This window comes from Hymenobacter sp. UYP22, from assembly GCF_040547285.1.
In the GTDB taxonomy this organism is placed as follows: domain Bacteria; phylum Bacteroidota; class Bacteroidia; order Cytophagales; family Hymenobacteraceae; genus Hymenobacter.
Map to the genome: position 1 here is coordinate 461,374 of NZ_JBEPPK010000003.1, position 83,885 is coordinate 545,258.

The following is an 83,885-nucleotide window of genomic DNA, read 5'->3' on the forward strand; positions in this document are numbered from 1 at the left end:
CGGACCAGTAGGCGACTTACTGGTTGCCACCCCAATACGGAACACGTCCTGCTTATCCTTGAGCGGGAAATACAGGTAGTACGTACCGTTTTTATAGGCCGCGTCCGGAGCCCACAGCTGGCGGCCGGCCCAGGGAATATCCTTGGTATCGAGGGCTACGCCGTGGTCGGTAACCTTCCCTCCAATGCTGTCCATCGACAGAATGTGGTAGTCGCGCATGGCGAAATGGTCACCGTTGTCATTTTCCGGCATCTCCGTCTCAATATCATGGGAGGGGTAGATGTAGATTTTGCCGTTGAAGACGTGAGCCGAGGGGTCGGCGGTGTAAATATCCTTGATGAGCGGCTGGGCCAAGTACTTGCGGCCGGTAGAGTCGGCGGCCGGCGCGGCGGTAGCGGCAGTTTCTGTTTCAGCAGTTTTGTTCTGACAGGCGCTAAACAGGGCCACGGGTAGTAAGGCCACAGCCAGGGAGGCAGAAACGATGGATTTGTGGAGTAACAAGGGGCGGGAAATTAAAGGGTTAGCAGGCAGCAAGCCGCCCGAAACAGCGGTGGAACTCAGAAGCAGTGCGGGTGTGTGGCGGGCCGCGCAACCTGTAGCCGCCGGCGGCTTGATGTGCGTGCTAAAGTGGCCCTGATGGCACCAAATATAGGCTCTCCCGTACCGGCCTGCTAGCATCTGCCTAGCCTTCCTCCGAAAATAATCTCTGTAAACGATTGTGGTAGGAAGCTATTCTAACAGCCCCGGTGCTATTCCTACCTACTCTGCGCCAGGGCCAGGAAACCGCCACTAGCAAAGCGACCGTGACAGCTCAAGAGGTGGGCGCTAGGCACAAAAAAACCACTCAGCGCGGGTGCCAAGTGGTTAGTCCTGAAAGTGGCCCCGATTGGATTCGAACCAATGACCGGCTGCTTAGAAGGCAGCTGCTCTATCCAGCTGAGCTACGGGGTCAAAAACACAAAAGCCGTCCACCCAAGAGGTGGGCAAACGGCTTCTTGTGCAACGTCGGGGTGGCAGGATTCGAACCTGCGGCCTCCTGCTCCCAAAGCAGGCGCGATACCGGGCTACGCTACACCCCGAAAAAATTTCTGAAGTACAAATGTGGAGGCATGAATAGCTGATTCACAACTCGTCATTTATACTTCAGAATAATAAATGCGGAGAGGGGGGGATTCGAACCCCCGGAAAACTTTAGATCTTCGGCAGTTTAGCAAACTACTGGTTTAAGCCACTCACCCACCTCTCCAGGTGGCATACTTTCCGGCTGAAAGGTGTGCAAATATACAAGGAGAATGGAGAAACAAACCTTTTCAGTAAAAAAATATCTCTCATCTTGCCAGCCCAAACCACGCTTGGCGGGTGGTAGTGTGCTTGGGTGCACACCACTTGCTGCCCACGAAAAGCGGGTTGTATTTTGATCATGAAGAAGTTACCCTCGTGTTGAGTTGGGCTTACCAGCCTACCTGGTTTGAGGCCCTGGCAGCGCTACTTTTTTTTCTTTTGTACCTCGGCTTCGGTTTGCGCACCCGCCGTTTGGCGGCTCCGCTGGGCCAGACTGGGTGGCCACTGACCTGGAAGCTGCTGTTGCGGGTGCTGTACGTGGGGCTGCTTGGCATGGCTCTCTGGGGCCCGGCTTATGGCCTCACGCAAACTCCCGTGCGCACAGCTGGTAAGGATGTGTGGCTGCTGGTTGATTTGTCGCGCTCCATGGATGCCCCGGACGTAGCGCCTTCCCGCCTGCAAAAGGTGAAGGCAGAACTAGCTACCCTCATTAGCCGGTTTCCGGCCGATCGGCTGGGCCTCATTGTGTTTGCCGGGGAGGCTTACGTGCAATGCCCCCTTACCTACGACCAAGCCGCGCTGCAACTCTTTACCAGCACCCTGCAGACCTCCCTGGTCCCGCCCGGCAGCACCGACCTTGTGCCGCCCCTGGAACTGGCCTTGGCCCGACTGGGCCACGCTACCGATACCAGCACCACTACCCCACCCCGGGCCACAGCCCTAGTGCTGGTAACGGACGGGGAAGATTTTGGCGAGAACCTGGAGCCGACCGTGCGGGTGCTGGCCCGCTCTGGGGCCCGGGTGTTTACGGTGGGCGTGGGCACCACTGAGGGCAGCCGGATTCCGCAGACGGGGGGACGCGGGTACGTGCGCGACGCCCGGGGCCGGGAAGCCGTGACCAAGCTGGTAGCGGCTCCTTTGCGTCAGCTGGCCGAACAAACCGGCGGGCAGTATTTTGAGTTATCGGATCAGCGCAACGAGTTTGCCTTGTTGCTGAATGCGCTGAACCGCGTGGAAGGCCTGATGCAACAAGTGCGGACGGTGTCGGTGGCTGATAACCGCTACCGTTACCCTTTGCTGCTGGCCCTCATCTTGATTGCCCTGGATATTGTGCTGACCGTAAAAGTTATTCGACCATGAAAAGTGTGGTACTGGCAGGCGTTGTGCTGCTGAGCGCTTTTGGTGGCCTTACGCGCATTCACAACCACAACGCGGCACTGCAGCGGGGAGCCACTGCCTACGCCCGGCAAGAGTGGAGCGTTGCGGCGGCGGCCTACAAGCAAGCCGCCGCCACCCTGAAAAACCCGGACGAAGCCGTGTGGCTGAACCTTGCGCACGCAACGCTGCGGGCTGGTCGGCCGGCCGAGGCGCGTGGCTACTACAGCCGCCTGAGCACTAGCCCATCAGGTTCCATGCGGAGCGTAGCGTTTCAGCAACTGGCCATTATTGCGGCCCGCAAAGCCGACTATGCCCAAGCTATTGGCCTTTGCCGACAGGCCCTGCTGGCAGACCCGGCCAACGCGGCGGCCCGCTATAACTATGAGTTGCTCCGCACGATGCTGGCCCAACCCGCTACCCCACCGCCGCCGGGCACCGATGGCGGGCCCGGCAATCAGCCACAGAACTCACCCGGCCCCGGCACCAAGGCTGGCACCGATAAACCCGGGCAGGTAAGTCAAGAGCGCCCGGCCTCCAACGCCGCGGCCGAAGCCCGGCCCAGCGCCAGCGGGCAATCCGACCCGAATCAGCCTACCAACCAGCCGGGCACTGCCGCGAGTGGGGGGGTCCGGCCGGGTGCCGGAGCGGAGCGCAACGTGGCTTTAGGCAGCTCTCCGGGCAATGTGCGGGGCCTGAGCAGCCAGGAAACCAGCTCTGGGACCGTAGGTGGAAGCCAGCGGGGCGGCACGGAAGCCGCCACCAACGCCGAGGCCAACCTACAAACCCAACAGGCCCGCCTGCAGCAGATGAACCTCAGCCCCGGCCAGGCGCGGCAGCTGCTGGAAGCTCTGCACGCCTCGGAGCAGCAGTACATTCAGCAGTTGCCCCGTAAAGCCACCAAACCCGCTACCAAAGGCCGGCCGGGCTGGTAAGCGGCGCCATCAGCCCAAACCTTGTTACCTTTAACCCTGATTTCACTCATTCCCACCCAACCCCATCATGCAAATCAAAGAAGTTGTTATTGTAGCCGCCGTACGCACGCCCATCGGGTCGTTCGGGGGCAGCCTGTCGTCGTTGACGGCCATTGAGTTGGGCGCCGTTGCCTTGAAGGGGGCACTGGACAAGGCCGGCGTTGAGGCCAAGGAAGTAGAGCAGGTGATTATGGGCAACGTTATTTCGGCCAACCTGGGCCAGGCCCCGGCCCGGCAGGCCGCCAAGAAAGCCGGTTTGCCCGACACCGTGGAGTGCACCACCGTTAATAAAGTGTGCGCTTCGGGCACCAAGGCCATCATGTTTGGAGCCCAGGCTATTATGCTGGGCCAAGCCGACGTGGTGCTGGCCGGGGGCATGGAAAGCATGTCGAACGTGCCGTACTACCTGGATAAGGCACGTTTTGGTGCTAAGTATGGCCACGGCCAGATGATTGACGGCCTGATGAAGGACGGCCTCTGGGACCCGTACCACGATTTTGCTATGGGCGTAGCCGCCGACCGCACAGCCACGCATTACGGCATCACCCGCGAGGAGCAGGACCAGTTTGCCCAGCAGAGCTACGAGCGGAGCGCCGCCGCTGCCCAGGCCGGCAAGAAGAAGGATGAGATTGTACCCGTAACCATTTCGGTACGGGGCAAGGAAACCGTTATTAGCGACGACGAAGAGTACACCAAAGCTGATTTTGCCAAATTTGGCGGTCTTAAGCCCGCTTTTGGTAAGGAAGGCACCGTAACGGCTGCCAACGCCTCTACCCTCAATGATGGCGCTGCCGCCGTGCTGCTCATGAGCCGCGAGAAAGCCGAAGAGCTGGGCGTGAAGCCCCTGGCTCGCATCCGGGGCTTTGCCGATGCCGAGCAGGCCCCCGAATGGTTCACAACGACCCCTTCCCTGGCTATTCCGAAGGCCCTGAAAAATGCCGGCGTAGATGCTTCGGAAGTTGATTTCTACGAAATCAATGAGGCTTTTTCGGTGGTATCCCTGGCCAACAATAAGCTGCTGAACCTAGAAGGCACCAAGGTAAACGTGTACGGCGGGGCCGTAAGCCTGGGCCACCCGCTGGGCGCCTCCGGGGCCCGCATTGTCACCACGCTGTTGAACGTGCTGCAAAATGAAGGCGGCAAAATTGGCGTAACCGGCATCTGCAATGGCGGCGGCGGGGCTAGCTCCCTAGTAGTAGAGAAGCTGTAGGCTAGCTGGCTGGCTGGAACAGAAACCAGCAGCAACCAGCAAGTAACAATCAAATAACAGCCCTGCTGCACCATTTTGCGGCAGGGCTTTTGTGTGGCGGAATTTTTGCGCGCTCCAGTGGGCTCCAAACGGCCCTCGTGAGCCACTGCGCTGTACCCCTTGCGAACCAGTGCGGGAAAATACTTCCTGAATTCCCCCGTTCTTGCACCTATGAAACGATTGACTTTTGCCCTGCTCCTGCTGTCGGCCGCCTCGGCCCAGGCCCAGAAGCTGCGGCGTTTTACCACCTACTACGATTCTACCAACGCCCAGCGGCGCGAAATCTACTCCGCTCTGGTGGGAGCCGATACGGTTATGCAGGGCACGTACAAGCGGTTCTACCGCTCGGGAAAATTGGAGTCGCAAACCAGTTTTCGGGAAGGGAAGCGTGATTCGGCGTACGTGGAGTTTCATCCGAACGGGGGGCACCGACTGGAAGTAACCTACCAGGATGGGGTGCGGCAAGGCCCCTTCAAAACCTATTATGACAACGGCAAGCTGGCTCAGGAAGGCTCCTACGCCGACGACCAGCCCACTGGCCTGCTGCGCTACTTCCACCCCAATGGTGAAATTAAGCTGGAAACTACGCTCAACAACGGGCAGCCAGCTGGCACCATCCGGGAGCTGTACCCCTCGGGCAAGCCCCGCGCCGAAATTACCTACCAGAACGGGCAGGCCACTGGGCCGGTGAAAACTTACTACGAGAACGGCCAGCTGCAAAGTGAGGCCACCTTCAACAAAGGCCTACTGGCCGGCCCGTACAAAACTTACTACGACAACGGCCAGCTGGAAACTGATGTGCAGGCCGACAAGAGCGGCAAGGGCAGCTACCGCAGCTACTACCGCTCGGGTAAGCTACGCACCGAGGGCACCTACGCCCCCGCCACGCTGGTAGGCCGGGCCGTGCGCAACCCCCTGGCCGACGACCTCACCAAGCAGGCCCGCAACCTGGCCGGCGGCACCAGCAACCTCGACGGTCCGGCCAAATCCTACTACGAAAGCGGAGCCCTGAAAAGCACCCAAACCTACCGCCAGGGCGTGCTGACGGGCACCCAGCAGGATTTCTACGAGAGCGGCAAGCAGGAGCAGAAAATCGAGTACAGCAACCAGGGCCGCGACCGGCGCATCACGCTGTACTACGAGGACGGCATGGCCAAGGGCGAGCAGCAGTACAAGAACGGGCAACCGGCCGGGGTATGGCGCACTTTCCACGTGGGCGGCAAGCAGGTTGCCACTCAGGAAACCTACGTGAACGGCAAGCTGGCCGGTGAGCAGCTGACCTATTACCCCACCGGCACGCTGCAACGCAAGCTGCTGCACGAGGCCGGCAAACCCGCTGGGTTGGGCCAGGAGTTTTACCCCTCGGGCAAGCTAAAAGCGGAAACCACCTACGTGAAGGGCCTCAAAACCGGTGCTTACCGCCAGCTCCGCGAAGATGGCACCGCCGAAGTAACCGGCACCTTCCGCAACGGTAAGGAGAGTGGGGTGTGGAGCTATTTCGAGCCGGATGGCAAAACCGTACAGGAAAAGAAAACCTTCCGCAACGGACAGGTTGTACCCGCCGGGGCGCCCGCACCGGCGGTTCGGCCCATGCCCAACCGCAAACCCGCGGCCCCGGTTAAGCGCAAGTAGCCGCCTGTGCTAGAGTGTGTGGAGAGTTGATAAACTGTCCTGCCTAGAACGTCATGCAGAGCCGGAGGCGAAGCATGACGTTCCGCTTGGTAGTAAGAAGCGTTACTGTACACTCAGCCTAATTAGGGCTGACGGGGCAGGTAGTTGGGCCGGCTTCCTAGTTCGTTGTGGGGCTGAGAAATCCTACCTCAACTGGACTGGCACAGGTGGCGCTACAACCAGATGGTGAAGGCCGTGCGGCCGTTTTCCTGGGTTGCTAGTTGAAACCGAAAGTTGTGCTGCAGCAGAATGTCGCGGATGAGGGTGAGGCCAATGCCCTGCCCGTCGCGTTTGGTACTGAAGAAGGGCGTAAACAGACGACGCTGCACCTCCGGGTCGATACCGGGGCCGTCGTTTTCAATGCGGATGCTGGGTGGGCTCAGGCTAGTACGCACCCACAGGTTGCCATCTTGGCCAATGGCTTCCAGGGCGTTTTTGCAGATGTTGAGCACGGCCTGCTCCAGCTGCAGGAGGTCCAGGGTGGCTATAAAGGGAGCAGGAGCTAGCTCCTGGTGCCACTGAATGCGCCGGTGAGTTGCCTGCACCTGCAATAGCCGCTCAATGGACCGTAGCAGCTCGTGCACATCGGTGGGTTGGAGTTGGGGCGGCGGCAGGCGTACCAGGTTGGCAAAGCTAGCCGTGAAGTTGGCCAGGTGGGTGTTGCGGGTGATGGCCACATCCAGGGCCTCCCGAAAATCGGGTTGGTCGTCGGGTGTGAGCTGGGGGGCGTAGTGGTGGAAGCTCTGCAGCAGGGAGTTGATGGCCCCAATGGAGTTGTTCACCTCGTGCGACATCATCCGGATCAGCTTCTCGTAGGCCTTTTTCTCCTGCTGAATCAGCTCCTGCGTCAGCTCTTCCAGCACAATAAACTGGCGCTGAAACCCCCGGTCAATGAAGTGGGAGCAGCTGGCGCGGTAGGTTTGCAGCCCGGATAGCTGCACCACGCGCGGCTCCTGGCCGACGAGGGTGGCCAGCGCCGGCCCCCAATCACCGGGCAGGTGGGCCGGTAGCTGCCCCAGCAATTTTTCCGCGGGTTGCGCCAAGATTCGCTCGGCAGCCGGATTCACACCTTCAATCCGCCCCTCAAACGAGAGCAGCAGCACCCCGGCCGGGGAGGCTTGGATAAGACTTTCGAGCAGGTAGCTTTTCTCGTGCTGGGTTACGCGCTCCTTGCGCAGCTCCTCAATCATGTGGTTGTACACGCCAATCAGCTGGTCCATTTCCTGCTGGCCCACGGGCACAAACTTCATGGAAAAGTCGCGGGCCCGGATGGCTTCCGTGCCGGCCGCAATCAGCTGAAACGGCCGCACGAAGCCACGGTACAGCTGCACCGTCAGCCCGATACTAATCAACAGCAGCACTTCCAGCCCCACGAACAGCGGCGCATTCGTGCGCATCACCTGGGCCGCCAGCACAATCAGCACGGCATGAATAATGACGACGAACAGCAGAAACTTGACGCGCAGGGTCATGCACTCTGAGGAGTTAGGAGCTGGAAGTTAGGAGTAAAAAAATGTCATGCAGAGCCGGAGGCGAAGCATCTCGCGCGCTGATGTTGCAGGACTAATCTGACACTCGCACGCGAGATGCTTCGCCTCCGGCTCTGCATGACGTTCATTTACATCATTCTGCATCAAACGGAATGGCGTATTTTTCCAGCCGGCGGTACAGAGCGCCCCGGCTCAGGCCCAGGGCTTTGGCTACGCGGCTGATGTTGCCGTGGTAATGGTCCAGGGTCCGCCGAATCATGTGGGCCTCCAGCTCATCCAGGGTGATGGTGCCGGGCTCGGGCAGTTCGCCGGCTTCGGCGGGGCGCGGAGGCAGGCGCTGGAACTGGGCCTGGAAATCATCGGGCCCCAACTCATCCTTGCCGGATACCAGCACGGCCCGCTCCACCAGGTTTTTCAGCTCCCGGATGTTGCCGGGCAAGGGCTGCTCCTGCAGCCAGTGCATGGCCCGGGTATTCACTTTCAGGGCGGGGCGGTTGTAGGTGGCGCGCAGCCCATCCACGAAGTGCTGCACCAGCAGCGGAATATCCTGGGGCCGCTCCCGCAGGGCGGGCAGGCGCACGGTAATCAGGTTAATGCGGTAAAACAAATCCTCCCGGAAACGGCCCTGCTGCACCATTTCAGCCAGGTTGCGGTTGGTGGCGCAAATCACCCGGATATCCAAGCGGCGCGGCTTACTGTCGCCCAGCACCTCGTAGGTGCGGTCCTGCAACACCCGTAGCAGCTTCACTTGGCTGCTCAAATCCAGCTCCCCGATTTCATCCAGGAAGATGGTGCCGCCGTTGGCCAATTCGAAGCGGCCCACCCGGTCGGTTTTGGCATCGGTGAAGGCTCCGCGCCGGTGCCCAAACATTTCACTCTCGAACAAGGAGGCCGAAATACCGCCCAGATTCACCTTTATAAAGGGCTGGCGGCGGCGCTGACTGTTCTGGTGCACGGCCTCGGCAATCAGCTCCTTGCCCGTCCCCGATTCGCCCTCAATCAGCACTGAAGCATCGGTGGCCGCTACCTGGCCCACGTTGCGCAGCACCTGTAGCAGGCGGGCATCCTGGCCCACAATACCGCGCAGCTCGTACTGCTTATCCAGCTGCCGGCGCGAGAGGGCGGCGGGGTCGGTTTCGGCATCGGGCTCGTGCAGGGCCAGAATGGTGCGGATGGTTTGCAGCAGCGAATCGTTCTGCCAGGGCTTGGTCACAAACTCGGCGGCCCCGGCCTTCATGCCTTCCACGGCCAGGGTAATACTGCCCCAACCCGTAATCAGAATAACCGGCACGGCCGGCGCCAGGCGTTTCACCTGGGCCAGTAGCTGCAGGCCGTCGTGGCCGCTGGTATCCAGGGAGAAGTTCATATCCATGAGCACCAGGCGCGGCGGGGCATCCTGCACCAGGCGTAGCGCCTCGGCGGGCGTGGCTACGCTTTTGGCCGCGTAGCCGGCCTGCTTCAGCAGCAGCCCCAGCGAAGTACGGACTGCTATATCGTCGTCAATAATAAGAATCATAAGCAAAGGCGAAGGACGGAAAGCGCCGGCAGAAAACGGCTACAAAGCCCGGCGACACCGGTATGTTTTTTTACGGCAGGCCGGCCAGCAACTCACAAACCTGCTGCGCCAGGCAAGTTCATTTAGGGGTCCGGCGAAATCAGGAGCGGCAGCAAGGGCTACTAGTCTACCGAAAAAGCTGCCTGGTTTGGTGCCGTGGCCACTTAGTTTAGCTGACGGTCAAACCAGTTCGTTGTCGAATTCAACACGTTCCTTTTGTCAACCAACCAGTTTGGGTCGGCCTCAAACTGGTTGGTTGTTTCAGGTAACAGATTCGATACGTCAAAGAACTTACTCTTCGCGCAGAGCCACGGCCGGCCGGATGCCGGCGGCTATTTGGCTGGGATACAAGGCACAGAGGGCCGTAAGCGCATACATCAGCAGGGTAGCCAGCAGCATAGCAGCCAGATACACGCTGGTTTGCACATTCAGCAGGCCCAGCAGCGGAAACTGCACCGCTACCACCAGCCCCAGCCCCAGCCCAAAGGTGGTGATAACCAGGGTTTCGCCCAGAAGCTGCCGGCCAATATCACCCGCCGTGGCACCCAGGGCCCGCCGTAACCCTACCTCGCCCCGGCGCTGACTGATGTTGTACCACAGCACACCAAACAGCCCAAGGGCCACATTCAGCAGCATAAACAGGCTCATACTGCCCAAGAGCAGGGGGCGCGTAAGCAGCTGTTTGAACTGGCTGTCGTGCATTTCCTGCAAGGTTCGGATGGATACCGACCAGTTGGGGCTAATGCGACGGACGTTTTCGGCAATCTGCTTTTCGAGGGCCGCCCCCTGTCCGGCCTGCACCCGCAGCAGCACCGATTGAGCCAGAAAAGAGGTATCGGTGGGGAAAATAGGGCTGAAGATGGCGGCCAGCGGCTCCTGCAGCTCCCCATCGGAGCGGAAGGCACGTACCACGCCCACCACGCGCTCCTGCTCGTCGCCGCCGCGCACAATACTGCCCACGGCCGACCGCCCATCGGGGTACATAGTCCGTTGCAGGCGTTCATCAATTACTACCGGGGGCCGTGCACCGCGCACGGCATCGGCGGGCTCAAACCAGCGGCCGGCCACCAATTCCAGCCCCATCACCGCGCGCAGCTCCGGGCCTACCGTGTACACGTTCACGTTGTTGAGGCTGTGTTTCGTTGAGTCGCGGGGGTCGGTAAAATCCAGGGACCGACGGCTGTCATTAAAGGAAAAGGGCGTGTTGGAGGCCGTAAGCGCCGCGCCTTTGATTTGCGGGGCCGCGCGCAACCAAGCCATAATGCGCTCCAGCACAGCCAGCTGCTCGGCTTTGGGCTGGGGGCCGGCGGTGAAGTTTAGTTGCCACGCCTCGGTGTAGGTAAACCCCAGCGGCTGCCGGTAGTACGACCACAGCACGCCCCCCATGCTGCTCACGGCAAACAGCACCACAAAGGCCAGGGCAATGCCCACCATCAGCAGCGCATTGGCCCGGCGGCGGTTCCAAATCAGGGTAAACAGGTGACGGATCATAGGTTGGCTTCTCCTTTTAAGGCTTGGTTCACAGGTAGTTTCGACATTTTGCAGGCTGGGTAAATGCCCGAAAGCAGCCCGAACAGCACCGCCAGCAGCAGGCCCACTGCAAACACACGCCCGTTGATGCCCAAGTGAGCATAGGCAATGAAGTGGCTGCTATTGAGCAAGTAGAGCACGGTGGAAGCCAGGCCCAGGCCCAACGCCCCGCCCAACAGCGTCAGCATCACATTTTCTACCAGAAACTGGCGCACCAACGTACCAGCCGTGGCCCCAAAGGCCTTGCGCACTCCTATTTCGGCGGCTCGCTCCAGGGTCCGGCTCACGTTGATGTTGACCAGGTTGAGGGTGGGCAGCAGCATGAACAGCAGCCCCAACCCTACCCACTGCAGCCAGAACCGGGAAGCGTCGCCGCTGGCGTCGGCGTCGTTGTCGTGGCGGGCCATGTAGTGCGCCATCAGGGTGCGGGCATACGAGCGGATTTCCTTGTACTGGGTGGGTTCGGGCACCGGCAGGCGGCGGACCATCTGCTGATATTCTGCCTGCATGGCCGGCACATCGGCGGGCCGGCGGGCCAGCAGGATAGCCTGAAACTCGCCCAGGTAGTTTGGGTCACGCAGGTCGGCGGTGGTGGTGGTCACGGGCAGCCAGCACTCGGCATAGGTAAGCTCCCGGGCGGTAGGCACGTCGCGTACCACCCCCAATACCCGGTAGGCCAAACCATCCAGCTGCATGGTTTGGCCCACGGCTGCCGCCACCGAACCGAAGCTGCGGCGGGCCATCGTTTCGTTGAGTACCAGCACCCGGGCCGCGTCGCGCACTTCCGCCGTATTGTAGGGTCGGCCCGCCACAAAGTCGAAATCCAGCACCGCCCAGTAGTTGCCATCGGTGTAGCGGCGGTCTGCCTTTACCACCTGCGGCCCCGCGTACAGCGCCACGTTGGTAGGATAAGCTTCGCTGATGGCCACGGCCTGAGGCGTGCGCAGGCTGCGCACGTGGCGCTCCAGAAAAGCGTAGCCCAAGCTGGACGCCCCCTGCGACTCTGGCCCTTTGAGCACCATGCGGTTGACAAACAGCAGCTGGTCGGCGCGCAGCTCCGGCCGGGTAGTACCCACGGCGTGGTCAAACAGCGCATACATCACCACCAGCACCATAAGGGTAAAGCTGATACCGAACAGGCTGATAAAGGTGAAGAACTTGCGGCGCAGCAGCACCTTCCAGGCAATTTTGAGGTAGCTAAGCAACATGAGCGTAGGAATAGGAAGTGGAGAGAGAAGAATGCAGCGCCGTTACCTGCCGCTGCAGCAGGGCCCGGGCCTTGCTTAGCTGCGACTTGCTGGTGCCCTCCGAAATGCCCAGCAGCGCGGCCACTTCGGGGTGGGTGTAGCCCTCCAGGGCGCAGAGGTTGAACACGGTGCGGTAGCCGGCGGGCAGCTGCTGCACCAGCCAGAGCAGGTCGGCGGCCTGCAGCTCCACCTCGGCGGAAGGCTGCGGGGCCGACAGGTGGCGCACGGCAGCGGCTTCCAGACTGAGGGTGAGGTTTTCGCGGCGGCGCAGGAAGCTCAGGCACTCGTGCACCAGTATGCGGCGCACCCACCCACCCAGGCTGCCGGTGCCCGCAAACTGGTGCAGCCCCCGAAACACTTTCACAAAGCCCCGGGCCAGTACATCCTCGGCATCAAACTCGTGGCACACGTAGCGCAGGCATAGGGCCAGCATGCGGGGCGCAAACCGCTGGTACAGCTGCTCCTGGGCAGCAGCATTACCCTGGCGGCAGGCGGCTACCAAAGCAGCATCAGATAAAGGAAAGGCAAGCGTTTTCATAGCGGAAGAATCCTGAACAGACTGGCAACTCAAAACTGGCAACTGGTAACTCACGCCTAGCTCACTTGGCTGCCGTCGAAGAAGCGGATGAGGCGCTGGGTTTTGTGGGCCTGCTGCTCGTCGTGGGTCACCATCACAATGGTGGTGCCTTCCTGGCGGTTGAGGCTCAGCAGCAGCTCCATAATCTCCTCCCCCATCACCGAATCGAGGTTGCCGGTGGGCTCATCGGCCAGAATGATTTCGGGCCGGCCGGCCAGGGCCCGGGCAATGGCCACGCGCTGGCGCTGCCCGCCCGAAAGCTGGCTGGGGAAGTGGTTGGTGCGGGCCCCCAGGCCCACTTTTTCAAGGGCGGCGTAGGCCCGCTGCCGCCGCTCCTTGCCGCCCACGCCGGGCCGGTACAGCAAGGGCAGCTCCACGTTATCCAGCACCGAGAGGTCGTTGATGAGGTGGTAGCTCTGGAATACAAACCCGATTTTGTGGTTGCGCAGCCCCGCCAGCTCTTTATCGGAGTACGACTGCACCGGCCGGCCATCCAGCTCAATCACGCCAGCCGTAGGCTCATCCAGCAGCCCCATAATACTGAGCAAGGTTGATTTTCCGCAGCCCGAAGGCCCCATAATCGACACAAACTCGCCTTTGTTGATGGTCAGGTTTACGCGGTTCAGGGCTACCGTTTCAATGGTTTGGGTCTGGTAGATTTTCTCAATGTTGCGCAGCTGAATCACGGGCTGGAGGGCGGCAGAGCTTCTCGCTTCGGCCGTTATCTGGGGCCGGGCGGTGGTTTGAGCGAGGATGTTTTCCATGAGAGCTAGAGAATAAGGGTAAGCAGGATGAGGCAGGAGTGTCCGGTTTTAAGCAGGCCGGTGCCAGATTCCTGGTAGCATAGCCAAGTGCCGTGCCACACGCATAACTTATTCATTTACATATAAATACAACCAAAACAGACGCTATAACCACCGCTAATTCTGTCCAAAAACGGACAGTGTGTTCGAAAATAAAAGGCCGACTGTCCGGTTTGGCAGGCAGGTGGCCGCACAGGCAGTGGTGGTGTAGTTCCGGGTGCCCCAGCCAAACTTTCCGGGGGCTGTTGGGTTGCTCAGGCTTTGAATTCTACAAGCAACCTACTGCCATGACGACTACCGCGCTGAACGAGCTCTATCAGGAATTAGCCCCTTGTACTGACCTCAACCTAAGCACTTTACTACCCGGCGGTATTCAGCGCGAGGTGGGCCACTTTAACACATTTGACATAGCTGACCTCTGGGAGCCCACTCAGCCGCAGTCCGCCACGCCCCACACCTGCCGGTCCTTCTACAAAATCAGCCTCTTGCGTAGCCACAGCCGCGCTTATTTCGCTGACCAGGCCCTTGACATTGCCCCCGATGCCCTGGTGTTTTCGACGCCGAAAGCGCCGTTTCAGTGGCAGCCCACCGAACCACAACAAGGCCAGTTCTGCCTCTTCACGGCTGAGTTCGTGCTACCGGTTCTCGGCGGCGCCACTCCCGACGAGTTGCCCTTATTCCGCGCCGACGGCCACCCCGTGTTTCAGCTGACTCCAGCCGAGGCGGCCCGCGCAACAGCTATTTTTGCGCACATGCGCACCGAGCTGGCCTCCGACTACGCCTATAAGTACGACCTGCTGCGGGCCTACGTGCTGGAGCTGCTGCACCTGGGCCAGAAGCGGCAGCCCGCTGCCACGCTCCACCCCACCTATTCAGCAGCGGCCCGGCTCTCGTCGCGGTTTGTGGAGCTGCTGGAACGGCAGTTCCCACTCACCAACTCCCAGCAGCGGGTGCCACTGCGCACGGCCAAGGATTTTGCCGCCCATTTAGCCGTGCACGTTAATCACCTCAATAAAGTGCTCAAAGACAGTACCGGCCGCACCACCACCGACCTTATTGGGGGGCGGCTGGCGCAGGAAGCCAAAGTACTGCTACGCCAGACCGACTGGACGCTTTGGGAAATTGCCGATAGCCTGGGCTTTGTGGATGTGGCGCACTTTTCCCACTTCTTCCGGCGCTACGCCCCCATCAGCCCCGGCGCATTCCGGATGCTAGAAGCTACTCCGGTTTGATTTCTACAACAAGCTGATTGGCGCGTACAACACGCCTGCAAGTGGGGCCCGTGACCTTTGTCGTGTTCATTTAACACCACAAACGCACTTCCCATGAGCACTTCCAAAATAGCCCTACTCACCGGCGGCAGCCGGGGCCTGGGCAAAGACATGGCGCTGAAACTGGCTCAGCAGGGCATTGATGTTATCCTTACGTACCGCAGCCAGCAAGCCGAAGCGGCAGCCGTAATAGCCGAAATTACCGCCCTGGGACGCCGCGCCGTAGCCCTGCCCCTCAACACCGCCGACGTGCGCACCTTCGGAGAGTTCTTCGGGCAGGTTAGCACGGTGCTGGCCGCTACCTTCGGCACCGACCAGTTCGACTTCCTGATCAACAACGCCGGCACCAGCCTCACTGCCCCTATTGCCGAGAACACCGAGGCGCAGTTCGACGAGATGCTGAATATTCATTTCAAAGGCGTGTACTTCCTCACGCAGAAGGCGTTGCCCCTGCTGCGCAACGGAGGCCGGATTATCAATATTTCCTCCGGCACCACGCGGGTTGCTTTTGCCGGCAGCTCAGCCTACGCCAGTATGAAGGGAGCCGTGGAAGTATTTACGCGCTATTTGGCCTTGGAGCTGGGCAGCCGAGGCATTGCAGCCAATGTGGTAGCGCCGGGGGCAGTATTTGGTGGCGGTGCCATGCCGGATACGCCCGAAATCCGCGCCTACGTAGCCCAGATTACGGCCCTGGGCCGCGTGGCCGAGCCCGATGATATTGGGGGCCTTGTTGCCTTCCTCTGCACGGATGCCGCCCGCTGGCTCAATGGCCAGCGCCTCGAAGCCACGGGCGGAATGATGCTGTAACATGATGCGCCGGCAACGGCTTGCGCAGTAACCACGGCGCCAAAAAGGCCGCCATTACCGGATATGGCGGTAATGGCGGCCTTTTCGGTGCCGGGTCGGAAGTCAACCAGGCGACTCGGCGGGCCTACTGTGTGGCCAGGGGCATTTGCCGCTCAAAATCATAAAGCGTGAGGGCCCGCAGGCGGTAATGGGCCACCCAGGCGGCACGCAGGGCCTGAATGTAGGCGCGGCGGGCCTGGTCTTTTTCGGCCAGGGCAATGGTGAGGTCGGTGAGGCTGATGCGGCCCACTTTGTAAGTGGCCTGGGCAATGGCGTAGCGCTGCTGGGCCAGGGAATCGGCGCGGGCGGATAGGTCCAGCTGCTCGCTGAGCGTAGCCAGCTGGGTGGCCTGCACCTGCACGTTCAACTCGAAGCTGGTTTCCTCCTGGGCCACGTCCGTCTGCACCTGGCGGCGGGTCAGCTCGGCGGTTTTCATAATGGATTTCTGCCGGCCCCAATCGAGCAGCGGCATGGCAAACGTGAGCTGCACCTGCTGCTGGTTTTGCAGGGCCAGGTAGGTAGCCCAAAGGTTACCAGCCTGGTTCACGTAGCCCAAGTTGGCCGAAAGCACCGCCTGCAGTCCGGTGGTACCGCGGGCCAGGGCCACTTCCCGCTCGGCCTGCAACAGCCGCCGCCGGAAGGCCAGCACCACACTCCGGTTCTGGCGGGCCTGCACCAGGGCCTGCTCGGCGGGCACCACCAGCCGGGGCGTGGGGGCCGGCACCGCGAGGCGCAGGGCTTCGGCGCGCAGCCCGGTGTAGCTCTGTAGGCTCACGGCGGCGTTTTGGGCATCCAACTGGCCCTGGGCCCGGGCCTGGCGGGCGTTCAGCAGGTTGAGCTCCAGCCGCAGCAGGTCGCTCTGGGAGAGGCGGCCGAGCTGGTACCGCTCCTTGCCAATGCGCAGCAGCTCCTCGTTGGCCTGCACGTTCTGGCCGGCTACTTCGGCGTTTACCTGCTGCTGCAGCACGTCAAAATACAGCTCCGTGATGCGCTGGGCAATGGTTTCGCGTTCCTCCGTGTATTGGCGCTGGCTTTCCTCGTAGCGCAACGGCTCAATCTGCCGGTCCCATTTCAGGCTGTTGAACTTGCCGATGGGCTGGGTGAGGCCGATGGATACGGGCTGGTTGTTGTAGCGCTTCAGGCGGCCGTTGAAATCATCAAAGCGCTGCACCTCCGAGGCCACGAACACCTGCCCGCCCGTGAGGCCGATGTTCTGGCTGACCGTGAGGGCCAGGTTGGAGTTGTTGATGCGCACGGCCCGGAAGTCGGTGGTACCATCGGGCTGCACCACAGGCGTAATCACGCGGCTGAACCCCGGCACCGTACCTTGCACCCCCAGTTGGGGCCGGTAGTTGGCCTGGTAGGTACGCCACTGCCAGTAGCTTTTGTCGCGGGTGGTTTGGGTTTGCTTGGCCGCCGCCGACTGTGTGAGGGCCAGTTCAATTACCTGGTGTAAGGATAGCGGCGCCGGCTGGGTTTGCCCGAAGGCAGGCTGGCAGAGCAGCCCCAGCAGGGGCGCAACCAGCCACATGAGAGGTTTCATGGCGTTGAGGTAAGCATACAACATGGCAACTACAGGGTAATGCGCGGGCTACTGCCCTGGCGTGGGGCGGGTGGTGCGGGCCACGGCAGGCAGCTCCCGTTTCAGGTACTGCTCCAGCTGAGTCAGGCGGCTCTGGCTGATATTTTCGTTTACCAGTAGCACCACGGCCACGTCCTGGGCCGGGTAGAGCACAAAGCGGGTGTTGAAGCCGATGGACTGCCCATCGTGGTAAATCCGGCGCTGGCCTTCCGCATCGGTATCCAGCATCCAGCCCAGCCCCATCCCGAAACCGGTATCCGCCCCGTAAGTGCGTTGGTGGGCCAAGCGAACAGCCGGCTCACGCTCCTTGAGGTTGGCCGCGGCGTACTTCAGCAGGTCGGCGGCGGTGGAGCTCATATTCGGCCCACCCCAGTAGCCCGTGTAGTTGGGGTGCTGCTGGGGCTGCTGGCGCTTGTCGTAGCCGGTGGCAAAGCGCTGGTGCTCAGTGGCGGAAAGTACCCGCTTGGTGTCGTGCATACCAAAGCGGGTGCGCACGTACTTCGTCACCAACTGCTCGTAGGGCTGCTGGTACACGCGCTCCAGCACCAGCTGCAGCACCAGCATCGCCACGCCGTTGTAGCGGTAGGTAGTGCCGGGCTTGGTTTCCAGCCGAAACTGGTGCATGTCCCGCAGCAGGCTGTCGGCCGTGTACTGGTTGTAGTAGGCCGTTCTTTCTACCAGGCTCATCTTGCCCTGCCACTCCTTGCGGGCGGGGCTGTACACCTGGGCCACACCGGGCATACCGGACGTATGGTTAGCCAGATGCATCACCTGAATCGGCTGCCCTTCAAACGCCAGGTTCGCGTACTGGCCCGGCAGAAACTGGCGGATATCATCAGTCAGCTTCAGCTTTTTGTCGAGCACCGCCTGCGCCAGCAGGGTCCCCACGAAAGTTTTCGCCACTGAGCCTAAGTCGTAATACGTGGAGGAAGTAGGCAGCCGCCCCGAGCCTTTCACCACCTCGCCGTAGTTATAAAACGACATCTTGCCGCCCTGATAAATGCCAATGGAAAGGCCGGCCGCATCCGGGTGTTGCATATACAGGGTGGCGGCGCGGTGCACAGCCTGGTCCAGCACGCTTTTCTGCGGGTTGTCCGTTAGCGCCGGGGTGGCACAAGGCGTGGGCTGGGCAATGAAGTCGGAAATAATATAGTCGTCCAGCACGCCCGGGGTGGCGGCTACCAGCGTCACGCGCAGGTTCTGCTTTTCGCCTCGCCACTCAAACTCGTGCTGCTTGCCCTGGTCGCGCAGCGGCACGGTGGCCGTAATCCGGCCGGTTTGGGTTTTCAGCTTGGTCAGGAAGTTGCGCATGCTGCCGGCCGGCTCCAGTTGCCGCAGGGCCGCGCTGCCGTACGCCTCGCTGGCAATAAAGTCGCCCCGGTTGAATTGCGCCACCAGCGTGTCGTTGAATTGCCGGTGAGAGGTAAAGCCGGGAGCCTGGGCCTGGGCCGATACGCCAGCCAAAGTAGCAGCCGAGAAAACGAGAGCAGCGGAAAAGGAGCGAAGCAGTAGCATGGGATAAACGGGAATAGAAGTAGTCATGAAATAGGTGAGTGCAGGACTTAGTCCTGAATGGTGAGCTCCGGAGTATCGAGGTGGTCTTTCATATCCGACACTACAATTTCCTCCCCCGCTCCCAGGCCGCCGGTTATCTGCACAAAATCGAAGTTGCTGGCCCCGAACTGCGCGGTGCGGCGCACGGCTTTGCCATCCTTCACCACAAACACCGGCTGCTCCTTGCCACCCTGGTAGAAGGGCCCATTTTTCACCCGCACCACGTTGTGGTGGGCGTTGGTTACCACAAACACGTCGGCCCGCAGGTTGGCGCGCAGGGCCGGGTGGTGGTCCTGCTGCAACGCGGCGTAGAAGGTTACCACGCCCTTTTCCACGGCCGGACTAATGGTACTGATGGTACCGCGCAAATCGGTGCCGTTGATGCGGATAACTACCGGGTCCTGCAGGTGCAGGGCGTCGGCGTAGGTATCGGAAATAGTGGCCCGCACCCGGAAGCGGCTCAGGTCTGCCACCCGGGCCAGCGGGTCGCCGGCCTGCACGGTGGTGCCCAGATCTTCGTTCACCCAGGTGAGCACGCCGGCTTGCTGGCTGCTGATGTTGGCCTGCTGCAGCTTCCCGGCCAATTCGGCAATGCTGCGGTCCTGAATCTGCATAGTAAAGCCCAGCTCCCGCACGTCGGCGGCGTTGGCGGCCCGCTGGTTCCGGATTTGCTCACTTAGCCGCCGTAGTTCCAGCTGCGCTACCCGCAGGTTCAGCTCGGCCTGGCGCACACTCTCGGCGGTACCGCCGCCAATCTTGAGCAGGTACTGCTCATCCCGTAGCGCCGACTGCAGGCTGCGCACTTTTACCTGCTGCACCTGCTCCTGGGAGCGAAGGTCGTTGAGAGCTTTTTCGAGGCTGAGCTGCAGCTGGCCATTCTTGTTACGGTTTTGCTGCTGCTCGTCCTGCAGTTTGGCCAGGGCCGTGTTGGTCAGTTCCCGGTCCAGCTCCAGAATCGTCTGGCCCGGCTGTACTTGGCTGCCTACGGGCACGGCCACCCGCCGGATGGTGCTCGGGATGGGGCTGGTAATGACGGCCTCGTGGGCCGGAATAATTACGCCGGCCGCCGTGAGGGCCGCTTCTACGTCGCCGGTTTCGGTGCGGGCCGTGAGGATGGCGCTTCGGTTGAGGCTGGGCTTAAGCACGCTTCGGAAAGCCAGCAGGCCAGCTACCAGCGCCAGCAGAATACCCGTTCCGAGCAACCAGCGGCGACGCTGGCGGCGGTTTTGGGTAGAAGTAGGTATAGCTCTGTCCATTTTCGCACAGGTAGAAAGGAGGTTCTACCCAACGTAGCCAATGGCCGTGCCAATTATATAAACATCTATTTTTCAGCACTATACACGCATACACACCTTTGCAGAGAGTTGAAAATCTGTCCATTTCCGAACAGGCTGTTCGGTACTGTCCGGGAGTGACGACCTGCTCCGCAAACATGCACGGGTAAAGCCCAGCGTTGGCGTAGGGGCTCCGAAAGCAGTCTGAACTGGTTGCCGACTGCCTGGGTAGCTAGAAGATACTTGGCATTTCGGCCCTGGCATGGTCCTGTGGTGGACAAGCGTGCGGTGTTCCGAAAGCCGCATTATCAGCCCTTAGCGCTCAGAAAAAGGGGTTTCGATGACGGCCAACTGCCGCCAAAAAGAATATGGCAAAAAATGTATACCACCGGGCAACCCCTTAGAGTTGGCCTCCATCTACCCTACTGTCGGCCAGCAACCCTTGGTGGGCAGCCTTCGGTTACTGAGCGTTGTCTTCGAGCAACTCCGAAGCTCTAAAACACAAGGTTTTCGAGGAAACATAAAATTAATTTTTCTAGTACCTTGCGTTACATAGTACCTTTGCTTACCTTTGAAATGTTGATTAGATAAAGTACCGGCCGCGCCGCTGCTCCCTCACCAGGGCCAGACGCGGCCCTCCCCGAAAACCACCTCGCGCCAACCGGGCCGGGTGTTGGGCCCCGGCCGGAAGCGTCTGCTTCCCTGCTGCCGCTCAGCGTTTTTGGTTATCTGGCACCCGCTTTTACGGCGGTTTGTGCCCCTGCTCATCACGTTTGAATTTCTGGCAACCATGCTACCTCCGGCGGAACCGCGGCCACCGGACCCAGCCTCTCCTTGCCCGATTTTTCCTCAACCACTCCCTTCCTATGACTTCCTTCCTGTCTTCCGGCCGGGCCCTGCGGGGCCTGGGGTTCCTCGCTATGCTCTTTCCCCTGGCTGCCGCGGCCCAGCAGCAACCCACTGGCACCGTAAGCGGTATTCTGCTCGACCAAGCTAACAACCAGCCGCTGCCGTTCACCAACGTTATCCTGCTTCGGGCCCAGGATTCCAGCTTTGTGGCCGGGGCCGAAACCCTTGAAAACGGCTCGTTTGCGCTGGAGAAGCTGGGATTGGGATCCTATCTGCTCAAGGCTTCGGCGGTGGGCTACCAGAATTACCGCCGCTCGGTGCAGCTCACGGCGGCCTCACCCGCCCTGCGTCTGGGCACCGTAAAGCTGGCTCCTACCGCCACTCAATTGAAGGGCGTGACGGTAACAGGGGAGCGGGCTACCGTGGAAAATGAGCCCGGCAAGCGCGTTATCAACGTGGAGAAAGACCTGGCCAGCGTGGGCGGCATGGCCACCGACGTGCTGCGCAACGTGCCCTCGGTGGCGGTAGATGCCAACGGCTCGGTAAGTCTGCGCGGCTCGGCCAACCTCACCATCCTCATCGATGGCAAGCCCTCGGGGGGCAGCAACGGCGGCACCGGCCTGCGCCTCGACCAGATTCCGGCTTCCCGGATTTCGCGCATCGAGGTAATTACCAACCCCTCGGCCAAGTATGATGCCCAGGGCACGGCCGTGCTGAACGTGATTCTGAAAAAGCAGACCAAAAACGGCGTAAACGGCCAGGCCAGCCTGCTGGGCGGCACCGGCGACAAGTACAACGCCAGCCTGAGCCTGAACAAGCACCAGGGCAAAAGCAACCTGAGTCTGAGCTACGACCGGCAGGATGAGTACTACCGCAACCGCAGCAACAACCGCCAGGCCTCCGGCGACGTGACCACCCGCCAGGTCGGCACCGGCCGGGAACGGAACGATTCCCACTCCCTGCGTCTGGGCCTGGATTATGAGCTGACGCCCGAGCAGAGCCTGAACCTAAGCGTATCGCCGACCTGGCAGCACGAGCGGGACCTGAGCCTGCAGCAGCTAAGCACCGAGCGGACCGGCCAGCCCACCACCACCCAGCTAGGCCGCCAGGACCTGAACGTGGATGTGCGGGTGTTGGAAAACGTGGGCAGCTACCGCCGCACCTGGGAAGCCCACAAGGGCCGCGAGCTAACGGCCGTGGGCGGGGCGGTACTCATTGATGCCGAAGTGCCCGTAACTCAAACGCTGGAAGCTGGTGCCCTCAGCGGCTGGCGGCAGCAGATGGATGTGCAGGCCCGGGTGTACTTTGCCCAACTCGACTACACCCACCCACTTGCCGGCAACAAAGGCAAGCTGGAAACCGGCCTGAAAGTGCAGCAGCAGCGCAGCAACGGCACCGCCGACCTGTTCGCCTTCCAGCCCGACGCCCCCGGCCAGTACGTGCGGGACCCGGCCCGGTCCTTGGCCTACAACTTCCGCGAAACTGTGCCGGCCGCCTACGCTAACTTCCAGCGTGGCTGGAACGGCTGGAACACCCAAGCCGGCCTGCGCACCGAGTACACCAACACCAGCGGGGCCGTAAATGGCGGCCAGGGCAAGTTTCAGCTTGATTACCTGGGCCTGTTTCCTACTGCCAGCATCAGCCGGGGCCTGGGCCGCGCCGACTCCACCAAGGGCGGGGCGCAACCCCAGCAGATATCCTTAAGCTACGCCCGCCGCCTCAACCGCCCCAACTTCATGCAGCAGCTGGCCGTGCCCCTGTACCAGGACCCGCGCTTCTACCGCCTTGGTAACCCGGCGTTGCGCGCCGAGTTTAGCCACAACCTGGAAGTGGGCCACCAGCTGAGCCTGCCCGGCGGGGCCGAAATTACCACCACTTTGTTCGGCCGCTTCACCAACAATGCCATTCAGCGCCTGCGCAACGTGGATACGGTGGCTACCAACCGCAACCCCGCCGCCGGGCTGGTACTAGTGGAAACCTACCGCAACGCCGGCACCACCGCCAACGTGGGCCTGGAGCTAACCTGGGCCCAACCCCTCACGGCCTGGTGGCGGGTGCAGGCCAGCGGCTCCCTCTACCGCACTCAATTCCAGACCAACGCCGAAAACACCGTGGACCGCCGCGCGTTGGCTGGCAACGTGCGCCTCAACCAGAACTTCACGCCCACGCCTTCCCTGGATGTGCAGCTCACTGGCCAGTACAACTCGGCCGTTCTCACGGCCCAGGGCCGCCGCCTGGCCTACGGGGGCATTGATGTAGCCCTGCGCCAGCGCCTGTGGCAGAACCGCGCCGCCCTCACCCTGCGCGTATCCGATGTGCTCAATACCCAGGTGCGCCGCTCCATCGTCGATTCGCCCGACCTAACCGCCAACCTCTACACCAAGCCCGAAACGCGGGTAGGCTGGCTGGGCTTCACCTGGTACGTGGGTGCCTCCAAGGCCAAGGCCGGCCGCATCGACGGTGCCCCGAAAGGCGGCGGCGGCGGGTTTGGCGGCTAGTTTTTGAGCTAATGGCTATTAGCTGGTAGCTCCCACCCGCTTTGTGGTGGAACTATGCCCCGATAAGCCGCCGATAGGCACCAGATTCGGGCTCGACTATCGTTGATTTTTCAGACCGCCCTCGGGGCTTTCAGGCGTGCGTTGCGCCGGTTTCCCAGGCTTCGGCAGCGGCCATTTTTCAGCCATCTTTTTTCCGTACTGCCATGAAAACGTCCTTTGCTTCCCGCGCCCTGCTGGGCTCCTCCCTCCTGCTGGCTACGGCCGCCCACTTTCCCGCCCAGGCCACTGATGCCGCCCCACGCCGGGGTACCGTATCGGGCCGCTTATTCGATGGGCAAACCCAGGAGCCCATTCCCCACTCCTACGTGGTGGTGTTGCGCGCCGCCGATGGCCGCTTTGTGAAGTCGGTGGAAACTGATGCCAACGGGCATTTCCGGGCCACCGGGCTACCACTGGGTACCTACACGGTGCGTACCACGGTGCTTGGCTACCACAAGGTTGCGCCGGTGCTGGCCTTGCGCGTTAGCCAGCCCGCTCACACCCTAGGCACCGTGGTAATGGTGCCGCTGAACATGCCCTTGGTTGCCCGCGCCGACAAAAAAGCCTGGGCCAAACGCAGTGCTCCGGTAGCCGAGCTGGAACCCCGCCGCCCCGCGGTGCGCGTGCGTTCCTAGCCATTTGCCGCTTCCGGTAGTCCCGGCCCGGTTATCTGCTTGCTCCCGGAGTAAGTAGGTAGCCGGGCCGGTTGTTGTTGCCCGGAGTAGCGCGAACTTTGTAGTTCGCGTCCCTGCGCTGTTAGAGCATTAGCTTATAGGGTAATAGCATTGTTCCGGGACGCGAACTACAAAGTTCGCGCTACTGCTCCGGCGTGGGCGCTTACCTTCGCAGCATTCTGCTTCCCGAATTTCTATGTCGGCTTTTGTTGCTTTTATTCTGCTGCTGATGAGCGGGACGCTGGTACCCCTTAACCGGCAGTTCCGGCAAACGCCGGACGGGGTACGCATTTTTGTGGTGTCCAACGGCTTCCATACCGATGTGGTACTGCCGCTGCAGGAACCCCGCACCGGCCACAACTGGCTAGGTGTACTCAGCCAGCCCACGCTTACAGCGCGGTTCGCGCGTTATCCTTACGTGGCCTTTGGCTGGGGTAATGAGCGGTTTTACCTGGGCTCCATGGGTGGCAAGATTCCCGGGCCCGGGGCCATTGCCGGAGCACTTTTCCCCTCGAAGACGCTCATGCACGTCAATTTTTATCGGGTTGCCCCAGATTCTGGCTCCCACGTAGTGCCCCTGCGAATTTCGGTGGAGCAGTACCGGCAGCTCACCGCCTACGTGCAGCAGGGCTTCCGGCCCGATAGCCTGGGCCGAATGCAGTTGCGCCAACCCGCTGGCTACACCCCCAAAGACTTCTTCTTTCTGGGTACCGGCCGCTACCATGCCCTGCGCACCTGCAACGACTGGACCAACCGGGGCCTGCGGCGGTCTGAGTTGCGGGCTGCCCTCAAAGCGCCGCTGGCGGGTTCCGTGTTGTTTCAGGTGCGGCGGGCGGCCCGGCGTTAATAGTTGAAACGGTTCTAAGTAGCCTATTGCTATACTATCCGGAGACGGGCTTGTAATACTCTAATAAAAATAGAAGCAACCTCCTTTTACTACAATTCAGGCGAAACCCTCAGCTAGGTAAGCAGTGTATGCATCACACTCGCTCCGCTCTGCCTAATCTGTGAAAACATGCTTGATGTCCACCGTGAAGTTCTACCAAACGGCTTCCTGTTAATTCTCTCCCCCGACGCTGCTTCCTCGGATGAGGTAAAGCTCACCCGGGCCCTGCACCGGGCCAGCCGCAGCGAAAAATCAGCTATTCTGGTTGATCTGAGTCTGGTTGATTCCTTGACAAGTGAAGCCATTGACCTGCTGCTGGCTTACGCCTTTATCTTGCACGCCCAACAACGCCGCCTGATTTTGTGCCACGTACCGGAGCCGGCTCAGCACCATTTTCTGTACCTGGATGCTGCTTCCCAGCCCCTGCTGGTGCCTTCCTTGCTGGATGCCATCCAGGAAATCGACTTTGAATCGGGCCAGAACCGGGCGGGTACGCCCAGCCTGTGGCCGAGTTAGGCGGCCGAGAGCCGAAAACTCGGCAGAATCTGCGAATTTTGCGGCCGTATTTCCGCATTCCGTTACCCTCCCGATGAGCGCCCAGAAACCCAGCATTCCGCAAGGCACCCGCGACTTTGGCCCGGCCGTAGTGGCCCGCCGCAACTATATTTTCGGTGTAATCCGCCGTGTGTTTGAGAAGTTTGGCTACGCTCCGCTCGAAACGCCCACGCTCGAAAACCTCTCGGTGCTGACCGGCAAGTACGGGGAAGAAGGCGACCAGCTGCTGTTTAAAGTATTGAACTCGGGCAACTTCCTGAAAAAGCAGAAAGGCGAGGTTATCAAGGAAGAAGTTACCCCCGACGACCTGCTGGCCGGCCCCAAAAAGGTGCTACCCAAAATTGCCGAAAAGGGCCTGCGCTACGACCTCACCGTGCCCTTCGCCCGCTACGTGGTAATGAACCGGGGCACGCTCACCTTCCCCTTCAAGCGCTACCAGATTCAGCCGGTGTGGCGCGCCGACCGGCCACAGCGCGGCCGCTACCGGGAGTTTTATCAGTGCGACGCTGACGTAGTGGGCACCGACTCCCTGCTCTGCGAAGCCGAAATTGTGCTGATGATGTCGGAAGTGCTCAACACGCTGGGCCTCACTGACCACACCATCAAAATCAACCACCGGGGCGTGCTGGGGGCTTTCTACAAAGCTTTGGGCGGCGAAGGTACCGAAACCGACCTGTTTACGGCCATCGACAAGCTCGACAAAATTGGGCGCGAGGGCGTGGAAAAGGAACTGCTGGAACGCGGCTTCTCGGCCGCCGCCACCGAGCGTTTATTTGATTTGCTGAGCGTGGGCGGCGACTTTGAAGAGAAGCTGGAACGGCTGCTGGCCGCCTTCGCCACGGCCGGCGTGGAGCCCGACAATGCCGACGGCTACAAGGGCCTGCAGGATTTGCAGCGGGTGCTGGCTTACCTGCGCGGCTTTGGCTTTGAGAAGTGGCAGAACCTGGAATTCGACGTGACGCTGGCCCGGGGGCTGAGCTACTACACGGGCTGCATCTTCGAAATCAAAATCAACAACGTGAACATGGGCAGCGTGAGCGGTGGGGGCCGCTACGACAACCTCACCGGGGCCTTCGGGCTGCCGGGCGTGTCGGGGGTGGGCTTCTCCTTCGGGGTTGACCGCCTCTACGACTGCCTGGAAGAGCTGCAGCTGTTCCCCGAAGCCGTGGCCACCACCACCCGCTGCCTGCTGGCCAACTTCGATGCGGAGAGTGAGTTGGCCGTGCTGCCTGTGCTCCGCCACCTGCGAGAGGCTAGTATTGCCAGTGAGCTGTACCCCGAGCCGGGCAAGCTGGGTCGGCAGTTCAAGTACGCCGATGGCAAAGGTATTCCCTACGTGCTCATTCAGGGCCCCGAGGAGCGCGCCGCCGGCCAGTTTAAGCTCAAAACGCTGGCTACCGGGCAGGAACAGGTGGTAACGCTGGCCGAGGCCACCCGCCTGCTGGCCTAGCTGCCCGGGGGCCTGACGACGCGTTAATTGGTGCGTGAATTACGGATTTTCCCCTCCGTGATTCACGCACTTTTTGTTGAGCTACAGGACAGGTATTGCACGCCCGTGACGCTGCAGGAGGCAAATAGCGGTTGTGGGGGCCTTGGCTGGAACCGAGAAATAAGTACGCAGCGGCCCAAACTCGTCCTTAACTCCCAGCTAAACAGACGCGTACGGAAACCGGGGCTATTTAGCCTGGTTTCCCGTACCACTCACCCAACTACTACCGCTATGTTTAACAAACTCGAAACCCTGGACGACCTGCTGGAAATGCAGCTCAAAGACCTGTACAGCGCCGAAAAACAACTGGTAAAGGCCCTGCCCAAAATGGCTGCCAAAGCCAACGACCCGCAGTTGCGCCAAGGCTTTGAAACCCACTTGCAGGAAACCGAAAACCACGTAGCCCGCCTGGAGCAGATTGGCGAGGCGCTGGATATTAGCCTGGGTGGCCACACCTGCAAAGCCATGGAAGGCCTGATAGCCGAAGGCCAGGAAACAATGTCGGAGAGGGCCACCGATGAGGTGATGGATGCAGCCCTGATTGCCGCTGCGCAACGCGTGGAGCACTACGAAATTTCGGGCTACGGCACGGCGGCTCATTATGCTGAGCGCCTGGGCCATAGTAAGGCCGCCGCCATCCTGCGCCAGACGCTAGCCGAGGAGCAGAACACCGACACCAAGCTGAATACGCTGGCCAAGAGCTACATCAACGCAAAAGCGCTGTAAAACCGCCACATTTGGGGCCTTGTAACTCGGTAAAGCACCTATTTCTGACAACAAATGCGTGGCCGGGGTGGATATTCCGCCTCCGGCCACGCAGCTTGCGGATTATTACAGGGTATAGTACAATAGTACTAGAACAGATCTACGTAGTAATACGAAGGATTTATTCCTGTAAAACCAGTATTTGTTTCTGCCCGAACAGCTTATCAAACACTTGCTGCACGCGTAAAATGATATCGTCACGCCTCTGCGCATGACTACTGGCTGGGGGCATATCCTCCTGGCGCATTCATCATTTCACCTCCACTCACTTTCTTTCTTATGTACAATTACCGCATTCTTTTGCCCATTCTGGGTGCTGTGGCACTTAGCGCCTGTAATCCGCAAAGCAACGACTCAGGTAGTGGCAATGGCTCCAGCTCTACCAATGGCTACGAATCTGGGGAAAACGGAGGCAACGAGGCTGGCAACAACTCCGGCACGGGCGCCCCTTCCACCGGAGGCTCTGAAGATATGACGAGCGACTCCGACTCAATGGGTGGCACGGGCACAGATGCCGGCGGAACCGGCACGGGTACTGGCAGCGGGACTGGCACAGGTACCGGCTCTAACGGTGGTACCAGTGGCGGTACCGGCGGAACTGGTACTGGCACCGGCTCGGGCACTAGTGGCACGGGCGGAACTGGTTCGGGGACTACCGGCTCAGGCACTGGCTCGGGTACCGGTGGAAACGGCTCGGGTACCAATGGCTCAAACCGCTAGCTTTTACGCTGGTACTGAGCCCCTCTTGCTGAGCTATCCGCAAACTTGAAACGGCGGCTACCTGGGTACACCTTGCTGGTGCCGGGGAGCCGCCGTTTTGCCCTGTCACTGGCCTAAACCCGCGCGGCCTTTTTCCGGCCGCTGACGACTACCACATCATACGCCCATGGCTGTTTCCCCATTACCTTCTACCCCCAAGGCTACCCGTGCTAACACCTCTGCCCTGTTTGAGGTGCGGCCCGATATCTGGGGGTTCCGCAACGTGTTTGCCAATCTGTATTTCCTGCGCACCTCGGCTTCTTCGCGGCAGTGGGTACTGCTGGACGCTGGCCTGCCAGGTTCAGGCAAGGAGGTGCAGAAAGCGGCAGAACTGCTGTTCGGCGCCGATAACCCGCCCCAAGCCATTATTCTTACCCACGGCCACTTCGACCACGTTGGCGCGTTGGCGCATCTGCTGGCCCTCTGGCCCCAGGTACTGGTGTATGCGCATGTGCTGGAGTTGCCCTACCTGACGGGAGTTTCCGCCTACCCCCCACCCGACCCCACGGTGGGCGGCGGGGCCATGGCTGCCCTATCCTTCCTCTATCCCAAACAACCCATCAATCTGGGAGCCCGAGTGCAGGCCCTGCCCGCCGATGGCTCGGTGCCCGCCTTGCCTGCCTGGCGCTGGGTAGCCACTCCGGGCCATACCCCCGGCCACGTATCCTTATTTCGGGAGCAGGATAGAACCTTGCTGGCCGGCGACGCCTTCGTGACGGTGCTGGCCGAATCGGGGCTGGCAACTTTAACCCAACGCCAGGAGGTGCACGGCCCTCCCGCCTATTTCACGCCCGATTGGCAGGCCGCACGACGGTCGGTGGTCCGGCTGGCTGCTTTGCAGCCGGAGCTAGCCGCCACCGGGCACGGCATTCCGATGCAGGGCCCCGTGTTGCAGCAGCAGCTAAACCGCCTGGTGCTGGATTTTACCGCGCTGGCCGTGCCCGCGCAGGGGCGCTACGTGCCCGAGCCCGCCGTGGCCGACGCCACCGGCGTAGTGTACGTGCCGCCCGCCCGGCGCCTAGTCCCAGGCTGGGCCATTGGGGCCGGGTTGGTGCTGGTTGCGGCTCTGCTTTGGCAGCGCGCTACCCGCACTACTGGCCCGCTCACAACTTAGCCAAGGTAACAGCTACTTGCTCAGCCTAGTTGCTTCCTGAGCTATCAGGCAGGGCGCTACTTAATTCTGACTGCACGCCGGGCAACTTTCTGCTGGAATTCAGCCCAGTATTCACCGTATACCCCTGCTTATGAAAACTTCCCGCTTCTCCGCCTGGGCGGTAGCTGCTGTCCTGCTACCGGCTCTTACCCTCAGCTCCTGCGGACAAGACCGTGGTACGGACTCCGGCAACGGCTCTGGTTCCGGTAGCACCACTGAGATGTCAACCGACGATATGTCGGCTAGTGGTGATACTACGGATAGGATGATGGCCGCTGACACCACCAGTAGCCTGGATTAGTAACCGTGGCGGCACTGATTGCCAGGCAAAAGGGCCGGAAGCTGTGGTTTCCGACCCTTTTGCCTGGCAATCAGTGCCGCCACGCGGGCGGGTTTGCAGGCAAACCCTTAGCTTGGCACCCGTAAACGGCCGCAACTACCCTGGCCCGCTTCTCCCTCCATGACTCAGGATTTTTCGCTCACGCCTTCCACCCGGCTTACCCTCGATACTCTGCGCCAGCTGGTGCGCTCTAAAGCCCACGTTATACTTAGTGAGGAGGCCCGCCAGCGGGTAGCCGCGTGCTATCAGTACTTGCAGCAGCGGCTGGAGCGCACCCCGGAAGCGGCCATCTACGGCATTAACACCGGGTTTGGGGCACTCTGCGACAAGGCCATTCCGGCGGGTCAGCGCCAGCAGCTCCAGCAAAACCTGATGATGTCGCACGCCTGTGGTACGGGGGAGGAAGTGCCCGCCGAGCTGGTGCGCTTGATGCTGCTCCTCAAAGCTCAAAGCCTGAGCTACGGCCACAGCGGCGTGCAGGTGAGTACCGTGCAGCGCCTCCTCGATTTCTATAACCGCGGAATGTTGCCGGTGGTGTACCAACAGGGCTCCTTGGGTGCCAGTGGCGACCTGGCCCCGCTGGCGCACCTGTGCTTGCCGCTATTGGGTCTGGGCGAGGTACACTACGAGGGCTACCGCTTGGCCGCCGCCGATGCTATGAGCCTGTTCAGCTGGCAGCCGCTCACTCTGGAAGCCAAAGAAGGCCTGGCCCTGCTGAACGGTACGCAGTTTATGCTGGCCTACGCCGTGCACGGTTTGTTGCGAGCCCAGCGGCTGCTACGCGCCGCTGACTGCATCGGGGCGTTGTCGTTGGAGGCATTTGATGGGCGCAGTGAGCCATTTGATGAGCGCCTGCACCGCATCAGGCCCCACGCCGGGCAGGTAGCAGTAGCGCGCCGCATTCGGGAGCTGCTGGCCGGCAGTGAGCTGCAAAGCCAGCCCAAAACCGCCGTGCAGGACCCCTATTCCTTCCGCTGCATGCCCCAGGTGCACGGTGCCTCACACGATGCCCTGGCTTACGTGCAGCAGGTGGTAGAAACCGAGTGCAACGCCGTTACCGACAACCCCAATATCTTCCCCGATGATGATGCCATTCTGAGCGGGGGCAACTTTCATGGGCAGCCCCTGGCCCTGGCCCTGGACATGCTGGCCATAGCCACGGCCGAGCTGGGCAGCATTTCCCAGCAGCGCACCACCCAACTAATTAGCGGACAGCGGAGCCTACCGCCCTTCTTGGTAGCCGAGCCGGGTCTGAACTCGGGCCTGATGATTCCGCAGTACACGGCCGCGGGCATTGTCAGCCAGAATAAGCAGCTGTGCACCCCCGCCTCCGTGGATAGCATAGTCAGCAGCAACGGGCAGGAAGACCACGTGAGCATGGGTGCCAATGCCGCTACCAAGGCCCTGCGGGTAGTGCAGAACGTGGAGCAACTACTGGGTATTGAGTTACTGAATGCGGCCCAGGCTATGGCTTTCCGCCGCCCGGCCCGCACCTCCGAGCCCCTGGAAAACCTACTGGCTGCCTTCCGCGAGAAAGTGGCCTTTGTAAGCCAGGACCGGGTGCTCTACCCTGACTTGCACGCCGCCGCCGCCTTTGTGCGCGAGTACGAGTGGGAGCAATAAGCCGCTAGCCTCTACCGGCCTTTCGTTACTTTAGCTCCGCCCGGGTACGCAACCGGGCAGGTGCTGCGTTATGGGGAAAGTGAACCGACTACTACTGCTTGTATTGTTGCTGCTGGGCCTGCATCCGGAAACCTGGGCGCAGTGTACTCCTACTCCCAACTCAGGGGCCGATTTTAGGGCCTACGACGCTGCCACCGGCTTAGAATTGCCATTTTACCTGTGCGTGGGGCGACCAGTACGGCTGCGCGACGTCAGCGGCAAAGGCCTTAATCCGGCGCAGATTTACTACCGCCAGGCTAGCACCATCGTTTGCACCGGCTTTGTTGATACCGTTACCACCTTCACGCCTACGGCTCCCGGCGTGCTGGTTGTTACCCAAAACACCCAAGGGGCCCAGGGTGGTACGCAAGGCATTATAGCATCCAAAACCTACGAAGTTAAAAGCACCCCGCAGCCAACCTTCACAGTAACCACCTGCACGCCCGGCCTGGTGCAGGTAACCGTTACCGATAGCAACTACGACCAGTATTTCGTGCAGGTGGGCAACGGCCCTCTGGTTCCGGCCACGCGCAACACGCCTGCTACTTACCCGGCTACCAATGGGCTGGCTTCGGTAACAGTCATCGGCCGCTATACTCAGACTGGCATTTGCACAGGCACTGCTACCCAATCCTTCACGCCTGTTCCGGCTCCGCAACGGCCACCTTTGCGCAGCCTGACGGTACAGGGTAACGCAGCAGAATTTCAGTTTGGCGGGTTGCAGCCCGAGTATCAATACAGTCTGCAGGTAGCGGATGTTGCTGCGCCAGGCGGTTTTCGCACCGTGGCCCCTATTGCCAGCACCCTCACCAGCTTCACGCTCAGCAATGCCCCGCTGCCCGGCTGCTACCGGCTGCTGCTGCTAGATAAATGCCAGCCTACTGTTAGTAGCCTGGCCTCCCCCGAAATCTGCTCTTTGGTCCTGACTGCCAGCTCCCCCAACGGCCGTAACCTGCTCACTTGGAATGCTGCCGGCGCTGGCAACTACACGCTCACCCGCACTGCTGGCTCCGCTACCGTAACGCTGCCCCTGCCCGCTGGCACCACTCAGTACCTGGATACGGCCGTAACCTGCGGTACTACCTACCGCTACCGGCTCACCCTCGCCTCTGGCCCCACTACATCCACCTCCGAGCAGGTAACGGTAACTACCAGCTCCGGCGCTGCCCCGGCCGCGCCCCGCCTCGAAGCCACGTTCAACCTGCGCAACCAGGTGGAGCTGACGACCACGCTGGTCCGCAGCCCCAGCGGCGGGCAACTCACCTACCTGCGCAATGGCCAGGAGCTGCGCGTGACGCCCGCCCGCGCCGTGCGCGACTCCCTCCTGACGCCCAGCCTCTCCGATCAGTTGTGCTACACCGCCCGGTTTCAGGATGCTTGCGGCAACCGCTCCGTTGATAGCGCCCCGGTGTGCCCGGTGCTACTGGACGCCCGCGCCGCCAACGACGAAGGCACCTCTATCCGGCTCACCTGGACTGCCCTGCGTGGGCCCGATGCCAGTGCTCCGCTTAGCTACCGGGTGCTTGCGCTGTCGGCTAGCAATACAGTGGTGCGGAGCGTACCCATTAGCGGCGGCCTCACGTTTCTGGATTTGCAGCCCGACCCCAACCAGCAGGTAGTGCGCTACCGCATAGAGGCCACCGGCGGTGGGCTTTCGGCTCCTAGCCACTCTAACGTGGCCTCAGTGGCTCGCCAAATAAAAGTGTTTGTACCCACGGCCTTCACCCCCAACGGCGACGGCCTGAACGATGTACTGGAGTTGAAAGGCCGCTTTCTGGATAACTTCCGCTTCACCGTGCTTGACCGCAACGGGCAGCAGGTATTCCAGGCCACCAACCGCACCCAAACCTGGGACGGACGCATTGGCAGCGCGCAACCCGTGTTGGGAGCCTACGCCTGGCGCTTTGAGGCTACCGACCAGCAGGGCAAGCGCCTGGTACAGCACGGCACCGTCACCATCATAAAATAAGGTGCAGCCCGTAAGCAGCAAGCGGCAAAGCCATATTGGCAGCCCGCCGCTTGTGGCCTGAAGCTTGTAGCTTGCGGCCCATTTACCACCCTCCTTACCGTATTCCGATGTTCGACTTGATGGGCATGATGGGCAAAATGAAAGAGCTTCAGGAGAAAATGAAGCAGGCCCAGGACCAACTCCAGTACATTACTACCACCGCCGAATCGGGCGGCGGGCTGGTGCGCGCCACAGCCAATGGGCAGCGCCGCCTGCTCAAGCTGGAAATCGACGAGAGCCTGCTGCAACCCCAGGACCGGGACATGCTGGCTGACCTGGTAGTGGCCGCTGTGAACAAGGTGATGGAAGAAGCCGGCGACAAAGCCAAGGAAGAAATCAAGAGCAAAACCTCCGGCCTCATCCCCAACATTCCTGGCCTCGATTTGGGCGGTTTTGGCCTCTAGCCCACCCGTTGCCGCGCCCTGCGCCGATGTTGCCGTGGTCATCCTGAACTGGAACGGCCGCGCGTTTCTGCGGCAATTCCTACCCTCGGTGCTAGCCTTTTCCGACGGCGCTACTGTGTTTCTGGCCGATAACGCCTCCACCGATGATTCGGTGGCCGTGGTAGAGCAGGAGTTTCCGGCGGTGCAGATAATCCGTAACGCCGGAAACCTGGGCTTTTGCGAAGGCTACAACCAGGCATTAACGCAGGTGGGGCCCGAGTTCCGCTACTACGTGTTGCTCAACTCCGATGTGGAAGTAACCGCCGGCTGGCTTCGACCGCAACGGGAACTGCTGGAAGACAACCCGCGCATTGCCGCCTGTCAGCCCAAAATCCGGCAGTATAGTACCGTAGCTACCGAGCGGCAGCAGTTTGAGTATGCCGGGGCCGGGGGTGGCTACCTCGACCAGCTGGGCTACCCCTTCTGCCGGGGCCGCCTGTTTGATACCCTGGAAACCGACACTGGCCAGTACGAAGACCCGCGCCCCGTGGCCTGGGCTACCGGCGCCTGCCTGCTGGTACGGGCCGAGGCTTGGCGGGCATTGGGCGGGTTTGAGCCGGCGTTCTTCGCGCACATGGAAGAAATTGACTTGTGCTGGCGCTTCCAGAACGCCGGCTGGCAGGTGTGGTACCACGGCGGCAGCACGGTATTTCACGTGGGCGGCGGCACGCTGCACAAATCCAACCCGCGCAAAACATACCTCAACTTCCACAACGGCTTGGCCCTGGTCTACAAAAACACGCACTCGGCTGAGCTGGTCTGGGTGCTGCCCGCCCGCCTACTCCTCGACTGGGTGGCGGCCGTCCGGCTGTTTCTGCAAAATCACCGCGCCGACTACTGGGCTATTGTGAGGGCGCATGCCGATTTCTTTTTCCGGCGCTCCTACTGGCGGCAGCGGCGGCGGGAGCAGCCCACCAAACTCCGTAGCACCGAGCGGGCGGGCATCTACGAGGGTAGCCTGGTCTGGGCCTACTTCGGGCGAGGCCAGCGCAAATTCACTGATTTGCCGGCCGATAAGCTTACCTGACGTACTTGGTAAGCACGTAAAAAAGCCTGCCCTTTTTCGGGGGCAGGCAGTAGTTCAGAAATAGGGGCAGCTTACAAATCCCAGACGGTGCGGCGCTGCTGGCGCAGGGCCCGGCGCATGTTCATCCAGAAGGCGAGGGCAAAGTAAAGAACGATGGGCGAGCCAAACGTAAAAAACGAGGCGTACACGAACGACAACCGCACGCTGCTGCTGCTGAAGCCCAGCCGGTTGCCCATGGCGTCGCACACGCCAAAACTTTGCTTTTCGATGAAGTCGGTTAGTCGTTTCATATCATCTGAATAACAGTTGCCAGCGAGGCTAACCAAGTTCAACTTACGATAATTAGTGGCCGTTGTCAAGCACTTACGTGCGGAAGCCGCTCCAAGATACGTCGGTTCGGAAGGTTTTTCCGTTTGTTGTCTGAATTTAGCGCCACGCCTTGCCTATTGCCCATGCAGAATTCCACTTCCCGTTTTTTTTCCGGTACACTTCTACTTGGGGCCGTAGCGGGCCTCGCCGGCTGCTCGCCTTTATCCAAGGTGCTGAAGCAGGCGCAGGCTGGGCAGGAGCTGACGGTGCAGCCCACCGTGCTGGAAAGCAACGGCGAAAACGTGCTGTTTGAGGTAACGGCCAAAGTGCCCGCAGCTCACCTGCGCAAGGGCGCGGCCTACAACCTGGGCCTCGTGTACCGCTACCAGAACAACCTGCGCGAGGATACCGTGGGCCGTCTCACCTTCGTTTCGGGCGAGTACGTGTACGATGAGCAGCAGAAGAACCAGCTGGTTATTCGCAAGCAGTTTTCCTTTCCCTACGGCCCCCAGAAAAGTCCGGGCCAGTTGCTGGCCCTCCCCGATGCCCGCGAAACCAAGCCCAACGGCAAACGGGTGAAAGGCCCGGAGATTCCGCTGGCCCGAGGCATTGTAACCACCAGCCGCCTGGTGGTGCGCCAGGATACGGCCATTACCCTGCTGCCCGAAACCGCCGACAACAACATGAGCGGCACGCGGGTGCTGCCCTTCTTTTTTGATGCCGGCAAGGCCGAAGTGCGCAACTACCTGGGTACCAACGTAGCCGCGCTGGAGGATTTTATCGAAGCCAACCAGCACACGGAGAAAGTGATGATTGTGGCCGGCCACTCGCCCGACTCCTTGGACCGCCACGACCCGCGCCTGGCCGACAAGCGCGTGCAGGCTCTGCTGAAGTATTACAAAAAGCGCGTCGATACGGATTCCTACCTCAACAAGGTCAGTAATATCGACTTTGAAACCGAGGCCTACCACCGCCGCTGGGACCTGTTCCTGAGCAAGGTACAGCAGTCGGCCCTCAAGTCAGCCCAGGTGGATTCAGTGGTGCTGCTCATCAACGATGCACCCGGCACCTATGCCCAGAAAGAGCAAAGCCTGCGCCGCCTCAGCTTCTACGACTACCTGGAGCAGTACATTTACCCGGTAATGCGCTTTGGCACGGTGGCCGTGCGCTACTCGGCCCCCAAGCGCTACGATTCGGAAATCTATTTGCTCTCCAAAAAGATCGTGGAGAAGCAAACCGAAGCCGACGCCCTCACGCCCGAAGAACTGCGCTATTCGGCCAACTTAACACCCCTGCTGGCCGAAAAGCAGCGCATCTACGAAACCGCCGTGGCTACCACCGGCCTCTGGCAGGCCTACCATAACCTAGCCGTGGTTCTGCTGCTGCGCTCCGAAAAAGAGGTAAACCCCAAAGTACAGCGGGCCTACCTGCGCCGGGCCGCTGTCAACTTCACCCTGGCCGCCCACCGTAACCCCACCGCCGAGCTGTTCTACCGCGTAGGCAGCGCCTACCACCGCGCCGGCGACAAACTCGAAGCTCTCCAGAACTACGACTACGCTATTAAGCTGGGCGGACCCCGGGCCGTACTCAGCAAGGTGTTTGCCGATAAAGCCGCGCTGGAAATTGAGGTGGGCCAGCTCGATGATGCCCTCCGCAGCCTGAGCTACAGCTCCAAAACCTACCAGAACATCATGAACCGGGCGCTCATCTACGTGCTGAAGGGCAACTACCAAGGCGCGGCCGACATTTATGCCCAGGCCATTGCCCTGCGCCCCCAGGACCCGTTGCTGTACTATTGCCTGGCCGTGGTGGCTGCCCGCCAGCAGAACGAGCCCGCCATGGCCATGCACCTGCGCCGCGCCGTGAGCATAGACCGCGCCTACGCCAACCGCGCCGTGGAAGACTTGGAGTTCCGGGACTACGCCAAAGGCAAGCAGTTTCTGGAGGCCTTGCGCTAGTTAGCTAGTAAACCAATTAGTTCTGCCTTGTACAATGACAACTACAGCTGTAGTGTTACTCAATGAAACCTCCGTAATCAGTTTGGCAGGTAATGCCATGGGAATGGTAGTTATCCTCTTTGGGGTGATTATAGGCGGTGTGGGAGTGGCGCTCTTAGTAAGTAAGGCAGAATCAAAGGCAGTGAAAGCCGGTAGTATTTTTTTACTGTTAGTGGCGCTGTGCTGCTTTTTCTTTGCTTATTCCCTATTCGCGTAATACTATGGGTACTGGACGAATGCATTGTTTGTCCGTCCCGCTTACTCGTCGTAGCTTTACACGCCGGTGTAGAGCCGGCTTTTTCTTTCTGATCTGACAAGCACCTGACAAGTATGCGGACCATCCAATTCCGGGAAGCCCTGCGTGAAGCCATGTCTGAAGAAATGCGCCGCGACCAGCGCGTGTTTCTGATGGGCGAAGAAGTAGCCGAGTATAACGGCGCCTACAAAGTAAGCCAGGGCATGCTCGACGAATTCGGCCCGGAGCGCGTGATTGACACGCCCATTGCCGAATTGGGCTTCGCCGGCATCGGGGTGGGGGCGGCCATAAACGGCCTGCTGCCCATCATCGAGTTCATGACCTTCAACTTCTCGTTGGTGGCCATCGACCAGGTGATTAACTCGGCCGCCAAAATCTACTCCATGTCGGGCGGGCAGTACAGCTGCCCCATCGTGTTCCGCGGCCCTACCGGCAACGCCGGCATGCTTTCCTCGCAGCACTCCCAGAACTTCGAGAACTGGTACGCTAACACCCCCGGCCTGAAAGTAGTGGTTCCTTCCACGCCTTACGACGCCAAAGGCCTGCTGAAATCCGCCATCCGCGACGCCGACCCGGTTATCTTCATGGAGTCGGAGTTGATGTACGGCGACAAGGGCGAGGTGCCCGAGGAAGAGTACCTCATTCCGATTGGCAAAGCCAACGTGGTGCGCCAGGGTGAGTCGGTAACCATCGTGAGCTTCGGCAAAATGATGAAAGTGGCCCTGGCCGCCGCCGATGAGCTGGCCAAGGAAGGCATCAACGCCGAGGTAATCGACCTGCGCTCCGTGCGCCCCATCGACTACGACACGCTCATCGAATCGGTGAAGAAAACCAACCGCATGGTGGTAGTGGAAGAAGCCTGGCCCCTGGCCAGCATCAGCTCGGAGCTGGCCTACATGGTGCAGCGCCGCGCCTTCGACTTCTTGGATGCTCCCGTGCTGCGCATCACCTGCCAGGACGTGCCCCTGCCCTACGCGCCTACCCTCATTGAGGCCTCGCTGCCCAACGTGGAGCGCACCGTGAAGGCCGTGAAGGAAGTACTGTACGTGAGCAAGTAAGCCAACTGCCTGCCTCCTAAAACCGGCTCCGTTCCTACCCTGGAACGGAGCCGGTTTGCATTTGTACCTGTGAAGTCTGCTGTAGGCTGGCCCGATCTTGGCAGCGGATTTTACGTACCTTTTGCCCAGCCCTCCTACCCACCTCCGTATGAATCACCGCCTGCATCTTCGTCTTGAGCAGCTTGAATTAGCCACCACCCATTTACTAAATACCGTAACGGCGCTGGGGCCCAAGGCAACCCAATCACCGGGGCCGGGGCAATGGTCGGCGGCGCAGGTAGTCCAGCACCTCATTGTGGCCGAAACGGGCATTGGGCAATACATGGAAAAAAAACTGCTGCAGTCGGACTCCTTGGCCAAGGCTGGTTTCGGTTCCTTCCTGAAGTCGCGGCTGCTGCGGGTATTGCTGCGGCTGCCATTTACCCGGTTTAAAGCTCCCGGATACTTAGCCAACGCTACACCCACCGAACTGCCCCCTCTGCCCGAAATGCAGGCTGAGTGGGCGGCAGTGCGCCGGCGGCTGGAGCGGCTGCTCAACGAGTTTCCGGGCAACCTGCTCAACCGTGCCATCTTCAAGCACCCGCGCTCCGGTATGCTCACCATCTACCAAACCCTGGATTTTATGCTCGACCACATTCTGCACCATCAGAAGCAAGTGGAGCGCATCACCCGGGCCGTGAAGTAAGCTGTTTCACAAACAAAAAAGCCCCTCGCGCCATTTGGTGCGAGGGGCTTTTTTGTTTGGGGGGTGGCAGCGTGCTTGACTTATTGCCGGGGTTCCCGCACAATATCCTGGTAGGAGGCGTGCCGGGGCAGGGCACGCATAAGCGCCGTAATTTCGGCGGGAGGCACGGTGAGCTTGCGGGCCCGCAAATCCAGCCAGGCACCTTCCACGGCCACAGTAGCCGCCGGGCGGCCATCGGGCTTGTAGAGCGTGTGCACAATATTCCAGCGGGAGCCATCCTCACTCAGCCCCGACAATTCACCCGTTACGCGCAGCTGCTCATTGATGTGCAGCTCCTTCAGGAACCGGGTGTCTTCGCGGAAAAGAATGGGACCCAGGCCGGCTTTGGCAAAGAAGGGTAGCGTGAAGCCATGCTCGGAGAGGTACTCAATGCGGTGCTGGGCCGCATAGTCGGTGTAGGCAGAGTGGCGCATGTGGCCGTTGGGGTCCATATCGGCCCAGCGTACGGTATAGGTTCGTTCGAATGCAGACATACAAAAGCAGCGTAAGGAGGGATAACCGCCAGCGGCGGCCCCAGGTTTGAGCGGGGTTAAGGAAGCGTGAGGCGTACTAAGTATTGCTGCTGGTCATCCTCTTCCAGAAATTCTACCGCGTAGCCCGCCGCTTCGGCGTAATCCTGCAGCAGAGCTGGGTCGGCAAAAATCCAGTGGAAAGCAGCGCCGGTTTGGTTGGCGTAGTGCATGGTGTATTCTACCTCGCCGTAATAGGGGCCGTTCAGGTCAAATACCAGGGCCCCTTCCTCGTCCTCGTACAGGTAGCTGATATCGGAGGAGGTAGCCAGGATCTGGCCGCCGGGGGCCAGCAGGGTTTTGGCGTGCTCCAGAAACCGCTCGAGGCCAGCCAGCGTGCCCGTGAGGCCAATACCGTTCATGAGCATGAGCAGCGTATCAAACTTCTCGCCTTGCGTGAGAGCCGCGTCGAAAATATCGTGGCAGGCAACCTCGCGCACGCCCCGCTCCTGCATTACTTCCACCGAGCCCGGCGAAATATCCACGGCTTTCACACTGAAGCCGCGCTGCTGCAACTCCAGGGCGTGGCAGCCGGCTCCGGCACCCAGGTCCAGCACGCGGCCCCGGCACTCTTCCAGGGCGGTGCGCTCCATTTCGGGCATTTCCCACAGGGAGCGAAAAAAGTAGGCGGCGGGCAGTACTTCCTCGTCGACTACGGAGCTGTGCACAGCCAGCGTGGCGCTCAGGTGGCCGTGCTGGTACGCTAACAAAGCCTGCCCCAGAGCATCGGGAGCGGCGGAAACAGATGTTGACATGGGGCAAAGATACAGCCGGCGCCGTAGTCGGGGCTCCGGCGCAACTTCTGGCCCGCGGCTCAGGTTAAAGTGCAGCTTCTACTTCTTCGCCTATGAAACCTGCAACCCGGCTCGTCAAGGGCAACTTACCCACCAAAATCTGCCAGACCTGTGGCCGGCCTTTTGAGTACCGCAAAAAGTGGCGTAACAGCTGGGAGGAGGTGAAATATTGCGGCGAGAAGTGCCAGCGCAACAAGGCCAAAGCCGCGGCTGCCGAGTAGCAGTGCATCCTTCGGGCCAGGTTTTGCGTTCTGCCAAGCATTCCTTCTACCGTTTACCTCCCGCCCTCATGGCCAGTAACCTTGATTATCTCGACCCCGCTTTACTGCCCCTGGAAGAAATGGTGCAGGCCTATCTGAAAGCGGAAAAAGAAATGGCCCAGGCCGAAATTACAGCTACCACCATTGTGCATGCGCCAGCTGCTCCAGCTCAGGCCTTTGAGCAACGCCCCCCCACCGGCAGCTACGCCCAAGAAGAAAACGAAGCACAGCAGAACATTGAAAACCTGCGCGACGACCTAACCCGGCTCCGTCAGCAAATCATAGAGCAACTCCCCGTCCGCGACGAATGGGTGAAAGTAAACCTGGGCTATGGTCCCAGCCGTGTTGGCGCTTTCCGGGTCGAGAACACCTCAGATGCTGTCCCTAGTGGCTATGAGCTGCGCGTGGTATTCTAAACTGCGCTTCGCTTTTTGCAATAGCCTCAATTCCCTTGGCAAGCAAGGCGGGTTGAGGCTATTTCGTGTACAGCAGAGCAGGTTTAGCGCTGTGGTTGATGTATTAGATTGCGCAGAAAGCCTGGGTTAACCGGGGGCAGCCCTTACTAAGGCAGATAGACTGTTGCAGCACAGTGCCCGGCACGCACTCGTGCGCATGTAACACAATGACACGTTAAAGAAACCAACCCGTTGATTGTAGGCAGGTGGATCATATCTTTTTAGCACACTCGCGTATCGAGCTGCCCGCACCGCGTAGTCTTCTGTAACTATAGCTTGGCATGCTGCAACCGAGTCCCAACCTGCTAGCAGTACGGCAACACGCCGTACAAGCACCATAACAACGTAGCTAGTTGATTATTAGCCATAAAAAAAGGCGCGGTAGTACCGCGCCCCTTTTCCACAACCAAAACACCTAAAAAACTATTCTTTCGATTTTGCCTTTCACAACTATCAGGCCAACTATTCAGCCCTCAGCACGTTGGGCTACCGAAAGAAAGCCTCTATAGTGTCTACACGATATAGAGTCGGATTGCGGGTGGTAAGGTTGCATGGGGCTACAAAAAAAGATCTGACGGAGGTGAGCATGCATTTGTCTGTGGTTCGGGCAAACCAAGCAAAAGCCGTATTTTGCGCAGTTTTTTGGCCTATAGGGCCTCAGTAGCTTTTCACTCAGCGTTGTTCCTCTGTTCTTATGGATGCTCCTAATCCAGAATTTATGCGCGAAGCAATTCGCCTTTCTATCGAAAAAATGCAAGCGGGCCACGGCGGACCATTTGGAGCTGTAGTTGTAAAGGATGGCCAAATCATTGCCCGGGGCTTTAACCAAGTCACCAGTACTAACGACCCCACCTGCCACGCCGAAGTAGATGCCATTCGGAAAGCCTGCTCGGAGTTGGGCACCTTTCAGCTGGATGGCTGCGACCTGTACACGAGCTGTGAGCCCTGCCCTATGTGCCTGGGTGCTATTTACTGGGCCCGGCCCCGGCGCGTATTCTACGGCAACACCAAGCAGGATGCCGCCGCCATCGGCTTCGATGACCAATTTATCTACGAGGAACTGGATAAGCCCTTGGCCCAACGCCACGTCCCAATGGTAGAATTGCTCCGCGAAGAAGCCTCGGCCGGCTTTCGGGCCTGGGAGCAAAAAGAAGGCCGCACCGACTATTAGACTTTAATAAGCTACCCTCAAAAGTCGACCTCTAACTTTTGGAATGCCCGCTCCGTTTTGAAAATTGGGCGGGCATTCTTTTTTTGCCCCATCCTGGCCTCAAACAAAGATTTTACTTAAAGAAACTCTTTTCACATTCCTGCTATTCTAAACCAAAGCCAATTGGCATAGAATATTGATTTTTGTATTAAAACAGGAATTTATTTTGAGCTTACGCATACACGTTGCCGCTTTCCTCCTTCTACTGTTTTCCGTTCCGGGGTGGGCTCAGGAGGGCGCCTGGTATCCAACTGGTGCCCGCACCGATTACCCACGCACTTTACTGACTTCTGAGGCTGTGCCAGCCGTGCGCGCCAGCCTGGAAGCTCCCACTGCCCGCGCCCTGTATCGGGGGGTGTATGCAAGCAGCTTCGGAGTTCCGCCCACTGATAATACCACTTCGAGCGGGCGGCGGGCCCGCGCTACCTTTGCCAAAAACGGGGCTTTTCTGCTGCTGATGGCCCGGCGGCCTTCCGCCGATTCGTTGGCTGAGTGGCCACTGGCCGAGCGCATAGCTTACCAGCGGCAGGTGCTGGACGCGCTTGAAACGCTGAATCCGGCGGTTGAGCCTTTCGCTTCCTTCGGCGGCACGACCTACACGGAGTGGCAATGGCGCTCCAAGGAGTTGATTGATTACCTGATTGCCTACGACTTGCTCCGGGGTAATCAGGTACCCCCGGAAACCTTGCAGACGGCCCGCCAGCGGCTGGTACAGTTTGCCGGCAATCTATATCGGGAGGCAAACAAGCCCTTTCTAGGCATTTACTTTTTCCGCCAGATCAAGAATAATCATGCCCTGATGACGGCCGCCGCCCTGGGTATGGCAGCGGTAGTATTGAATGACGCCACCAGCCCCGATGCCCACCTGCAGCCTGCCAACTGGAGCAACGCCGCCCTGTTTCACTTGGATAATGTATTGTGGATGGACGCCCAGCGGCAGTCGGATCCGGCGGCCGTGGCGGGCTACGCCGAGGGGCCATATTATTTCAAATATGCCTTCCTGAACTGTCTGCCGTTTATCCGGGCGTTGGGGCATTTTGCCCCTAAAGCCAGCTTCACCTGCGCTTACAACGGCACCACCCGCACCATTCCAAACCCGTACACCGACCCGCGCTACGCCCGCCTGTACCAGTGGGCCACCGATATTACCATGCCAGACGGTCGCCTTCCGGCGCTGGAGGATTCCTACGTGGATATGGCCATGCCCGAACTGGCCCTTACCGGACAGGCCCGCTTCACTCCAACGCTGGCTTTGTCGCGGCTGAGCCCTGGCCAGCTGAATAGCTTGCAAGCTCAACTGCGCGACGCCACCGTGGATATGCGCGCCGCTTACCTGGCCGCCCTGCCGGCCCCCACCGCCAGGGCGGCTTCGCCGCTTACGCACCTGCCGCAAAGCGGAAACCTTATTTTCCGCTCTGGGGCCGATTCACTGGCTACTTATTTCCATTTGTACGGCAAAAGTGGTTCAGCTCAGGATAACTCCGGTGGCCACAGCCAGGCCGATGTCAGCAGCTTTATTTTGCAGGCCCGGGGGCAGCTGCTGGCGTTGGATGCCGGCTACTTAAGTTATTCCCGCCGCAACGAGGTAGGCCAGGCTACCAATCATAACCTGGTGCTGGTGGATGGAGCCGGGCCGGTTATCGGGACGAGTGGGGCCGCCAACGATGCACCTGCCACTTTGCCCACGGCGTTTGCCACGCCCGGGCTGGTATTTGGGGAGGTCCAGACCTCGTACCGCAACGCCACTATCACGCGCAAGGCGCTATTTATCCGTAACAGCTACCTACTGCTGGCCGATTTTGCTGCTTCCATCAGCCCGCGTACGTATACCTGGCAGCTGCACGGCTACGGGCTGGATGGAGGGAATGATGCAACGGGTCTTTTTCAGGCTGATTTCGATAACCAGCAAGCTACCTGGACGAAAAACGGCGCGCAGCTGCTGGCTCACGTGGCTACGCCCGGCACGGGAGCCACGTTTAGCAAGACCAGCAGTGTGCATGAGTTAACGTACAACACCACCGAAAATCATACTGCGCTGCTGGTACACTCACCGGCGGTGACGCGCACTCAATTTCTGACGGCCTTATATCCTACTGCGGCAGTGGCAGCCACTACCCGCTTTGCCACCCGCAGCACCGCCACTACTGCTGCCCTGAGCGCCAGTAGCACCGGGTTTCAGGATGCAGCCTTTACCCAGGCCGATACCGTGCAGACCACACTTACCACCCTGCCAAAGCCGCTAACGGCCGACGCTCTACTCACCTTCCTGGCAATTGATTCGGTGGGACAGCCGGCGCAAATGTTCCTGGACCAAGGAACTGTGCTGCGCTACGGCCCCGATACGCTGGTGTACTCCCGGAAACGGGCAACGGTGAGCTGGCAGCTGCTGGGCCAGGGGCGCTATGCCGGCTACGTGAGCCGGGCTACCATTCTGGTAGTAGCTATGCCGGGTGCACCCGCCCAGGTACTAGGGGCCGGCATCAGCGGCTACAGCTACAATTCCCGCACCCACCGGCTCACCATTCGGCTCCATGCGGCCTCGGAGGTGGCCGTACAAACGGCCGCGCGGCCGTTGCCGGTTACACTGGTACGGTTTTCAGGTCGCCGGCTGGCCGCAGCGGCGGCGCTAAGCTGGCAGACGGCCGCGGAGGTAAACAACCAGGGGTTTGCGGTGCAGCGCAGCTCTGCCTCCAGCCCTGCTTTCAAAACCATCGGCCAGGTAGCTTCAGCGGGCAGCGGCCCGGCCAGTTATACCTTCACGGATGCAGCGCCCCCCACCGAAACGGCGTATTACCGCTTGCAGCAGCAGGATACGGATGGTACCACCGTATACTCCGGGGTAGTCGTTCTTGGCCCCGTAGCCAGCCCGGTCACGCTGGTGGCAGCACCCGTGCCAGCTACTACCGAGGTTCGCATTACAGCCAGTGGCTTGGGTTCCTCTGCCGTCACTCTGGAGCTATTTGACAGCCGGGGCCGCAGGCTGCAGCAACTACCGTGGCAGCCACTTACCGTACTGCCTACTGCTACGCTGCCGGCGGGAGTGTATTTTTTGCAGGCCGTGGATGCAAGGGGCAAGCTCATGGCACCTCCCGTTAAGCTTATGGTGGAGCACTAAACCGGTATAAAGTTCAGCCTCCTTTACTGCAGCAGCAGCTCCACTTCCAGCAGCAAGGCCGTGTTTTCCAGGATGTCGCGCAGCTGCGTGAGCTCAATCAGGGAGAATACCAGGGCCAGCCGGGGGGCGGGAGTGCGCAGGGCAATGTTGCGGGCGTCGGGGTCCTGGGTGCTGAGGCAATAGTGCTGCCAGGTCTCGTTCACGTAGCGGCGAAACTCCTGGAACTCATCGGCAGTGGCGGCCAGCGCTAAATTGCCAAAGCAAACGTGCAGATGCTGGGTGCGGGGGCAGCGCGCACAGTAGCCAAACTCATTGTGATGAAAGAACTGCGCCATTGGAGTACGAGGTTTGTTTACCCTGCAAGTATAGTTATTTAGAATTAATATAAATAGATGAAGGCGACCCGTTGTGTTTATTTTCACTTGACTTAAAGGATCAAAACTGGGCAATACACGTAGCTGGACAGTAGTAGCGCGCGGGTGCGGCTGCATAAAGCGGAGTTGCCTCCTGAACGGAGCCGGCCATGCAGTCCGTATCTTGCGTAGAACCAGTTATTCTACTCCTACCCAGCTCCGCCTGCATGAAATTGCCCGCTTTCCGCCGCGTATTTGCCCTGGCTCTGCTGGGGCTCCTACTGGTAGTAGGAACCGGCACCTGGCTGCTGGGCACGCGGTGGGGCCGCCAGCAGCTGGAGCACCTGATTCGGGAGCGGCTGGCCCGACAGTCGGACCTGGTGCTGGGGCCTATGCAGATTGACTTTTCCTTGTGGCGGGACTTCCCTCATGTTACCGCTTCCGTTGAGCATCTTTCCCTTACTGATACCTCCTTTCATCGCCGGGTAAACGTGCTGCGCATTGGCCGGGCCGATATTCGGTTGGAGCTGCGCCAGATTTGGCGGGGAGAGTTTCGGGTGCGCCACCTGACGGTGCGTGACGCCGAGTTTCGGCAGCTAACCGACTCGGCGGGCCACGACTGGGGCCTGCGCGGCAAAGGCCCCCGCCGCCAGCAGCCCTCGGCCCCCCCCGACTTTGACCTGGACTCGCTGGTGCTGGTGAATGTGCGCGTGACAGACCGTAATGAGTTGCACAACAGCGGCTTTGCGGCTCACGTGCACCAAGGCCGCCTGACGGTGCGCACCCGCCAGGGCCAGGCACAGGTGCGGGGCCGTTTGCGTGGACAGCTGGAGTACTTGCGCAGCAGCCGGGGCAACTTGTTTGAGCAGGAACCGGTGGTGGCCCGCATTCGCTACCAGTACAATTTCCGGCAGCGCGAGGGCACGTTTGCGCGTACCCAGGCCACACTCAATGGCGACACTGTACTGGTGAACGGTACGCACCGCGCCGCGGGCCGCAATGAGCCGCGCGGCACCCACCTCAACCTCACCTTTGCCGGCAACCAGCCCCTGTTGGAAATTCTGCATATGGCCTTGCCGCCGGGCCTGGAGCGTTACCTGCGCGGGGCCAGCAGCCCCAGCCACGCGCACATCAATTACTCCATCAGGGGGCTGAGCGGCCCTACTACCCGGCCCCGCACCGTGCTGCATTTTGCCATGCGCAACGCCCAGCTGCAGTGGGCCGACTCCGCGCGGCGCATTAACCGCTGGGACGCGCGGGGCGTGTTTGATAATGGTCCGGCGCACAATTCTCACACTACTTACCTCCGGTTCGACCAGTGCCGGCTGTACTCGGATGCCGGGCAGCTGGATGCGGCCATTACGGTGCGGGATTTTACCAAGCCGCACTTACAGGGCCACATTCAGGGAAAAACTGAGCTGCAGACGGTTGCGTCGGTGGTTATTCCAGAACTCTGGAAAGCCCGGGGCGGGCAAGCCTCTATTGACTTGCAGCTAAATGGTAATCTGCCCGACATTCCGGCCCGGGCTACCCGCCGCAGCCTGCTGGCCGACACCCTGCTGCCACCCATTGCGGCTCGGGGCACTGTGCGCCTGGAGCAAGCCGCGTTTGATATTCCGAGCCGGCGGGCTCGCATGACGGGGCTAAATGTGCTGGTACGACTGCAGGACAGCATGTGGCGGCTGGAAAACCTGGGCGGGCAACTCAACGGTATGCACGTGCAGGCCAACGCTACCACCCGCAACCTGCTGGCCTATTTCAGCGGGCAGCGCCCCATCACCACAGTAGAAGGCACCTTTGCGGTGGATGAGCTGCGCCTGCCCGAACTGCGCCGCTTACTGGCCGCGCCCGGTAGCAGCGCCACCCGCGCCCGGCGCAAACCCGCCCGCCCGCTTCGCCCCGGCTTCACCCGCAACCAGATGCTGGCCAGCAAAGTGCTGAATGTATTGCCCTCGGGCTTGCGCCTGAACGTGCACCTGCGCTGCGGACGCCTGGTAATAGCCACGGATACGCTGCGGGCACTAGCCGCCACCGTACTGCACGACGGCCGCCGGGTGCAGCTGCGCGACCTCCGGGCCCGTATGTGGGGCGGGCAGCTGCAGGGAGTGGTCAGCTGGCCCACCGATACGCTGAACCTGCAGCCGGTGGCCGCGCAACTATCGGCGCACTTTCCGGTGCTGGGCTACCAGCAACTACTGCGGCGCATTACCCGGCCCACCGCCCGCCCTACGCCCCGCCGCCACCCCGACCCCACCCTGCGCGACGTGCTACTGGCGGCCAACGGCGACGCCTCCATTACTATTGACCGCTTGGTACTGCCGGCCAACGATGAGCTGACCCAACTCCGGCTTCGGCTGAAGAAGACGGCCGGGAATTTCCAGATTCCGGCTTTCACATTCTGGACGGGAATGGGTGGGCGGGGCCGCATTAGTGCCCAGGCTCAGCTCAGCAGTGGCCAGCTGCAGCGGGCCACCGGCCAACTCGATTTACAGTACCAAACCCTGGATGTGCAAAGCCTGCTGCAACTGCTGGCGGCCCTCAGCACCCTGCCGGCCCCGGAGTCGGGGAAGGTAGACAAAGCCCGAACGCTCCGGCGGGAAACCCGGCCGGTTTCGCCCTTCCTGGATGGCACCATTACCGGACAAGTGCGCGTAGCGGCCGAGCACATGCGCTACGGCGCCCTACGTGGGCAAAATTTTAAGCTTTTGAGCCAGTTGAACGCCGGGCAGGCATTGGTAGAAAATTGCTCCCTGGATGCGTTTGGCGGCCATGTGCAACTGAAAGGGATTCTGCACACTGACTCCGGCACTACCAATCACCCCTTGCACGCGCAGGTACAGGTGCAGCAGGTGCAGCTGCCGGAAGTATTTGCGTTGGCCCAGCAGCTGGGTTTTGAGGTGCTGGGGCCGAGCAACATCCGGGGTACAATGCAGGCGGAAGTAGAAATGCGGACTTCCCTTGGGGCCACTTTTCTGCCGGAGCTCAGCAGCACGCAGGCCATCTTGCGGACTGATATTCATAGCCTGGAATTGCTGGAAGTAGATGCCCTGATGCAGGCCCTGCGGCTGTTTAGTTCGCGCCGGACCGGGCACCTGTACTTTGAGCCGGTGCAGCCCCGCTTCATCCTCGACCGGGGCCGCCTGCTGATTCCGAGCCTGAACCTGAGCAGTAACCTCACCGATATGCAGGTTACGGGCGAGTATCACCTGAACGGCCAGGCCAACTTGTACGTGGGCTTTAGTCCGCTGCAGGCTCTGTTAGGCAACAATCAGAAGCGCATAGCCCGCATCCGCAGCGGGGAGGCTACGCGCCGGGCTAGCAAGGGGTTGGTATTCGTGAATCTGACCCGCACGCCCGGCAACCCGCGCTACAAGGTGCGCCTGTTCAAGAAGAATGAGCAAGCTGAACAGCAGACCCAGCTCCTGCAGGAATACAAGCTGCTACTGCGCCGTCACCTGGCCGATACCTCCTCCTATATGCTGCAGTAAGTCAGCCGCTGGCGCACCGTTTAGCGACTAGCTGGCAAGGCAATGCCTCGGATGGAGCGGTACAGGCCCAACGCGTTCTGGTCGGTGAGGCCGCCGATGAAATCAGTTAGCAGCACGATTTGCTCGTAGGCCGTGGCCTCCTGCTGGGGCCCCACGGCCCGGAACTGCTCGGGCAGAAGCTGCACCAGCTTGCGGGAATGGGCACTGCCCTGGGGGTCGAAGGTGGCGTGCAGAAACGCATCCAGCAGTCCGGCCAGCACCTCAAACCCGGCGGCTTCGGTTTCCAGCACGGGGCGGCTGTGGTACAGATGCTTTTCGGTGAGGCGGTTCATTTCGGCCAGCTGGGGCCAACTTTCCAGTTGCTGCACCAAGGGCTCATCGTGCCAGCCCCGCAGCAAGCCGGCAGCCCGGTCGGCGAAGAGGCGGGCCGTTTGCTGCACCAGCCGGTTGATGAGGCGGGCGCGCAGGTAGCCCAGCTCCTCGCGCCAGTCGCGCCACTCCACCGAGGCCTGCCGGCCGGGCGTGTCGCTGAGGATGTCCCGCAGCAGGGCCAGTCCCTCCCGGCACGGTATCAACCCCAGCTTCAGCCCATCTTCAAAGTCGATGATGCGGTAGCACAGGTCGTCGGCGGCTTCCACCAGAAAGGCCAACGGGTGCCGGTAATACCCGCCGCTTTCCTCGCTGGGTTCCGCCGTTTTAGGCAGCAGCCCCAACTCCCGGGCTACTTCCTGAAACCGGGGCGCCTCAGTTTGAAAATAGCCGTGTTTCTTTTCACTGATACCGCTGGTTCGGTCGGCTTCGGGCACTAACGACGGGCGCGGATATTTCGTGAATGCCCCGAGCGTGGCGTAGGTGAGGCCTAGCCCGGCCGAGCCGCTGCTGTGGGCCGCGTAGGTATGCGTAAGCAGCCGAAACCCGGCGGCATTGCCCTCAAACTGCTGCAAATCGGCGCGCTGGGCGGCCGTAAGCATGCGCACGAACGGCTCAGCGGCGGCCGAGCGGAAATAGGCGGAAATAGCATCCTCGCCGGCGTGCCCAAAAGGTGGGTTGCCAATATCATGGGCTAAACAGGCCGCGGCCACAATGTCGCCGAAATCAGCATCCAGATGGGGCAGTTCCTGGGCTAGTCCCTCCGTTTCTTCCAGTAGCAGCCGGCCACCTAACCGGCCTAGGGAGCGGCCCACGCAAGCCGTTTCCAGCGAATGAGTAAGCCGGGTGTGCACAAAGTCGGTAGCGGGCAGGGGCATGATCTGGGTGCGGAGCTGCAGCCGCCGAAACGCCGAGCTGAACACCACCCGGTCGTAGTCCTGCACGAAGGCCCCACGCACGGGTGGGGCATCCGTTACAACGTGCAACTGGGGTTGCTCGGGGTAGCGGCGGCGGCTGAGCAGGCGAGGCCAGCTCATGGCCGAGGTAGCGGACGAATCGATTTGCAGGTGCATCATGGAGAAGGCAAGGTACTACGCTCCCTGCTTATTCGGGTAACCGGCCAGTACGGTTCGGGCAGTGCCTGGGGGCGGGCGGCGCGGGGGTGTAGACTACCGGTTTACCAGCCCGTTCGCCAAGTCAGGTCGGGCTTGGTTCATGCGGCTATTCTTCCGCGTTTGCCGCCTCATTCAGGCGGCCCAGCAGACGCACCGTGGCGTAGCCCAGCAGCAGAAACACGCCGTAGAGCAAGGTAACGCCCCAGGTGCTGCGGTGGCTGGCCGGGTGCAGCAGGCGGGTTACAATGTCATACCACAGGTTGGCCGGGTTGGTGAGAATATCCCAGCTGTTGAAGCGCAGGTAGCGGCCCAGGTAAATCCCGAAGCTACTGAGCAGCAGGGCAATCGTGGCAAACCCCCACCCCATCAGCTGGCCCAGGCGGCGCGTTACCAGCTGCTGCATATCTACCAGGGAGGCGTAGCCCAGCATCAGCCCGTTCCAGGCGCAGCTCAGTATCAGGGCCAGATCATACCAGTAGGGTACGCCGGCCCGGGGCTCCAGGTGAAACAAATCGGTGAGGATGTAGGGCGCATTGGGGAAGAACAGCAGCCACATGGCCCCCACCGGCAGCAGCACCCGCGCCTTGAGCCGCCCGGCCGAGAGGCCCAGCATAGTACTGAGCCCAAACGGAATAAGGGCCAGAAATAAATTCCAGAGCAGAAATACAAAGGAAATTTTGTGCGTCAGGAATACCCGGAACACCACCAGCACCACGCTCAGGGCCAAAGACGCCCCCAGAACAAGGAGCAGATGCAGGCGCTGCCGCAGTTGCGGCCCGGAATAGGTAGTAATGGATATAGTCATGGGAAGTAAGTTCGGAATTTTCAACGGCCGTGGTAACGCACAATCCGGCGCGGTAGTATCCGGCTGGTAGGGTGGAATATTTCGGAGCACCTGGCTGCTGCCTGTCACTGCGGCCGGGGCTGAGAATCTGCTCAAGCTTTACAGTTGATGCGTTGGCGCTTTCTTTCAGCAGCAGTCTATTTCCCAGGGGGACAACGCGGCCAGGCTAAAGCACAGGACGGGGGCAAGCACTCTTCAGCGGAAAAGCCAGAATCCTTGCGCAGGTTGGGCACGGCTGGCTCGACGGGTACTGCCCTGGTACTGGCGCGGCCGGCGCTAGGCTGCCTGGCTGGCGTAAGTTAGCCAAGGCATAGGGGCGTCAATCCAGAGCATAAGTTCGCCCTCGTTCAACTGCCCGGGAAAGCCCGCAGGAAGGCAGCTTAGGCTAGCCACCCCTTGCTAACGGCGGTTTTCACCAGGGCCGCCGTGTTTTTGGCCCCGGTTTTCTCCATGATGTTCTGGCGGTGCGTTTCCACGGTGCGGGGGCTGGTAAAGAGCTTGTCGGCAATCTGGGCGGTAGTCAGGCCATCGGCCACTAGGCGCAGGATTTCCTGCTCGCGGGCCGAGAGTCCACTTGTAGGCTTGGCCGGGAGCTCCGGCGTGCTCACCAGCACTTTGTCCAGCATACTCAGGCCCAGCTCGGAGCACAGAAACCGGCGGCCGGCGGCTACCGCCTGCACGCCTACAATTATTTCGTCGTGGCCCGCGTTTTTGAGCACGTAGCCGCTGGCCCCGGCCGCCAACGCCTGCCCGATGGCCCGCTCATTATCCACCATGGAGAGTACCAACACCCGCACATCGGGGTATTCGGCGTGCAGGCGGATGGTAGTGGCCAGCCCATCCAGCCCCGGCATGTGCAGGTCAAGCAGCACCACGTCGCAGGGGGTAGTGGGCAGCTGAGCAAGCAACTGCTCACCGTCTTCGGCCTCGCCTACCACCTGCATAGTAGCTTCCTGCTGAAAGAGGGCGCGCAGCCCGTGACGAAGTACGGTGTGGTCATCGACCAGGAATAGGCGGATCATACGGCAGGGCTAAGGGGAATACGAATACGAATACGGACGTACGCTCCCCCGGCAGACGGGGAGCCTATTTCGAACTGGCCCCCAAGCAAGGCCACCCGGTCGCGGATGCTGCGCAGGCCTAAGCCGGTTTTTTTGCTTGCGCCCGCCGCGAAGCCTGCCCCGTTATCTTCCATGCGCAGCAGCACCCAGCCGGGCATGGTTTCCAGCTCCAAGGTAGCCTCGGTGGCACCTTTGGCGTGCTTAAGGGTGTTCAGGGCCAGCTCCTGGGCTATGCGGTAGAGCGCCAGCTGCAGAGAGGGCGAAAGGGGAGCAACCGTTTCATCCAGGTCTACGAGGCTGCGCAGGTGCAGTTTCGGGGAGCTCATTTTGGTGCAGATATCCCGCAGGCCGGCGGCCAGCCCAAACTCTTCCAACACCAGCGACACCAGCTCGTGCGAGAGGGAGCGGGTCTGGCGAATAGCTTCGGCCAGGAGCTGGCCTGCTTCCTGCCGGACGGCTAGCAGCACAGGGTTGGTACCCAGGGCCGGGGCGTGCAGGCGGTCAAGGCACAGCTTGGTGGCGTACAAAATCTGGCCAATGCCGTTGTGCAAGCCCTCGGCAATGCGCTTGCGCTCGGCCTCCTGTGCCTCCTGCACAGCTTCGAACAGGGCCTGCTGCTGGCCCAAGCGCAGGCGCAGGTTGTCGGCTTCCAGGCGTTGCAACTCACTGATGTCCAGGCCTACGCCTAGTACCCGCTCGGGCTGGCCGGCCTCGTTGCGCAGCACCACGGCTTTCAGGCGCACGGTTTTTATCTGTTCGCCCACGCGCAGGCGGAGGGTCTGCTCCACATTTTTGCCAGTGGTCAACTGGCGCACCAGCTGTTCGGCGCGGGGTTGGTCTTCCTTTACTACCAGCTGCAGGTACACATCAGGGCTGATGGGCTGCCCCAGGGGCAGGTTCACGAGGTGGTACATCCCATCAGACCAGCGCATGTGGCCGGTGGCCAAGTCGTAGTCCCAGGAGCCCAGGCCGGCCACGGCCTCGGCCTGCTCCAGCAGACGCAGGTTTTTCAGGCGTTCCTGCTCGGCGGCTATGCGCTCCGTAATATCGAGATTAGTGGCCACTACGCCGTCACCCATTTTCACAAACTGGCACGTAAACCACCGGTTAAACCCCTCGTATTCGTAGAAATACTCCATGCTCTGGGGCTCCCCGGTAGCCAGCACTTGCAGCATCAGGTCGAAGATGCCCACCTGCCGGATGCCGGGGTACTCCTGGGCGTAGAGCTTGCCCACTAGGTCGGTGCGGCCGGTTTCGTGCTCCAGCTTTTTGTTGACGAGGGCCAGCCGGAAGTCCTGCACCTGCCCGGCTTCGTCGCGCACGGCGTAGAGCACCGACATGGCGATGAGGCTGGTATCGAGCACCGACTGCAGCAGGTCGCGGCTGGTTTGCAGCTGCTGGGTGCGCCGGGCCACGCGCTGCTCCAACTGGGTGTTGAGCTCGGCTAGCTGGGCCTCACTGGCGCGCAAGGCTTCTTCGGCCTGCTTGCGGGCTGAAATATCGTAGCTTACTACCAGCACCGCCTCGGGCTGGCCGCCGGCGCCCAGCAGCGGTACCCCGCGCGAAATAAACGTGTGGCCGTGGGCCGTGTGCTCCCACGAAAACCCCTGCCCGGCCAGCGCCTGCCGATAGTGAGCTTCGTACTGAGGTATCAGCTCGGGGGACATGGCCTCGGCCACAGTGCGACCCAGCAGGTCGGCGGGCGCGAAGCCGGCCACGTCGAGGGCTTCGCCGCCGGCCAACTGGTAGCGCAGGTCGGGGCCCACCACGAAGGCAGCCGCGCCGGGCAGGTTGGTAATCAGGGCGCGCAGGCGCTGCTCACTGGCGGCCAGGGCCTCTTCGGCGCGGGCGCGCTCTACGGCAGTCCAGGTACGCTCGGCTGTTTCTTCCAGCAGGTACAGCTCGTGCGGGGGCCAGGCGCGGGGTTGGCTGCTGTGGGCCACCAGATTAAGTACCCATTGCCCGTTTTTGATTAGCGGTACCGTCACGAAGGCCCGTACCTGGATGCCGGCGCAGATGGCTTTTTCCTCCGGGCTGAATGACGCATCCGTTTCGACATCGTAGACCACTTTGGTAACGCCTTGCTGCAAGGCCCGCACCGACTCGGTGAAGGGGCCCATGGGCTGCACCCCGCCGTACGCCGAAAAGCCCTCCCGGACGTAGATGGCCCGCACGGTGTAGGTGGTCACGTCGGGATTAATTTCGTTGTAGAGCAGGCGGTCGAGGCCTAGCTGCTCGGCCACGAAACGCAGCGCGGCCTGCTGAATGGCCAGCGGGTCGGCCAGCGGGCGCAGCAGGTCGCTGAGCTGCAACAGAAACTGCTGCTCCTGCTCGCGGCGCTTACGCTCGGTGATGTCGTCGAAAACGACGGCAATCTGCCGGCTCTCGGCGCCGCCGATGCGGGTGGCGAAGGCGGTGTACCAGCGGCCAACCGACGCGGTATAGTACTCCAGGCGCACTGCCTGGCCAGCCAGGGCCACCTCGGTGTAGGCGCTGAAGAGAGTGGGCTCAAACATCGGCGTTACGTCCCGTAGCGTTTGGCCCACGGCATCGTCGAGGCCGGTTTGCTGCTGCCACACCCGGTTGGTTTGCAGAATGCGAAAATCAGCCGGCCGGCCCTGGCCGTCAACCAGCAATTCAAGTACATTGAAGCCTTCGTCGATGGAATCGAACAGGGCACGGTATTTTTCTTCCGACTCACGCAGGCGTAGCTCGGCCAGCTTGCGGGCGTGAATGTCGGTGGCCGCCCCGTACCAGGCCGTAGCCTCGCCGTGCTCGTTGCGCAGCGCCCTCGCCTGCACCTGAAACCAGCGGTACTCACCCTGGGCCGAGCGGATGCGGTGCTCCTGGCGCAGAAGCTGGCCGCTGGTGAGGGCCTCGCGGTAGCGGCGGGCCGATTCGGCCCGGTCGTCGGGGTGAATGACATCCGTCCAGCCGTAGCCGGCGGCGCTTTCAGGCGTTTGGCCGGTGTAGTCGTACCACTGCTGGTTGTACCAGGTAGTGTCGCTGTCGTGGGTACTGCGCCAAAGCAGGTCGGGCACGAGGTTGGCCACGGTGCGGAACCGCTCTTCCGAGTTGCGCAGGGCGACTTCGGCGCGGGCGCGCTCGATGCGCGGGAAGACGCGGGCGGCCACGTCCTGTACCAGCGCCGTTTCGGCGGCCGTCCACGACCGGGGCCGGCTGTCGGCTAGGGCAAAGTAGGCCTTCCACTGCCCGGCCACGCTGTAGGGCACGGCAATGTAGGCCGCAATGTGCTGGGCCGCGGCGCCAGCTTTCAGCGCCAGGCCCGCTGCGCTGTCCGAAGGAATATCAGCCTGCACATCAGTCACCATGGCCGCCGCCCCGCCCCGCAGGCGAGCCACGGCAGCCGGCGACAAGAAGCCCGCCAGGGGATACGTACCTACGATGGCAGGAACGGTCTGCGCGTGCCAGAAGTGACGGATGGTTGCTTCCGCGCGCGCTTCGTTCACATCCACGTAGTGCCAGCAGGCGAGGTTCAGATGCTGCGTGAGATGCGCGCCGACGGCGGCCAGTATCTCTTCCTCGCCAATAAGTCGGTTCAGGTCTTCGCTGATGGTCACGAGCAGGGCCGCATTGGTTTCGCGGCGCTTGCGCTCGGTGATGTCGTTGAAGAGCACCGCTACTTGGTGCGCCTCCGGCGAACCCACCCGGAAGGCGTGCACATCGAACCAGCGGCCCACTGCCGGTACGTAGTGCTCCACGCGCAGGGGCTCGCCGGTGCGGGCCACCTGGCCGTAGCTCTCGAACCAGAACGGCTCCAAATCAGGCACCAACTCGCGGGCGGTGCGGCCCTGCGCGCCCTCGGGCATGCCCGACTCCCGCACAAACACTGGGTTCAGCTCCTGGTAGCGGAAGTCCACGGCCTGCCCACCAGCCTCATCAAAGAGCACCTCCAGCAACGCGAACCCCTGATTCATGCTGTGAAACAACGCCTGGTACTTGTCGGTGACGTGCTGCGCAAGCGCTTCCTTGAGCTGCAGAATCTGCTGCTGGGCCTGCTGGCGCTCGGTCACATCTTCCCAGGTGTGCACCAGCTGCTCACCGTCGAGCGGGGCGTTGGTAATGGCAAACCACACCCGCTGGCCCCGAAAATCGGTTTCCCGCAGGTAGCTGGTGCGCTGGCCCGTTTCCAGGACGTGGCGAAGCTGTTGTAGTTGCAGGCGGCCGTTTTCGCCGTGGTCAGTGAAGAGCCGGCCGGTAAAGTCCTCGCCCAGCATTTCCTGGCTGGCCCGGTTGATGTACTCGTGCACGAAGTCCACCACTTCGCCCGCCTCGTTGCGCACCGCCCGGTACACGGCCAAGCCAATGTGGGGTGCGTCGATGATGTCCTGGAGCAGGAGTTTACTTTCGCGCAACTCCTGCTCCAGGCGCTTGCGGGCGCTAATGTCGTGGGTGGTGGTAACCACGCCGTCATCCTGCTTCACAGTAGACTGATAGAACCAGCCGTCGAACTGCTCGTGCACGTAATGGCGCTCGGCTTGGTCGGGCACGCCGGTTGCCAGCACTCTTTTGAAGGTATCGAAGATGCCTTCGGCCACCACGCCGGGATTCAGCTCACAGAGGCGCCGACCAAGTACGTTGCCGTACACCTGCTCGGCCGCGGCGTTATTAAGCACCCAGACGAAATCCACTACCGCACCCTGCTCGTCGCGCACGGCCTCGAACACCTGCACCAAATCCAGGGAGCTGTCGATGGTGCGCTGCAGCAGCTGGTGGCTTTGGTGCAGCGCCTGCTCAGCCTGTACCCGCTCGGTCACGTCCTGCACCAGGCCGCGCAGCTGCACGGCGTTGCCAGCCGCATCGGTGCGCACTTCGCCGTGGGCCTCCAGGGTGCGCCACTGGCCGTCGGCGCGCCGGATGCGGCGGCGGTAGGTATAGGGCTGCCGGGTGCGCACGGCCTCGTCGAGTACCTGGCGCACGGTGGCCACATCGTCGGGGTGCGAGCGGGCATCAATACCTTCCAGCGTGACCTCAAATGCCCGGGGCACCTCGCCAAATAGCCGGTATAGTCCATCGGAAAAGTAGAAGCTACCGGTAGTCAGGTCGGCCTCGTAGGAGCCGGTGCTGGCCACGGCCTCCATGTCGAGCAGAAGCTCCAGGTTACGCTGCCGGTCGGTTTCGGCCTGATGGCGCAATGTGGCGTCTTCCCAGAACACCCACTGCTGTCCGGCCGGGGCCGGGCCGAGGCGCAAGCTTACCCATTGCTGCACATGAGGCAGCCACACATCGTGGGGGGCCGCCTCAGCGGATTTCAGCAACTGGTGCAGGGTGGCGGTTAGGGCCGACGGCAGCGCAACCTGGGTTAGCAAATTATTCAGCAGCGCCTCGGGTGCAGCCCCGCACCACTCGGCGGCCTGCTGGTTAACGCGCCGGATAACGTTGTGCTCATCCAGTACCAGTACCCCCCAGGGCAGCGCATCGAGCAGGGACGTGCAATCTGAGGGCACGCCCTGCGGGGATGAAGGGGGCGGAAGTGGAGGGGTGGGGTTCATGCCAAGCAAGCGGAATTACTGCCTCCGCTACCCAAGTGTACGACTCTTTTTCCGGCTCGGGCAAGCACCACAGCAGTAAGCTGAACCATAGCGAGCTTTATAGCAGCGCTGCCGCATCCTCCAGGGTGGGCACCACCTGCAATGGGGTTCCTATGCCAGCCAAGGTACCGCGCAGCTGCCGCTCCACCACGGCCGATACCTGGCAGAGCACCAGGCGGGCGCGGCGGCGTTGCAGGCGCTGCTGGCAGGCCCAGAGCAGCCATACGCCCGTGACCGACAGCGTATCGAGCAGGCAGCAGTCAACCCAAACGGCGGGTTTGCTGCTCCGGCAGGCCCGGGACAGGTGGGCGGCCAACTCAGCTTCGGCCGTGGGGGCCGCTGTGGGGGCCAGGGCTAGCAAGTAGCTGGCGGGCAAGAGTTCGTGGCAGATAACCATAGCAGTGAATCAGGGGAAACAAAATTCCCTACAAAGGTCCGGCAGAGAAACTACGTGGCTACCAGCATTTTCCCGTAAATCGACCGGGAGAAAATACGGAGTCAGCCCGGTTTATTCCCGGCCAGCAGGAGGCTTGCGTTTTGGCATTCTGGGCAAGCACCCTGTAGTGTTGGGCGTACCACCGCGTGCCTAACGAGGCTGTGTGGACAGTAAGCAAGCCTACATAACGCCACGTCATGCAGAGCCGGAGGCGAAGCATCTCGCGTGTTGATGTCTGCTTACTACTGCAACGTCAGCACGCGAGAGGCTTCGTCACTGGCTCAAGGCGCCACATGCTCTGCAGGACGTTCCGCTTGGGAGTAAGAAGCGTTACTGTCCACACAGCCTGGTTGAGAAAGGTGCGCGCCGGCTGATCCAGATTGGGTGACTAAGAACCTGAGCGCCGAGGTGCAGCAGTGAGCAAGCCAAACCAGTTGCGTAAAGCACATCACTGGGTGACAGTGAGCCGGCGGCAGGCGGCACATCAGCCGGCTCCCCTTCACCCGGTCATCCTCCCCTACCCCGCGGGCCTTGCTCTGGGCTTACGCGTTATTCAGCCTTGCACGATAAGCCCCCGCTGCGCGCGCAATTCCTGCTCGGAATATGGCTTTTGAGCCTAACTTATACCCAAGGGCGACCTTCCCGGCAGCAACTGCGTACCTTTGCCCCGTAAGCGGCGCTGGTTACGGCCCCTTCATTTCTCCCGCCTATTCTCCTGGCCCCTCGGTATATGAGGTTATCGAATTTCCTGACAACTACGGCACTGTGGGCTAGCCTAGGGCTATTCAGCCCGGTGCTGGCCCAGCAAACAACTGCTAAAAAACCAACTACCCCGGCTACCGCTCCGGTTAAGCCGGCTGCTGCTGCCGCTAAGCCGGGCACCGCTAAGCCCACCCCAGCGGCCGGCACTAGCAAACCCGCTACAACTGCCCCCAAGCCAACGGCCGGCAAACCGGCTCCCGCGCCGGCCGTAGCCCCAAAACCAGCCGCGCCAAAACCTAGCGGTCCGCCCCTGCCCGCCAACCTGGGTTCTTCGGACCCCAATACCCGCTACAAAAACGGAAAAACGCTGCTGGACCAAACCCGCTACGACCTGGCCATGCAGGAGCTGGAGCCCCTGACGGCCCCGGTTGCCCGGTTTGCCAAGGCTCCGGAGGCGGCTTACCTGTACGCCGTGGCCGCTAGCCGGGCCAAAAAATGGGCGGAGGCGGAGCAAATGCTGAACCTGCTCCGCAACGAGTATCCGCAGTGGCCGGGGCTACCCGAAGCTTTTTTCCTGCAAGGCCAGCTGTCTTTTGAGCAGGGGGACTTTGATAATGCGCTGCGCGTACTAACGCAGATTCCGGCGGGCCGCCTGGCCACCGAGCAGGCCAACATGAAGGCCCAGTACCTGCCCCGCATCAAGGACAAAGCTGCCTTCCAGAGCCTGCTGAAATCCTACCCCCAGGAGCCCGCCCTGGCCCGAGCCTACGCCGATAAGCTGGCCAACGGTGGCTGGTATACCGATGCCGACAAGGACCAGCTGGCCCAGTTAATTCAGCAGTTTCAGCTGGAGCCGGCCCGCTACACCCCCCGCCCTCGTCCGGCCCGCAAAAGCACCTACAATATTGGCGTGTTGCTGCCCTTTGAGTTTGATGATACGAGCTGGGAAAAGCGCCGCAAAAACCAGTTCGTAACGGACTTATACGCGGGCCTGCGCCTGGCCCAGGACTCCTTGCAGCGGGAAGGCCACCCGGTGCAACTGTTCACTTACGATACCGGCGCCGACACCCTGCAGCTCAAGCAAGTGCTGGCCCTGCCGGAGCTGGCGGGCATGGACCTTTTAATCGGGCCGGTGTACAAATCGGGCTCCAAGATTCTGGCCCGCTACGCCCAGCAGCACCAGATTGCGGTGGTCAACCCCCTCTCCCAGGATGGCGACTTGGTGCTGGACAACCCCTGGCATTACCTGTTTGAGCCCAGCACCGTTACGCAGGCCCGGCAGGCCGCGCAATTTGCCGCCAGCCGTTTGGGGGGCCCGCGCACGGCCGTGGTGCTCTACGAGGATACCAAGGATGAAGCTGCTTTCGGCCAGGCCTACAAGCAAGCCTACGAGGCCCTGGGTGGCAAGGTGCTCCAGTTGCGCCGCATCAACGCCGACGTACAGGAAAGCCTTTCCGCTGCTCTATCCGACGTGGACTTAAAAACCATCGGGCATTTGGTGGTGGCTTCCGATGGCAAAGGCGCCGGCCCCTACGTACTCAGCGCCCTCAAGCTGCAGGCGGCCCGCACGCCCCTCATTACCTACGCTTCCTGGCTGGATAATAACCGCATTGGCCTGGGCCAGCTGGATGCCCGCGACGTGTACTTTGTGAACCCCAAGTTTCTGGACAAAACCAGCCCCGGGGTGCGCCGCTTCCGCCAGCTCTACACCCAGCGCCAGAACCTGCCGCCCTCCGTGTTTGCCTTCACCGGCTTCGAGCTGCTGTACTACTTCGGTAACGTGCTGCACCAGAACGGGCCGGCCTTCCAGCAGCAGCTGGCCAATGGCGGCCCCGTGTCGGGTGCGGTGTTTCAGGGCATTGGCTACCCCGGCGGCACCCACGATAACCAGTACGTGCCGCTTACCAAGCTGGAGCGCCTGGAAGTGGAAGTGCTGAACCCCGTGGGCATTCGGTAGGTTACTTTTAGTACAGAGTACTGGGTATTGAGTAGTAAGATTCCCGGCACTCCCCTGTTTCGTTTTCTGTTTCACTACGCATCTTCCTCAGCTTCCTGTTCATGTCTCACTACTCAATACCTGCTACCCAATACTCATTAGCTACCTCGGATGCGCTGTTCACCCGCGCCAAAAACCACATTCCGGGCGGGGTGAATTCGCCGGTCCGGGCTTTCCGGGCCGTGGGCGGGCATCCGGTGTTTATGCAGTCGGCCAAGGGCGCCTGGCTTACTGACGTAGACGGCAACCGGTATCTAGATTTTATTAATTCCTGGGGGCCCATGATTTTGGGCCACGCCCCGGAAATTGTGCTGGAGGCCGTGCAAGGTGCTATCCAGAATTCCCTTTCGTTTGGGGCCCCTACCCAGCGCGAGGTAGAAATGGCTGAGCTCATCAAGCAGATGGTGCCTAGCATCGAGAAAGTACGGCTGGTAAACTCGGGCACCGAGGCCACCATGTCGGCCATTCGGGTGGCGCGGGGCTACACCGGCCGCAACAAAATCATCAAGTTTGAAGGCTGCTACCACGGCCACGGCGACTCCTTCCTGATTGCGGCTGGCTCCGGCGCCCTCACCCTCGGCGCCCCCGACTCGCCGGGCGTCACCCAGGGCGTAGCTCAGGACACCCTCACTGTGCCCTACAATGACCTGCCCGCCGTGGAGCGCATCATTGCCGCCAACGATGGCCAGGTGGCCGCTCTTATTCTGGAGCCGGTAGTGGGCAACATGGGCCTGGTGGCGCCCGCCGAAGGCTACCTGCAGGGCCTGCGCGACCTGTGTAACCAGCACAGCATTGTCCTGATTTTTGACGAGGTAATGACCGGCTTCCGCCTGGCCCGGGGCGGGGCCCAGGAACTCTACGGCATCACCCCCGACATGACCACGCTGGGTAAAATCATTGGGGGCGGGATGCCGGTGGGCGCCTACGGGGGCCGCCAGGATATTATGGACCAGGTGGCCCCAGCCGGCAAAGTGTACCAGGCGGGCACGCTCTCGGGCAACCCCATTGCCACGGCCGCCGGCATTGCCCAGCTTACCTACCTGCAGCAGCATCCTGAGCTTTACGACCAGCTCAACCGCACCACTACCCGCATTGCCGATGGCACCCGCCAGATTTGCCGGGAGCTGGGCCTGAACTACACCGTGAATCAGGTCGGCTCGATGTTCAGCGTGTTCTTCACCAGCCAGCCCGTCACCGACCTGGAATCGGCCAAAACCTCCGACACGCAGGCTTTTGGGCGCTACTTCCAGGCTATGTTGCGTCGAGGCATCTACCTCGCGCCAGCCCAGTACGAGGCCCTGTTCGTGAGCACCGCCATGACGGACGACTTGGTGGACCACTACCTCACCGCCTGCCGCGAATCCATGCAGGAGGCCCATCGGTAGGCAAGCCTGCATTTGTTGACTGGATGAACACGAACCTGTCCTGCTAAGCAGCGCAAAGGACCTTGTTACGTCAGCACGAGTCGTTAGCACGATAATCGTTCCGGGGTAATCAGGTCCTTTGCGCTGCCTAGCAGGACAGGTTTGTAGTTATAATTTTCCACTTCATCTCCCCTAACTGCCTACCTTTGCGCGAAATTTCTGCCGCCCGTATGCTTCGATTTCGCCAGCTGCTCCCGTTTTTTCTGTTGCTGTGGCTTGTCGTGCCCGGCAGCCTGCGGGCCCAAACCGAAACGCCCGCCGCCGCCAACAAGCGCCTGTTCGACCGCACCGTGGACGAGCTGAATTTCCGGACCATGGAAACGGTGTACGACAAGTCGTTTGCCCGGGGCAAGTTTCCGGCTTCGCTGCGCACTTCCAAGGCCCGGCGCGACTTTGACAACTTCCCTGGCCGCGACGACTTAAAAAAGCTGTTCCAGAACTACAACGGCATTTCCGACCGGTTTAAAAGCCGCTTCGGCAAGGGCCGCATCGACTTGGTGGAGTTCGAGAAGCAGCTAAATACCTTACTGGTTGACCGCAACTTTGAGTTCTTTATCCGGGTGCTGCCGCGCGACGAGCGGGTGGCGCTTATTCATAGCCTGCAACGGGTTATCAAGCAGGGCGCAGCGCAGTTCAACGCCTCCGAAGACCCCGCCCCCGAAGACCTGGCCGCCGATGGTGCCGCCGTGCCCCCCGCCGATGCCGATGCGCCGGCCAGCACCAGTGCTGCCACCGAGGACCTGCAGCCCCGGCCGGAGGTAGCGGCAGTGCCCGTTTCCGATTACACCCCGCCCCGCTCCCTGGATGTAGCCCCCCGCCACGACTGGATGGACTACCTGAGCCTCATGCTTTCGGGCGGGTCGTTTCTGCTGCTGCTCTACCTGGTTACCAGTGTACTGCCCGAGCTGCGTCAGCGCCTCGATACCCTGGGGGAAACCGAAGACCAGCCCGCGCCCCGCCCACGCCGCCGCGCCGCCCTCCCCGAAGACACTTACGAAGACGAGTAAATGGCTCTGATGCCTCGGAGGAGTTGAGGGAGAAGCCAACCCATCGTACCCTGTGGGCTTCTGCTGCATCTGCCCGCTTCATCAGCCAACGCTCATAATTTCTAATTCAACCCATGATTCTCACCGACCAGCAGATTCTCGCCGAAATGGAGCGGGGTACCATCGTCATTGAACCCTACGACCGGAGCTGCCTCGGGACCAACTCCTACGATGTGCACCTGGGCCGCTACCTGGCCACCTACCGCGACGCGGTGCTGGACGCGCGCAAGCACAACGAAATCGACGTGTTTGAAATCCCGGAGGAAGGCTTCGTGCTGCAACCTGGCACCCTGTACCTGGGCGTAACTGAGGAGTATACCGAAAGCCATGCGCACGTTCCGTTTCTGGAAGGCAAGAGTAGCGTGGGCCGCCTAGGCATCGATATTCACGCCACCGCCGGCAAAGGGGATATTGGCTTCTGCAACACCTGGACGCTGGAAATCAGCGTATCCGTGCCCGTGCGGGTGTACCACCTCATGCCCGTGGGGCAGCTTATCTATTTCATGGTGCAGGGCGACGTGGAAAACTTCTACAACCGTAAGCCCAACGCCAAGTACAATGAGCGCACCATCAAACCGGTGGAATCCATGATGTGGAAGAATAAATTCTAGCCCCGGCGCTACCTACCATGTTGGGCGGAGTAAGGAACCTGAGTGAGACCCTGTTGGCTTATTCAGGTTCTTTTTTTTCGCCCGAAATGACTGTGCATAGTGGACCGGTAGCCCTAGTGTAACCTTGCCTACTTGCCACTCAGGGTAAACTACTTGGCACAGTTTTTCGTTAGAAACTAACTACCAGCGGTTTTCTGATACGTTGAAAAGCTGCCGGTCCTTTCCTGAACCGAACTGCCTGATATCATGACCAAGAAACTTGCCGCTGCGGCTGCTTTGCTCGTTGCTTCGCTCGGGGCCCATGCCCAGCAGAAGCCCGCCCTGGCCCCGCAGGATAAAACTCAGCCCTCGCCCCGCCTCAATCCACTGCAGGAGCACGCCAGCCGCCTTTCCGACCAGATGGCCCGCGACCTGCGCCTGAACGGTTACCAGAAAACGCGTCTGCAAGCCATTAATGAGGATAAGCAGACCAAAATTATGGCTATCAACCAGAAAAACGCTGGCAACGCCAAGCTCATTAAAGAGCAATGCGACGCCGTGTGCAAGGAGCGTGATAAAGAGTTGCAGGCCGTGCTCAGCACCGACCAATACAGCAGCTACTACGACTCGCGCCGCACCTACAACACGTTCAGCATGGACTATGGCTCCAAAGCGGCCAATGCCATCTTCGTAAACTCGGTGCAGAACCCGCTGCCGGCCAGCAGCAATGGAGCTACCATCGGCCCGGCCCGCACCACGGCCGCCCCGGCTACCCGCACCCGGCAATAGAGGTTAACCGCATTACGCAAAAGGCCCCGCCAACTGAGTTGGCGGGGCCTTTTGCTATTCCGGCCTAAGGGAAAAAATCAGGATTTATCTTCTAACGGATGAACCCTGATTTTTCCCTTTGGTCGGAATAATAATGGAGTTATTAGCGCTGCTTGCTTTCTTCTTCCTCGATGTGGTCCATTAGCTGGCGGCACAGGTCGCGCATTTTGGTAGCCATTGCCGAGTCGTTGGTGGCCGTGACGATGCTTTCGGCCATGGCACCCAGCGTATCCACGTAGAAACGCTTCATTTCGTCCACGGGCATTTCCTTGGTCCACAGATCAATCTTCATTGTGCCCCGCTCATCCCGGTCCCAGAGGGCAATGTTGATGGCTTTGGCAAAGTGAATATCGGGGCCGGCATCGGTGGCGCTCCAGCTGATGGCCTCGGGCACTTTCTGGTCGTCGAGGGCAATGCTGAAGCGAATTTCAGACTTCTTCATAATCACGAATTTAGACGGATTGATCGAATTTCGCGGATTTGTTCTGCCGTCCGTCGAGCGGAACAACGCGTATTTTCCGCCGAAGGCGGAAGGTGCCGGCCCGAAGCCGGCATCACGGACTTGGCCCAACGGCCAAAAAGGAAAAGACGGATTTACCGGATAGCAGAACGAATCCGCGCAATCCGGTAAATCCGTCTAAATCCGTGATTAAACGTAGTTGTTCAGCATCACCGGCATTACCAGCATCAGGATGCTTTCGTTGTCGTCGGCGAGGGTGGGCATGAGCAGGCCGGCGCGGTTGGGGGTGCTCAGCTCCAGGGTAATTTCCTCGGAGTCAATGTTGCTGAGCATTTCCTGCAGGAACTTAGCGTTGAAGCCGATTTCCATATCCTCGCCGTCGTACTGGCAGGCCAGCTTCTCGTTGGCTTCGTTCGAGAAATCGAGGTCTTCGGCCGAAACCGTCAGCTCCGAACCGGCCAGGCGCAGGCGCACCTGGTGGGTAGTTTTGTTGGAGTAGATGCTGATGCGCTTTACCGAGTTCAGGATTTCCTGGCGGCTGATGATGAGCTTGTTGGGGTTGCTCACCGGAATTACGTTTTCGTAATCGGGGTAGCGCTCATCAATCAGGCGGCACACGAGGCGCATCTGGTTGAAGGAGAAGAAGGCGTTGGAATTGTTGAATTCCATGCGCACGGTAGTAGCCTCGGAGGGCAGCGCGCCCTTCAGCAGGTTGAAGGCTTTGCGCGGAATGATGATGTTCGAGGTCTGGCCCGCGCCCACGTCGGAGCGGCGGTAGCGCAGCAGGCGGTGGCCGTCGGTGGCCACGAAGGTTACCTGGTTATCGGCCAGCTGCACCAGAATGCCGGTCATGGCGGGGCGCAGCTCGTCGGTGCTCACCGCGAAGATGGTTTTGTTGATGGCCCGGGCCAGCGAGGTAGAAGGAATTTCAACCGGAGCCGAGCCTTTTACCACCGGCACGCGGGGAAAATCGGTGGCGTTTTCGCCGGCCAGCTTGTAGCGGCCGTTGCTGCTGGCAATTTCGATGGTGTAGGTTTCCTCGTCCAGGGTGAAGGTCACGGGCTGGTCGGGCAGGTTTTTCAGGGTATCGAGCAGGATGCGGGCGGGGGCGGCAATGCGGCCGGTTTCGCGGGCTTCCACGGGCAGCTCCGTCATCATGCTGGTCTCCAGGTCGGAGGCGGTAATCGTCAGCTTGCCGTCCTCAATTTCGAAGAGGAAGTTCTCCAGAATAGGCACCACGGGGTTGTTCGTAACCACGCCGTTTATGCTCTGGAGCTGCTTGAGCAGGGCGGAAGACGAGACGATAAATTTCATACGGAAGAGTCGTTTCGGGCTTGGTTGGGTAGAGGGCAAAGATACGGAACAGGCAGCGGGTTCCTAGCGGTGTCGATGTTCAGATAGCGCCTTATTTGTTAAGCCAACCCTGAATGATTACTACGGGTATCATCAAAAGTAATCCTGCAACTGAGGCAGCCAACACAGCAATTACAGTGTTTAACACGACTATTTTACCCACGTTGGAGTATTCGTTCTCGTACTCATGTGCCAGCACCTGCCGCCGCCGGGCGCTGCCACGGTACCGAATGAGCATGTACATTATCCCGATGGGCTTGAATAGCAGCCAGTTAAACAGCTCCCCAAATAAGGGCGCAAGAATGGCTTCGAATAGAAACTCTAGCATTGGAGTGCAAGGTCATTGGCTTTACTTCCTAAAAATCACAGGCTTGTTCGGATACCAACGCCACCAGAAAAATCCCAGCCACTGCTGGCGGCGGTAGTGGCGCTGGTAATCTGCCCAGACCTCTTGTCTCCAGTCTGGAGAAATGGTGGGTAAGAACCACCTCAAACAATCGTGTAACCTATATAACAGCATAAATTCCGAGCGTCCGCTATGTGCATCTGTGAGTCGCAGTTGGTACCCATTTGTATATGTTATTTCTAATCCAATAAACTCATCAAAGCCCCAGTCACCATCTCCGGCCGTCTCCCAGGCCCGAATGCGCTGCACGTCCTGCCACGGCAACAAAGCGAATCCCTCGCGTTTGATCCCATGATCATCAATGCGGAAGGAGTAAGAGGGACGGAAGCTGTCCTGATCCTCTTCCGGGGGGGTATAAGTAATTACACGATTCTCGTCCATAATCTACCTGCCGTTTCAAGTTCCTGTTAAAACCGCGCGTACCGGCGCTTGCGTCGCCAGGCGCGCACGGCCCCGAACAGGGCCAGCAGCACCAGCGGCGCGCCCATGTTCAGCAGCTGCCAGCGGCGGCGCTCCTCCACTACCCGCAGCTTGTCGAGGGGGCGCAGGGTGATTTGCTTGCCGCGCACGGCAATCAGGCCCGATTCGTCGAGCATGTAGTCCACGGCGTTCAGGATTAACTCCCGGTTGGCAAACTCGGTGCGGGCGAGGCGGTCGAAGCCCAGGCGGAAGGGCCGGCCAGTTTTGGGGTCCACGTCGTTGCGCACAAAGTCGCCATCAGAAACAACCAGCACCTTGGCGGGCTTGGCGCCGGTGGGCGTGGGAGACTGGAAGTTGGTGGTGCCGGGCTCGGCACGGTTGGCGTAGAGGGAGCTGAACTGACCTTCGAGCAGGTAACCAACTGGCTTAAACTGGGAAGTATAAAGCTTGGCGTTGGGCTCCAGGCGGGCATCGTTGAGGTTGATGGGCACGGGAGCGGGCAGCACGCGAGTATAGCGGGAGGTGAACAGCAAGGGCGTTTTGCGGATGCCGGTGGCCTTCACCGTATCCATGCTGCTCACGAATTTGGTGTACACCGCATCGAGGTTGCGAGTGATAGGGTGCGAGCTGAACTTGTTGATGAGCGGATAAAACTGCCAGGGCATGGGCTCCACCTTGGGCTTGTTGCCCGTCATGCCCGTTACCAGCGGAATTACGCCGGAGTTGAGGTCGAGCAGCAGGTCGGGGTTGATGCGCACACCGTATTTGAACAGTAAATCCTCCAGGTTCAGGGACAACGGGAAGGACAGCATGCCGCCGCGGTTGGCGCTGTCGAGGTTTACGCGCATGGCGTCCACGAAGAACAGCGCGTTGCCGCCCCGGGTGATGAACTGATCAAGCTTAAACTTCTCGGGCTCGGTATAGGCGTCGGCTGGCTTGGCCACTACCAAGGCACTGAGCGTTTTCAGGGCCTCGGGGCGCGACTGGGCTAGGTTCACCCGGAACACGTCGTAGTTCTGGCTCAGGGAGCCAATCAGGTCGCCTGCTTCGGCGTTGCTTAGTTCGCCGTGGCCTTCTACTACCCCAATGCGTTTGCGCTGCCCGGGCGTGAGCTTGCGGATGGCTGAGGCCAGCTCGTATTCCAGCCCCTCAATGCTCTGGTTGAGGCGCACATCGGAGGGGGCAGCTTGGTTGCCGCGCAGCAGCAGCACATTTTGCTCCTTGCCACCCGCCGATACTACAGCCCAGGGGAAGATGATCTTCTCCACCCGCTTGCCATTTTCGTTGGCCCCCAGATTGGTGGGGCTCAGGCCCTTTTTAAATAGGGTTTGATAGTAGTCGTTGCGGGCTTTCTCGGTACCGGCGGCGGAGGGGTCCACGAACACGTAGTGCAGATTGGAGCCGCTGTAGACCTGCATTTCGTTTAGGTTTTCGCGCACGGCCTGTTGCAGGCGCCGAAAGGCCGGCGGGAAGTCCCCGTCCAGGTATACTGTTACCGTTACGGGCTGCTTCAGGCCGGAAAGGAGCGTTTTGGTGGCCCCCGACATAGTGTAGCGCTTCTCCTCCGTGAGGTCGAGGCGGAAGAAGAACAGGCTGCCGAAGAAGTTGAGCAGCAGCAGCCCCAGCAGCACCGCTCCAAAGCGCGTCAAGTCGCGGCGTTTGCGGGGTGCGGCCGGCGGAGTAGCTGGTAGCTGGGGAGTAGTAGCTATGGGCTGGTGTTCTATGCTCACTTGCGAATTGTATTTTATGCGAAGGACTGACCATTCCAACCAACGGCCAACCACTCATTTTTCTAAAGACTAACGACCATCAGCCAGCGGCTAACAGCGTAACACAGCCTACCAATTGCGGCTTTGCAGCACCAGCCGCGTAGCCAGCAAGCAGCCCGCAATCAGACTAAGAAAATAGACCAAGTCGCGGGAATCAACGAGGCCTTTGCTTAGGTCGCGGTAATGGGCAGCAATTCCAAGCTGTCCGATGTAGTAAGCCGCGCTTCCATCAAATACCGAAGCCAGCGAATCAAAGCCGGAGTACACCAAGAAGCAACCCACCACGGCCGCTAGGAAAGCAATGATTTGGTCGCGGGTGAGGGCTGAGGCAAATACACCAATGGCCGCAAATACCGCCGCCAGCAGCGTGAGGCCCAAATAGGAGCCCACCGTAGCAGCCGAATCGATGTTACCCACGGGGTTACCCAACTGGTACACTGAGTAGTAGTACAGCAGCGTGGGCACCAGCGCCAGCAGGGCCAGCAGCAGGCAAGCCAGGTACTTGCCCCCGATAATTTGGCCGTCGGTGAGGGGGCGGGTAAGCAGCAGCTCCATGGTACCAGCCTTCTTCTCCTCGGCAAACGTGCGCATGGTAAGGGCCGGAATCAGAAACAGGAAAATCCAGGGCGCAGTGCTGAACAGGGTTTGCAAGTCGGCAAACCCATAATCAAGCACCGAGCTGTCCGGGAAAACCCACACGAACAAACCGGTAGCCACCAGAAACACACCCAGCACTACATAGGCCACGGGCGAGTTCAGGAAGCTGTTGAATTCTTTGCGAAGTATTGCTAGCATTAGGTAATATGCAAAATGTGCGGAATGCGGAGAATGTGGGAAGACGTTTGAAAAATGAGGGAAATAAGACAGCACATTACCTCACATCTTTCACATGCAACACATTCATTTAGTCAGCTCCTGGAATACCTGCTCCAAGCTCTGCTCTTCCTGGCGCAGACCCAGCAGCACCCAACCCTGGACGGCGGCGAGGCGGGAAATAGCCCCGCGCTGGTCGGAGCCGGCGCGGGCCCGGATGCGGTAGGTGTGGCCGGCTTCGGCGTCCACGGCCTTAACCCCGGGCAAAGCGCGCAGTGGAGCCACGTCAATGGCCTGTTCAAACTCGGCGCGGATAATAGTTTCGCCGGCGGCACGGGCCCCCAGCTCCGCCACGGGCGAGTCGGCCACGAGGCGGCCCCGGTTGATGATGACGGCGCGGCTGCACAGAGCTTCCACCTCGGGCAGAATGTGGGTGCTGAAGATGACGGTCTTATCCTGCCCCAACTCCCGGATCAGGCTGCGGATTTCGCCAATCTGGTTGGGGTCCAGGCCAGTGGTAGGCTCGTCGAGGATGAGCACGCCGGGGTCGTGCAACAGTGCCTGGGCCAGGCCCACGCGCTGGCGGTAGCCCTTCGAAAGGGCGCCAATTTGCTTGTTCTGCTCCCGGCCCAACCCTACCCTATCCACCAGCTGATGCACCCGCTGCCGCAGCGCGCTGCCGCCCAGCCCGTGCACCGAGCCAATAAATTCGAGGTACTCGTGCACGTACATATCCAGGTACAGCGGGTTATGCTCGGGCAGATAGCCCACCCGGCGGCGCACTTCCAGCGGATCGGTCTGCACATCGAAGCCATTTACCACCACCGTGCCGGCCGAGGGCGGCAAATAGCCGGTGGCAATTTTCATGGTCGTGGATTTGCCCGCCCCATTCGGGCCCAGAAACCCCAAGATTTCCCCTTTACCCGCCGTGAAGCTAATATTATCCACGGCCGTTTGCGGGCCGAAGGTTTTGGTCAGATTAGTTATTTCTACCATGTGATGAGTTACACGCAAATTCTGTCATCCTGAGTGGAGCGAAGGACCTTACCACGTCAGAAGTACTGTCAGGTGATGTTGTTCTGACGTGGTAAGGTCCTTCGCTCCACTCAGGATGACAGATAGGTTGTCTTTACTTCACTAACGTCGGCCGCATTTGCAGCTCCGATATCATAACGGTTTGGGGAGCTTCCAGCGCGTGCACGATGGCGGCGGCAATGTCCTCGGGCTGCATTTTGTGTGGGTCGGGTTCCTGGCCGGGCTCCTGCCCGTTGAAATTGGTTTCCACCGAACCAGGCATCACGCAGGTGACGCGCACCCCCTGGGGGCGCACTTCCTTAAACAGCGCATCGGAAAAGCCGCGCACGGCATATTTGGTGGCGCAGTAGCCGGCCAGGTTGGCCGTGCCCGCGGTGCCCGCCAACGAGGCCACGTTGATGATATGGCCCAGCTTCTGCTTTTTCATGGCGGGCAGCACGGCACGGGTGCAGTAAAACAGCCCGTGCACGTTGGTATCGAACATCTGGTGCCAGGCCTCCGAGGAGAAACCATCAATGGGGCCGAAGTTGCCCAGGCCGGCGTTGTTTACCAGCACATGAATTTCTGGGCCGGCGGCTTTCACCGTAGCTTCGTAGGCTTTCTGCACCTCGACTTCCTTGCGAATATCGCACTTGATGAAGTGGAAGCGCGGGTGCTTGAAGTCGTCGGGGGCGGTGCGGCCCCAGCCGGCTACGTGCATACCCTTGGCCAGCAGCACCTCCACGGCGGCCCGGCCAATACCTTTGCTGACGCCTGTGATAATGGCTACCTTGCCGTTGAGGTCCATAGGTCCGAGTTTAGATATGAGATGGTTGGAAATACGCGTGCAAGTTAGCGGGCCCGGCCGGGTTTTGCGCGGCCTGCTACTTACGGGCCTCACTACCCTACTGCTCCCCGCCTGCAGCAAGGAAAACGAAGCGGGCTGCTTCACCAGTACCGGCAGCATCATTACGGAGCGCCGCAGCCTGCTGCCCTTCCGGGTACTCACCACCTACGACAACGTGCAGGTTACGTTGGTGCAGGATGCTGAAACCTACGCCGAAGTGCGGGCAGGCAAGAATCTGCAGGACGATATTCGCCTCGAAGTCAAAGGCGACGAGCTACTTATCCGCAATACCAGCCGCTGCAATTGGGTGCGCCGCTACAACACCCCCCGCGAAGTACGGCTGCACACCCCCCGCGTTACCAGCACGTTCCTGCGCGGGCAGGCCGACGTCCGCACGGAGGGCCTGTTTAGTCAGGACACCATTTTCTTCCACCTCATCGGCTCCGGCGACTACCGGCTCAACCTCCACAGCCAGTACGTGGGCATGAGCCAATATGAGTTGGGCGACATGTACCTAACGGGTTCTTCTCAGGAGCTGCACCACACGCTGGGGGGTAGTGGCAGCCTACACGCAGCCGATTTTCCGGTGCAAAACCTCTATCTGCGCACCAATTTTGATAGCAACGGCAATCTGCACGCACGCGCCACGGGGCTACTGGCGGGTACGCATGCGGGCACCGGCACCATATTCTACACCCTACCCACCCCAACCCAGCTGGAGTTAAAAACCACCGGTAAGGGCAAGGTGCAGGCTGAATAACGGGCTTAAATATCCCCGAGCTGCGGCCGAATCAGCAACTCCTCCACCACCGCCTGCGACGACAGGGAAAAGGCTCCAAAAATAGCATCGGCTACGTCCTCGGCCCGGATAAACCGCTCAGCGGGTAGGTCCACGCCTTCCCAGCTGGCGGTGAGGGTAGCGCCCGGCAGCACCGCCGTTACCCGGATACCCGCATCTTTCAGCTCCTCGCGCAGGTTACGGGTGAAGCCTAGCAGGGCATGCTTGGCAATGCCGTAGGAGCCGCCGTTGGGGTAGGCCGTGGTGCTGGCCGTGGAGCAGATGTTGAAGATGTAGCCACTACGCTGAGCCAGCAGCCCCGGCAGCAGAGCCTGGGTAACATCGTAAGCACTGAGCAGGTTTACATCCAGCATCCGGCGCAACTGCGAGCCGTCCAGGGGTTCATCCTGCAACCTTCCGGGAATAAAAGAGCCCGTATTGTTGATGAGCACTTCCACCGGGCCCAGGCTGTTCACTAACTCCGTAAAGCGCACCGTTTCGGGGCGCTGGCTCAGGTCGGCGGCGTGGGTGTGCAACACGGCCCCAGGAACTAGGTCGGCGGCAGCCGTTTGCAGGGCATCCAAGTCGGCAGCGGAACGGGCGCAGGTAACTACCGGGTAGCCGGCCCGCAGAAACCGAAACACCAGGGCCCGCCCAATTCCTTTAGTACCTCCCGTAACAACGATATTTTTTTGCATTCCTTTGATTGCTGAAGCGGTTCTTACGTAAGCACAGCGGTTATGCAGGCTGGCCGGCTGACCGTTTCTGTGTAGAAGCCGCAAGTTTCGCTTTTCCTTTTGTTTTTTGTTTGTATGGTCAAATCATTCGGTGAATTCCTGCTCTTCATCCAGAGTATGCTCACGCGGAAAGAGCGCCTAGCGGTGCTCTGGCAACGCACCTTGGATGAGTGCATTATCATTGGCATCAACTCTATTTTTATTGTTGCCATTGTCTCGGCCTTCATTGGGGCGGTAACCTGCGTGCAGATTGCCTATAACCTCACCAACCCCCTCATCCCGAAAAGCACCATCGGGTACATGGTGCGCGAAATGACCATTCTGGAGCTGGCGCCCACCATCACCAGCATTGTGCTGGCCGGCAAAGTGGGCTCCAGCATTGCCGGTGGCCTGGGCACCATGCGCATCACCGAGCAGGTTTCGGCCTTGGAGGTCATGGGCATCAACTCGGCTTCTTACCTGGTATTCCCGCGTATTCTGGCCTCCATGCTCATGTTTCCGCTGCTCGTGATTCTGGCCATGGCGCTGTCCATTATTGGGGGCTACCTGGCGGGCTCACTCACCGGGGCGCTGTCGGCGCAGGAATACATCGAAGGGATTCGCACCGATTTTATTCCCTACAACATCGTGTTTGCCCTCATCAAATCAGTGGTGTTTGCCTTTCTGGTGTCGGCCATTTCTTCCTTCAAGGGTTTCTACACCGAGGGCGGCGCCCTGGAAGTGGGCAATGCCAGCACCACGGCCGTAAACAACTCCATTATTGCCATTCTGGTGGCCGACTTTGCCCTGGCAGCTATTCTTCTGTAATGGAGAACCTGAAGGTTGGGGCTAGGACGTAAGACAGCGCAGCTTCTTTTACCTCCTATTTCTTCCCCCTCTGGCTTCTTTCTCCTAGCTCCTCCAAAAAATGATTGAAGTTCATAACGTTCAGAAGTCTTTCAACGGGAACCAAGTGCTAAAAGGCATCACCTGCACGTTTGAAACGGGCAAGTGCAACCTGCTGCTGGGCGGCTCCGGTACAGGTAAATCGGTGCTGCTACAGTGCATTGTGGGCCTAATGAAGCCGGACTTAGGCAGCATCACCTTTGATGGCACCGTTTTTACGAACAATAAGGTGCAGATCCGCCAGGAAATTCGCCGCAAGATTGGGATGCTGTTTCAGGGTTCGGCTTTGTTCGACTCGATGACGGTGTACGAGAACGTGGAGTTTCCCCTGAAGATGCTGGCCCCGGAAATGAGCCGCGAGGAGCGCCGCGACCGGGTAGAGTTCTGCCTGAAACGGGTGGGCCTGGAAAACGCCGGCACCAAAATGCCCTCCGAAATATCGGGCGGTATGAAGAAGCGGGTAGGCATTGCCCGGGCCATTGCGCCCAACTGCACCTACCTGTTCTGCGACGAACCGAATTCCGGCCTCGACCCGCTCACCAGCATCAAAATCGATGAACTCATCCACGAAATAACCCACGAGTACGGCATTACCACCGTAGTTGTAACCCACGATATGAACTCTGTGGTTGAAATCGGGGACCATATCATCTTCCTCTACAAAGGCCAGAAACTCTGGGACGGCAACAAGGATGAGATTTTGAACGCCCAAGTCCCCGAGCTTAAGGAGTTCATCTTCAGCAGCAGCCTAGTACGCGCCGCCAAAAAAGTGGATGACGAAACCGATGGTGGCCTCGCCGCCGCCACTACCGACGAAGCCATTAACATTTAAGTAAAAGGCAGAAAGTAAAAAGTCAAAGCGCATACGAAACCTATGTTGGGGCTCGTATGCGCTTTGACTTTTTACTTTCTACCTTTTACTTCTCTACCACCCTACCGTCTCCAGCCTTCCCGGTGCACCAGGTTGGCAATATGGGCCAGGTGGTGGCGGCCGTGCCAGGCATACAATACCAGCACTTGATCGAGCGTAAAAGTGCGCTTAGATTCAGGATGAAAGTACGTGCGCTGCCATTGTGCCTCCTCCATACCCCGCAACAGTTTCACCCAGCGGATGTGCAATGCCTCCAGCAGCGCCAACGATACGGCGGGGGGCGTGGCGGCTACGTCGGGTAGCTCGGCCCAGGCGGCTTCATCGTAGGGCTTAATGGTGGGGTTGTCCTCCGTAAGAGCCAGCCGAAAACGGGTGTACGCGTTCAGGTGGGAGTCGGGCAAATGGTGGACGAGCTGGCGTACCGTCCAGCCGTTGGGGCGGTAAGGCGTATCCAACTGCTCGGGCGTGAGGCCGGCCACGGCTGCCCGCACTTGGTCGGGGAGGGTGGCAATTTGGGCCATGTACGCCGTGCGGGCGCCGCGGTCCAGCGTTTCATCAGGTAGCACCGCGTGCCCAATGGGGTAGCGCAGGTCGGGAGTGGCAGAAGTTTCCATAATGCGAGGAATAGCAACAAGTGAGGGTGGCAAGGTACGGCGGCTTCCGTTTCTAGTAGAGGAAGGGAACTGTGCCCGTATTCAATAAAGCCCAAATCTGGCCTATTTAAAGACCCGCAGCCCTTCCTAGTCTCTACCAGAGTGCTTGAAACCGCCAGGGCTAAGACAATTTTAGTCAACGACTGAACGCAAATGGGCCTAGCAGTTACAAGCCAAAGCCCCGGCAGCTACTAGTAGCTGCCGGGGCTTTGGCTTGTTCCAAGCGGTTCACTGACCAGTATTCTGGTCTGCGGGCATGATTAGCCGTTACGCTTGTTTAGTTCGTCGCGGATTTTGGCGGCTTTCTCGTAGTCCTCGCGCTCCAGTGCCTGAGCCAGCATCTTGGTCAGCTCATCCAACGACACTTGGCCGCTGGGCTCCCGGGGTTCAGCAGGCGCCGGGGCCGGCCGGTCGCCGGCATCATCGTCCTCATCGTCGTCATCATCCTCGTCCGAATCCTCGGCGTTTTCATCCAGGTCCGATAGAATGATGCCGGCTTCACTGAGCACGCTTTCCACTGTGAAAATGGGCACTCCAAACCGCAGACCGATGGCAATGGCATCGGAAGGACGGGAATCCAGCTCAAAGGTGGTAGCCCCATCGGAGCACACGATTTTGGAATAGAATACGCCTTCTTTCAGGTCGGAAATCAGGACTTCCAGCACGGCCACGTGTACCTGCTCGGCAAACGACTTGAACAGGTCGTGGGTAAGCGGGCGGTTCGGATTAATCTTCTCAATCTGAATAGCAATGCTTTGCGCCTCAAACATGCCAATGATGATGGGCAAACGCCGGTTACCCGTCTTCTCGCCCAGAATAAGCGCGAAGGAGCCCGACTGCGACTGGCTGGAGGAAAGGCCCAGGATTTCGAGCGGTATTTTTTTCACTAGAGTCTAGGTGAATGTGCGTAGGTGAAGGTTGTGAAAAATGTGCACACTACCGGAATTGCGTGGAGGCTTTTCCTATAGTGTGCACATTTACATCACCTTAATTCAGCTCTTTTACCGCCTGGGTCAATTTGGGCAACACGTCGAACACGTCCCCTACAATACCATAGTCGGCAGCTTTGAAGAAGGGAGCCTCGGGGTCTTTGTTGATGACCACGATAACCTTGCTCGAGTTCACACCGGCCAGGTGCTGGATGGCACCCGAAATACCGCAGGCAATGTACAGGTTCGGCGACACGGTGATGCCCGTTTGGCCTACGTGCTCGTGGTGGGGGCGCCAATCCACGTCCGACACCGGCTTGGAGCAGGCCGTGGCCGCACCCAGCGCCTTCGCGAGGTCCTCAATGAGGCCCCAGTTTTCCGGGCCTTTCATGCCGCGGCCACCCGACACCACTTTGTCGGCTTCGGGCAATAGAATGCCGCCGGCCTGGTCCTGCATCACTACCTGCTTGGGAGCATCGGCAAAATCAGCATCCGAGAGCTGGGCCGAGAAGGATTCTACCTGAGCGGTTTTGCCAGCCTCGTGCAGGGCTTCGATGGAGTTCTTTTTAACGGCAATAATTTTCCGTTCGCCGTCCAGCTTCACATCAGCGAAGGCTTTGCCCGAGAAGGCCCCGCGCTTCACCGTGAACGAGCCGCCGTCGGTTTTGGGCAGTTCAACCACGTTGGTGGCAATGCTGGCCTGCAACCGAATTGACAGGCGCGAGCCAACCGAGGCACCTATGTTGGAGTTGGCCAACACAATTACCTTGGCGTCCTCTTTCTGCGCAGCGGCGGCAATCAGCTTGGTGTAAGCACCGTTCACAAAATCCTTCAGGCGGGGCTCGGCATCGTGCAGCACTTTGGTGATGCCCTGCTCACCCAGCTTGGCCAAGTTAGCCTCGGTGGCTTCGCCCACGGCTACCGCCGTAGCCGTAGTACCCAGCATCTGGGCTACCTGGCTGCCGTAGGAGGCCACCTCAAGCGAGGATTTCTTTACCTCGCCGCCGTCACATTCAACAACTACTAGTACAGACATTTTTTTAGTATTGAGAAGTGAGTAGTTGGTATTGAGACAGAAAAAAGTCCCGCATACTACTCAGCAGTTTTTGAAAATTGGTAGCAAAGTGAGTAGCAGTGCATCTAACTACTCAGTACTACATACCAATTACTAAATCACCTTGGCTTCGTTGCGGAGCAGCTTGATAAGCTCGCCGGCGCTTTCGGCCGGGATGAGCTTCACCCCTTGCTTAGCGGGGGGTAGCGCATAGGCGGCCACCTCGGTGCGGGCTGCGTCGGCGGTGGGCTCCACTACTTTCAGGGGCTTGGTGCGGGCCGTCATGATACCGCGCATGTTGGGAATGCGGGGCTCACACATTGGCTGCTGGCAGGAAGCCACAAAAGGCGCATTCACCTCCACAATTTCTTTGCCGCCTTCGATTTCACGTTCCAGCGTGGCGGTGTTGCCGCTCATATCTAGCTTCATGGCCGGGGCCACCGTGGGGATGCCAAGCAGCTCACCTACCATGCCGTGCACCTGGAAGCCGTTGTAGTCGATGCTTTCCTTACCCATCAGAATCACGTCGTAGCCGCCATCCTTGGCAATGCTGGCAATCTGCTGGGCCACGAAAAAGGCATCCTTGGGGTGGGCATTCACGCGGATGGCGTCGTCGGCCCCGATGGCCAAGGCCTTGCGGATGTTAGGCTCAGTATCGGCCTCCCCTACGTTGAGTACCGTTACGGTGCCGCCACCTTGGGCTTCTTTCAGCTCAATGGCGCGAGTGAGTGCATACTCATCCCACGGATTTATCACGAACTGTACGCCAGCCTTGTTAAACTCCTTATTGTCAGGAGTAAACGTAATCTTGGTGGTCGTGTCGGGTACGTTGCTGATGCAAACGAGAAACTTCATCTACGGCTGCTTATATGGAAGATACTAGGAGAAAGTGTCAAATTTGGGGCGAAGATACTCAAAACTACCGCCCCATGGAAACTGCGCCGAGCCGCCTGCAACAACTCCTGGCCTTCTACCAGGATGATCCTACCGACGCGTTTACCATCTACGCGCTGGCCACCGAATACCGCGCTACGGAGCCGGAACGGGCCATGACGTACTACCAGAAACTGCTCGACGAGCATCCGGACTACGTGGGTACGTACTACCACGCCGGCAAGATGCTGCAACAGCTGGAAAAGCCCGAAGAAGCCGAAAAAGTTTACCGTAAGGGCCTTTCCGTGGCCCGCAAAGCCGGCCAGATGCACGCGGCCAGCGAAATTCAGCAAGCCCTCAACCAGCTGCTGGGCTTGGATTACGAAGACGAGGATTAGAGTGGATAGTTGAACGGGTGGACTGTTAAATAGCTGAATGGAAAAATCTGTCATCCTGAGCGCAGCGAAGGACCTTACCACGTTTGCCTGGGTTAGCGCACTTTCCGTTCCGCCACCAGCCGTTCTGCTATTATAAGGTCCTTCGCTACGCTCAGGATGACAGGGAAGCGGTCTGACACATAGACACATAATGGAATGTCATACAGAGCATGTGTCACCTTGAGCCAGTGACGAAACTCTTGCGTACTGCTGTCTGGAGTATCCTTGCAACGTCAGCACGCAAGATGCTGCGCCTCCGGCTCTGCTTGACGTTCTATCGCCCCAGCATCACAAGTTCACTATCTCACAATTTCACCACTGCCCATGAAAATCCTGCTGGTTGAAGATGAGCCTAAGGTGTCGGCGTTTATTAAGCGGGGGCTGGAAGAAGAGGGCTTTGAGGTGGAAGTAGCCTACGATGGCCGCTTTGGCCGGCAGCTGGCCCTCTCCCACTCTTACGAACTGATAATTCTGGATGTGATTCTGCCGTATTTCAGCGGGCTGGAAGTGCTGGAGGCCATCCGAACCCAGGATCAGCAGACACCCGTGCTGATGCTCACGGCCCTGGGCACCACCCAGGACAAGCTGCACGGCTTCGGGGGCGGGGCCGACGACTACCTGGTGAAGCCTTTTGATTTTCCGGAGCTAGTGGCCCGGGTGCGGGCCCTCACCCGCCGCCGGGGCCAGCAGGCGAAAAGCGCCGTGCTGCAGTTCGAGGACCTAACGCTGGACTCGGCCGCCAAAACCGTTATGCGGGCTGGTGAGCTGCTCAAGCTCACCGCCCGCGAGTTTGGGTTGCTGGAGTTGCTGCTCCGCCACCCCGGCCGAGTGCTTAGCCGCGCCGAGCTGGCCGCCGACGTGTGGGAGGACTCCTTCGACGCTGGCTCCAACGTGGTGGATGTGTACGTAAACTACCTGCGCAATAAGGTGGATAAGCCCTTCCCCCGTAAGCTCATTCACACGGTGGTGGGCATGGGCTACGTGCTCCGGGCGCAGGAGTGAAGTGAGAAGTGAGAAGTGAGAAAAGGAATGTCATTCTGAGCGAAGCCGGAGGCGAAGTCGAAGAATCTCTACCGCTCCGTTGCCTCACGGCCAATATTACTATTGCGGTAGAGATTCTTCGACATCGCCTCCGGCTTCGCTCAGAATGACGTTCTTTTAAGCTCCTCATATTCTCTTCACAGCTTCAGCTTTCACCATTTCACTCTTGGTAAATGACCATCCGGAACCGATTGACGTGGCTGTTTCTGGGGCTGGTGGCCGTGATTCTGCTGGCAGCCATGACCACTGTGTACATTCTGCTGGCCAGCTATACCCACGAGGAGTTCCATCAGCGCCTGCGCGACCGGGCTGAGGTAACGGGCTACGTATTTCTGGAGCAGGATGAGCTGCGGGCCGAGGCGTTCCGGGAGTTTCAGCGCCGGTACTTGCGCACCCTTAACGGCGAGGTACTCCAGATTTACGACGACCAGCTCCGTCCTCGGTTTATTGAGCAGGACACCCGCGTGACCATTCCCGACCACATTCTGGCGCGTATTCTAACCGAGAAGCGAGTGTATTTCACGCTGGGTAGCCGGCAGGCCATTGGGCTGTTCTACACCGATAACCAGGGCCAGTTTATCATCATAGCCGCCGCCGAAAACCACTCCGGCACCGCCCGCCTGGAGCACCTGATTATGATTCTGACCAGCATTTTTGTGGTGAGTCTGGTGGTGATCTACGTGGCCGGGCGGGTGTTTGCGGGCAAGGCCTTGGCCCCCATTGCCGCCGTCAATGACCAGGTAGACCGCATCACCACTCAGGATTTGCACCTCCGCGTAAACGGCGGTGTCAGCCACGAGCAGGACGAAATAACCCGCTTGGCCCGCACCTTCAACCGCATGCTGGAGCGGTTGGAAGACGGTTTTGAAACGCAGCGCACCTTTGTCAGCAACGCCTCCCACGAGCTCCGGACCCCACTGACAGCCACCATTGGCGAGTTGCAGGTGCTGCTGAACCGGGAGCGGGAGCCGGCCGCCTACCGGGAAGGCCTGGCCTCGGTACTCTCCGAGCTGCAGCAGCTCAAGTTGCTCATTAACAACCTGCTCGACCTCACGCAAACCAATACCGGCGCAACGGATAAAATCCGGCTGGATGAGTTACTATCGGAGGCCCGCGAGGCGGTGCTGCCGGAGCAGCGCCGCCGGGTACAGGTGGTGTTCGGTCAGTTGCCGGAAGAGGCCGAAGCCCTGGAAGTTACCGGCAACCGCCAGCTCCTGAGCCGGGCCTTTACCAATCTTTTCGATAACGCCCTGAAGTACTCGCCAGCCGACGCTCCGGTGGAGGTACGGTTGGAATACCGGGCCGGACAGTGCCACATTAGGGTACAGGACCAGGGTATCGGCATCAGTGAAAAAGACCTGCCCCAGATTTTCCAGCCATTTTTCCGAGCCGATACGGCGCGCAATGTGGTGGGGCATGGGGTGGGACTGCCCCTGGCCCGCAAAATCATTCAGCTGCACGGCGGCGAGCTGCGCATCACGTCGCGACTGGGGCAGGGCACCTTGGCGGAAGTGGTGTTGTAGGCGGGCTTCTTTGGTAAAACCGATGAAAATTCACGGAAATTTCATTTTCTAATCGGTTTCTAATCTACCTCTAACCCGAGGCTAATACCGGGGGCGTAAGCTTGCAACTTATCAGCTACGCCCATGAACCGCCTATTCCATTTCTCCTCCCTGCTGCTGCTACCTACCAGCTTCTGCCTGAGCGGCTGCACCGAAGAAACCACCGAGCCCCTGCCCCGCCCCGACACCCAGCAGCTGCCCGCCGCCACCGTGGCCGCTTTGCAAACCGACAGCGTGCAGCTGGCCGCCATCCAAACCGAACTGCGTTTGGAAGGTCGCATCAGCCCCAACGCCGACCGCCTGACACCCGTGTACGCCCTGGCGGGTGGCGTGGTGGAACAGGCGCCCGTGGCCCTCGGCGACGTGGTAACGGCGGGGCAGCCGTTGGCCGTGTTGCGCAGCGCCCAAATAGCGGGGCTGGCTCAGGAGCGTACCGAGGCCACCGTGAACTTAGGCACCGCGCGCGTGCAGCTGGAGGCCGTGAGCGAGATGCACGCCGACGGTATGGCCTCCGACCAGGAGCTGAATTTAGCTCGCGCCGCCCTGCAAAAAGCCCAGGCCGAGCTAACCCGCCTGCGCAAGCAAACCGACGTGTACGGCACCGCCCCCGGCCACTACACTTTGCGCGCGCCCCAGGCCGGCACCGTCATTGAAAAGCACCTGACGGAAGGCCAGCAGTTCGAGCCGGGCCAGGTCGGCAGCCTGTTTACGGTGGCCAACCTGGATGAAGTGTGGGTGCTGGCCGACGTGTTTCAGTCGGATATAGAGAAGGTGCGGCCCGGCCTGCCGGTGGAAATCCGGACGCTGAGCTACCCCGACCGGCAATTTGCAGGCCGCGTGGACAAGGTTTTCAACATGCTGGACCCGGAACGCAAAACCCTTCAGGTCCGGGTGCGGCTGCCCAACCCCGACCACCTGTTGAAGCCCGGCATGTTTGCGCGCATCCACCTCACCCAGACCAACGCCACCCAACTGCCGGCGGTGCCTTCAGCCAGCCTAGTGTTTGCCAATGGCCGCCGCTACGCGCTGGTGGTCAAGAACAACACGGTGGAAACCCGCCCGGTGGCGGTGCAGCACGCCGGCCAGGGTGTAAGCTACGTGAGCAGCGGCCTGACGCCGGGCGAGCAGGTAGTGACCCACAACGCGCTGCTCTATTACAAGGAGCTCAATGACTAGAGCGTGTGAACAGTTAATTTAGGGAGATGGAAACGCAGTATGTGTTGAGCGAGGCGCAGTGGTCGGTGCTGGCCCCGCTGTTGCCGGGA

70 protein-coding genes and 3 tRNA genes (1 of these 73 running past the window's edge) are annotated in these 83,885 nt (G+C 60.4%); 39 read left to right on the forward strand and 34 right to left on the reverse strand.

All coding sequences use genetic code 11. The annotated features are described in order from the left end of the window. The 4 genes from ABIB60_RS08195 to ABIB60_RS08210 form a co-directional block, all read right to left on the reverse strand. Positions 1 to 501 carry the beginning of a glycoside hydrolase family 43 protein gene (locus ABIB60_RS08195; RefSeq protein ID WP_354579056.1) on the reverse strand. The gene continues 609 nt to the left of window position 1, outside the view, so only the first 501 of its 1,110 coding nucleotides appear in the window; its start codon is at positions 499 to 501; the stop codon falls past the left edge of the window. A gap of 376 nt (positions 502 to 877) precedes the next feature. Continuing rightward, a tRNA-Arg gene (locus tag ABIB60_RS08200) sits at positions 878 to 951 on the reverse strand. A gap of 54 nt (positions 952 to 1,005) precedes the next feature. After that, positions 1,006 to 1,079: transfer RNA gene (locus tag ABIB60_RS08205), tRNA-Pro, on the reverse strand. A 79-nt stretch (positions 1,080 to 1,158) separates the two neighbouring features. Beyond that, positions 1,159 to 1,246: transfer RNA gene (locus ABIB60_RS08210), tRNA-Ser, on the reverse strand. 272 nt (positions 1,247 to 1,518) lie between these two features. Between ABIB60_RS08210 and ABIB60_RS08215 the strand changes: the two genes are divergently transcribed. From ABIB60_RS08215 to ABIB60_RS08230, 4 genes are all read left to right on the forward strand, one after another. After that, a complete protein-coding gene (locus tag ABIB60_RS08215) occupies positions 1,519 to 2,421 on the forward strand; it encodes a VWA domain-containing protein (RefSeq protein ID WP_354579058.1) in 903 nt (300 codons plus the stop codon). Further along, positions 2,418 to 3,371 carry a tetratricopeptide repeat protein gene (locus ABIB60_RS08220; RefSeq protein ID WP_354579060.1) on the forward strand — a complete coding sequence of 318 codons (954 nt, stop codon included), beginning with the start codon at positions 2,418 to 2,420 and terminating at the stop codon, positions 3,369 to 3,371. Before ABIB60_RS08215 ends, ABIB60_RS08220 begins: the two co-directional genes overlap by 4 nt. A gap of 67 nt (positions 3,372 to 3,438) precedes the next feature. After that, a complete protein-coding gene (locus ABIB60_RS08225; RefSeq protein ID WP_354579061.1) occupies positions 3,439 to 4,620 on the forward strand; it encodes an acetyl-CoA C-acyltransferase in 1,182 nt (393 codons plus the stop codon). 210 nt (positions 4,621 to 4,830) lie between these two features. Further along, complete coding sequence (locus ABIB60_RS08230) at positions 4,831 to 6,291, forward strand: toxin-antitoxin system YwqK family antitoxin (RefSeq protein WP_354579063.1); 1,461 nt, start codon at positions 4,831 to 4,833, stop codon at positions 6,289 to 6,291. 212 nt (positions 6,292 to 6,503) lie between these two features. Here the strand turns inward: ABIB60_RS08230 and ABIB60_RS08235 are convergent, their stop codons facing one another. The 6 genes from ABIB60_RS08235 to ABIB60_RS08260 all read right to left on the reverse strand — a co-directional run bounded on the left by ABIB60_RS08235 (position 6,504) and on the right by ABIB60_RS08260 (position 13,415). Then, on the reverse strand, positions 6,504 to 7,802 hold the full coding sequence (locus ABIB60_RS08235) for a sensor histidine kinase (RefSeq protein ID WP_354579064.1): 1,299 nt from the start codon (positions 7,800 to 7,802) through the stop codon (positions 6,504 to 6,506). A 151-nt stretch (positions 7,803 to 7,953) separates the two neighbouring features. Next, positions 7,954 to 9,336: a sigma-54-dependent transcriptional regulator gene (locus ABIB60_RS08240; RefSeq protein WP_354579066.1), complete on the reverse strand. Its 1,383-nt coding sequence runs from the start codon at positions 9,334 to 9,336 to the stop codon at positions 7,954 to 7,956. A 330-nt stretch (positions 9,337 to 9,666) separates the two neighbouring features. Beyond that, positions 9,667 to 10,866 (reverse strand): FtsX-like permease family protein, encoded by a 1,200-nt coding sequence (locus ABIB60_RS08245; protein WP_354579068.1) that lies wholly within the window; start codon positions 10,864 to 10,866, stop codon positions 9,667 to 9,669. Beyond that, the gene (locus tag ABIB60_RS08250) at positions 10,863 to 12,113 is read right to left on the reverse strand and encodes an ABC transporter permease (RefSeq protein WP_354579070.1); all 1,251 of its coding nucleotides are present in this window, start codon (positions 12,111 to 12,113) and stop codon (positions 10,863 to 10,865) included. The genes ABIB60_RS08245 and ABIB60_RS08250 overlap by 4 nt, the downstream gene beginning before the upstream one ends. Further along, positions 12,103 to 12,690 carry an RNA polymerase sigma factor gene (locus ABIB60_RS08255; protein ID WP_354579071.1) on the reverse strand — a complete coding sequence of 196 codons (588 nt, stop codon included), beginning with the start codon at positions 12,688 to 12,690 and terminating at the stop codon, positions 12,103 to 12,105. Before ABIB60_RS08255 ends, ABIB60_RS08250 begins: the two co-directional genes overlap by 11 nt. A 56-nt stretch (positions 12,691 to 12,746) precedes the next feature. Then, complete coding sequence (locus ABIB60_RS08260) at positions 12,747 to 13,415, reverse strand: ABC transporter ATP-binding protein (protein ID WP_354579168.1); 669 nt, start codon at positions 13,413 to 13,415, stop codon at positions 12,747 to 12,749. Positions 13,416 to 13,819: 404 nt separating this feature from the next. Between ABIB60_RS08260 and ABIB60_RS08265 the strand changes: the two genes are divergently transcribed. Together ABIB60_RS08265 and ABIB60_RS08270 are read left to right on the forward strand one after the other, a co-directional pair. Next, the gene (locus ABIB60_RS08265) at positions 13,820 to 14,764 is read left to right on the forward strand and encodes a helix-turn-helix domain-containing protein (RefSeq protein WP_354579073.1); all 945 of its coding nucleotides are present in this window, start codon (positions 13,820 to 13,822) and stop codon (positions 14,762 to 14,764) included. 93 nt (positions 14,765 to 14,857) lie between these two features. Continuing rightward, positions 14,858 to 15,610 (forward strand): SDR family NAD(P)-dependent oxidoreductase, encoded by a 753-nt coding sequence (locus tag ABIB60_RS08270; RefSeq protein ID WP_354579075.1) that lies wholly within the window; start codon positions 14,858 to 14,860, stop codon positions 15,608 to 15,610. Between the two features lie 124 nt (positions 15,611 to 15,734). Here ABIB60_RS08270 and ABIB60_RS08275 read toward each other — a convergent pair whose 3' ends face one another. From ABIB60_RS08275 to ABIB60_RS08285, 3 genes are read right to left on the reverse strand one after another with little or no spacing between them, the layout of a single operon-like run. Continuing rightward, positions 15,735 to 17,192: a TolC family protein gene (locus tag ABIB60_RS08275; protein ID WP_354579077.1), complete on the reverse strand. Its 1,458-nt coding sequence runs from the start codon at positions 17,190 to 17,192 to the stop codon at positions 15,735 to 15,737. Positions 17,193 to 17,240: 48 nt separating this feature from the next. Continuing rightward, the gene (locus tag ABIB60_RS08280; protein WP_354579078.1) at positions 17,241 to 18,773 is read right to left on the reverse strand and encodes a serine hydrolase domain-containing protein; all 1,533 of its coding nucleotides are present in this window, start codon (positions 18,771 to 18,773) and stop codon (positions 17,241 to 17,243) included. Positions 18,774 to 18,793: 20 nt separating this feature from the next. Next, complete coding sequence (locus tag ABIB60_RS08285) at positions 18,794 to 20,041, reverse strand: efflux RND transporter periplasmic adaptor subunit (RefSeq protein WP_354579080.1); 1,248 nt, start codon at positions 20,039 to 20,041, stop codon at positions 18,794 to 18,796. An 884-nt stretch (positions 20,042 to 20,925) separates the two neighbouring features. Between ABIB60_RS08285 and ABIB60_RS08290 the strand changes: the two genes are divergently transcribed. The 13 genes from ABIB60_RS08290 to ABIB60_RS08350 all read left to right on the forward strand — a co-directional run bounded on the left by ABIB60_RS08290 (position 20,926) and on the right by ABIB60_RS08350 (position 35,206). Then, a complete protein-coding gene (locus ABIB60_RS08290; protein WP_354579081.1) occupies positions 20,926 to 23,406 on the forward strand; it encodes a TonB-dependent receptor in 2,481 nt (826 codons plus the stop codon). Positions 23,407 to 23,609: 203 nt separating this feature from the next. After that, positions 23,610 to 24,080: a carboxypeptidase-like regulatory domain-containing protein gene (locus ABIB60_RS08295; RefSeq protein WP_354579083.1), complete on the forward strand. Its 471-nt coding sequence runs from the start codon at positions 23,610 to 23,612 to the stop codon at positions 24,078 to 24,080. 235 nt (positions 24,081 to 24,315) lie between these two features. Beyond that, complete coding sequence (locus tag ABIB60_RS08300) at positions 24,316 to 24,966, forward strand: DUF2459 domain-containing protein (protein ID WP_354579085.1); 651 nt, start codon at positions 24,316 to 24,318, stop codon at positions 24,964 to 24,966. A gap of 168 nt (positions 24,967 to 25,134) precedes the next feature. Continuing rightward, positions 25,135 to 25,521 carry an STAS domain-containing protein gene (locus ABIB60_RS08305; protein ID WP_354579086.1) on the forward strand — a complete coding sequence of 129 codons (387 nt, stop codon included), beginning with the start codon at positions 25,135 to 25,137 and terminating at the stop codon, positions 25,519 to 25,521. 73 nt (positions 25,522 to 25,594) lie between these two features. Further along, positions 25,595 to 27,010, forward strand: coding sequence for a histidine--tRNA ligase (gene hisS / locus ABIB60_RS08310; RefSeq protein ID WP_354579088.1), 1,416 nt, complete (start codon positions 25,595 to 25,597; stop codon positions 27,008 to 27,010). 270 nt (positions 27,011 to 27,280) lie between these two features. Beyond that, on the forward strand, positions 27,281 to 27,775 hold the full coding sequence (locus tag ABIB60_RS08315) for a YciE/YciF ferroxidase family protein (RefSeq protein WP_354579089.1): 495 nt from the start codon (positions 27,281 to 27,283) through the stop codon (positions 27,773 to 27,775). A 318-nt stretch (positions 27,776 to 28,093) separates the two neighbouring features. Further along, positions 28,094 to 28,534, forward strand: coding sequence for a hypothetical protein (locus ABIB60_RS08320; RefSeq protein WP_354579091.1), 441 nt, complete (start codon positions 28,094 to 28,096; stop codon positions 28,532 to 28,534). A gap of 166 nt (positions 28,535 to 28,700) precedes the next feature. Next, positions 28,701 to 29,687, forward strand: coding sequence for an MBL fold metallo-hydrolase (locus ABIB60_RS08325; RefSeq protein WP_354579093.1), 987 nt, complete (start codon positions 28,701 to 28,703; stop codon positions 29,685 to 29,687). A gap of 130 nt (positions 29,688 to 29,817) precedes the next feature. Then, positions 29,818 to 30,027 (forward strand): hypothetical protein, encoded by a 210-nt coding sequence (locus ABIB60_RS08330; RefSeq protein ID WP_354579094.1) that lies wholly within the window; start codon positions 29,818 to 29,820, stop codon positions 30,025 to 30,027. Between the two features lie 159 nt (positions 30,028 to 30,186). Then, positions 30,187 to 31,689 (forward strand): histidine ammonia-lyase, encoded by a 1,503-nt coding sequence (gene hutH, locus ABIB60_RS08335; RefSeq protein WP_354579096.1) that lies wholly within the window; start codon positions 30,187 to 30,189, stop codon positions 31,687 to 31,689. A gap of 79 nt (positions 31,690 to 31,768) precedes the next feature. Then, positions 31,769 to 33,697 carry a T9SS type B sorting domain-containing protein gene (locus ABIB60_RS08340; RefSeq protein ID WP_354579097.1) on the forward strand — a complete coding sequence of 643 codons (1,929 nt, stop codon included), beginning with the start codon at positions 31,769 to 31,771 and terminating at the stop codon, positions 33,695 to 33,697. Positions 33,698 to 33,804: 107 nt separating this feature from the next. Next, positions 33,805 to 34,140: a YbaB/EbfC family nucleoid-associated protein gene (locus ABIB60_RS08345; RefSeq protein WP_354579099.1), complete on the forward strand. Its 336-nt coding sequence runs from the start codon at positions 33,805 to 33,807 to the stop codon at positions 34,138 to 34,140. After that, positions 34,130 to 35,206 (forward strand): glycosyltransferase family 2 protein, encoded by a 1,077-nt coding sequence (locus ABIB60_RS08350; protein WP_354579100.1) that lies wholly within the window; start codon positions 34,130 to 34,132, stop codon positions 35,204 to 35,206. Before ABIB60_RS08345 ends, ABIB60_RS08350 begins: the two co-directional genes overlap by 11 nt. A gap of 71 nt (positions 35,207 to 35,277) precedes the next feature. On the opposite strand, the gene ABIB60_RS08355 is transcribed toward ABIB60_RS08350, so the two are convergent. Then, positions 35,278 to 35,496 carry a PspC domain-containing protein gene (locus tag ABIB60_RS08355; RefSeq protein ID WP_315996591.1) on the reverse strand — a complete coding sequence of 73 codons (219 nt, stop codon included), beginning with the start codon at positions 35,494 to 35,496 and terminating at the stop codon, positions 35,278 to 35,280. Positions 35,497 to 35,658: 162 nt separating this feature from the next. On the opposite strand from ABIB60_RS08355, the gene ABIB60_RS08360 reads away from it, so the two are divergent. The 3 genes from ABIB60_RS08360 to ABIB60_RS08370 all read left to right on the forward strand — a co-directional run bounded on the left by ABIB60_RS08360 (position 35,659) and on the right by ABIB60_RS08370 (position 39,511). Beyond that, entirely contained in the window at positions 35,659 to 37,473 is a 1,815-nt protein-coding gene (locus ABIB60_RS08360; RefSeq protein WP_354579101.1) for a tetratricopeptide repeat protein, read from the forward strand. A 369-nt stretch (positions 37,474 to 37,842) separates the two neighbouring features. Then, complete coding sequence (locus ABIB60_RS08365) at positions 37,843 to 38,826, forward strand: pyruvate dehydrogenase complex E1 component subunit beta (RefSeq protein WP_354579102.1); 984 nt, start codon at positions 37,843 to 37,845, stop codon at positions 38,824 to 38,826. Between the two features lie 148 nt (positions 38,827 to 38,974). Continuing rightward, the gene (locus ABIB60_RS08370) at positions 38,975 to 39,511 is read left to right on the forward strand and encodes a DinB family protein (RefSeq protein ID WP_354579104.1); all 537 of its coding nucleotides are present in this window, start codon (positions 38,975 to 38,977) and stop codon (positions 39,509 to 39,511) included. A gap of 80 nt (positions 39,512 to 39,591) precedes the next feature. Here the strand turns inward: ABIB60_RS08370 and ABIB60_RS08375 are convergent, their stop codons facing one another. Both ABIB60_RS08375 and ABIB60_RS08380 read right to left on the reverse strand, forming a co-directional pair. Next, a complete protein-coding gene (locus ABIB60_RS08375; protein WP_354579105.1) occupies positions 39,592 to 40,044 on the reverse strand; it encodes an acyl-CoA thioesterase in 453 nt (150 codons plus the stop codon). Positions 40,045 to 40,100: 56 nt separating this feature from the next. Next, positions 40,101 to 40,835, reverse strand: a complete 735-nt coding sequence (locus ABIB60_RS08380; RefSeq protein ID WP_354579106.1) for a class I SAM-dependent methyltransferase — start codon at positions 40,833 to 40,835, stop codon at positions 40,101 to 40,103. A 92-nt stretch (positions 40,836 to 40,927) separates the two neighbouring features. On the opposite strand from ABIB60_RS08380, the gene ABIB60_RS08385 reads away from it, so the two are divergent. From ABIB60_RS08385 to ABIB60_RS08400, 4 genes are all read left to right on the forward strand, one after another. Beyond that, the gene (locus tag ABIB60_RS08385; RefSeq protein WP_354579108.1) at positions 40,928 to 41,095 is read left to right on the forward strand and encodes a DUF2256 domain-containing protein; all 168 of its coding nucleotides are present in this window, start codon (positions 40,928 to 40,930) and stop codon (positions 41,093 to 41,095) included. Positions 41,096 to 41,163: 68 nt separating this feature from the next. After that, entirely contained in the window at positions 41,164 to 41,550 is a 387-nt protein-coding gene (locus ABIB60_RS08390) for a hypothetical protein (RefSeq protein ID WP_354579110.1), read from the forward strand. Between the two features lie 757 nt (positions 41,551 to 42,307). Further along, positions 42,308 to 42,760 carry a nucleoside deaminase gene (locus ABIB60_RS08395; RefSeq protein WP_354579111.1) on the forward strand — a complete coding sequence of 151 codons (453 nt, stop codon included), beginning with the start codon at positions 42,308 to 42,310 and terminating at the stop codon, positions 42,758 to 42,760. Between the two features lie 205 nt (positions 42,761 to 42,965). Continuing rightward, positions 42,966 to 45,914: a heparinase II/III domain-containing protein gene (locus ABIB60_RS08400; protein WP_354579112.1), complete on the forward strand. Its 2,949-nt coding sequence runs from the start codon at positions 42,966 to 42,968 to the stop codon at positions 45,912 to 45,914. A 23-nt stretch (positions 45,915 to 45,937) separates the two neighbouring features. Here ABIB60_RS08400 and ABIB60_RS08405 read toward each other — a convergent pair whose 3' ends face one another. Beyond that, the gene (locus tag ABIB60_RS08405) at positions 45,938 to 46,249 is read right to left on the reverse strand and encodes a DUF6686 family protein (protein ID WP_354579113.1); all 312 of its coding nucleotides are present in this window, start codon (positions 46,247 to 46,249) and stop codon (positions 45,938 to 45,940) included. A 245-nt stretch (positions 46,250 to 46,494) separates the two neighbouring features. Between ABIB60_RS08405 and ABIB60_RS08410 the strand changes: the two genes are divergently transcribed. Then, positions 46,495 to 49,755, forward strand: coding sequence for an AsmA-like C-terminal region-containing protein (locus tag ABIB60_RS08410; protein ID WP_354579114.1), 3,261 nt, complete (start codon positions 46,495 to 46,497; stop codon positions 49,753 to 49,755). Between the two features lie 20 nt (positions 49,756 to 49,775). Here the strand turns inward: ABIB60_RS08410 and dgt are convergent, their stop codons facing one another. From dgt to ABIB60_RS08435, 5 genes are all read right to left on the reverse strand, one after another. After that, on the reverse strand, positions 49,776 to 51,200 hold the full coding sequence (dgt, locus tag ABIB60_RS08415) for a dGTP triphosphohydrolase (protein ID WP_354579115.1): 1,425 nt from the start codon (positions 51,198 to 51,200) through the stop codon (positions 49,776 to 49,778). A 145-nt stretch (positions 51,201 to 51,345) separates the two neighbouring features. Next, positions 51,346 to 52,044 carry a DUF1361 domain-containing protein gene (locus ABIB60_RS08420; protein ID WP_354579116.1) on the reverse strand — a complete coding sequence of 233 codons (699 nt, stop codon included), beginning with the start codon at positions 52,042 to 52,044 and terminating at the stop codon, positions 51,346 to 51,348. A gap of 419 nt (positions 52,045 to 52,463) precedes the next feature. After that, on the reverse strand, positions 52,464 to 53,105 hold the full coding sequence (locus tag ABIB60_RS08425; RefSeq protein ID WP_354579118.1) for a response regulator: 642 nt from the start codon (positions 53,103 to 53,105) through the stop codon (positions 52,464 to 52,466). After that, positions 53,102 to 58,612, reverse strand: a complete 5,511-nt coding sequence (locus tag ABIB60_RS08430; protein ID WP_354579120.1) for a PAS domain-containing protein — start codon at positions 58,610 to 58,612, stop codon at positions 53,102 to 53,104. The genes ABIB60_RS08425 and ABIB60_RS08430 overlap by 4 nt, the downstream gene beginning before the upstream one ends. Before the next feature lie 142 nt (positions 58,613 to 58,754). Continuing rightward, the gene (locus tag ABIB60_RS08435) at positions 58,755 to 59,072 is read right to left on the reverse strand and encodes a hypothetical protein (RefSeq protein ID WP_354579122.1); all 318 of its coding nucleotides are present in this window, start codon (positions 59,070 to 59,072) and stop codon (positions 58,755 to 58,757) included. A gap of 790 nt (positions 59,073 to 59,862) precedes the next feature. Between ABIB60_RS08435 and ABIB60_RS08440 the strand changes: the two genes are divergently transcribed. The 5 genes from ABIB60_RS08440 (at position 59,863) to ABIB60_RS08460 (ending at position 65,679) form a co-directional block, all read left to right on the forward strand. Next, a complete protein-coding gene (locus tag ABIB60_RS08440; RefSeq protein WP_354579124.1) occupies positions 59,863 to 61,791 on the forward strand; it encodes an ABC transporter substrate-binding protein in 1,929 nt (642 codons plus the stop codon). Positions 61,792 to 61,892: 101 nt separating this feature from the next. Next, positions 61,893 to 63,215, forward strand: coding sequence for a glutamate-1-semialdehyde 2,1-aminomutase (gene hemL / locus ABIB60_RS08445; protein WP_354579126.1), 1,323 nt, complete (start codon positions 61,893 to 61,895; stop codon positions 63,213 to 63,215). 209 nt (positions 63,216 to 63,424) lie between these two features. Further along, positions 63,425 to 64,261: a hypothetical protein gene (locus ABIB60_RS08450; RefSeq protein WP_354579128.1), complete on the forward strand. Its 837-nt coding sequence runs from the start codon at positions 63,425 to 63,427 to the stop codon at positions 64,259 to 64,261. Between the two features lie 113 nt (positions 64,262 to 64,374). Then, entirely contained in the window at positions 64,375 to 64,911 is a 537-nt protein-coding gene (gene dcd / locus ABIB60_RS08455; RefSeq protein ID WP_354579130.1) for a dCTP deaminase, read from the forward strand. 246 nt (positions 64,912 to 65,157) lie between these two features. Continuing rightward, positions 65,158 to 65,679 (forward strand): DUF4890 domain-containing protein, encoded by a 522-nt coding sequence (locus ABIB60_RS08460; protein ID WP_354579131.1) that lies wholly within the window; start codon positions 65,158 to 65,160, stop codon positions 65,677 to 65,679. 142 nt (positions 65,680 to 65,821) lie between these two features. Here the strand turns inward: ABIB60_RS08460 and gldC are convergent, their stop codons facing one another. The 7 genes from gldC to ABIB60_RS08495 all read right to left on the reverse strand — a co-directional run bounded on the left by gldC (position 65,822) and on the right by ABIB60_RS08495 (position 72,761). Further along, positions 65,822 to 66,160, reverse strand: a complete 339-nt coding sequence (gene gldC / locus ABIB60_RS08465) for a gliding motility protein GldC (RefSeq protein ID WP_354579133.1) — start codon at positions 66,158 to 66,160, stop codon at positions 65,822 to 65,824. Between the two features lie 207 nt (positions 66,161 to 66,367). After that, the gene (gene dnaN / locus ABIB60_RS08470) at positions 66,368 to 67,492 is read right to left on the reverse strand and encodes a DNA polymerase III subunit beta (protein ID WP_354579135.1); all 1,125 of its coding nucleotides are present in this window, start codon (positions 67,490 to 67,492) and stop codon (positions 66,368 to 66,370) included. A gap of 388 nt (positions 67,493 to 67,880) precedes the next feature. Beyond that, positions 67,881 to 68,318, reverse strand: coding sequence for a hypothetical protein (locus ABIB60_RS08475; RefSeq protein ID WP_354579137.1), 438 nt, complete (start codon positions 68,316 to 68,318; stop codon positions 67,881 to 67,883). A 26-nt stretch (positions 68,319 to 68,344) separates the two neighbouring features. Then, entirely contained in the window at positions 68,345 to 70,087 is a 1,743-nt protein-coding gene (gene gldG, locus ABIB60_RS08480) for a gliding motility-associated ABC transporter substrate-binding protein GldG (RefSeq protein WP_354579139.1), read from the reverse strand. A 108-nt stretch (positions 70,088 to 70,195) separates the two neighbouring features. Next, the gene (gldF, locus tag ABIB60_RS08485; protein WP_354579141.1) at positions 70,196 to 70,921 is read right to left on the reverse strand and encodes a gliding motility-associated ABC transporter permease subunit GldF; all 726 of its coding nucleotides are present in this window, start codon (positions 70,919 to 70,921) and stop codon (positions 70,196 to 70,198) included. A 105-nt stretch (positions 70,922 to 71,026) separates the two neighbouring features. After that, complete coding sequence (gene gldA / locus ABIB60_RS08490) at positions 71,027 to 71,935, reverse strand: gliding motility-associated ABC transporter ATP-binding subunit GldA (RefSeq protein WP_354579143.1); 909 nt, start codon at positions 71,933 to 71,935, stop codon at positions 71,027 to 71,029. A gap of 133 nt (positions 71,936 to 72,068) precedes the next feature. Further along, positions 72,069 to 72,761 (reverse strand): SDR family oxidoreductase, encoded by a 693-nt coding sequence (locus ABIB60_RS08495; RefSeq protein ID WP_354579145.1) that lies wholly within the window; start codon positions 72,759 to 72,761, stop codon positions 72,069 to 72,071. 16 nt (positions 72,762 to 72,777) lie between these two features. Between ABIB60_RS08495 and ABIB60_RS08500 the strand changes: the two genes are divergently transcribed. After that, on the forward strand, positions 72,778 to 73,560 hold the full coding sequence (locus tag ABIB60_RS08500) for a GIN domain-containing protein (protein ID WP_354579146.1): 783 nt from the start codon (positions 72,778 to 72,780) through the stop codon (positions 73,558 to 73,560). 5 nt (positions 73,561 to 73,565) lie between these two features. Here ABIB60_RS08500 and ABIB60_RS08505 read toward each other — a convergent pair whose 3' ends face one another. Further along, a complete protein-coding gene (locus ABIB60_RS08505) occupies positions 73,566 to 74,276 on the reverse strand; it encodes an SDR family oxidoreductase (RefSeq protein WP_354579148.1) in 711 nt (236 codons plus the stop codon). Between the two features lie 114 nt (positions 74,277 to 74,390). Here ABIB60_RS08505 and ABIB60_RS08510 point away from each other — a divergent pair, with 114 nt between their 5' ends. Then, positions 74,391 to 75,122 (forward strand): MlaE family ABC transporter permease, encoded by a 732-nt coding sequence (locus tag ABIB60_RS08510; protein ID WP_315996646.1) that lies wholly within the window; start codon positions 74,391 to 74,393, stop codon positions 75,120 to 75,122. A 100-nt stretch (positions 75,123 to 75,222) separates the two neighbouring features. Then, positions 75,223 to 76,032: an ABC transporter ATP-binding protein gene (locus ABIB60_RS08515; RefSeq protein WP_354579150.1), complete on the forward strand. Its 810-nt coding sequence runs from the start codon at positions 75,223 to 75,225 to the stop codon at positions 76,030 to 76,032. Between the two features lie 101 nt (positions 76,033 to 76,133). Here the strand turns inward: ABIB60_RS08515 and ABIB60_RS08520 are convergent, their stop codons facing one another. From ABIB60_RS08520 to ABIB60_RS08535, 4 genes are all read right to left on the reverse strand, one after another. Then, positions 76,134 to 76,685 (reverse strand): YfiT family bacillithiol transferase, encoded by a 552-nt coding sequence (locus tag ABIB60_RS08520; RefSeq protein WP_354579151.1) that lies wholly within the window; start codon positions 76,683 to 76,685, stop codon positions 76,134 to 76,136. 299 nt (positions 76,686 to 76,984) lie between these two features. After that, positions 76,985 to 77,611, reverse strand: a complete 627-nt coding sequence (locus tag ABIB60_RS08525; RefSeq protein WP_354579152.1) for a bifunctional nuclease family protein — start codon at positions 77,609 to 77,611, stop codon at positions 76,985 to 76,987. 100 nt (positions 77,612 to 77,711) lie between these two features. Further along, positions 77,712 to 78,689 (reverse strand): electron transfer flavoprotein subunit alpha/FixB family protein, encoded by a 978-nt coding sequence (locus tag ABIB60_RS08530; RefSeq protein ID WP_354579154.1) that lies wholly within the window; start codon positions 78,687 to 78,689, stop codon positions 77,712 to 77,714. 132 nt (positions 78,690 to 78,821) lie between these two features. Next, complete coding sequence (locus ABIB60_RS08535; protein ID WP_354579155.1) at positions 78,822 to 79,562, reverse strand: electron transfer flavoprotein subunit beta/FixA family protein; 741 nt, start codon at positions 79,560 to 79,562, stop codon at positions 78,822 to 78,824. A 74-nt stretch (positions 79,563 to 79,636) separates the two neighbouring features. Between ABIB60_RS08535 and ABIB60_RS08540 the strand changes: the two genes are divergently transcribed. The 4 genes from ABIB60_RS08540 to ABIB60_RS08555 all read left to right on the forward strand — a co-directional run bounded on the left by ABIB60_RS08540 (position 79,637) and on the right by ABIB60_RS08555 (position 83,796). Further along, entirely contained in the window at positions 79,637 to 79,978 is a 342-nt protein-coding gene (locus ABIB60_RS08540) for a tetratricopeptide repeat protein (protein WP_354579156.1), read from the forward strand. A gap of 363 nt (positions 79,979 to 80,341) precedes the next feature. After that, positions 80,342 to 81,019 carry a response regulator gene (locus tag ABIB60_RS08545; protein WP_354579158.1) on the forward strand — a complete coding sequence of 226 codons (678 nt, stop codon included), beginning with the start codon at positions 80,342 to 80,344 and terminating at the stop codon, positions 81,017 to 81,019. A gap of 212 nt (positions 81,020 to 81,231) precedes the next feature. Then, a complete protein-coding gene (locus ABIB60_RS08550; protein ID WP_354579159.1) occupies positions 81,232 to 82,581 on the forward strand; it encodes a sensor histidine kinase in 1,350 nt (449 codons plus the stop codon). Positions 82,582 to 82,704: 123 nt separating this feature from the next. Then, positions 82,705 to 83,796 carry an efflux RND transporter periplasmic adaptor subunit gene (locus tag ABIB60_RS08555; protein ID WP_354579160.1) on the forward strand — a complete coding sequence of 364 codons (1,092 nt, stop codon included), beginning with the start codon at positions 82,705 to 82,707 and terminating at the stop codon, positions 83,794 to 83,796. Positions 83,797 to 83,885 lie beyond the last annotated feature (89 nt).

Coding starts and splice junctions, on each gene's coding strand:
- ABIB60_RS08425 (WP_354579118.1), bottom strand. CDS start 53,105: ATGATCCGCCTATTCCTGGTCGATGACCACACCGTACTTCGTCACGGG.
- ABIB60_RS08240 (WP_354579066.1), bottom strand. CDS start 9,336: ATGATTCTTATTATTGACGACGATATAGCAGTCCGTACTTCGCTGGGG.
- ABIB60_RS08325 (WP_354579093.1), top strand. CDS start 28,701: ATGGCTGTTTCCCCATTACCTTCTACCCCCAAGGCTACCCGTGCTAAC.
- ABIB60_RS08540 (WP_354579156.1), top strand. CDS start 79,637: ATGGAAACTGCGCCGAGCCGCCTGCAACAACTCCTGGCCTTCTACCAG.
- hisS (WP_354579088.1), top strand. CDS start 25,595: ATGAGCGCCCAGAAACCCAGCATTCCGCAAGGCACCCGCGACTTTGGC.
- ABIB60_RS08305 (WP_354579086.1), top strand. CDS start 25,135: ATGCTTGATGTCCACCGTGAAGTTCTACCAAACGGCTTCCTGTTAATT.
- gldF (WP_354579141.1), bottom strand. CDS start 70,921: ATGCTAGCAATACTTCGCAAAGAATTCAACAGCTTCCTGAACTCGCCC.
- ABIB60_RS08270 (WP_354579075.1), top strand. CDS start 14,858: ATGAGCACTTCCAAAATAGCCCTACTCACCGGCGGCAGCCGGGGCCTG.
- ABIB60_RS08440 (WP_354579124.1), top strand. CDS start 59,863: ATGAGGTTATCGAATTTCCTGACAACTACGGCACTGTGGGCTAGCCTA.
- ABIB60_RS08530 (WP_354579154.1), bottom strand. CDS start 78,689: ATGTCTGTACTAGTAGTTGTTGAATGTGACGGCGGCGAGGTAAAGAAA.
- hutH (WP_354579096.1), top strand. CDS start 30,187: ATGACTCAGGATTTTTCGCTCACGCCTTCCACCCGGCTTACCCTCGAT.
- ABIB60_RS08250 (WP_354579070.1), bottom strand. CDS start 12,113: ATGTTGCTTAGCTACCTCAAAATTGCCTGGAAGGTGCTGCTGCGCCGC.
- ABIB60_RS08295 (WP_354579083.1), top strand. CDS start 23,610: ATGAAAACGTCCTTTGCTTCCCGCGCCCTGCTGGGCTCCTCCCTCCTG.
- ABIB60_RS08345 (WP_354579099.1), top strand. CDS start 33,805: ATGTTCGACTTGATGGGCATGATGGGCAAAATGAAAGAGCTTCAGGAG.
- ABIB60_RS08290 (WP_354579081.1), top strand. CDS start 20,926: ATGACTTCCTTCCTGTCTTCCGGCCGGGCCCTGCGGGGCCTGGGGTTC.
- ABIB60_RS08505 (WP_354579148.1), bottom strand. CDS start 74,276: ATGCAAAAAAATATCGTTGTTACGGGAGGTACTAAAGGAATTGGGCGG.
- ABIB60_RS08450 (WP_354579128.1), top strand. CDS start 63,425: ATGCTTCGATTTCGCCAGCTGCTCCCGTTTTTTCTGTTGCTGTGGCTT.
- gldA (WP_354579143.1), bottom strand. CDS start 71,935: ATGGTAGAAATAACTAATCTGACCAAAACCTTCGGCCCGCAAACGGCC.
- ABIB60_RS08405 (WP_354579113.1), bottom strand. CDS start 46,249: ATGGCGCAGTTCTTTCATCACAATGAGTTTGGCTACTGTGCGCGCTGC.
- ABIB60_RS08535 (WP_354579155.1), bottom strand. CDS start 79,562: ATGAAGTTTCTCGTTTGCATCAGCAACGTACCCGACACGACCACCAAG.
- ABIB60_RS08420 (WP_354579116.1), bottom strand. CDS start 52,044: ATGACTATATCCATTACTACCTATTCCGGGCCGCAACTGCGGCAGCGC.
- ABIB60_RS08550 (WP_354579159.1), top strand. CDS start 81,232: ATGACCATCCGGAACCGATTGACGTGGCTGTTTCTGGGGCTGGTGGCC.
- ABIB60_RS08515 (WP_354579150.1), top strand. CDS start 75,223: ATGATTGAAGTTCATAACGTTCAGAAGTCTTTCAACGGGAACCAAGTG.
- ABIB60_RS08230 (WP_354579063.1), top strand. CDS start 4,831: ATGAAACGATTGACTTTTGCCCTGCTCCTGCTGTCGGCCGCCTCGGCC.
- ABIB60_RS08300 (WP_354579085.1), top strand. CDS start 24,316: ATGTCGGCTTTTGTTGCTTTTATTCTGCTGCTGATGAGCGGGACGCTG.
- ABIB60_RS08265 (WP_354579073.1), top strand. CDS start 13,820: ATGACGACTACCGCGCTGAACGAGCTCTATCAGGAATTAGCCCCTTGT.
- ABIB60_RS08220 (WP_354579060.1), top strand. CDS start 2,418: ATGAAAAGTGTGGTACTGGCAGGCGTTGTGCTGCTGAGCGCTTTTGGT.
- ABIB60_RS08545 (WP_354579158.1), top strand. CDS start 80,342: ATGAAAATCCTGCTGGTTGAAGATGAGCCTAAGGTGTCGGCGTTTATT.
- ABIB60_RS08225 (WP_354579061.1), top strand. CDS start 3,439: ATGCAAATCAAAGAAGTTGTTATTGTAGCCGCCGTACGCACGCCCATC.
- ABIB60_RS08245 (WP_354579068.1), bottom strand. CDS start 10,866: ATGATCCGTCACCTGTTTACCCTGATTTGGAACCGCCGCCGGGCCAAT.
- ABIB60_RS08380 (WP_354579106.1), bottom strand. CDS start 40,835: ATGTCAACATCTGTTTCCGCCGCTCCCGATGCTCTGGGGCAGGCTTTG.
- dgt (WP_354579115.1), bottom strand. CDS start 51,200: ATGATGCACCTGCAAATCGATTCGTCCGCTACCTCGGCCATGAGCTGG.
- dnaN (WP_354579135.1), bottom strand. CDS start 67,492: ATGAAATTTATCGTCTCGTCTTCCGCCCTGCTCAAGCAGCTCCAGAGC.
- ABIB60_RS08365 (WP_354579102.1), top strand. CDS start 37,843: ATGCGGACCATCCAATTCCGGGAAGCCCTGCGTGAAGCCATGTCTGAA.
- ABIB60_RS08500 (WP_354579146.1), top strand. CDS start 72,778: ATGAGATGGTTGGAAATACGCGTGCAAGTTAGCGGGCCCGGCCGGGTT.
- ABIB60_RS08410 (WP_354579114.1), top strand. CDS start 46,495: ATGAAATTGCCCGCTTTCCGCCGCGTATTTGCCCTGGCTCTGCTGGGG.
- ABIB60_RS08280 (WP_354579078.1), bottom strand. CDS start 18,773: ATGACTACTTCTATTCCCGTTTATCCCATGCTACTGCTTCGCTCCTTT.
- ABIB60_RS08385 (WP_354579108.1), top strand. CDS start 40,928: ATGAAACCTGCAACCCGGCTCGTCAAGGGCAACTTACCCACCAAAATC.
- ABIB60_RS08390 (WP_354579110.1), top strand. CDS start 41,164: ATGGCCAGTAACCTTGATTATCTCGACCCCGCTTTACTGCCCCTGGAA.
- ABIB60_RS08510 (WP_315996646.1), top strand. CDS start 74,391: ATGGTCAAATCATTCGGTGAATTCCTGCTCTTCATCCAGAGTATGCTC.
- dcd (WP_354579130.1), top strand. CDS start 64,375: ATGATTCTCACCGACCAGCAGATTCTCGCCGAAATGGAGCGGGGTACC.
- ABIB60_RS08285 (WP_354579080.1), bottom strand. CDS start 20,041: ATGGACAGAGCTATACCTACTTCTACCCAAAACCGCCGCCAGCGTCGC.
- ABIB60_RS08360 (WP_354579101.1), top strand. CDS start 35,659: ATGCAGAATTCCACTTCCCGTTTTTTTTCCGGTACACTTCTACTTGGG.
- ABIB60_RS08320 (WP_354579091.1), top strand. CDS start 28,094: ATGTACAATTACCGCATTCTTTTGCCCATTCTGGGTGCTGTGGCACTT.
- ABIB60_RS08495 (WP_354579145.1), bottom strand. CDS start 72,761: ATGGACCTCAACGGCAAGGTAGCCATTATCACAGGCGTCAGCAAAGGT.
- ABIB60_RS08475 (WP_354579137.1), bottom strand. CDS start 68,318: ATGGACGAGAATCGTGTAATTACTTATACCCCCCCGGAAGAGGATCAG.
- ABIB60_RS08355 (WP_315996591.1), bottom strand. CDS start 35,496: ATGAAACGACTAACCGACTTCATCGAAAAGCAAAGTTTTGGCGTGTGC.
- ABIB60_RS08460 (WP_354579131.1), top strand. CDS start 65,158: ATGACCAAGAAACTTGCCGCTGCGGCTGCTTTGCTCGTTGCTTCGCTC.
- hemL (WP_354579126.1), top strand. CDS start 61,893: ATGTCTCACTACTCAATACCTGCTACCCAATACTCATTAGCTACCTCG.
- ABIB60_RS08255 (WP_354579071.1), bottom strand. CDS start 12,690: ATGAAAACGCTTGCCTTTCCTTTATCTGATGCTGCTTTGGTAGCCGCC.
- ABIB60_RS08275 (WP_354579077.1), bottom strand. CDS start 17,192: ATGAAACCTCTCATGTGGCTGGTTGCGCCCCTGCTGGGGCTGCTCTGC.
- ABIB60_RS08555 (WP_354579160.1), top strand. CDS start 82,705: ATGAACCGCCTATTCCATTTCTCCTCCCTGCTGCTGCTACCTACCAGC.
- ABIB60_RS08315 (WP_354579089.1), top strand. CDS start 27,281: ATGTTTAACAAACTCGAAACCCTGGACGACCTGCTGGAAATGCAGCTC.
- gldC (WP_354579133.1), bottom strand. CDS start 66,160: ATGAAGAAGTCTGAAATTCGCTTCAGCATTGCCCTCGACGACCAGAAA.
- ABIB60_RS08235 (WP_354579064.1), bottom strand. CDS start 7,802: ATGACCCTGCGCGTCAAGTTTCTGCTGTTCGTCGTCATTATTCATGCC.
- ABIB60_RS08370 (WP_354579104.1), top strand. CDS start 38,975: ATGAATCACCGCCTGCATCTTCGTCTTGAGCAGCTTGAATTAGCCACC.
- ABIB60_RS08395 (WP_354579111.1), top strand. CDS start 42,308: ATGCGCGAAGCAATTCGCCTTTCTATCGAAAAAATGCAAGCGGGCCAC.
- ABIB60_RS08375 (WP_354579105.1), bottom strand. CDS start 40,044: ATGTCTGCATTCGAACGAACCTATACCGTACGCTGGGCCGATATGGAC.
- ABIB60_RS08330 (WP_354579094.1), top strand. CDS start 29,818: ATGAAAACTTCCCGCTTCTCCGCCTGGGCGGTAGCTGCTGTCCTGCTA.
- ABIB60_RS08520 (WP_354579151.1), bottom strand. CDS start 76,685: ATGGAAACTTCTGCCACTCCCGACCTGCGCTACCCCATTGGGCACGCG.